Origin of the sequence: Hyunsoonleella aestuarii (genome assembly GCF_006148925.1) — a bacterium.
GTDB classification, from domain to species: domain Bacteria; phylum Bacteroidota; class Bacteroidia; order Flavobacteriales; family Flavobacteriaceae; genus Algibacter_D; species Algibacter_D aestuarii.
In genome coordinates this window covers 1207398-1322740 of sequence record NZ_VAWB01000001.1, presented here as the reverse complement: position 1 = coordinate 1322740, position 115343 = coordinate 1207398, and the positions used below count along the sequence as shown (strand labels likewise).

General features: G+C 33.0%; 122 protein-coding genes and 1 tRNA gene (2 of these 123 cut by a window edge). 56 read left to right on the top strand and 67 right to left on the bottom strand.

Annotated elements, in window-relative coordinates; genetic code table 11:
- A protein-coding gene (locus FEF17_RS05985; RefSeq protein ID WP_139001436.1) for a DUF8693 domain-containing protein crosses the window boundary here: on the bottom strand, window positions 1–1373 show its 5' portion. Its footprint begins 925 nt before the window's first position; 1373 of the gene's 2298 nt are visible here — the first part of the coding sequence; its start codon is at window positions 1371–1373; the stop codon falls past the left edge of the window.
- Between the two features lie 79 nt (window positions 1374–1452).
- Here FEF17_RS05985 and FEF17_RS05980 point away from each other — a divergent pair, with 79 nt between their 5' ends.
- The gene (locus FEF17_RS05980) at window positions 1453–1926 is read left to right on the top strand and encodes a regulatory protein RecX (RefSeq protein ID WP_139001435.1); all 474 of its coding nucleotides are present in this window, start codon (window positions 1453–1455) and stop codon (window positions 1924–1926) included.
- On the opposite strand, the gene FEF17_RS05975 is transcribed toward FEF17_RS05980, so the two are convergent.
- Window positions 1916–2785, bottom strand: coding sequence for a cupin-like domain-containing protein (locus FEF17_RS05975; RefSeq protein ID WP_139001434.1), 870 nt, complete (start codon window positions 2783–2785; stop codon window positions 1916–1918). The two genes, FEF17_RS05980 and FEF17_RS05975, sit on opposite strands and share 11 nt — an antisense overlap.
- Window positions 2786–2990: 205 nt before the next feature.
- Here FEF17_RS05975 and FEF17_RS05970 point away from each other — a divergent pair, with 205 nt between their 5' ends.
- Both FEF17_RS05970 and FEF17_RS05965 read left to right on the top strand, forming a co-directional pair.
- Window positions 2991–3431: a LexA family protein gene (locus FEF17_RS05970; protein WP_139001433.1), complete on the top strand. Its 441-nt coding sequence runs from the start codon at window positions 2991–2993 to the stop codon at window positions 3429–3431.
- Window positions 3431–3985: a GNAT family N-acetyltransferase gene (locus FEF17_RS05965; protein ID WP_246046791.1), complete on the top strand. Its 555-nt coding sequence runs from the start codon at window positions 3431–3433 to the stop codon at window positions 3983–3985. The genes FEF17_RS05970 and FEF17_RS05965 overlap by 1 nt, the downstream gene beginning before the upstream one ends.
- A 72-nt stretch (window positions 3986–4057) precedes the next feature.
- Here FEF17_RS05965 and gdhA read toward each other — a convergent pair whose 3' ends face one another.
- On the bottom strand, window positions 4058–5401 hold the full coding sequence (gene gdhA, locus FEF17_RS05960) for an NADP-specific glutamate dehydrogenase (protein WP_139001432.1): 1344 nt from the start codon (window positions 5399–5401) through the stop codon (window positions 4058–4060).
- Window positions 5402–5602: 201 nt separating this feature from the next.
- On the opposite strand from gdhA, the gene FEF17_RS05955 reads away from it, so the two are divergent.
- A complete protein-coding gene (locus tag FEF17_RS05955) occupies window positions 5603–6460 on the top strand; it encodes a THC0290_0291 family protein (protein ID WP_139001431.1) in 858 nt (285 codons plus the stop codon).
- On the opposite strand, the gene FEF17_RS05950 is transcribed toward FEF17_RS05955, so the two are convergent.
- Window positions 6457–7596 carry a cystathionine gamma-synthase gene (locus FEF17_RS05950; RefSeq protein WP_139001430.1) on the bottom strand — a complete coding sequence of 380 codons (1140 nt, stop codon included), beginning with the start codon at window positions 7594–7596 and terminating at the stop codon, window positions 6457–6459. The genes FEF17_RS05955 and FEF17_RS05950 overlap by 4 nt on opposite strands.
- 130 nt (window positions 7597–7726) lie before the next feature.
- Between FEF17_RS05950 and FEF17_RS05945 the strand changes: the two genes are divergently transcribed.
- Window positions 7727–8446, top strand: a complete 720-nt coding sequence (locus FEF17_RS05945) for a DUF3298 and DUF4163 domain-containing protein (RefSeq protein ID WP_139001429.1) — start codon at window positions 7727–7729, stop codon at window positions 8444–8446.
- Here FEF17_RS05945 and FEF17_RS05940 read toward each other — a convergent pair.
- Window positions 8426–8890 (bottom strand): DinB family protein, encoded by a 465-nt coding sequence (locus FEF17_RS05940; RefSeq protein WP_139001428.1) that lies wholly within the window; start codon window positions 8888–8890, stop codon window positions 8426–8428. The genes FEF17_RS05945 and FEF17_RS05940 overlap by 21 nt on opposite strands.
- A gap of 58 nt (window positions 8891–8948) precedes the next feature.
- Between FEF17_RS05940 and FEF17_RS05935 the strand changes: the two genes are divergently transcribed.
- Complete coding sequence (locus FEF17_RS05935) at window positions 8949–9302, top strand: arsenate reductase family protein (protein WP_139001427.1); 354 nt, start codon at window positions 8949–8951, stop codon at window positions 9300–9302.
- Window positions 9303–9513: 211 nt separating this feature from the next.
- Here the strand turns inward: FEF17_RS05935 and FEF17_RS05930 are convergent, their stop codons facing one another.
- The 6 genes from FEF17_RS05930 to rseP all read right to left on the bottom strand — a co-directional run bounded on the left by FEF17_RS05930 (window position 9514) and on the right by rseP (window position 15368).
- Entirely contained in the window at window positions 9514–9933 is a 420-nt protein-coding gene (locus FEF17_RS05930) for a hypothetical protein (protein ID WP_139001426.1), read from the bottom strand.
- A 237-nt stretch (window positions 9934–10170) separates the two neighbouring features.
- Window positions 10171–11718 (bottom strand): YiiX/YebB-like N1pC/P60 family cysteine hydrolase, encoded by a 1548-nt coding sequence (locus tag FEF17_RS05925; protein WP_139001425.1) that lies wholly within the window; start codon window positions 11716–11718, stop codon window positions 10171–10173.
- A 357-nt stretch (window positions 11719–12075) separates the two neighbouring features.
- Window positions 12076–12786, bottom strand: coding sequence for a hypothetical protein (locus FEF17_RS05920; RefSeq protein ID WP_139001424.1), 711 nt, complete (start codon window positions 12784–12786; stop codon window positions 12076–12078).
- 221 nt (window positions 12787–13007) lie between these two features.
- A complete protein-coding gene (locus FEF17_RS05915) occupies window positions 13008–13784 on the bottom strand; it encodes a DUF6090 family protein (protein ID WP_139001423.1) in 777 nt (258 codons plus the stop codon).
- Window positions 13785–13882: 98 nt separating this feature from the next.
- Window positions 13883–13956, bottom strand: a tRNA-Asn gene (locus FEF17_RS05910).
- 71 nt (window positions 13957–14027) lie between these two features.
- Complete coding sequence (gene rseP / locus FEF17_RS05905; RefSeq protein WP_139001422.1) at window positions 14028–15368, bottom strand: RIP metalloprotease RseP; 1341 nt, start codon at window positions 15366–15368, stop codon at window positions 14028–14030.
- A gap of 160 nt (window positions 15369–15528) precedes the next feature.
- Here rseP and FEF17_RS05900 point away from each other — a divergent pair, with 160 nt between their 5' ends.
- From FEF17_RS05900 to FEF17_RS05885, 4 genes are all read left to right on the top strand, one after another.
- Window positions 15529–16200, top strand: coding sequence for an SCO family protein (locus FEF17_RS05900; RefSeq protein ID WP_139001421.1), 672 nt, complete (start codon window positions 15529–15531; stop codon window positions 16198–16200).
- Window positions 16201–16275: 75 nt separating this feature from the next.
- Complete coding sequence (locus FEF17_RS05895) at window positions 16276–16512, top strand: FeoA family protein (protein WP_139001420.1); 237 nt, start codon at window positions 16276–16278, stop codon at window positions 16510–16512.
- The gene (feoB, locus tag FEF17_RS05890; RefSeq protein WP_139001419.1) at window positions 16505–18604 is read left to right on the top strand and encodes a ferrous iron transport protein B; all 2100 of its coding nucleotides are present in this window, start codon (window positions 16505–16507) and stop codon (window positions 18602–18604) included. Before FEF17_RS05895 ends, feoB begins: the two co-directional genes overlap by 8 nt.
- A 4-nt stretch (window positions 18605–18608) precedes the next feature.
- Complete coding sequence (locus tag FEF17_RS05885; RefSeq protein WP_139001418.1) at window positions 18609–18749, top strand: FeoB-associated Cys-rich membrane protein; 141 nt, start codon at window positions 18609–18611, stop codon at window positions 18747–18749.
- Window positions 18750–18761: 12 nt separating this feature from the next.
- On the opposite strand, the gene FEF17_RS14480 is transcribed toward FEF17_RS05885, so the two are convergent.
- Together FEF17_RS14480 and FEF17_RS05880 are read right to left on the bottom strand one after the other, a co-directional pair.
- Window positions 18762–18893, bottom strand: a complete 132-nt coding sequence (locus FEF17_RS14480) for a hypothetical protein (RefSeq protein ID WP_262709976.1) — start codon at window positions 18891–18893, stop codon at window positions 18762–18764.
- A gap of 136 nt (window positions 18894–19029) precedes the next feature.
- Window positions 19030–19239 (bottom strand): hypothetical protein, encoded by a 210-nt coding sequence (locus tag FEF17_RS05880; protein WP_139001417.1) that lies wholly within the window; start codon window positions 19237–19239, stop codon window positions 19030–19032.
- 125 nt (window positions 19240–19364) lie between these two features.
- On the opposite strand from FEF17_RS05880, the gene FEF17_RS05875 reads away from it, so the two are divergent.
- From FEF17_RS05875 to FEF17_RS05845, 7 genes are read left to right on the top strand one after another with little or no spacing between them, the layout of a single operon-like run.
- On the top strand, window positions 19365–20024 hold the full coding sequence (locus tag FEF17_RS05875; RefSeq protein WP_139001416.1) for a metal-dependent transcriptional regulator: 660 nt from the start codon (window positions 19365–19367) through the stop codon (window positions 20022–20024).
- Window positions 20011–20820 (top strand): transporter, encoded by an 810-nt coding sequence (locus tag FEF17_RS05870; protein WP_139001415.1) that lies wholly within the window; start codon window positions 20011–20013, stop codon window positions 20818–20820. Before FEF17_RS05875 ends, FEF17_RS05870 begins: the two co-directional genes overlap by 14 nt.
- 1 nt (window position 20821) lies before the next feature.
- Window positions 20822–21727, top strand: a complete 906-nt coding sequence (locus tag FEF17_RS05865; protein WP_139001414.1) for a metal ABC transporter solute-binding protein, Zn/Mn family — start codon at window positions 20822–20824, stop codon at window positions 21725–21727.
- The gene (locus tag FEF17_RS05860) at window positions 21727–22464 is read left to right on the top strand and encodes a metal ABC transporter ATP-binding protein (RefSeq protein WP_139001413.1); all 738 of its coding nucleotides are present in this window, start codon (window positions 21727–21729) and stop codon (window positions 22462–22464) included. The genes FEF17_RS05865 and FEF17_RS05860 overlap by 1 nt, the downstream gene beginning before the upstream one ends.
- 2 nt (window positions 22465–22466) lie before the next feature.
- Window positions 22467–23594: a metal ABC transporter permease gene (locus FEF17_RS05855; RefSeq protein ID WP_139001412.1), complete on the top strand. Its 1128-nt coding sequence runs from the start codon at window positions 22467–22469 to the stop codon at window positions 23592–23594.
- Window positions 23587–24747, top strand: a complete 1161-nt coding sequence (locus FEF17_RS05850) for a metal ABC transporter permease (RefSeq protein WP_139001411.1) — start codon at window positions 23587–23589, stop codon at window positions 24745–24747. The genes FEF17_RS05855 and FEF17_RS05850 overlap by 8 nt, the downstream gene beginning before the upstream one ends.
- A 5-nt stretch (window positions 24748–24752) precedes the next feature.
- On the top strand, window positions 24753–25112 hold the full coding sequence (locus FEF17_RS05845) for a YraN family protein (RefSeq protein WP_139001410.1): 360 nt from the start codon (window positions 24753–24755) through the stop codon (window positions 25110–25112).
- Here FEF17_RS05845 and FEF17_RS05840 read toward each other — a convergent pair whose 3' ends face one another.
- Window positions 25113–26450: a TlpA family protein disulfide reductase gene (locus FEF17_RS05840; protein WP_139001409.1), complete on the bottom strand. Its 1338-nt coding sequence runs from the start codon at window positions 26448–26450 to the stop codon at window positions 25113–25115.
- Window positions 26451–26483: 33 nt separating this feature from the next.
- Window positions 26484–29855 (bottom strand): transcription-repair coupling factor, encoded by a 3372-nt coding sequence (mfd, locus tag FEF17_RS05835; RefSeq protein WP_139001408.1) that lies wholly within the window; start codon window positions 29853–29855, stop codon window positions 26484–26486.
- A gap of 245 nt (window positions 29856–30100) precedes the next feature.
- Here mfd and FEF17_RS05830 point away from each other — a divergent pair, with 245 nt between their 5' ends.
- Complete coding sequence (locus tag FEF17_RS05830) at window positions 30101–30532, top strand: tellurite resistance TerB family protein (RefSeq protein WP_139001407.1); 432 nt, start codon at window positions 30101–30103, stop codon at window positions 30530–30532.
- A gap of 81 nt (window positions 30533–30613) precedes the next feature.
- Here FEF17_RS05830 and FEF17_RS05825 read toward each other — a convergent pair whose 3' ends face one another.
- Complete coding sequence (locus FEF17_RS05825) at window positions 30614–32866, bottom strand: efflux RND transporter permease subunit (RefSeq protein ID WP_139001406.1); 2253 nt, start codon at window positions 32864–32866, stop codon at window positions 30614–30616.
- Window positions 32867–33042: 176 nt separating this feature from the next.
- Here FEF17_RS05825 and FEF17_RS05820 point away from each other — a divergent pair, with 176 nt between their 5' ends.
- The gene (locus FEF17_RS05820; protein WP_139001405.1) at window positions 33043–33510 is read left to right on the top strand and encodes a nuclear transport factor 2 family protein; all 468 of its coding nucleotides are present in this window, start codon (window positions 33043–33045) and stop codon (window positions 33508–33510) included.
- Between the two features lie 278 nt (window positions 33511–33788).
- Here the strand turns inward: FEF17_RS05820 and FEF17_RS05815 are convergent, their stop codons facing one another.
- The 6 genes from FEF17_RS05815 to metG all read right to left on the bottom strand — a co-directional run bounded on the left by FEF17_RS05815 (window position 33789) and on the right by metG (window position 38786).
- Window positions 33789–34307 carry a ferritin gene (locus tag FEF17_RS05815; protein WP_139001404.1) on the bottom strand — a complete coding sequence of 173 codons (519 nt, stop codon included), beginning with the start codon at window positions 34305–34307 and terminating at the stop codon, window positions 33789–33791.
- Between the two features lie 120 nt (window positions 34308–34427).
- The gene (locus FEF17_RS05810) at window positions 34428–34817 is read right to left on the bottom strand and encodes a cupredoxin domain-containing protein (protein WP_139001403.1); all 390 of its coding nucleotides are present in this window, start codon (window positions 34815–34817) and stop codon (window positions 34428–34430) included.
- Window positions 34818–34879: 62 nt separating this feature from the next.
- Entirely contained in the window at window positions 34880–35428 is a 549-nt protein-coding gene (locus FEF17_RS05805) for a carboxymuconolactone decarboxylase family protein (RefSeq protein ID WP_139001402.1), read from the bottom strand.
- A gap of 145 nt (window positions 35429–35573) precedes the next feature.
- On the bottom strand, window positions 35574–35747 hold the full coding sequence (locus FEF17_RS14285; protein WP_170180973.1) for a hypothetical protein: 174 nt from the start codon (window positions 35745–35747) through the stop codon (window positions 35574–35576).
- Window positions 35748–35838: 91 nt separating this feature from the next.
- Window positions 35839–36681 (bottom strand): helix-turn-helix domain-containing protein, encoded by an 843-nt coding sequence (locus FEF17_RS05800; protein WP_139001401.1) that lies wholly within the window; start codon window positions 36679–36681, stop codon window positions 35839–35841.
- 44 nt (window positions 36682–36725) lie between these two features.
- Entirely contained in the window at window positions 36726–38786 is a 2061-nt protein-coding gene (gene metG, locus FEF17_RS05795; RefSeq protein ID WP_139001400.1) for a methionine--tRNA ligase, read from the bottom strand.
- Window positions 38787–38859: 73 nt separating this feature from the next.
- Here metG and FEF17_RS05790 point away from each other — a divergent pair, with 73 nt between their 5' ends.
- The gene (locus FEF17_RS05790) at window positions 38860–39876 is read left to right on the top strand and encodes a S66 peptidase family protein (protein ID WP_139002146.1); all 1017 of its coding nucleotides are present in this window, start codon (window positions 38860–38862) and stop codon (window positions 39874–39876) included.
- Here FEF17_RS05790 and FEF17_RS05785 read toward each other — a convergent pair.
- Window positions 39873–40511 carry a YceI family protein gene (locus FEF17_RS05785; protein ID WP_170180972.1) on the bottom strand — a complete coding sequence of 213 codons (639 nt, stop codon included), beginning with the start codon at window positions 40509–40511 and terminating at the stop codon, window positions 39873–39875. The genes FEF17_RS05790 and FEF17_RS05785 overlap by 4 nt on opposite strands.
- Before the next feature lie 129 nt (window positions 40512–40640).
- Between FEF17_RS05785 and FEF17_RS05780 the strand changes: the two genes are divergently transcribed.
- Both FEF17_RS05780 and FEF17_RS05775 read left to right on the top strand, forming a co-directional pair.
- Window positions 40641–41510 (top strand): helix-turn-helix domain-containing protein, encoded by an 870-nt coding sequence (locus FEF17_RS05780; RefSeq protein ID WP_139001398.1) that lies wholly within the window; start codon window positions 40641–40643, stop codon window positions 41508–41510.
- Window positions 41511–41669: 159 nt separating this feature from the next.
- On the top strand, window positions 41670–41909 hold the full coding sequence (locus FEF17_RS05775) for a hypothetical protein (RefSeq protein WP_139001397.1): 240 nt from the start codon (window positions 41670–41672) through the stop codon (window positions 41907–41909).
- Between the two features lie 89 nt (window positions 41910–41998).
- Here FEF17_RS05775 and FEF17_RS05770 read toward each other — a convergent pair whose 3' ends face one another.
- Both FEF17_RS05770 and FEF17_RS05765 read right to left on the bottom strand, forming a co-directional pair.
- Window positions 41999–42322: a TraR/DksA family transcriptional regulator gene (locus FEF17_RS05770; protein ID WP_139001396.1), complete on the bottom strand. Its 324-nt coding sequence runs from the start codon at window positions 42320–42322 to the stop codon at window positions 41999–42001.
- Between the two features lie 9 nt (window positions 42323–42331).
- The gene (locus FEF17_RS05765; RefSeq protein ID WP_139001395.1) at window positions 42332–43105 is read right to left on the bottom strand and encodes a TerB family tellurite resistance protein; all 774 of its coding nucleotides are present in this window, start codon (window positions 43103–43105) and stop codon (window positions 42332–42334) included.
- Window positions 43106–43223: 118 nt separating this feature from the next.
- Here FEF17_RS05765 and FEF17_RS05760 point away from each other — a divergent pair, with 118 nt between their 5' ends.
- The 5 genes from FEF17_RS05760 (at window position 43224) to FEF17_RS05740 (ending at window position 46566) form a co-directional block, all read left to right on the top strand.
- Complete coding sequence (locus tag FEF17_RS05760) at window positions 43224–43634, top strand: BrxA/BrxB family bacilliredoxin (protein ID WP_139001394.1); 411 nt, start codon at window positions 43224–43226, stop codon at window positions 43632–43634.
- A gap of 106 nt (window positions 43635–43740) precedes the next feature.
- A complete protein-coding gene (locus tag FEF17_RS05755; protein WP_139001393.1) occupies window positions 43741–44130 on the top strand; it encodes a hypothetical protein in 390 nt (129 codons plus the stop codon).
- A gap of 25 nt (window positions 44131–44155) precedes the next feature.
- Window positions 44156–44893 (top strand): lysophospholipid acyltransferase family protein, encoded by a 738-nt coding sequence (locus tag FEF17_RS05750; RefSeq protein ID WP_139001392.1) that lies wholly within the window; start codon window positions 44156–44158, stop codon window positions 44891–44893.
- 9 nt (window positions 44894–44902) lie between these two features.
- Window positions 44903–45904 (top strand): acyl-ACP desaturase, encoded by a 1002-nt coding sequence (locus FEF17_RS05745; protein ID WP_139001391.1) that lies wholly within the window; start codon window positions 44903–44905, stop codon window positions 45902–45904.
- 5 nt (window positions 45905–45909) lie between these two features.
- The gene (locus FEF17_RS05740; RefSeq protein ID WP_139001390.1) at window positions 45910–46566 is read left to right on the top strand and encodes an HD domain-containing protein; all 657 of its coding nucleotides are present in this window, start codon (window positions 45910–45912) and stop codon (window positions 46564–46566) included.
- Window positions 46567–46886: 320 nt separating this feature from the next.
- On the opposite strand, the gene FEF17_RS14280 is transcribed toward FEF17_RS05740, so the two are convergent.
- Window positions 46887–47060, bottom strand: coding sequence for a hypothetical protein (locus FEF17_RS14280; protein WP_170180971.1), 174 nt, complete (start codon window positions 47058–47060; stop codon window positions 46887–46889).
- Window positions 47061–47070: 10 nt separating this feature from the next.
- Complete coding sequence (locus FEF17_RS05735; protein WP_139001389.1) at window positions 47071–47946, bottom strand: AraC family transcriptional regulator; 876 nt, start codon at window positions 47944–47946, stop codon at window positions 47071–47073.
- A gap of 205 nt (window positions 47947–48151) precedes the next feature.
- Between FEF17_RS05735 and FEF17_RS05730 the strand changes: the two genes are divergently transcribed.
- Window positions 48152–48754, top strand: coding sequence for a T9SS type A sorting domain-containing protein (locus tag FEF17_RS05730; RefSeq protein WP_139001388.1), 603 nt, complete (start codon window positions 48152–48154; stop codon window positions 48752–48754).
- 306 nt (window positions 48755–49060) lie between these two features.
- Window positions 49061–49675 carry a hypothetical protein gene (locus tag FEF17_RS05725; RefSeq protein ID WP_139001387.1) on the top strand — a complete coding sequence of 205 codons (615 nt, stop codon included), beginning with the start codon at window positions 49061–49063 and terminating at the stop codon, window positions 49673–49675.
- A gap of 252 nt (window positions 49676–49927) precedes the next feature.
- Here the strand turns inward: FEF17_RS05725 and FEF17_RS05720 are convergent, their stop codons facing one another.
- The 6 genes from FEF17_RS05720 to FEF17_RS05700 all read right to left on the bottom strand — a co-directional run bounded on the left by FEF17_RS05720 (window position 49928) and on the right by FEF17_RS05700 (window position 55075).
- Window positions 49928–50710 carry an enoyl-CoA hydratase/isomerase family protein gene (locus FEF17_RS05720; RefSeq protein ID WP_139001386.1) on the bottom strand — a complete coding sequence of 261 codons (783 nt, stop codon included), beginning with the start codon at window positions 50708–50710 and terminating at the stop codon, window positions 49928–49930.
- A gap of 40 nt (window positions 50711–50750) precedes the next feature.
- A complete protein-coding gene (locus FEF17_RS05715; RefSeq protein WP_139001385.1) occupies window positions 50751–52205 on the bottom strand; it encodes a sensor histidine kinase in 1455 nt (484 codons plus the stop codon).
- Between the two features lie 128 nt (window positions 52206–52333).
- Complete coding sequence (locus FEF17_RS05710; protein WP_139001384.1) at window positions 52334–52882, bottom strand: CopD family protein; 549 nt, start codon at window positions 52880–52882, stop codon at window positions 52334–52336.
- Between the two features lie 6 nt (window positions 52883–52888).
- On the bottom strand, window positions 52889–53920 hold the full coding sequence (gene hemH, locus FEF17_RS05705; RefSeq protein WP_139001383.1) for a ferrochelatase: 1032 nt from the start codon (window positions 53918–53920) through the stop codon (window positions 52889–52891).
- Window positions 53921–54008: 88 nt separating this feature from the next.
- Window positions 54009–54155 (bottom strand): hypothetical protein, encoded by a 147-nt coding sequence (locus tag FEF17_RS14275; protein WP_170180970.1) that lies wholly within the window; start codon window positions 54153–54155, stop codon window positions 54009–54011.
- A gap of 23 nt (window positions 54156–54178) precedes the next feature.
- Window positions 54179–55075 (bottom strand): helix-turn-helix transcriptional regulator, encoded by an 897-nt coding sequence (locus tag FEF17_RS05700; RefSeq protein WP_139001382.1) that lies wholly within the window; start codon window positions 55073–55075, stop codon window positions 54179–54181.
- A gap of 191 nt (window positions 55076–55266) precedes the next feature.
- Between FEF17_RS05700 and hemA the strand changes: the two genes are divergently transcribed.
- From hemA to FEF17_RS05635, 13 genes are all read left to right on the top strand, one after another.
- Complete coding sequence (gene hemA, locus FEF17_RS05695) at window positions 55267–56532, top strand: glutamyl-tRNA reductase (protein WP_139001381.1); 1266 nt, start codon at window positions 55267–55269, stop codon at window positions 56530–56532.
- Window positions 56525–58102: a hydroxymethylbilane synthase gene (hemC, locus tag FEF17_RS05690; RefSeq protein ID WP_139001380.1), complete on the top strand. Its 1578-nt coding sequence runs from the start codon at window positions 56525–56527 to the stop codon at window positions 58100–58102. Before hemA ends, hemC begins: the two co-directional genes overlap by 8 nt.
- 5 nt (window positions 58103–58107) lie before the next feature.
- Entirely contained in the window at window positions 58108–59136 is a 1029-nt protein-coding gene (gene hemE, locus FEF17_RS05685; RefSeq protein WP_139001379.1) for a uroporphyrinogen decarboxylase, read from the top strand.
- Between the two features lie 169 nt (window positions 59137–59305).
- The gene (locus tag FEF17_RS05680; RefSeq protein ID WP_139001378.1) at window positions 59306–60064 is read left to right on the top strand and encodes an EI24 domain-containing protein; all 759 of its coding nucleotides are present in this window, start codon (window positions 59306–59308) and stop codon (window positions 60062–60064) included.
- A complete protein-coding gene (locus FEF17_RS05675; protein ID WP_139001377.1) occupies window positions 60054–60599 on the top strand; it encodes a GNAT family N-acetyltransferase in 546 nt (181 codons plus the stop codon). Before FEF17_RS05680 ends, FEF17_RS05675 begins: the two co-directional genes overlap by 11 nt.
- Window positions 60600–60602: 3 nt before the next feature.
- Complete coding sequence (locus FEF17_RS05670) at window positions 60603–60950, top strand: 5-carboxymethyl-2-hydroxymuconate Delta-isomerase (RefSeq protein WP_139001376.1); 348 nt, start codon at window positions 60603–60605, stop codon at window positions 60948–60950.
- Between the two features lie 3 nt (window positions 60951–60953).
- A complete protein-coding gene (hemF, locus tag FEF17_RS05665) occupies window positions 60954–61856 on the top strand; it encodes an oxygen-dependent coproporphyrinogen oxidase (protein ID WP_139001375.1) in 903 nt (300 codons plus the stop codon).
- Window positions 61857–61927: 71 nt separating this feature from the next.
- The gene (hemB, locus tag FEF17_RS05660; protein ID WP_139001374.1) at window positions 61928–62917 is read left to right on the top strand and encodes a porphobilinogen synthase; all 990 of its coding nucleotides are present in this window, start codon (window positions 61928–61930) and stop codon (window positions 62915–62917) included.
- A gap of 26 nt (window positions 62918–62943) precedes the next feature.
- On the top strand, window positions 62944–64029 hold the full coding sequence (locus tag FEF17_RS05655) for a CNNM domain-containing protein (protein WP_139001373.1): 1086 nt from the start codon (window positions 62944–62946) through the stop codon (window positions 64027–64029).
- Window positions 64029–64502: a methylated-DNA--[protein]-cysteine S-methyltransferase gene (locus FEF17_RS05650; RefSeq protein ID WP_139001372.1), complete on the top strand. Its 474-nt coding sequence runs from the start codon at window positions 64029–64031 to the stop codon at window positions 64500–64502. Before FEF17_RS05655 ends, FEF17_RS05650 begins: the two co-directional genes overlap by 1 nt.
- Window positions 64503–64548: 46 nt before the next feature.
- A complete protein-coding gene (locus tag FEF17_RS05645; RefSeq protein ID WP_139001371.1) occupies window positions 64549–65691 on the top strand; it encodes a serine hydrolase domain-containing protein in 1143 nt (380 codons plus the stop codon).
- Window positions 65691–66404, top strand: coding sequence for a 3'-5' exonuclease (locus tag FEF17_RS05640; protein WP_139001370.1), 714 nt, complete (start codon window positions 65691–65693; stop codon window positions 66402–66404). The genes FEF17_RS05645 and FEF17_RS05640 overlap by 1 nt, the downstream gene beginning before the upstream one ends.
- On the top strand, window positions 66405–68084 hold the full coding sequence (locus tag FEF17_RS05635) for an ABC transporter ATP-binding protein (RefSeq protein ID WP_139001369.1): 1680 nt from the start codon (window positions 66405–66407) through the stop codon (window positions 68082–68084). It abuts the gene before it with no gap.
- Here the strand turns inward: FEF17_RS05635 and FEF17_RS14475 are convergent.
- From FEF17_RS14475 to trhO, 7 genes are all read right to left on the bottom strand, one after another.
- Complete coding sequence (locus tag FEF17_RS14475) at window positions 68079–68201, bottom strand: hypothetical protein (RefSeq protein ID WP_262709975.1); 123 nt, start codon at window positions 68199–68201, stop codon at window positions 68079–68081. The genes FEF17_RS05635 and FEF17_RS14475 overlap by 6 nt on opposite strands.
- Before the next feature lie 173 nt (window positions 68202–68374).
- On the bottom strand, window positions 68375–69028 hold the full coding sequence (locus FEF17_RS05630) for a 3-oxoacid CoA-transferase subunit B (protein WP_139001368.1): 654 nt from the start codon (window positions 69026–69028) through the stop codon (window positions 68375–68377).
- 2 nt (window positions 69029–69030) lie between these two features.
- Window positions 69031–69732 carry a CoA transferase subunit A gene (locus FEF17_RS05625; RefSeq protein ID WP_139001367.1) on the bottom strand — a complete coding sequence of 234 codons (702 nt, stop codon included), beginning with the start codon at window positions 69730–69732 and terminating at the stop codon, window positions 69031–69033.
- A 103-nt stretch (window positions 69733–69835) separates the two neighbouring features.
- Window positions 69836–72184: a penicillin-binding protein 1A gene (locus FEF17_RS05620; protein WP_139001366.1), complete on the bottom strand. Its 2349-nt coding sequence runs from the start codon at window positions 72182–72184 to the stop codon at window positions 69836–69838.
- 64 nt (window positions 72185–72248) lie between these two features.
- Entirely contained in the window at window positions 72249–72740 is a 492-nt protein-coding gene (locus FEF17_RS05615) for a gliding motility lipoprotein GldH (protein ID WP_139001365.1), read from the bottom strand.
- The gene (locus FEF17_RS05610; RefSeq protein ID WP_139001364.1) at window positions 72727–73914 is read right to left on the bottom strand and encodes a PSP1 domain-containing protein; all 1188 of its coding nucleotides are present in this window, start codon (window positions 73912–73914) and stop codon (window positions 72727–72729) included. Before FEF17_RS05610 ends, FEF17_RS05615 begins: the two co-directional genes overlap by 14 nt.
- A gap of 184 nt (window positions 73915–74098) precedes the next feature.
- Window positions 74099–75172: an oxygen-dependent tRNA uridine(34) hydroxylase TrhO gene (trhO, locus tag FEF17_RS05605; protein ID WP_139001363.1), complete on the bottom strand. Its 1074-nt coding sequence runs from the start codon at window positions 75170–75172 to the stop codon at window positions 74099–74101.
- Window positions 75173–75682: 510 nt separating this feature from the next.
- On the opposite strand from trhO, the gene recA reads away from it, so the two are divergent.
- The 4 genes from recA (at window position 75683) to FEF17_RS05585 (ending at window position 79331) form a co-directional block, all read left to right on the top strand.
- On the top strand, window positions 75683–76687 hold the full coding sequence (recA, locus tag FEF17_RS05600) for a recombinase RecA (RefSeq protein WP_139001362.1): 1005 nt from the start codon (window positions 75683–75685) through the stop codon (window positions 76685–76687).
- Between the two features lie 108 nt (window positions 76688–76795).
- Window positions 76796–77206 carry a hypothetical protein gene (locus tag FEF17_RS05595; RefSeq protein WP_139001361.1) on the top strand — a complete coding sequence of 137 codons (411 nt, stop codon included), beginning with the start codon at window positions 76796–76798 and terminating at the stop codon, window positions 77204–77206.
- Between the two features lie 35 nt (window positions 77207–77241).
- Window positions 77242–77784: an RNA polymerase sigma factor gene (locus FEF17_RS05590; RefSeq protein ID WP_139001360.1), complete on the top strand. Its 543-nt coding sequence runs from the start codon at window positions 77242–77244 to the stop codon at window positions 77782–77784.
- Window positions 77784–79331, top strand: coding sequence for a porin family protein (locus FEF17_RS05585; protein ID WP_139001359.1), 1548 nt, complete (start codon window positions 77784–77786; stop codon window positions 79329–79331). The genes FEF17_RS05590 and FEF17_RS05585 overlap by 1 nt, the downstream gene beginning before the upstream one ends.
- 89 nt (window positions 79332–79420) lie before the next feature.
- On the opposite strand, the gene FEF17_RS05580 is transcribed toward FEF17_RS05585, so the two are convergent.
- Window positions 79421–80158, bottom strand: coding sequence for a lysophospholipid acyltransferase family protein (locus FEF17_RS05580; protein WP_139001358.1), 738 nt, complete (start codon window positions 80156–80158; stop codon window positions 79421–79423).
- A gap of 409 nt (window positions 80159–80567) precedes the next feature.
- On the opposite strand from FEF17_RS05580, the gene trpS reads away from it, so the two are divergent.
- Window positions 80568–81536, top strand: a complete 969-nt coding sequence (trpS, locus tag FEF17_RS05575; protein WP_139001357.1) for a tryptophan--tRNA ligase — start codon at window positions 80568–80570, stop codon at window positions 81534–81536.
- 19 nt (window positions 81537–81555) lie between these two features.
- On the opposite strand, the gene dprA is transcribed toward trpS, so the two are convergent.
- On the bottom strand, window positions 81556–82659 hold the full coding sequence (dprA, locus tag FEF17_RS05570) for a DNA-processing protein DprA (RefSeq protein ID WP_139001356.1): 1104 nt from the start codon (window positions 82657–82659) through the stop codon (window positions 81556–81558).
- A 102-nt stretch (window positions 82660–82761) separates the two neighbouring features.
- On the opposite strand from dprA, the gene FEF17_RS05565 reads away from it, so the two are divergent.
- The 3 genes from FEF17_RS05565 (at window position 82762) to FEF17_RS05555 (ending at window position 85058) form a co-directional block, all read left to right on the top strand.
- Complete coding sequence (locus FEF17_RS05565; protein ID WP_344736065.1) at window positions 82762–84102, top strand: HU domain-containing protein; 1341 nt, start codon at window positions 82762–82764, stop codon at window positions 84100–84102.
- A gap of 86 nt (window positions 84103–84188) precedes the next feature.
- On the top strand, window positions 84189–84698 hold the full coding sequence (locus FEF17_RS05560) for an acyl-CoA thioesterase (RefSeq protein WP_139001355.1): 510 nt from the start codon (window positions 84189–84191) through the stop codon (window positions 84696–84698).
- Between the two features lie 147 nt (window positions 84699–84845).
- Window positions 84846–85058 carry a DUF6515 family protein gene (locus tag FEF17_RS05555; protein ID WP_139001354.1) on the top strand — a complete coding sequence of 71 codons (213 nt, stop codon included), beginning with the start codon at window positions 84846–84848 and terminating at the stop codon, window positions 85056–85058.
- Here FEF17_RS05555 and FEF17_RS05550 read toward each other — a convergent pair whose 3' ends face one another.
- The 19 genes from FEF17_RS05550 to FEF17_RS05460 form a co-directional block, all read right to left on the bottom strand.
- Window positions 85059–86282, bottom strand: a complete 1224-nt coding sequence (locus tag FEF17_RS05550; protein WP_139001353.1) for a murein hydrolase activator EnvC family protein — start codon at window positions 86280–86282, stop codon at window positions 85059–85061. It lies immediately after the preceding gene.
- Complete coding sequence (gene lolB1 / locus FEF17_RS05545) at window positions 86282–87058, bottom strand: lipoprotein insertase outer membrane protein LolB1 (protein WP_139001352.1); 777 nt, start codon at window positions 87056–87058, stop codon at window positions 86282–86284. The genes FEF17_RS05550 and lolB1 overlap by 1 nt, the downstream gene beginning before the upstream one ends.
- Before the next feature lie 2 nt (window positions 87059–87060).
- Window positions 87061–88422 (bottom strand): tetratricopeptide repeat protein, encoded by a 1362-nt coding sequence (locus tag FEF17_RS05540; RefSeq protein WP_139001351.1) that lies wholly within the window; start codon window positions 88420–88422, stop codon window positions 87061–87063.
- A 50-nt stretch (window positions 88423–88472) separates the two neighbouring features.
- A complete protein-coding gene (locus tag FEF17_RS05535) occupies window positions 88473–89492 on the bottom strand; it encodes a sugar phosphate nucleotidyltransferase (protein WP_139001350.1) in 1020 nt (339 codons plus the stop codon).
- Between the two features lie 71 nt (window positions 89493–89563).
- A complete protein-coding gene (gene dut / locus FEF17_RS05530; protein ID WP_139001349.1) occupies window positions 89564–89998 on the bottom strand; it encodes a dUTP diphosphatase in 435 nt (144 codons plus the stop codon).
- On the bottom strand, window positions 89988–91460 hold the full coding sequence (locus FEF17_RS05525; protein WP_139001348.1) for a lipopolysaccharide biosynthesis protein: 1473 nt from the start codon (window positions 91458–91460) through the stop codon (window positions 89988–89990). Before FEF17_RS05525 ends, dut begins: the two co-directional genes overlap by 11 nt.
- Before the next feature lie 116 nt (window positions 91461–91576).
- Window positions 91577–92083: a hypothetical protein gene (locus tag FEF17_RS05520; protein WP_139001347.1), complete on the bottom strand. Its 507-nt coding sequence runs from the start codon at window positions 92081–92083 to the stop codon at window positions 91577–91579.
- A 118-nt stretch (window positions 92084–92201) separates the two neighbouring features.
- Entirely contained in the window at window positions 92202–93062 is an 861-nt protein-coding gene (gene atpG / locus FEF17_RS05515) for an ATP synthase F1 subunit gamma (RefSeq protein WP_139001346.1), read from the bottom strand.
- A gap of 45 nt (window positions 93063–93107) precedes the next feature.
- Window positions 93108–94688, bottom strand: a complete 1581-nt coding sequence (gene atpA / locus FEF17_RS05510) for a F0F1 ATP synthase subunit alpha (RefSeq protein ID WP_139001345.1) — start codon at window positions 94686–94688, stop codon at window positions 93108–93110.
- A 58-nt stretch (window positions 94689–94746) separates the two neighbouring features.
- Window positions 94747–95283, bottom strand: a complete 537-nt coding sequence (gene atpH, locus FEF17_RS05505) for an ATP synthase F1 subunit delta (RefSeq protein ID WP_139001344.1) — start codon at window positions 95281–95283, stop codon at window positions 94747–94749.
- 7 nt (window positions 95284–95290) lie between these two features.
- On the bottom strand, window positions 95291–95791 hold the full coding sequence (locus FEF17_RS05500; RefSeq protein ID WP_139001343.1) for a F0F1 ATP synthase subunit B: 501 nt from the start codon (window positions 95789–95791) through the stop codon (window positions 95291–95293).
- Between the two features lie 87 nt (window positions 95792–95878).
- Entirely contained in the window at window positions 95879–96070 is a 192-nt protein-coding gene (atpE, locus tag FEF17_RS05495) for an ATP synthase F0 subunit C (protein ID WP_102756010.1), read from the bottom strand.
- 43 nt (window positions 96071–96113) lie between these two features.
- Window positions 96114–97187: a F0F1 ATP synthase subunit A gene (atpB, locus tag FEF17_RS05490; protein ID WP_139001342.1), complete on the bottom strand. Its 1074-nt coding sequence runs from the start codon at window positions 97185–97187 to the stop codon at window positions 96114–96116.
- Window positions 97188–97383: 196 nt separating this feature from the next.
- Window positions 97384–97770, bottom strand: a complete 387-nt coding sequence (locus tag FEF17_RS05485) for a hypothetical protein (RefSeq protein ID WP_139001341.1) — start codon at window positions 97768–97770, stop codon at window positions 97384–97386.
- On the bottom strand, window positions 97770–98009 hold the full coding sequence (locus FEF17_RS05480) for an AtpZ/AtpI family protein (protein WP_139001340.1): 240 nt from the start codon (window positions 98007–98009) through the stop codon (window positions 97770–97772). Before FEF17_RS05480 ends, FEF17_RS05485 begins: the two co-directional genes overlap by 1 nt.
- Window positions 97960–98385, bottom strand: coding sequence for a bactofilin family protein (locus FEF17_RS05475; protein WP_139001339.1), 426 nt, complete (start codon window positions 98383–98385; stop codon window positions 97960–97962). Before FEF17_RS05475 ends, FEF17_RS05480 begins: the two co-directional genes overlap by 50 nt.
- Window positions 98386–98396: 11 nt before the next feature.
- Window positions 98397–100964 (bottom strand): type IX secretion system periplasmic lipoprotein PorW/SprE, encoded by a 2568-nt coding sequence (gene porW, locus FEF17_RS05470; RefSeq protein WP_139001338.1) that lies wholly within the window; start codon window positions 100962–100964, stop codon window positions 98397–98399.
- Between the two features lie 280 nt (window positions 100965–101244).
- Window positions 101245–101940 carry an ABC transporter ATP-binding protein gene (locus FEF17_RS05465; RefSeq protein ID WP_139001337.1) on the bottom strand — a complete coding sequence of 232 codons (696 nt, stop codon included), beginning with the start codon at window positions 101938–101940 and terminating at the stop codon, window positions 101245–101247.
- Window positions 101941–101951: 11 nt separating this feature from the next.
- The gene (locus FEF17_RS05460) at window positions 101952–103430 is read right to left on the bottom strand and encodes a DUF5687 family protein (protein WP_139001336.1); all 1479 of its coding nucleotides are present in this window, start codon (window positions 103428–103430) and stop codon (window positions 101952–101954) included.
- Between the two features lie 122 nt (window positions 103431–103552).
- Here FEF17_RS05460 and FEF17_RS05455 point away from each other — a divergent pair, with 122 nt between their 5' ends.
- Window positions 103553–104608 (top strand): ferredoxin--NADP reductase, encoded by a 1056-nt coding sequence (locus tag FEF17_RS05455; RefSeq protein ID WP_139001335.1) that lies wholly within the window; start codon window positions 103553–103555, stop codon window positions 104606–104608.
- A 31-nt stretch (window positions 104609–104639) separates the two neighbouring features.
- Here the strand turns inward: FEF17_RS05455 and FEF17_RS05450 are convergent, their stop codons facing one another.
- Together FEF17_RS05450 and FEF17_RS05445 are read right to left on the bottom strand one after the other, a co-directional pair.
- On the bottom strand, window positions 104640–105659 hold the full coding sequence (locus FEF17_RS05450; RefSeq protein ID WP_246046790.1) for a glycosyltransferase family 9 protein: 1020 nt from the start codon (window positions 105657–105659) through the stop codon (window positions 104640–104642).
- Window positions 105660–105709: 50 nt separating this feature from the next.
- A complete protein-coding gene (locus tag FEF17_RS05445) occupies window positions 105710–106315 on the bottom strand; it encodes a DUF4254 domain-containing protein (protein ID WP_139001334.1) in 606 nt (201 codons plus the stop codon).
- A 145-nt stretch (window positions 106316–106460) separates the two neighbouring features.
- On the opposite strand from FEF17_RS05445, the gene upp reads away from it, so the two are divergent.
- Entirely contained in the window at window positions 106461–107120 is a 660-nt protein-coding gene (upp, locus tag FEF17_RS05440) for a uracil phosphoribosyltransferase (protein ID WP_139001333.1), read from the top strand.
- On the opposite strand, the gene FEF17_RS05435 is transcribed toward upp, so the two are convergent.
- On the bottom strand, window positions 107109–108032 hold the full coding sequence (locus FEF17_RS05435; RefSeq protein ID WP_139001332.1) for a DUF6427 family protein: 924 nt from the start codon (window positions 108030–108032) through the stop codon (window positions 107109–107111). The two genes, upp and FEF17_RS05435, sit on opposite strands and share 12 nt — an antisense overlap.
- Window positions 108033–108100: 68 nt before the next feature.
- Between FEF17_RS05435 and FEF17_RS05430 the strand changes: the two genes are divergently transcribed.
- Window positions 108101–108328 (top strand): DUF6341 family protein, encoded by a 228-nt coding sequence (locus tag FEF17_RS05430; RefSeq protein WP_139001331.1) that lies wholly within the window; start codon window positions 108101–108103, stop codon window positions 108326–108328.
- Here the strand turns inward: FEF17_RS05430 and purD are convergent.
- Window positions 108323–109594: a phosphoribosylamine--glycine ligase gene (purD, locus tag FEF17_RS05425; protein ID WP_139001330.1), complete on the bottom strand. Its 1272-nt coding sequence runs from the start codon at window positions 109592–109594 to the stop codon at window positions 108323–108325. The genes FEF17_RS05430 and purD overlap by 6 nt on opposite strands.
- Before the next feature lie 87 nt (window positions 109595–109681).
- Here purD and FEF17_RS05420 point away from each other — a divergent pair, with 87 nt between their 5' ends.
- The 3 genes from FEF17_RS05420 to FEF17_RS05410 are packed head-to-tail and all read left to right on the top strand — an operon-like array spanning window position 109682 to window position 113258.
- Window positions 109682–111001, top strand: a complete 1320-nt coding sequence (locus tag FEF17_RS05420) for a phenylacetate--CoA ligase family protein (protein WP_139002144.1) — start codon at window positions 109682–109684, stop codon at window positions 110999–111001.
- Entirely contained in the window at window positions 110998–112089 is a 1092-nt protein-coding gene (gene wecB / locus FEF17_RS05415) for a non-hydrolyzing UDP-N-acetylglucosamine 2-epimerase (RefSeq protein ID WP_139001329.1), read from the top strand. Before FEF17_RS05420 ends, wecB begins: the two co-directional genes overlap by 4 nt.
- Window positions 112090–112091: 2 nt before the next feature.
- The gene (locus FEF17_RS05410; protein ID WP_139001328.1) at window positions 112092–113258 is read left to right on the top strand and encodes a glycosyltransferase family 4 protein; all 1167 of its coding nucleotides are present in this window, start codon (window positions 112092–112094) and stop codon (window positions 113256–113258) included.
- On the opposite strand, the gene FEF17_RS05405 is transcribed toward FEF17_RS05410, so the two are convergent.
- Together FEF17_RS05405 and FEF17_RS05400 are read right to left on the bottom strand one after the other, a co-directional pair.
- Window positions 113255–114553, bottom strand: coding sequence for an exopolysaccharide biosynthesis polyprenyl glycosylphosphotransferase (locus FEF17_RS05405; protein WP_246046789.1), 1299 nt, complete (start codon window positions 114551–114553; stop codon window positions 113255–113257). The genes FEF17_RS05410 and FEF17_RS05405 overlap by 4 nt on opposite strands.
- Window positions 114554–114605: 52 nt before the next feature.
- A protein-coding gene (locus FEF17_RS05400) for a UDP-glucuronic acid decarboxylase family protein (RefSeq protein WP_139001326.1) crosses the window boundary here: on the bottom strand, window positions 114606–115343 show its 3' portion. The gene runs 249 nt beyond the window's last position; only the last 738 of its 987 coding nucleotides appear in the window; its start codon lies beyond the right edge, outside the window; the stop codon is at window positions 114606–114608.

Sequence of the window (115343 nt, the reverse complement as noted above, 5' to 3'; positions counted from 1 at the left end):
AAATTTAATTTTTCATTTCCTGGGTTTGCTTCCTCTGGAATCGATGCTTGAGACCATAAATAAGCTACCCCATCTATAACCGTACTATTAGCATTGTATAAATCCGTAAAACTTATTGCAGAAGAATATGGATTTCCAATTAAGTTCCAGCTTTCATTAACATTATTAGGGTTATTAGCAACGGTTACTTGTATATCTCCTGTATTAAATACACCATTAAACGTTGCAATATCTGTGGATGGATATATTCCTAAAGGTGATGAAGTGGCAGCATAACCAACACCTGGTATCATTAGACCATTTGCAATTGTCCAGTCATCACCATTATCATCAATATTATCTCCATCTTCATCAAGATAACTAAAAGCATCAAAATAAAAACGTCTATCTGAACTTGTATTTGGGAATACGCTATTAATAGTTTCAGACTCCACAGGAGAACTCCAATACGTGTAATAATACCACTTTTCTTTTGTTGCTGTTTGCTTATTTACTCGTGCGATTCCTGAGGGATTTAAAATAAATTCTGCCGATGCATCATTTTGCACAAAATTACCTTGAGTTTCAACAATTAATTCTCCATCTATTACAGCATCCTTATCTACAATCACATATGTTGAATTATCCACAGTTAACCTATTACCAGAATTAATAACTAAACTACAAGCACTAAAACTACCAAATATGGAAGTATTATAATTTCCATCAATTACTGCTGTCATATTTATATTAGGACCTATAACATTATCCCATGCAGCTCCATTCCACATAGCAGTCGTGGAGCAAAAACACGTATGAGATGTAGTGCTTAATGTAATACCCGAATAATTATTTCCTTCTGTATAATTAATCAAGGAATTCAAATCTGACCAACTAGGGTTGTTTGTGTTTCCTATATATTCTCTATTTTGTCTCGTACCTATAAGTATATCATTCGCAGTAAAGCCTGCTGGCAAATTAATTGTAGAAGACACATTTGCGTGAAGAAAAGTCCCCCAATTTGGAGCTGAATACCCCTGAAACGCGATCACCTCATCTCCATTATTATTCAATTGAAAATTACCGAAAAAATTAGAAAACTCTGCAGCATTATTTATTAGTCCTAAAACAGCACCACAGCTATAGTCAATACTTGCAGTAAAAAGAATTATTCCTTCATTTGTATCTAACAAACCTGTTCCACTAACATTTACTTCGTTATCTGAAAAATAGATTTGTGTTCCAGCAGTTATATTAGCTCTTAATACAAAAGTAAAATCTTCATTATCTGTATTTACTCCCAATATAGCAATATCTCCAGCCGAAAGGGTTGTTTGCGAATAACAATAATTGGATAGTATAATAACTAAACCAATTAGAAAAAAATTTTTCATTTAAGTTAAGTTTAATTTTTAGATTTGGTAAAATAAAAATTGAATTTGCTATTAATTAATTCCTATTACCTTAATCATAATGATTAAAAAACAAACATACACATTAGAGGAAGCTAAAAGAAAGCTAGAACACTTTTGTGCATATCAAGAACGCTGTCATAAAGAGGTTAGCCAAAAGCTTCAAGACATGCATATGATTCCTAAAGCTATGGACATAATTATTGTCCATTTAATAGAGCACAACTTCTTAAATGAAGAACGTTTTGCCAAAGCATTCGTAAGGGGTAAGTTCAATATTAAAAAATGGGGTAAGCGTCGATTAATCCTAGAATTAAGGAAAAAGGACATCGCCAAAGCTAATATAAATACAGCAATAAATGAAATCAATGACGAAATTTATTACAAAACGCTCGATGAATTAGCCGAAAAGCGACTTTCAACTTTAAATGAAAGTAATAGACTTAAAAAGAAAAAAAAACTAATTGATTATTTATTATATCGAGGCTGGGAATCACATTTAGTTTACGAAAAAGCTAATGCCCTTATAAAGTAGTATTCTTTTTGTGTGTTCTTATAATAGCCTGTTCATTCTTCCAATCAATCCATTTCTGACCTTTAATTCGACGCATGATATTATCATAGTTTCGCATAATAAATACGTTATAAACCGCTTTACTAAAGTTTTTAGGGTTTCTGGCTATAGCACGTAAACTCATTGAAAAACCTGGTGTTATATAGCGCATATAATGCCAATAGCCTTCTGGCATATATAAAACTTCACCATGCTCTAACTCGGTTTTATAACCTTTAGCCTTTTTTAACATGGGCCATTTGTCAAAATCTGGATTATTAAAATCGATATCCTCTCTAGTAATTAAAGAATGTGGAATTTTATATAAAAAGTTGTTTTGACTTTGATCAAAAAGAATACATTCTTTTTTACCTTCAAAATGAAAATGAAAGATGTTAGCTAGGTCAATATCGTAATGCATAAAGGTGTGTGAATCACGGCCTCCAAAAAACAGCATGGGAATACCTTTCATGAGTCTTAAACCAAAATCTGGAAAGGTAAAGTCCTTTTGTAATTCGGGAATTTCCTTTAAGGCATTCCATAAAAAAATACGAAATTTTGTGGGCTCTCTCTTTAATAAATCAATATAATCCCTTAATTTCATTTTCGCATGTGCCTCATTGAACCCGTCTTTATAGTCAACAGGTCTGTCATCATAAAGCGGAACAGTAATATCACCACCTACAGTTTTCATATATTCTAAACTCCATTTACTATAGGCAGGCCAATCTTCAATAAACCGTTCTATAACTACAGGTTTTTGTAGCCTATAATAGTGTTTCAAAAAATCTTCTTTGGTAATCGTTTTAACCCTTGGTATGTCTTGTAAGTTTAGTGGCAATGTATATTTAGTTTGGAATCCAAATTTAAGAAAACGTTATTAAAACAAAAACAGTATGAGTCTTCCAGAAGTAAAATGACCAAAAGTACATTTTTTGCTATTAGAGTTTTATAATTGGTCATTTCAAAAATCATAAATTCTAGATTTTGCGCATTTACAAAATAAATATTCCGTAATTTAGTGAGTCACTAAATCATTTGTAGCAATGAGATTACACACGGCTAAAAACTTAACCTTTTTCACTCCTAAAAATACTAATAGTATAGGAATTCCATATTTTGATACAGGTGTTTCTGCAGGGTTTCCATCACCGACCGAAGATTTTATAGAACAACGTCTATCCTTAGACAAGGAACTAATCAAAAATAAAGAAGCCACCTTCTTTGCACGTGTTAGTGGGCAATCTATGATTGATGCTGATTTAGATGATAAAGATTTATTGATAATTGACAGAAGCCTTGAACCTATTAATAATAAAATTGCCGTATGCTTTTTAGATGGTGAGTTTACGGTGAAACGATTAAGAGTAGATAAAAATGGCGTTTGGCTTAAACCAGAAAACCCTAATTATCCAATTATAAAAATAACTGAAGAAAATGATTTCATTATTTGGGGCATTGTTACCAACGTGATTAAAAAGGTATAGTGAAGAATCTTGAGAATAGTATCACTTATAAAAGAGTTACTAATAACGAGGAACTTCACCAAATTTTGGAGCTTCAACAGGCTAATAAAATAGAGTCAATTTCTAAAGAAGAGAGAATTTCTCAAGGTTTTGTAACGGTAAATCATAGTTTTGATATTTTAAAAGCTATGAATGGGGCCTGCGCACATATAATAGCAAAAAGTGACAGCCAGGTAATAGGCTATGCTCTATGTATGACACAGGAATTTAAAGACTCTATTCAAGTATTAGCCCCAATGTTTAAAACAATAAATTGTTCTATTAAAAAGAGTATCAATTACATTATAATGGGTCAAATTTGTATAGAAAAAAGGTTCAGGCAACAAGGGGTTTTTAGAGGTCTATATAATTTCATGATGCAAGAGCTTAACTTGAATTTTGACGCCGTTATTACTGAAGTCGACACCAATAACAAAAGATCTTTATATGCGCATAAAGCCATCGGTTTTGAACTATTAAAAACGTATAAGTCCAACAACCAAGAATGGGAACTCCTTATTTGGCATTGGGAATAAATAAAGTATACAAAAAAGCCATCATAATTATTTCGATGGCTTTTCAATATTATGTTTTATTAGTTTGCTTAGTTATACAATTCCCTGCGCTAGCATAGCATCTGCTACTTTTACAAAACCAGCAATATTTGCTCCTCTAACATAATCGATATAGCCATCGTCGTCTTTACCATACTCTATACAAGAATCATGGATATTAGACATTATTTCCTTTAGCTTATTATCTACTTCCTCTCTTGACCATTTGAATCTTAAAGAGTTCTGAGTCATCTCTAATCCAGAAGTTGCTACCCCCCCAGCATTGGATGCTTTACCGGGAGCAAACAATATTTTAGCTTTATGAAAAACAGTAATAGCTTCTTTTGTTGATGGCATATTAGCACCTTCACTTACACAAATACATCCATTTTTTACTAGGGTATTTGCATCTTGCTCATTTAATTCGTTCTGCGTAGCACAAGGTAATGCGATATCACATTTAACTTCCCAAGGCGTCTTTCCTTCTACATAAGTTGCATTAGAGTAAGTCTCTATATATTCACTAATTCTTCCACGCTTTACATTTTTCAAATTCATTACAAATGCTAATTTCTCAGCATCTATTCCCTCTTTATCATAAATATATCCACCAGAATCAGAAAGTGTTAACACTTTTCCTCCTAATTGAAGCACTTTTTCAGCCGCATATTGAGCCACATTTCCAGAACCTGAGACTGCTACATTTTTCCCTTCAAAACTATCGCCTTTTACTTCAAGCATGTTTTGAGCAAAATAAACATTTCCGTAACCTGTTGCTTCTGGCCTAATTAAAGATCCCCCCCATGTTATTCCTTTTCCAGTTAAAACTCCAGTGAACTCATTTCTCAGTTTTTTATACATTCCAAAAAGAAACCCAATTTCTCGAGCTCCAACGCCTATATCTCCAGCCGGAACATCCGTGTTTGGTCCAATATGTCTAAACAATTCACCCATAAAAGCATGACAGAATCGCATTATTTCGTTATCACTCTTACCCTTTGGATCAAAGTCACTTCCTCCTTTACCACCACCCATTGGTAATGTTGTAAGACTATTTTTAAAGACTTGCTCGAAAGCTAAGAATTTAAGAATACTCATGTTTACTGTTGGATGAAACCGAAGGCCGCCTTTATATGGGCCAATAGCAGAATTCATTTGAATTCTATAACCTCGGTTTACTTGAATTTCACCAGAATCGTCTACCCAACATACCCTAAATGAAATTGTCCTTTCTGGCTCAACCATTCTTAATAATACGTTTTTGCCATAATAAATATCATGCTGAACGATGTAAGGAATTACAGTTTCTGCAACCTCCTCTACGGCTTGTAAAAATTCTGGTTCGCCAGAATTTCGTTGTTTCACCAAATCTAAAAACTCGTCAACTATTTTTTTCATGTGATGGTTTTGTGATTAATTTTTAATGAATTAATAATTTTAGAGCACAAAGATACATTATCTATAAAAATTACATAGTTTTTTTTTGAATTTCGCAACATGTTTTTATTAATACTATCCTTGCACTACAACTATATTTGATTGTTAATCGAGTTTTTATATATTTGTTTGTGAAACGCCCCAAAAAAGTTGACCCTTATTATGCTTAACTTAAAACATTTAGCTTTAATTTCTTGTTTGTTTGCTATATGTAAGACATCTCATGCTCAATTAGGTTTTTCTCATGAAATAGGTGTTATTGCTGGTCCAGTAGAGTTTAGATCCGATTTTGGAAGCCGTTTCGACGAAGCTACTAACCTCGGTAACTCTGGCATCGGTATTGGTATTATTCATTACATAAATTTTGCTTATAGAGCCGATTGTAACTGTTATTCCACCGATAATTATTTCAATGACCATTTTAAGTTAAGAAATGAGATTTCGTGGAACTACACCAATCTCGATCATCATGGAGAACATGTTGCAGCAAATAGAACAGGAGATAATTCATTTAGACTAAGAGGACATCAAGGTGTTGCCGAAAATTTTGATATTGGGACTCAAATCGAATGGTTTCCTAGAAGTATTCGCTCGTTCCAAGCATTTAGTTATTTATTGGCGCCTTATGTAAGTTTAGGCATACACTACACTACATCCTCTCCACAAGCAAGTTCCAATTATGTATCACCTAATCCTGGACCCAATCAAATAGTTGGTAATGTTTTTGACCCTAGAAATATATATTCATTCTGGTATGAAAATGATAGTCGTCTTCCGCCAATTCCTGCAGGTGAAACCAGACAATATCCTATAGATCCTAGTCAAAGATCAGATTGGTCTATGGTAACTAGTGTTGGTGTTCGTTATAAAATAGGTGTACTTTCAGATTTACTTCTTGATTTGAGATGGCAACTTTATTTTAATGATTGGGTAGATGGATTTAACCATAAATTAAGTTACAACAAATTTAATGACTGGTTAATATGGTTAAATGTGGGTTATGTCTACTATTTAGATTAACCTATAGCTTGCTCTAAATCAGCTATTAAATCGTCGATATCTTCTATCCCGACACTTAATCGAATTAAAGAATCTACAACCCCTGTTTTTTCTCTTTCCTCTTTTGGTATACTAGCATGTGTCATACTAGCTGGATGACCCGATAAAGATTCTACGCCTCCTAATGATTCGGCTAGTGTAAAGACTTTTAAATTTTCAACAATTCTAATCGCCTCTTTATAATCATTGCCTTTTGTAGTAAAAGATATCATTCCTCCAAAATCTTTCATTTGCGCTTTTGCAATATTATGATTAGGATGATCTTCGAATCCAGGCCAATATACCTTTTCAATTTTCGGGTGACTTGCTAAGTATTCGGCGACGGCTTTTCCATTTTCGCAATGGCGCTGCATTCTAACATGCAAGGTTTTTATACCTCTTAACACCAGAAAACTGTCTTGAGGCCCGCAAATAGCGCCACTTGCATTTTGGATAAAATACAATCTGTTGGCTAACTCTTCATCTTTAACTATCAAAGCTCCCATAACAACATCGCTATGGCCACCAAGATATTTGGTAGCAGAGTGCATCACGATATCTGCACCCAAATCTATAGGTTGCTGCAAATAAGGAGTTGCAAACGTGTTATCCACAGCTAACAAAATGTTATGTTTTTTCGCAATTACGCTCGCTGCTTGAACATCAATAATATTCATCATTGGGTTCGTTGGCGTTTCAACCCAAATTAATTTTGTATTCTCATTTATATAAGTCTCAATATTGGATGCACTCTGCATACCAATAAAATGAAATTTAATTCCGAAATCTAGAAATATTTTTGTAAATAATCTAAAGGATCCTCCGTACAAATCGTTTGTAGACACAACCTCATCTCCAGGTTTCAAAAGCTTTATAATAGCATCAATCGCAGCCAATCCAGAACCAAATGCCAACCCATAATTACCGTTTTCAATACTAGCTAAAGCATTTTCCAAAGCTCTCCTTGTTGGATTATGCGTTCTAGAATATTCAAATCCTTTGTGGCCACCTGGAGTGGTTTGAGCATAAGTTGATGTTTGATAAATAGGAGGCATTACCGCTCCATAAGCTGGATCATGTTCTTGACCGCCGTGAATTGCTTTTGTATTAAATTTCATGATTTCAATTAATTTAAAAGATAATGCAGCATCTTACTGATTTAACACTTCCCTTTCGTACAAATGTAAGTTTTAATTCGGTCTATTCAAATGCAATAATTACCTTTAATATATGGTTAACATATTGAATATGTCGAATAAAAAAATCTGTATCAAACTTTGTTTATTATTCCTTCTTTTAAGTTGCGAGGAAGAGATTAAATTATCGTTTTCTGAGATTACTCCAACAACTGTAAACAACACTATAGTAGAAGTAAACATCCCTGAAGCAATAGGTATTGACGAAACAGCTGATTCAATAAATACTAAAATCCATAAACATGTTATTGAATCGTTGCATATAGGAAATACAGGAGAAATATCTTCAACATCTATTGAAGAAAGTGTTGCTCTATTTAATGAAGAATTTAAAACATTTAAGTTAGATTTTCCTGAAACCAACGAAATTTGGGAAGCGCAAATAGATGGCGATGTCATGTTTCTATCTTCGGAAATAGTTAGTATCGCGATAACTACGTACAAAAACACTGGTGGTGCTCATGGAAACTTAAACATTTCTATTTTAAACTTCGATGCTCAATCTGGTAAAAAAATATCGAATGAGGATTTATTTACTGATTTTAAGCAATTCCAAAATATTGCTCAAACCCAGTTTGACAGAAAGTTTAAAGAACAAGATTTGTTTTTCGAAAACAGTCCCTTCCAATTATCAAATAATATTGGATATACACAGGAGGGTATTCTTCTGTTGTACAACACTTACGAAATTGCACCGTACTCCTCGGGAACAATCGAGCTAACCATTCCGTTTAATTTATTAAAATCTGTCCTAGCTTTTAATCGCTTTTAAAAGTGCTAACACATAACCATAGTGCAAACCTTCATGAATAGCTACAAACTGCAGGGCTTCGTCTATATTAGTCAATGTATTACCGGTAGTAGAAACAGTGTAGGTGTTATATTTATCAAAAACATTATCGTAATAATCCTCCCTTGTTTTCTCGAGGGTTGAATGTAATACATTTTTTATCTGATCAACCTCGACTTGGTTGTGATTGCTCTGGGGTTTGCTGTCCTTTCGGTATTTGTTTATCATGTTATCGGATAATAAACTTTCCAAACCTGATAATTTATACACCAGCAATTGTTCTGAAACTACCACATGGCCAATATTCCAAATTATGTTGTTATTAAACCCCTTTGGAATTCTATTTAAGTCCTCCAATGAATTATTTTCTATTATTTTTTTGAATATGTCCCTAGTGTTATTTAAAACCTGAAATGTAAACTCCATTTTTGTTTATTTTTTTGATAAATATAGTTTTAATTTGTCTGTATAAATCCCCTGCATTATGAAAAAAGTATATTATTTAAAAACTTGCAATACTTGTACTAGAATTTTAAAAGAATTAAACTTATCAAACGACTTTATTTTACAGGACATAAAAACAGAAGAGATTACTGTAAAGCAATTAGAACATATGAAAGAGCTTGCTGGAAGCTACGAAGCACTTTTTAGCAAACGCTCTAAGCTGTATAAAGAAATGGATTTGAAAAATCAAGATTTAACCGAAAAAGATTTTAAGCATTACATTCTAGATCATTATACGTTTTTAAGTAGACCTATAATTGTTGTTGATTACAAAATTTTTGTTGGTAGCTTTAAAAAAGTGGTTGAAGCGGCTAAAAATTTTATTCATCTATAGAATATAATAATGAATAAAAAAAGTCCAACATTAAGTTAGATTTGTTACTCCCCCTAATATTGTATTGCCGAACCAGTTCGATGAAGAATTGAATGGTGCTCGTAATGATTACTAGCCCCATTCCAAAGCGGAAAGCATCGAATTATCAAACTCAATAACGTTTATAAATGACTTCTTAATGGGTGTTCCTATGATAAAAAGTCTATGCGGATTAAAACAAAACTACTACTTGATAAATACCATAGATAGCAAGTCCAATTAACCCAATATAAAATACATATTTTAACAGAGTGCCTAATGGACGTAAAGGACCTTTAAGTAGTTTGTATGCAACAAAGCCTGCTATTAATCCAATTGCAATTGTAATGTACCAATTTGTTTCAGAAGACTCCCAGCTCTTATAGATAATAAAACCAAAAACTCCTAAAAAAGTTAATTCAGCCAAGTTATCTTCAAATGCATTATCTAACCAAGAAGATCCTTTAGTATAACTGCTTTTTCTATATCCAGTATTGGAAGAATAATTAGTCTTGTCTGGCACCCAAATAGAGCCTGTACCAGCACAAAACGTACAACTCATGCCATCTATTTTCCCAGTACCAAAACAACCAGCACATCTCTCACTAGCCATTTTAATGAATAATTTTTATAGTATTCTAAAGATACTAAAAATCTTAAAGACTAATAATGTGCACAAAAAAGTCCAATATTTTTGTTAGACTTTTACTCTTTTGCTACTTTTATTGTGCTCGAACCAAGGAGGCATGCTATCTGAAATCCAATAGCTTAATCCTTTCTATTCCTTGGAGATTCTAAAACCAATATTGATTCCTTAAAAATTGTTATTAATTCGAAATAAAACATCCATTTAATCTTTCATTAGTTCTATCATTTTTGGTAATTGCGTTTCTTTATCAACCAATTTGCCATCATGATAAAATAAAACTAACTCCAAAGGCAAGCTGTTCCAAGCTAATTTTGCTACGTTATCTGGACTAATATTATGCCTCCCAAGTGTTTTCTCAGTAGGCCAATCAATACTAGGAAAAGAGACGTATGCAAGTTCTGAACATACAATTTTATCGGTAGTATTTACATCAAAATTGAAATCATACTTTTTTCCTAATTGCCTAAAAGCCATTAGAAGTGCTTCCTTAGTTAAATCTTCATTCTTTTCATCTTTAAAAACAGGCCTTAAAATGGCAAAATCATCAATATTCATAAACTCATCTAAAGTACTTAACTTAACTCCAGAGCGAAGTGCTTCTATAATTTGATGCTCTTCCTTCGATGTTACATCTAAGTCATTACCAACCTCGCTTGCGTATTTTTTAACGTATGGGTTATTCCATAAATCCAATTCTATAAGTTCAGCCTTAGTTCCTGTCCAAATAGCTACATGCCCAAAATGACCTGGGATAAACTTGTCTGTTAGCCTAAAAGGCGTTTTTTCTAATAAAATGTCTAAGGGCTTTAATTCATTTTTAATTTTTTCTTTGGCTATTGTATCTCCATAAAGCTTTCCTTTTCTTGACTCAAATAAACCCATTGTGTTTCCGAATAAACCACTTAGCATATCAAAACCATTTTCGGAAGATTCTGAAATCATTTCACTCGTAATTCTTTCAAAAGCAACAAATTTCTTAGAGGCTACTTCTTTAACTCTAATTTTTTTCACGTAGTTATATGATGGGCTTGACTCTATTAATAATTTTAAATAAGAATAATCAGAATCTTCATCAAAATCATCTAAAGTCTGCTGTGCTTCTTCATAAAAGGTAATAGCACGTCTTACTCTGTGACGTGTTTCTATAGAATTAGCATTTAATGTCACTTCATCCAGCTTATTTTCCATAAGCCCAAAACCCATATCGGGATCGTTAACAAGCCTTCTAAGTCTAGTGTCTTGCTCAAATAACACAATCCCTATGAAATAATTATCATATAAGGTTAGTGCAGCTCCCAATGAAAGCATTAATCCTTTTAACCTTAATTTTTTGTCAATATTAAAATCATCAAGAGTGGCATCTTGAACATCAACAGCACATTCATAAGTATTAGCTAGGGCCAGTAAATCTTCTCTAATTTCGAGATAGCTTTCCGAACCTTGTTTTAAAATCAATAAATCTCTACTACTTATTGGAGCGTCTTTATCTATATTTAATTGACTCACGACTTCAAGCATTTCAGTTCTTGCTGCCAGACTATATTCTACCAATAGTTGAAGTTTATCATAATCTTCTTGAAAAATTGAATCTGGTTGAATCCCGTTTTCTAACTTAATCAGCAAGCTATTAAAGCATTGTAGCTCTCTAACTTTATTGTTAGATACAATTTTAGAATAGGTGTAAGCAGAAGTTCCTAGTATAATTATAAGAAGTATAATAGATACTTTTTTGATTGTGTTTTTATTCATATAAATAGATTAGTTGATACACATTTAAAAGAGGTTTTTAAAGACACTATATTTATGACTTCACCAAGGTACAAACTTGTATCTAAGTTTAAAAAATTTATTCTATCTCTTTATCTATGGATCCAAAAACAAAAAAAGTCCAACATTTCTGTTGAACTTTTACTAGGTTGCTCCCCCTAATATTGTTTTGTCGAACCATTTTAATGAAGAATTGATGAAATTAGCTTCATTCTATAAAGGTTTTGTTGATGTAAACAGTCTTGTTCTTTAGTGGAAAGGTTCGAAGTACCAAACCTAAACCTTAATGAGTTTGTCTGGGATTTTTTTGAGACTGTTACATTTTCAACATGACAAGAATCAGTTCTTCAATAATACTTTTAAGAAATTTCCCCACCAAGGTGCTTCAACCATATATGAATACGAAATAGACATGATAATCATAACAATAGCAATAATACTATAACTTGTATAGATAATTTTTTCCTTACTGTAATCAATAAGTATAATCAATCCCATTGAAAGAAAGACTAATCCATTTGTAACATATACCAATTCCGTAAAGTTCAAGTCCCAATTTACAATTTTACCTACTGGATAATTTAAAAATCGAATAAGTGCTGGAAGCAATGACCAAAATACAGTTGCAATCATCCACCTTCCATGAATTCGAGTATCTTTTACATTTCGAACTCCAAAATAAACAGATATGACAAATCCGCCAAGTGCCACAAAATCAATAAAAAGAATGCCATTAGCAAGGCTTGGTGGTAGATTTGGATTGGACAAAATAAATGGAAGCATTTGTAAAGCTGAAAAGACTACTCCACCAGCCAAAAACAATCCAACCAAACCTAATTTACGATGCAGTCGAAGATTATTCTTTTGATATAAATATGGTTGAATAATAACTAAAATGTACCAACAAGTAGCTAAAAGACCATGAACATGAAATCTAAATGGGACAGAAAAGAATTTTGTCCAATAACTTGGATAAAAACCACTTATTATAATGATGAAAGGTATGATTGACCAAAGGTGTGTTCTTGGAAACAGTTTTGTATTCTTCAATTAGATATTGGTTTTCAGTTAGTTGTTTAAATATAAGGAAAATAAATGAGTGTCATAAAAGAGAAAAACCTTCAGATTTTTTCTGAAGAATCTTATCATAGAAGTTGGCTAGCTTTCTAAGGATACTGAAAATTCAAAAAGGTGAGTTTAAAATAAAAAAAAGTCCAACATTTCTGTTGAACTTTTCTATTGTTGCTCCCCACATTCTTGGGTATTACTCTTCAATTACCATTTTGTAATCTTTTTGAAGATGATATGCAATCCTCATTTATAATCTTTCCAAGAGCATTGCACATACGCTCTGCCTTTTCTAACAAAATTGTCCTATTTGTATTGAATGCAATTTGGTCTCTAAGCCCTTTTACCATTGAGCTCGTGAATTCGGGATTATCGACTAATTCATCAAAATCAAATTTAACTCCCCTTCTAAAAGGGTCCTCCTTATCATAAACCATCAAAAATGACCTGCCGGCAATTGATTCAGGACTTTGCACAAACATTCGAAAATAATTCAATTGGCTATTCACAAAACTCAATTGAGAATAATAATCACTAATAAACTTGAGAATCGAATCATTTTGTATTAACTGTAATTTTCCAGAGCTGTTCAATTCTTCATAAACACTCTTCGAAGGTGTTATCCCTGGATATAGGCCGACGTTAATCACACCTTTTTCAAATTCGTCTTTGCTAAGTCCATACAAGGACTTCGAGCTAATTGCTCTCACTGATTTTTCAATTCCATAAATATACTTTTCGGCCATTAAATTAATTTCATTAAGGTAACTTACAATTGCCTCGGATTCATCATGAAGTTTAATCAATATCAATTGTTCAGAACGTCTGTCTTTGGTATAGTTATTATAGTTATTTACCTGTAATGCAATTAATATTCCAATTACAACCAATACAATTTCCCCAATAGCATATTTAATATATTTGCCTGTTTTATTCGCACTCATAAGTTTATAGCGTATTTTACCAAAGAATTTCATCATAAGAAGTTGGTTGGTCTTCTAAAGGTATGAAATTATAAATGAAGACGTTTTAGACACACAAAAACCACCTAATCTCTTAGATGGTTTTGTAAAGGTTGCTCCTCAGGCTGGGCTCGAACCAGCGACCCTCTGATTAACAGTCAGATGCTCTAACCAACTGAGCTACTGAGGAAAATATTTTTCGCTTTTGCGAGCGCAAATATATATTAAATTTTAATTACAACAAATATAATGACTAAAAAGTTAATTAAAAATTGCCTTAAAAATATCATTGCCATTAGCAAATAGAACCAGGGCTATTAGAATAAAGAAACCCACCATTTGAGCATATTCCATAAACTTATCTCCTGGCTTTCTTCCAGATACCATTTCATATAGCAAAAACATGACATGTCCGCCATCTAACGCTGGTATTGGCAGTAGGTTTAAAATAGCTAACATTATAGATAAAAAGGCTGTAATACTCCAAAAAGCTTCCCAGCTCCAAGTGTCTGGAAAAATATCGAAAATAGCTTTAAAACCACCAACCCCTTTGTAAGCTCCAGTACTTGGACTAAAGATTAATTTTAACTGTCCCCAATATGAAGCTATTTGACCAATAAACTTATTATAACCTACTCCAAAACTTTCGTAAAAAGAGTATTCCTTTCTAGTTATATCAAAATAACCTAAATCTGCAAATTGATTAATAGATCCTCCTGGTTGAATTCCAAATTTTCCATTATTATCAACACTTAAGTTAAAAATAACGAGCTTATCATCTCTTAAAATTTGGGTTACAACGGTTTGCCCTTTTAATGGCGCTAAAATATCTTTTACCTCATCGAAGTATTTGATATTTTGCCCATTTATTGTCTTTACTAAATCTCCCCTTTTTAGTCCAGCAGTTTTATTCAACGACGAATCTGCAACTTTACCAATTATAAATGGCATTCTTAATTCAAAAAGACTTCGGTTTTTACTGGTAGATAATTGTCCTAAAAAATCCTCGGGAAGATCAATTTTTTTCTGCTCACCATCTCTATTAATAGTAATAGATTGGGCAGCAAGAATATTACTTCTAATATCCGACTCATTCACAATCTTTGCATCTCCTATATAAAGAAGCTGATCTCCAGTTTGAAAACCTAAATCCACTAATAAAGGATTCGTAATCCAGTAACCATCTTGAATACTTTCGGCAGAAATATCGCGATCACCATAAGCAAAGGAAGCTAGTATATAAATGATTAATGCCAAAACAAAATTTACGGTAACACCACCAAGCATAATAATTAATCTTTGCCATGTAGGTTTAGATCGAAATTCCCATGGCTCCGGTTCTTTGGCCATTTGCTCAGTATCCATGCTTTCATCTATCATACCAGCTATTTTTACGTAACCTCCTAATGGCAACCAACCAATACCATAAACAGTATCTCCTATTTTCTTTTTAAACAAAGAGAACTTAACATCGAAAAACAAGTAAAATTTCTCTACCCTAGTTTTAAAAGCCTTCGCAGGAATAAAGTGTCCTAACTCATGTAAAACAATGAGTAAAGAAAGACTCAATAAAAACTGAGATATTTTAATAACAAACTCCATAAATCTTCAATCAAATTTTTATAATCGCACAAAAGTAAGCTTTTAAACCAACTTTAAAAAAGACAATTAAGTAATGAGAAAACTTTTAACATGAATTTATGTTTAAATTGAATTTTTCCTGATTAATTTTCATCGTATTTTTGCTGAAATTCAGATTCGAATGCTATCATTTTTCAAAGATTACAAGAAGTTCGCCGTTGTTTTTGGCTTCATTTCTCTAATCATTATTATTCTAATTTATAATACATTAAATGTTTACCAACCCTTGCCAATTTACCAGCCAGTAATGGTTAGTACAGAACTTGTTGATAGCACAATTCAACATCAGAAAAAGTATCATAGAATTGCGGACTTTTCATTTAAAAATCAGAATGGACAAACGGTCACTCAAAAAGATTTTGACAATAAAATTTATGTTGCCGATTTCTTTTTTACCACTTGCCAAACCATATGTCCTATTATGACAAATCATATGGTCGAAATTCAAAAAGAAATCATGAATGACAATGATGTTATGTTGCTTTCTCACACTGTTACACCAGAAATTGACACCGTTGAGCAATTGAAACGCTATGCTGTAAAAAAAGGTGTAAACGACAGTAAGTGGCACTTGGTTACAGGTGATAAAAAAGAAATTTATCAATTAGCAAGAAAAAGCTATTTAGCCGTAAAGGATAATGCATATGCGGGACCCTTTGATATGGTACATACCGAAAATTTTATGCTGATTGATAAAAAAAGACAGATTCGCGGGTTTTATGATGGAACAAATAATGAAGACATCAAACGGCTATTGGAAGACATCAAAAATTTGAAAAAAGAATACGACTGATACTTTTTCAAATACAATTTTTATAGCCTATTTTTTTACCTTACTTTTGCTTCTTTAAAATCAATCTAAATAAGCTTGAAAGACACTTTAGCACATTTAAAACGAGGGGAACGCGCGATTATAACAGATGTGTCTTCAAATGCTATTCCTTTAAAATTACTAGAAATGGGATGCTTACCTGGTAATTCTGTCGAACTCGTTCAGGTTGCTCCATTTCAAGATCCCATGTACTTAAATATTAATGGATCACACCTTGCCATAAGAAAAGAAACCGCTTCCCATATTTTAATTGAAAAAGTAACTAATGGGTAAACAAATAAATGTTGCTTTAATCGGGAATCCAAATACCGGTAAAACTTCTGTTTTTAATGCATTAACAGGTTTAAACCAAAAAGTAGGTAACTACCCAGGAATTACTGTTGAAAAAAAGGAAGGTATTTGCAAGTTACCACGTGGTGTGAAAGCACACATTATTGATCTCCCGGGCACATACAGTCTGAACGCTTCATCGCTAGATGAAAATGTAGTTATCGAGTTATTGCTAAATAAAAATGATAAAGACTTCCCAGACATTGCAGTTGTAGTAAGTGACGTTGAAAACCTTAAACGCAATTTGTTGCTATTTACTCAAATAAAAGATTTGGAGATCCCTACGCTGCTCGTCATCAACATGGCAGATCGTATGAATTATAAAGGCATTTCATTAAATATTGATTATTTAGAAGAGCACCTTCAAACAAAAATCGCACTTATAAGTACAAGAAAAAATACAGGTATAGACGATCTAAAAAACCTAATAACAAACTATAAAGAAGTATCTGTTACTCCATGTTTGAACGCTTATGAAATTGATAAGGAATACTTTGGAAATCTTCAAAAAGCATTTCCAAACCAGTTGCTTTATAAACTTTGGCTTGTAATTACACAAGATGTAAACTTTGGAAAAACGGACAGAAAAGATTTTGATGCTGTAGCAGATTTTAAAACGAAAAGTAAAGGCGATTTAAAACGTTTACAGCAAAAAGAGACGATAAAACGTTATCAGTTTATTAATAATATTCTTAAAGTTGGACAAACTATTGACGCTTCGAAAGCCAAAGATTTACGCACCAGACTTGATCGGGTTTTAACACATAAGGTTTGGGGCTATGTTATTTTTACAATTATATTACTAACCATTTTCCAAGCTATTTATGATTGGGCAGAGTTGCCAATGGATTTTATTGATAGTGTTTTTGCATCTTTAAGTGAATGGACTAAAAACGTACTTCCAGTTGGCGCTTTTACAAATTTATTAGCCGAAGGAATAATTCCTGGGCTCAGTGGAATCGTTATTTTTATTCCACAAATCGCATTTCTATTCTTGTTCATTGCGGTACTTGAAGAAAGCGGTTATATGAGCCGCGTGGTATTTTTAATGGATCGCATTATGCGTCGTTTTGGGCTAAGCGGTAAGAGTGTTGTTCCTCTTATTTCTGGAACCGCCTGTGCTATTCCCGCAATAATGGCAACAAGGAATATTGAAAGCTGGAAAGAACGACTCATAACAATATTGGTTACACCATTCACAACATGTTCTGCAAGGCTACCAGTCTATTTAATTATTATTTCTTTGGTAATTCCACAGGGAAGATTTTTTGGGCTTAGCTACCAAGCCCTAACTTTAATGCTGCTGTATTTAATTGGTTTTGGAACAGCAGTGTTTTCAGCATACCTCTTGAATAAAATACTCAAAATAAAGAGCAAGACTTTTTTTGTGATTGAAATGCCTAATTATAAACTACCACTAATAAAAAATGTAGCGCTCACTGTTGTAGAAAAAACTAAATCATTTGTTTTTGGAGCGGGAAAAATCATTTTGGCAATTTCTATTGTATTATGGTTTCTAGCATCCTATGGTCCAGGAAAAGATTTTAATGACGCCGAAAACATAATTAAAACTGAATACGCCACAGAAAACTTAACCGAGGAAGATTTGCAAAGTAAAATCGCTTCCCACAAACTTGAACATTCATTCATCGGCATTACAGGTAGAGCTATTGAACCCGCTATTAGACCTCTTGGTTATGATTGGAAAATTGGAATTGCTATAGTAAGTTCGTTTGCAGCAAGAGAAGTTTTTGTAGGAACCTTAGCTACAATATATAGCGTTGGAAACGACGACGAGGACACAATAAAAAACAGGATGGCAGCTGAATTAAATCCGATATTAGGAGGTCCCTTGTTTACTTTTGCCTCTGGAATTTCATTATTGTTATTTTATGCTTTTGCTATGCAATGCATGAGCACATTAGCCATTGTAAAACGAGAAACTAATAGTTGGAAATGGCCCATATTACAACTGGTAATTATGACGGCTTTTGCGTATATTGTAGCATTAATTGCTTTTCAATTTTTGAAATAACATTATGAATTATATCATCCAAAACATACTCGTTTACGTTTTAGTAGCATTTGCTTTGATATTTCTAGTACGCAAATTTATCTGGAAGTCAAAAAAAATATCTAATAAAACATGTGGTGATGATAAGGGTTGTGCCTGTCATTAAACTTATTTGATTTTAATTACCCTCATTATACTTTTTAAACCAAGCCAAAGCGTGAGCCACTTTACTAATTAAATTACTCGGTTTGGCCGCAATACCATGTGATGCTTCTGAAATCTCGATTAATACAGCATCAATCTTTCGCAACTTTAAGGTTTAAAATAATTTCGAATCTTTATTTATAGCACTTGTAAAAACAACTCAATCACCACTTGGAGAGTATCGCACTTTATATTCATTGACTTCTCACGAGGTTAACTTTCGTTCGGTGTGACGTCCCATCTCAATTAAGAATCCAAAGATTACCCTTAGACTTATCAGTCATAATATCAAAACTGTTACGTCTGTAAACTATATGTAAAACATCAGGAGATATTTGAGGATTTGACGCACATTCCAACTCAATTACATCAATAGGCTGAAAGAGTATTTTCTCATTTTGAGATGAAACAAACTGAAAAACTAAGAATACGAGAAAATAAATGCGATACATATTAACCTTTATTAAATATTAGAATGTGAAATTACTAATTAAAGAAAAATTGTCCCCAATTATATTTTTTAGTTACATTTGTAAAATATTTAAGTTTACTTAAAATTAATTTAAAGCAAAATTAAATGTCAATAGCTATAGAGAACTTTGTAAAAGCCATTTATAAAAATGGAAAACGTGATAATAACGACACCAAACCTGGAAATATAGCAAAAGAGCTGGGCATATCGAACGCAGCAGCGACTGATATGGCCAAGAAGCTAGCTGTTAAGGATTTATTGCACTATAAAAAGTACCAAGAGTTAAAGCTTACGGACAAAGGCACAAAAATGGCCCTTAACGTAGTGCGTAAGCACCGCCTCTGGGAAGCTCTATTGTTTAAACTATTCGATTTATCCTTACACGATATCCATCGTGAAGCAGAATTGCTGGAGCACCAAACTTCCGATTTGTTGGCTAATAAAATAAGTGAGTACTTAGGCAATCCAAAATTTGACCCTCACGGTGATCCAATACCAAATGCAAAAGGAGAAATCACTACCACAGATACTTCAATTAGTTTATCAAATGCAAAAGAAGGCAAGACCTATGTTATTTCGCGCTTAATGAGTGATGACAAAGAATTTTTTGATTTCTGCGCACAACATGGGTTGAAATATGGAAATACCATATTAGTATCGAAACAATTCAGTAAAAACAAAATGACCCAAACTTTAATAAACAATAACACCATTCTTTTAAATAAAGATTTCACATCAATTATATACGTCAATGAACACCATTAAATATATTCTCATAACTGTACTTTTATTACTCACAATTTCAATTTCATCTCAAGAAAATGAATTTGGCACTATTGTTACAGATCGACCAGATGCTACTGAAGCTTCTTCAACCGTTGGAAAAGGTATTCTTCAGTTTGAAACTGGTGGATTGTACGAATCATTTGAAGAAAATAATATTAAGTCTGAAAACTTCACTTACAATACAATGCTTATCCGGTATGGGGTTCTTGATAACCTAGAATTACGTTTAGGATGGGATTTTGTTGAAGGCGTAACCACTGTAAACGGAAATAAACTAGATAACGTCATGAGCGGGTTATCTCCTTTGCTTCTCGGAATGAAAATAGATATTGCAGAAGAAAATGGACCAATGCCTGAGATTGCTTTTATCGGACATGTATTTCCTGTATTTAGTGCTTCAACCGATTACAGACCAGAATATACAGGTGTAGATTTTAGATTATCACTTTCTCATACACTAAGTGAAAATTCCAGTTTAGGCTATAACATAGGCGCGCAATGGGGCGATGATTCCCCTGAAGCTGCAGCTATTTACACCTTGGCCTACGGATATAGCCTTACCGAAAAATTCGGGATGTATGCCGAGGTATACGGAGATTTACCAGAGGATAGTTCTGCAAACCACTATTGGGATGCAGGGATGACCTATCTAGTTTGCGACGACTTACAATTAGACGCCTACATTGGAACAAGTATTACCGATGGCCAAGATTTATTATTGGGTCTCGGGTTAAGCTATAGAATCAAAAATACTAGAAATAAAAAAACCATTTAAAATGATCAAAAGAATTGCCCTTCTGATATCAGTTGCTTTAATTTTCAGTTGTAAAAACGAAAAGAAAGCTAATGACAAAATAAATGTAGTAACCACTACAACCATGATTACCGATTTGGTTAAAAATATTGGAGGCGAACACATAAACCTTCAAGGACTAATGGGCAGTGGTGTTGACCCACATTTATATAAAGCTAGCGAAGGTGATGTAACTAAACTAGCTAATGCAGATATTATTTTCTACAATGGTTTGCATTTAGAAGGTAAACTGGTGGAAGTTTTTGAGAAAATGAAGAACAAAAAAACCATCGCCATTTCCGAAGTTTTAGATAAAAGCACCTTAATAGGCTCAGACTATTTTGCCTCAAATTACGATCCTCATATCTGGTTTAATATCGATTACTGGAAACAAGCAACTCTATTTGTTACTGAAATACTTTCTGAAACAATGCCAGAAAAGCAACCTGTTTTTCAAGCTAATTATAGCAATTATATAAAACGACTAGATAACCTGAAGCATAAAATACAGACCGATATTGAAACCTTACCTAAGGACAAACGTATTTTAGTAACCGCCCATGATGCTTTTAATTATTTCGGGAAATCATTCGAATTTGAAGTTGTTGGCTTACAAGGTTTATCCACAGCTACTGAAGCTGGCGTTAAAGATGTACAGAAATTATCGGCTTTTATTATTGAAAAAGGAGTTAAAGCTATCTTTGTAGAAAGCTCTGTACCAAAACGTACTATTGAAGCTTTACAAGCGGCAGTAAATGCGAAAGGTCACAATGTAACCATTGGCGGATCGCTATATTCTGATGCGCTTGGAGATGCTGGGACTATTGAAGGAACTTATATCGGTATGTTTGAGTATAATGTGAATACTATAGTTAACGCATTAAAATAATGAGTAAAAAAATAGCCGTACAAATTGATGATTTAACAGTGGCTTATAACTATAAGCCTGTGCTTTGGGATATTGATTTAGAAATCCCCGAAGGTGTTCTTATGGCTATCGTAGGACCTAATGGCGCTGGAAAATCTACACTTATAAAATCTGTTTTAGGTATTTTAAAACCTATTGCAGGTAGTGTTAGCATTTATGGCAAACCCTATGAAAAACAACGCTCATTAGTGGCCTATGTGCCCCAAAAAGGAAGTGTAGATTGGGATTTTCCAACAACAGCGTTAGATGTTGTAATGATGGGTACATACGGGAGTTTAGGATGGATTAAACGCCCGACTCAAAAGGAGAAGAAGGCAGCTCTGGAGGCATTGGAGAAAGTAGGTATGCTTCCTTTTAAAAATCGTCAAATTAGTCAGCTGTCTGGAGGACAACAACAGCGTATTTTTTTGGCAAGAGCTCTGGTACAAAATGCTTCAATCTATTTTATGGATGAGCCATTTCAGGGTGTTGACGCTTCAACCGAAATAGCCATTATTAACATATTAAAAGCTTTGAGAAAAGCTGGAAAAACAGTCATCGTGGTACATCACGATTTACAAACCGTCCCAGAATATTTCGATTGGGTTACATTTTTAAATGTAAAAAAGATCGCAACTGGTCCTGTTAAGGATATTTTTAATGATGATAATTTAACCAAAACATACGGTATTAATTATAAAGTTAGCATTCAGGAATAGCTATGGATATCACTGAATATATAATGCTCGTCTTTACAGACTACACCTTAAGAACTATTACCTTAGGAACAGCAATCCTAGGTGCTGTTACTGGCATGTTAGGAAGTTTTGCAGTACTGAGAAAACAAAGCCTTTTAGGTGATGCTATTTCTCATGCTGCATTACCTGGTATTGCTATTGTGTTTTTAATTACAGGGGCAAAAGACAGTAATGTACTCTTATTAGGGGCTCTGGTTAGCGGGTTAATAGGCACCTTTTGGATTCGAGGTATTATCAGTAAAACGCATTTGAAATCGGATACTGCGTTAGGACTAATTTTATCCTTGTTTTTTGGCTTTGGAATGCTTCTACTTACATTTATTCAAAAACAACCAAACGCCAATCAAGCTGGATTAGACAAGTATTTGTTTGGACAAGCAGCAACACTAGTAGAAAGTGATGTTTGGCTTATGGCTATAGTTACAGGCATCTGCCTAATGATCTTATTGCTATTTTGGAAAGAATTCAAAATGCTTCTTTTTGATTCAGACTTTACCAAAACACTTGGTTTCAACACCAAATTTATAGACATTTTGATAACTAGCTTTATAGTTTTAGCAATCGTTTTGGGACTTCAAACAGTGGGTGTAGTTCTTATGAGCGCCATGTTACTTGCTCCTGCTGCTGCTGCACGACAATGGACAAACAGACTAAGTGTGATGGTGTTTTTATCAGCTTTATTTGGTGCCTTTTCTGGTGTATTTGGGACTGCAGTAAGTGCAAGCCAAAACAACTTATCAACTGGTCCTGTTATAGTAATTATTGCTGGAGTTTTTGTTTTAATATCTTTTGTATTTTCTCCAAGTCGAGGTTTATTATTTAAACAAATACGATTTATAAAGAACAGACGTGATTTGCAGTTACATAAAACATTGGCATTTATGTTTAGAATTGCCGAAACTCATGAAAATATATCACATCCACATTCTATTAAAATCCTAAATAACTTTCAAGGTTTTACAAAAGGTACGTTGCAAAAATTAGTGCAAAAAAATTATGTACAGCTAAACGGGAATATGTGGAGTTTAACCCGAGAAGGATATAAGACCGCGTCCAACTTGTACAATCAACAAACTGAAAATAATGAGTAGTGCCCAAATAGAAATACAGCTTATTGCCAGTTTAGTAGCGATTTCTTGTGCTATTCCAGGCACTTTCTTGGTGCTTCGAAAAATGGCTATGATTAGCGATGCTATTAGTCATTCTATTTTACCAGGAATTGTTATCGGATTCTTTATCACACAAGATTTAAATTCACCCTTACTTATTCTACTCGCAGCCATAACAGGTATCATTACTGTCATTTTAGTAGAATACATTCAAAAAACGGGGTTGGTTAAAGAAGATACCGCCATAGGACTAGTGTTCCCTATTTTATTCAGCATAGGCGTTATTCTTATTGCAAAAAATGCTAACGATGTGCATTTAGACGTAGATGCTGTTTTGTTAGGCGAATTAGCTTTTGCTCCATTTGATAGGCTCTTAATTTCGGGAATTGATATTGGTCCAAAGTCGTTGTGGGTTATTGGCTTCATTTTACTAATAACCATTGGACTCCTATTTGCCTTTTTTAAAGAGTTAAAAGTAAGTACTTTTGATCCTGGTTTAGCTGCATCACTAGGTTTTTCCCCAGCGATTATTCATTATGGTTTAATGACAGTTTCATCGGTAACAACAGTTGGTGCTTTTGATGCCGTAGGAGCTATTTTAGTTGTTGCACTAATGATTGCTCCAGCAGCAACAGCATATCTTTTAACCACCGATTTAAAACGCATGCTTATTTATGCCATTGGTTTTGGAGTTCTTAGTGCCATAACTGGATATTGGCTAGCACATTATTTAGATGCTTCTATTGCAGGCTCTATAACTACTGTCTTAGGTTTGGTGTTTTTAATGGTCTACTTATTTGCTCCAAACAAAGGTGTTATTGCCGTTTTATATAGAGAAAAACAACAACGTACCGAAGTGTCTTTATTAACCTTTTTATTGCATTTAAAAAATCATAATGAAGAAAGTGAGCGTCATGTTAATCACCTTAATGAACATATTAATTGGCAAAAAGTACGTTCTAAATCTGTATTAGATTTAGCATTGAAAAACAACATGATTCAACTTGATGATAACATTGTGTCTTTAACCGAAAAAGGCGACGAATTCACCTCCCAAGCCATCGATTATATTATCACAAATGAGGATGCTCAAATTGAAGACATGAAAGATGATTTCTTTTTATTTAGAGGATAGGGATTATGGGAAAACACAACGACCTTGGGAAAAAAGGTGAGCAACTTGCTGTCGATTTTCTTCTTAAAAATGGTTATGACATTGCAGAACGTAATTATCGTTTTGATAAAGCAGAAGTCGATATTATTGCAAATAAGGATGACGTTCTTACTATTGTAGAGGTTAAAACTCGATCAACAACCAATTTTGGGAACCCACAAGACTTTGTGAAACCAAAACAAATAAAGAGCCTGGTTAAAGCAGTTGATGAATATGTAACGGTTAATAATTTAAACGTTGAAGTACGTTTTGATATCATTGCTATAGTTAAAGTAGGTAAGCAATATGAAATTGAGCACTTAGAAAATGCGTTTTATCACTTTTAACTAATTACCATCTTGGAAGTATTCCTTTAGCATGTCACAATCTTCGGGCTTTGCAACTATTTGTTTTTTTGCATTTAGCACAAAATAAGAAGGTGTTGCTGTAACGCCGTACCTATTTCCTATGTCGTTATTCCATTTACCATCACCATAAATATGAATGAATTCAGGATAATCATAAGTTAAATTTTTCCAATTATAAGATTCATCTTCTAAAGCAATGGCAACAACTTTCACCTTATTCTTCTCAACAGACTTAATGAAATTTTGTAATTGAGGTATTTCATCTAGACAATGGGAGCAAGTCGTGCTCCAAAATACTACTATGTAGTTTTCAGCTATATTTAACTGACTTAACTTCTTTGTTATGGTTTTATCTTTCTCTTTTGTTTCAACCTCAAAATCGGGTGCTATCTTACCAATTGAAATATCGTTATATAATATTAGCGCACGTAAAAGTTCTTGATCGTTTGAGGACACTGCCAAATCCATGAGATAAGTATCAGCAATAAAATTTGCAACAGATTCTATATTCAAATCTGCCATTTGTTGCCATAAAATTGACAATAAATTCTTTTTGATATGGTCTGGAGAGCTATTAATTTTTTGATATAACGTGTTGATGTTCTTTTTGTAATTCGCTATTTCATCTTGAGAATTGGCGCCATTACCAAACACATAATTAAGCATACGTTCAGTTAAAAAATTAGAACTTTGAAGCACTGAATTATTAAAATCTACATGATCAAAGTAGTGCTTCTCCAACTTCTGCACATAGGTTTTTACATCTACACTAGATTTTGGGATAAACGGTTTATTCGCTTTTATAAAATTAGAGGCTATACTGCCTTTTGATGCTTCTTCAAAATTACTCTGAGTTTCTTTCTGGGTTTTAAATATTTTGGTTAAAGCTAATGTATCCTTGTCTTTGCTTTCATCTCGAAAATAATTCCCAATACTATTGGTTATCATTAACATACTATTTGTGTAAGATTCCAAGAGTTTATTTTCTAGAGAGGAATCAAATTTCACGCCAGTTTCGGAGTTAAAAGTAAGTTCAACATCTTCTTTTCCGTTGTAAATAATATCGAAATTATAATCTTCTTGAGGTACAGCATAAACTAACCTATAAATCCCTTTCGTATAGGTTGAATCTAACTGAAATTGAAAACTTCCATCTCCTTGTATCTCGGCATTAGAAACGTATTCTGATATAGTAGGGGTAACTTTATAAAGAATTGCAAAATTGTAATCTTCCTTAGGAGAAAACACCCCTTTAATTGAGTGCTGAGCTAAGAGAAAACTCGGAAAAAAAACAAAAATAATAAGTAAACGTTGCAAAATTATAGTCTTTTATAGTTAATAAAACAATTATTACGCCACAATTGGTTGTAGGGCTTTTAATGCTTGTTCTACTGTTTTTATATTTTCAAATGTTAACATTAAACGAAGTCCATTTCGGGTTTGCTTTTCTTTCATCTTAGCTGCCTTAGGATGCGATTGAACAAACTGCAATACTTTGGTGAAATTAGCACTTTGATAAAATTTACTTTGTTGGTCGTTAATAAAATATCCTATTAGGTTCCCTTGCTTCATAATCACCTTCTCAAACCCAACTTTAGAAGCTATCCACTTTATTTGGACACTATTTAATAAATCGGTCACTTGTATTGGTAATTCTCCAAAACGATCTATTAATTCGGACTCAAAAGTATGTAATTCTTCCTCTGTTTTTATATTATTAAGTTGCGTGTATAGATTTAATCGTTCAGTTATATTATTAATGTAATGATCTGGAAAAAGTAGTTCGAAATCACTATCGATGGTGACATCCTTTACATAAACTTTTTTCGTTTCGTCAACATTATATAAATATTTAAACTCATTTTCCTTGAGTTCCTCGATCGCTTCATTTAATATTTTTTGATAGGTATCAAAGCCAATTTCATTAATAAATCCGCTTTGCTCACCACCTAACAGATCACCTGCACCACGAATTTCTAAATCTTTCATGGCGATGTTAAAACCACTTCCCAATTCGGTAAATTGCTCCAGGGCAGTAATTCGTTTTCTAGCATCATCTGTCATTGCAGAGTATTCTGGTGTGATAAAATAACAGAACGCTTTTTTATTGCTTCGTCCTACTCTGCCGCGCATTTGATGTAAATCGCTTAAGCCAAAATTATTAGCGTTATTTATAAAAATGGTATTTGCGTTTGGCACATCCAAGCCACTTTCAACAATAGTTGTACTCACTAAAACATCGAAACCGCCATTCATAAATTGAAGCATTAGGCTTTCTAACTTCTTTCCTTCCATCTGCCCATGACCGATTCCTATTTTAGCATCTGGCACCAAACGCTGAATCATTCCTGCAACTTCCTTTATATTTTCAATACGATTATGAATGAAGAAAATTTGCCCTCCTCTTTGTATTTCATAACTAATCGCATCGCGAATGGTTTCCTCATTAATACGTATCACATGACTCTCAATTGGATAACGGTTTGGTGGAGGCGTTGTAATAACCGATAAATCTCGAGCCGCCATCAAACTGAACTGAAGTGTTCTCGGTATTGGTGTAGCCGTTAAAGTTAATACATCTACATTGTCCTTAAGGGTCTTTAGTTTCTCTTTTACCGTAACTCCAAACTTTTGTTCTTCGTCAACTATTAAAAGACCTAAATCTTTAAACTTTACATTTTTATTAACCAATTGATGCGTCCCAATAATAATATCTACTACTCCCTTTTCAAGATTTTCTAGGGTCTCACGCTTTTCCTTGGCTGTTCTAAATCGATTTAAATAATCTACTGTTACAGGAAAGTCTTTTAGGCGTTGTTTAAATGTTCTTGAATGTTGATATGCCAGTATGGTTGTTGGTACTAAAACCGCGACCTGCTTACCGTTATCTACCGCTTTAAATGCAGCACGCATAGCCACTTCGGTTTTACCAAATCCTACATCGCCACAAATGAGTCTGTCCATTGGACGCTCACTTTCCATATCCGCTTTAATATCTGCTGTAGCAGTACTTTGGTCTGGAGTATCTTCATAAATAAAAGAGGCTTCCAATTCATGCTGCATATAACTATCAGGATTGTACTGATATCCTTTTTCTGTTTTACGTTTGGCGTAGAGCTTTATTAAATTAAAAGCAACATCTTTTACACGAGCCTTGGTTTTTTGCTTTAGAGTTTTCCAAGCTTTACTTCCAAGTTTATAAACTTTTGGCGGTTTGCCATCTTTACCATTAAATTTGGTGATTTTATGTAGCGAGTGAATACTTAAATACAGTACGTCGCGTTCGCCATATACCAATTTAATAGCTTCTTGTTTTTTACCTTCTACATCAATTTTTTGAAGTCCGCCAAAACGCCCTATGCCATGATCAATATGTGTAACATAATCGCCAATATCTAAGTTTGTAAGTTCTTTTAGTGTGATGGCTTGCTTTTTAGCATAACCATTTTTAAGATGAAATTTATTATAGCGCTCAAAAATTTGGTGATCGGTATAGCAAACTATTTTATTATCGTGGTCTATAAACCCTTGATGTAATGACAAGATAACTGTTTGATATTCTTTGACATCGAGATTAGAATCGTCAAATATATCGCGAAAACGTTTTGCTTGTTGCTCACTTACACAAGCAATACAATTGGTATATCCTTTTTCATGATTACCATTTAAATCTTCAATCAACAAATTAAATTGCTTGTTGAATGTAGGTTGTGGGGTGGTGTTAAATTGAACAACATGACATTCTCCAACTTCAATTAGCTCAGTTTTTGAATGACAAAAGACACTTTGTGTCCCAAATTCAATGATGGAAAAATCTAAAAGTTGCTTTTTAAGTAAATCTGAATTGCAAAATAACTCCTGTGGTTCAGCATGTTTTATATCCTCTGACAATCCTTTGAATGCTTCTTCTCCTTTTTCATAAAAATCGTCAATTCTTGAAAACAATAGATCGGCATTTTTTAAACAAACCACTGTTTTTTGGGCGATGTACTTTAGGAAGCTTTGTCGCTTTTCTTCAACCAATTTATTAGCAACATTCGGAATGATATTGATCTTCTTAATTTGTTCAACAGACAACTGCGTTTCAACATCGAAGGTTCTTATACTATCCACCTCATCACCAAAAAATTCAATACGATAAGGTTCATCATGCGAAAATGAGAATACATCAACTATTCCACCTCTTAGGGAAAATTCTCCCGGTTCTGTTACAAAATCAACACGCTTAAATTGATACTCAAATAAAACTTCATTAATAAAATCTATTGATAGCTTATCATTAATTCCAATCTTAAGGGTATGCCGCTCTAATTCTTTTCTTGTTACAACTTGCTCAAAAAGAGCATCTGGGTATGTAACGATAATTGCTGGTTTTTTTTGAGAATTAATACGATTTAAGACTTCGGCGCGTAAAAGCACATTCGCATTATTGGTTTCTTCAATATCATAAGGACGTCTATAACTTCCAGGGTAGAACAACACATCATTATCACTTAATAATTGTTCTAAATCGTTTAGGTAATGTGCAGCTTCTTCTTTGTCATTAAAAACCAAAAGAAAGGGCTTCTGCACTTCTTTGAAAATGCCAGAAATAACAAACGAAAATGAAGACCCTACTAGTCCTTTTAAATGAATTTTCGTTCCATTTTGGACAATAGTATTCCGCAGATTTTGCCCTTGCAAAGTCTGTAAATAAGTTTGCGAGAAGTTAGTCGAACTCACCTAATTTACAACATTTAAAGGGTGCAAATATAATACTTAGCGCGGTCTTAATACAATTAGATTTTACTATTCTTTTTACAAATTGAGCAATTAAATTCTAGTCTTATTTTTCATTTGTAGAAATGCGGAAATTAGTACATTTTATGATTAAAATAATTCATCAAATTTGTATTGCATTATGGTCTGCATTTATTTCAAAAAATGAAAAATAATATGTACGTTTGTAGCACTAAATATAAGTATATATGTCAATTTCAGATTTATTTGATAGTGGATTTAAAAAGCGAAATGAAAGTCATTTTGCATCGATTGTTAGAGTAGCTATGGCTGATGGAGTTATTACAGATGATGAAAAAGCATTTTTAATTAGATTAGCTAATAATTTAGCTATTTCTGAGATGGATTATAAGGCTATTTTAAAAGATTACTCATCTCACCCAATTAATCCACCAGTATCTTATGAAAGTCGCTTAGAGCGTTTATACGATTTGGTGCGTATGATTCATGTGGACACCATTACGGGCGAGCCTGAATTATTACTTTTAAAGAAAATTTCTGTTGGACTCGGATTTCACGCAGTAAATATAAAATACATCATTGACAAAGCGCTCACCCTTGTGCGTAATGGTGCAGACTTGGATGATTTTGTAGACCAAATAAAAAACATGAATAGATAATCTGTTCTAATTTTAACATACTAAAAGCGTTCTGGGAATAGAATGCTTTTTTTATTCAAGAGAAAATTGAGCAAACATAACTTATCTATCAAAAGTTTTCAGTAATGCGGGCAGGTAAAAAATGTCGGTTATTAATGCAATCAATACAGTAACAGCACAAAGTAAACCAAAGTGACTTACCGAAGGCACCGCGCTAGAACTAATAATTAGAAACCCACCAACTAATGCAATAGTAGTTGAAAACAAGGCTGTACCTGTGTACATCATGGCATTATTCATTCTTGCTTCTGGAGAACCCTTTACCTGTTTGGTACGTTTATATTTATAAACTAAATGGATGGTGTCGTCCATAGCAATCCCTAACATTATTGGCGTTATCATTGCCGTGGTAACATCCAATGTAATGTCTAATAAACTCATTAATATAGCGAGTACAAAAAGAGGTAATACATTAGGAATTAAAACTAAAAGCGTGGTTCTTATATTCCTGATAAAAATCCACAAACATAAAAACCCAATAACAAAAGCCACAAAAAATGATTTGAATTGTGTTTCAAGAATAAACCTATTCAATTGTGCAAAAACTACTGCAAACCCATTAATTTTTAACTTATAGAATTCTTTTGGAAATGTTTTAACAAAGTCACGCTCGATCTCATTCAACAACTGTTGGAGTTTAGATGTATTCATTTCCTTAAAGCTTACGGTAATACCAGCAGAAGTGAAATCATCTGAAAACAACTTGAAAAAACTATTCGCTTTTGCATCTGCCGAAGCTAAAGTGCTTTCAATTTTTTCTTTTGAAATAGCCGATTGAAACAAAATAGGGGTTCTTTTTTCTAAAAACGATTTAATATCTACAACAGAAACTGCTGATGCGATTAGAGGATTGGTTTCTAACTTTTGTTGAAATTTTTCCATATAGGACACGGCTTCCCTATTCAATATTTTCCCACCTTTAGTAGCCGAAATACTCAATTGAATTCTCGAGCTTCCATTGAGTTGACTTTCAACTATTCTTAAATCTTTTTTGGCGTGCCCTTCTGCTAAAAGATCGAGTGAATTAGTATCTATTTTCACTTGAAAAATGGAATAAACCCCATAAAGAAGCACGAGTGAAAAAACAACTATAATGCTTGTTTTATATCGTGTGGTAAAACTATTAAGCCATAGCACAAATTGTGTTTGACTGAAACTATTTAAATTCAAAATAGGTTTGGATTCTTGAAAATTAAGCTTCATAAAACTAAATCCTATTATGGCAATTACATAAACGAGCAAAAAACTTAATACTAACCCAATACATGTGAACACTCCCATGTTTTTGAAAGCTGGCAGCGGAGATAGATATAGTGCAAAGTAGCCGACAAACGTTGTTAGCGTTGTGTAAAAACAAGGGATAAAGCTTTTTCTAATTGACAAGGTGATAAGTTGCAATTTATGAAAATTCCTGTTTTTTAATCCTTCCTTATGATATATGTTGATGATATGTACGGCATCGCTAACACTATAAACCATCAATATCGTCGGTATGAGCATGGATATCATATTTAAAGCAAAACCTAGCGATGTAATTATTCCGAAAAGCAAGGCCAGTGGTATAGCAACCGATAACAATGATACCAACAAATACCGCTTGCTGGGTAATAAAAACAATAGCATGAGTGTAATGACTAAAACAGTAAGCAAACCAAATAACATACTTTCTTTATAAATCCCTAAGCTATATGCTTCATTAAGAACTGGAGGCCCCGTTAAATGATACTCTGAGTATTTTTTTGAAATAATTTGCCTTATCTCTCTAGGGATAGCTTCACGTTGTGCCTCAATTGCTGGGGTGGGGTTTAATTGAATATAAAAGAATTGATTTTTGTAATCTTTGGTAATAAGCTGAGATGAGATATTGGGCAATTTAGAAAGTAGATTTTTTATACCTTTTTCGCTACGCTTCGTGTTGTATAAGTCATCAAACTTTATTTTAGTATTGGTGTAAATTGGGTATTTAGCCTTAGCTAAACTAAATGATCTTTTTACATAAGGAAGCGCATCTATAACTTCATGCAATTCTAACAAGTTTTCCTTTTCTAAATCACCTATAGCATTTTCAACAGGAAACATGGCAACAAAAATTTCGTCGGAACCAATTTCTTCTTGAAAATCAATATAAGCTTTGTAACTGGGGTCATCCTCTAAAAACCATATCGATAATGAGTTATCGACAGATAGGTTTTTTATTGTTTGTTGAGCAGATAAAAACACTAAAACAACAAGTACTAAAATAATTGCTAGGCGATATTTTATAATACTATTTATGAGTTGCTGAAGTTTTTTCATTTTTATAAACCGCGATAATATTGGTTAAAGTATGTATTTTAGTTGGCAGATAGCAATTTTTCAATCTAATACACTAAAATAAAAATGTCATTTTAATCAATGAGTTTTATTAAATCGCATAATAGGAATTTAATAGATCATGTCAAAATCAACTTAGATTATTAAAATTTAAATAAATGAAAGCAAATTATATACTTATCGGGCTGCTTATAATTCTGAACAGTTGTAAACAGTCTACAGAAAAAAAACCTAACAGTCAACAAGATTTCAAAGCCGTAGAACAGGTTGTTCAAGGGGTTTTTGATGATGTCTGGAGCGACAAAAAAGCTCATCTACTCCCAAACTACCATACTGATGACTTTATTCTTTTGGAGCACGGTGAAGTTTGGAATAACGACACCATAGCTAACTGGTGCAAGCGCGCAAAACTTAGAGACAAAGGCGTTAAGCGTATTAATAATTTCGAATTTTTTAAGTCTAAAAAAGAAGGAAATCGTATTTGGATGGCCTATAATAATTATGCGACTATAAAATCGGATACTTTAGAAAATAATTTTCAATGGTTAGAAAGTATTGTTGCAATAAAAAAGGATAGTGTTTGGAAATTGGAGTTGATGCATTCCACTCGAGTCATTAAAAACTAAGCCACTTTCTTTATTAAGTCGAAGCAAGGACATTTTTTACAGCGCTTATTTTCGCCTTTTTTGAACTTTTTACAACAACTACTTTTTACTTTTTCAGGAAGTGGAACTCCTAATTTTCGTAATTTTTTAATTGTCTTTTTTTGTTTCTTTTTTTTGCCCACAGTTGAAAAAGATATTCAAATCTGCGGGCAAAAATAAGTTATTTTTATTAAATCTAAATAAGATTAACTGTTAAAATTGTGTTCACTAAAGCCATTATTCGCCAAATAATTTATTTTCTACTCTGGAGTATTAGTAGCCGCAGTTGTTACTGTTAAGTTTTCAATATCTCGATCAAATAAATACAATCCACCCTTGTCATCTCCAATCATATTGATTTTATCAAGGATAGTTCTAGCTACAGCTTCTTCTTCTATTTGCTCCGCAACATACCACTGCAAAAAGTTATGTGTTGCATAATCTTTTTCTTGAAGTGAAATATGCACTAATTCATTGATGCTTTGAGACACAAATACTTCATGTTCGAATAATTTTTCGAACATTTCTTTAAATGATTTAAAAGTTACATTGGGTGCTTTTAATTCTGAAATTTGAGCATGACCACCACGTTCATTGACAAACTTTACTAATTTCAACATGTGTTCGCGCTCTTCATCACTTTGGGCATACATAAAATTAGCAACTCCTTCCAAACCTTTAACCTCAGCCCAACATGCCATGGCTAAGTAAATTTGAGAAGATTCTGCTTCTATTTTTATTTGATTATTTAATGCGCCTTGTATTGATTTTGATAACATAATTCTTGGTTTTTTGTAAAGTTAAAAATTTCCATTGGGTCTATTAAGCTGATTTCATAAAAAAAGGTTATTCTTTTATTAGAATAACCTTTCAAACTATCAATCAAACTGACTATTCTCTTACTGAACTGTAAGCGTATATTGTGGTGTTGGATTAAGTGGACAAAAATACACATACTCTCCTTTTACCAATTTTGTTGCATTTGTTTTTTGAGTTTCTCCATCCTTAACCACTTGAGTAACATAAGCAGTCTTTATGTGGTTTTCTGGATTAGTAGCATCTTTTCCTTTTTCAACTAATACCAAACCTACTTCATCTGCTGCATGGTTATTGGATACTTCAAACACATAAGTGCCTTCATTTAAGGTTAAACCTTTTTGGGTAAACTCACCTTTTATTTGTTCTAAAGCAATAGTTTTAATTGCCTCTTTTTTCATCATTTTATCTTGAGCATTAGAATTTAATGTGAATGCCAATGCGATTACTAAAATTGAGATTACTTTTTTCATTGTTTCCTTTTTTAATGAGCTTTTAACTCTGGGTTATTTATTAAAATTATTTTACTTGTTAATTACACTGTTGCAGTTTCTAATGGTTGTGCTACTTGAAAATCTACAGGTACTTGGGTTGTACTGTGTATATAATTTGAAATGGTTTTATCGCCTACCAAAGAAATTACATCAATTAAATTCCCTTTGTTATATCCTGCATTGAAAAAGTTTTCTAATACATTAACATCAGTTCTTCCCCTATTTTCTGTAATGTTTTTAGCTAATCTTGCTAATGCACCCAATTTGTTATTGAAAGAAGCTTCTCCAGTTCTTAGTTCTAAAATTTGGTCATCTGTAAAACCATTCATTTTTCCAATAGCCGTATGGGCAGACAAACAGTAGATACAGTTATTCACTTGACTTACTGCAAGGTTTACTACCTCTTTTTCTTTAGCCGATAAAGATGTTTTAGCATTTGCAAAATTTAAATAGTTTTCTAAAGCCGTATCGCTATGTGCATAAGTTGCATATAGGTTTGGTACAAACCCTAAAGCTTTGTTTAAATTATCAAAAATGGCTTGATTATTTTCGCTTACTTCGTCTCTTGTTGGCACATTAAATATGTTCATTTTTTTAATTTTTTTATCCTAAACCTGTTTCAGGAACTCGTTATTAATAATTTTTTACTTTTTTATTTTGTTGGTACAAAGGTGCAACCGTTATAACCTTTACACCATGGTTGAATTTCCTTTAAGCTTGTCAATTTTTCCCCTATTAATTTGAGGTCATTATATTTGACTCAATATGAGGTCTTTCGGCATCACAATAGTAATCGTGAATATGTTTTTGCTCACAATGAGTTTTTGGTGAAATGGTATTGACAATACTTTTTCTTTTTCCTCTAAATATTTCAATCAAATTAAAAATTGTTATGTGTTTTAAATTCATGCCTTTGTTGTTTTAATTATACAATGCAAAGATGAATCAAAAGGAAAGGCTAAGAAATGGTAAAATTGCCCTAGGATTTGTCAATTTTTCCCTAAGCAGACTTTCTAAGCTGTTTTTTGAAGTCTGAGGGTGATAAAGTAGTGTGTTTTTTAAATAATCGACTTAAATGCGAAGCATCATCGAAGCCAACTTCATAAGCTATTTCTTTGGCAGTTTTATCGGTGTAGATTAGCATGCGTTTCGCTTCAAGAATAATGCGCTCATGGATAATGTACAAAGGACTTGTATTTAATTTTGCAAACGTATTTGACAAAGTTTTAGGCGATTTAAATAACTTATCGGCATAGAATGATACACTATGTTGTAATTTAAAATGTGATTCCACCAACATATTAAATTCCCGCAATAAATCTATCTTGGTGTTTTTAGCCGTTTCAACAAAACCTTCTTTTGCTTTAAGCAAACGCGTGCTAATAATAATAAAACGAGCCATAAGCATCCGCAGCATTTCAGCTTGAATAGTATCTTCAGTTTCAAATTCATCTAAAAACACTTCATGTAGAATATTGAGTTTTCTATGCTCTTTATTATCCAATTCAATAATGGGAATATGCACATTTCCGAAAAACAAAAGTCCCGCACAACTTACTTCTTGATCGTGGTCTTTAATACAATAAAACTCTCTATTGAATTGATATACGACTAAGTCTTCCCCCGTAATAAACTGAAAATATTGCACTGTAGTTAATGCCAAAATACTATTTGCTTCAATGGTATATGGAATACTATCTACTATAATCTCTGCTTTAGCATTGGTGGTTCTAATAAATGTATATAAATCGAGGCGCTTGGAGGTTGAATAAGGCTTTAAAAGAGATTCATTTCCTAGTTTTAAAACCGCATTTGTAGAAAACTCTGTGAATATTTTTTGCATGATGTGTTAGTCATGACTATTTTAAAAACATTACAAATAAATTCCTAACTAACCTGCAATCCATTACTAACTTTTGCATCATCAGGATTCACAAATACCAATTTCCCTTCAGGAGTTTCGGTCATTAAAATCATACCTTGGCTTTCAATACCTCGTAATTTTCTAGGTGCTAGATTTACTAAAACCGTTACGCGTTTGCCAATAACTTCTTCGGCAGAAAAACTTTCAGCAATACCAGACACAATAGTTCTTGTATCGATACCTGTATCAACTTTTAGCTTCAATAATTTTTTTGTTTTTGGCATTTTTTCGGCTTCTAAAATGGTGCCTACTCGAACATCTAATTTGGTAAAGTCTTCAAAAGTAATGGTGTCTTTTTGGGGCTCTACAGCTGCATTAGCTAACTCATTGGCTTTTTTACTTGCTTCTAATTTATCCAATTGTTTTTGGATGGTAGCATCTTCTATTTTGGAGAATAATAATTCTGCTTTTCTTATTTGGTGATAAGAAGGAAGCAGGACGTTGGTGGTCGAAACTTCATCCCAAGACGCATCGACTGCGCTCGACGTGATATTAAGAATCTTTTTCAACTTTTCAGAAGTAAACGGTAAAAAGGGCTCACTTAAGGTTGCTAAGGCAGATGCAATTTGAAGTGCTACATACATAATTGTTTTTGTACGGTCTTCATCTACTTTAATAACCTTCCATGGTTCGGCATCGGCTAAATATTTATTGCCAAGTCGTGCTAAATTCATAAGCTCTTGTCCTGCTTCTCTAAAACGATATCGCTCAATAGAACTTGCAATCGCATCTGGGAATGCTTTTACAGCAGCAAGTGTTTCTTTATCAACTTCATTAAACTCTGAAGGCGCAGGAACAATACCGTTATAATACTTGTTAGTTAACACCACAACTCTATTTATGAAATTTCCAAAAATAGCAACCAACTCGTTATTATTTCGTGCCTGAAAATCTTTCCAAGTAAAGTCGTTATCCTTGGTTTCTGGTGCATTCGCATTTAATGCATAGCGCAACACATCTTGTTGCCCAGGAAATTCTTCCAAATAGTCTGGCAACCAAACAGCCCAATTTTTTGAAGTTGACAACTTATTACCTTCTAAATTTAAAAACTCATTTGCTGGAACATTTTCGGGTAAAATATAACTGCCTTCAGCTTTCAACATTGCCGGAAAAATAATGCAATGAAATACAATATTGTCTTTCCCAATAAAATGTACCAATTTAGTTTCTTTATCTTTCCAATAAGGCTCCCAATCTTTTCCTTCACGTGCTGCCCATTCTTTGGTAGATGAAATATATCCGATAGGTGCATCAAACCAAACATATAATACTTTTCCCTCGCCTCCTTCTGCTGGTACTGGGATGCCCCAATCTAAATCTCTGGTTACCGCTCTTGGACGTAAACCATCATCAATCCAAGATTTTACTTGTCCGTAAACGTTAGGCTTCCAATCTTTTTTGTGGCCTTCTAAAATCCACTCTTTTAAAAATGCTTCGTGCTTATCTAAAGGTAAAAACCAATGCTTTGTTTGTTTTAAAGTAGGAACATTTCCTGTTATTGCTGATTTTGGATTAATCAAATCAGTTGCATTATGGCTAGTGCCACAGTTTTCACATTGATCGCCATAACTTTCTTCATTGCCACATTTAGGGCAAGTTCCAACAACAAACCGGTCTGCTAAAAATTGATTTGCTTCGGCGTCATATAATTGCTCTGATGTTTCTTCAATAAACTCCCCTTTTTCATTTAAAGTCTTAAAGAATTCTGAAGCCGTTTGATGATGTATGGGTGCCGATGTTCTTGAATAGTTATCATAAGTAATCCCAAAATCTTCAAACGATTTTTTAATAATCGTATGGTATTTATCAACAATATCTTGAGGAGAAACACCTTCGTTCTTCGCTTTTATAGTAATAGGCACACCATGCTCATCACTGCCGCCAATAAACGCTACATCGTTTCCCGTTAAACGCAAATAACGTGCATATATATCCGCAGGAACATAAACCCCAGCTAAATGCCCAATATGAATTGGTCCGTTTGTATAAGGAAGTGCTGTGGTAATGGTATATCTTTTCGGCATTATGAAATCTTTTTTAAAGCCGTAAAAGTACACATTTTGAAAGCTATTTAGAAAAAAAATGTACATTTACATTATGTCTAAAAACCTACTAACAATAAGCTTGATTTGTTCTTTTTTTTTCTCAGGAAAGAATACACTATTGGCTCAAAATGATGCTTTGCAAAAACAAGATATAACTTTGAAACAACCACCATATTTAAAAGCAGGCGATACAGTTGCTATAGTTGCCCCTTCAGGAATTTTAAAAAATAGAACTGACGAAGTACAGCAAGCTCAAAAATTATTAAAAAGCTGGGGGCTACATTCGATAATTGGAGACCACGTATTTAACAAAGCAAACCATTTTGCTGGTACCGATGATGAACGTTGCGAAGATTTACAGAAAGTATTAGACGACCCAAAAATAAGAGCTATTTGGTGTGCACGTGGTGGTTACGGTATGGTTCGAATTTTAGATAAATTGGATTGGTCTAGCTTTAAAGAAAAACCCAAATGGATTATTGGCTACTCAGATATTACAGCGCTTCATAACGACATACACAATTTGGGATTCGAAAGCATTCATGCAATGATGTGCACCAGTTTACAAGATGATTTGAATTCAATTGAAGTAACCGTATCAACATTCAAAGATGCTGTTTTTGGGAACTCCTTAAGTTATATTTTAGAAGGATCTGAATATAACAAAACTGGAAATTCCTCTGGCCAATTAGTTGGTGGCAATCTTACTATACTGCACACGATGCTTGGTTCTAAAAGTAGTATTGACGTGGCTGGAAAAATACTGTTCATTGAAGAAATTGGCGAGTACAAATACCACATAGATCGTATTCTACAAAGTCTAAAAAGAGCAGGTTATTTCAATGATTGCAAAGGTGTTGTGGTTGGGCAAATGACTAAACTAAGAAAAAACACAACACTTTGGGGCACATCTATTGAACAACTAATTTTAGATGCTCTCTCTGATTACGATTTCCCGATTGCGTTTAATATGCCAGCAGGTCATGAAAAAGAAAATCGTGCCCTAATTTTGGGAAGAAACATTGAATTAATTGTAACTAAAGACCAGTCAAAGCTTATTTTTGATTAGCATTTATCTCTAAATGGCCATTGAGCTGTGACTTCAAACTTAATAGTATTAGAAATAATATTATCTTTTAAAGTACCTAGAGTTTCTTGCGATTCGTGATTAATACCCCAATTGGTGCGATCTATTTCGAATTTAGTTGACATAACTTCATTGCCATCTATCACATTAAAACTTGCATCAAATTGAATTTCTTTAGTAACACCTTTAATAGTTAAATCTCCTATAAATTTTAGAGTTTCGTCCATATTGAATTCAACTATATTAATTTTTAATTTGGCTAGCGGGTATTTTTTAACATCAAAAAAGTCTTCATTTTTTAGATGACTAACTAGTATTTCATTAAATTTCCCATCTGTATTTGTAATGGTATTCATTTCAATTACAAACTCTCCTCCCATAATATTTCCATTCTTTTTTATAACATAACCGCTTTTAAAATTTACAGTACCATAATGCTTTTTCAATTTAAATAAGTTCGATCCTTTCCAATTTATTAAGCTATTTTCAATTTCTATTTCTACCAGATTAACATCTGGGGTAACTTTATTAGTATTTAAAACTGAAATTAAACTTTGACTGCTAAGGTCAAATGATAAACAAATAAATAATGATAATAGTAGAATAAATTTTTGCATGACTTTTAATTTTTCAATAAAACTAATAAGTATCTCCATTTCTATTTGTGAAAAAACTGTAAAAGAAGTGTAAAAGGGATGTAAAAGTTGTAGATTTTAGGTTAATTCACTAATTTTTAAATTCATTTTATGAGAATAAAAACAATATACGCTTCTTTCATAACCTTAACAGCTACATGCATTACATTTATTGCGTTTCAAAACCCCAATAATAATAATGCGAATTTCTCTGAAAAAGTTAAAGTATCGCTTAGAGATGCTGGTAATAAACTTTTATTGACCAACAAAGATACTTCATCCTTAATATTGCCGATTAGAAAAGTAAAAGAGAATAGATACGAAATCGCTTTTGAAGGGAGCTTATCTATAACTCCTGATAGCTTAGTTGGAATAGTTAATTCTAGTCTCAAAAACGCTAAATTATCCAAACAATTTATAGTAGAAGTTATTAATTGCAGCACACAAGAGGTTTCATATAGTTTTCAAATTACTGGAAATAAAGAAGAAAACATTGTTCCATGCCAAGGACGTGTTTTACCATTTGATTGTTACACCGTTCAAGTTTTGTTTATTGAAAATAATTCTTTCTTTCGTTCTAACAAGAATCTCATATTAATTAGCCTCCTTCTTCTTGTTTTAACATTTTTTGCAATAACCTATTTTAAACAAAAATCAAAAAATAAACCATTTAATAAACTTGATGACCATATTAAAATTGGAAATTATAAATTTTATGAAACCCAAAACAAACTGGTTAAAGACACTTTTGAAATTAAATTATCTACCAAAGAATGTGAATTAATTAACATGTTCAGCTCTAAGCAAAATCAAGTAATAAAACGCGATGTTATAATCAAAAAAATATGGGAAGACAATGGAGTATTTGTTGGAAGAAGCCTCGACACATTTATTTCGAAACTTCGAAAAAAGTTTAAAGATGATGAATCTATAAACATAATAAACGTTCATGGTGTTGGCTACAAATTAGAAGTTAGTTAAACCCACATTTCTTAATTTATATTCCTCAAATCCAACTACTTCTGCTAAAAGTGTTCGTTTAACGAGAAAAAACATACTATCGGCTAAAAATTTCACTAGATTTTATAAAATGATATACTCTTGCAGGCTTATTTAATAATCTAAAAAAATAACCTACAGATGAGAAAATTACAATTACTTTTAATCGCCATAGTACTTATGGTTTCTATGCAAGTTAATGCTAATGAAAAACCCATAAACAGGGAATTTAATTTAAACAATCCAGACGTTCGTAAATGCTTAATCGAAGCATCGAAAAGTGAGGGATGGAAATTAGAAGCATATTATATTGATGCTAATAACAAATTAGTAATGGTATTTGGAAAAGATGGGGAAACTAAGGTTTACGCCACTAGATAAAAACTACTACTCAATTAACTATTATTAAGCCAACAAAACCTTATGTTTTGTTGGCTTTTATATTTGTACTTTACAACTTAACAAAATTATTAATCCGCGCAATTAACACACAATAAACTTTGTGGGCGAATTAAAATTCTACCAACTGGAATAGGTTGCTTGCATTTTAAGCAAATACCAAAATCTTCTGTACCAAATCTTTCCAGCACACGTTTTAGATTTCCTAATTTTATTTCAGCTTGACGCAAAGAAGCTTCGTTAACACTTTTATTATTAATGGCATCCATTCGACTAACACGTCCAATAGAAACATCTGGAGCTATGGGCTTTGTTATTTCCTTGTATTCCAGAATCGCCTTTTCAGTTTTATCAATCTCTTCTAAAATCTTTATTTTAACGTTTTCCTGATTCATCAATAAAAACTAAAATCTATGCTCTTTTTGTAAATGTTCGTAAGCGGCTTGTACTTGTCTAAACTTTTCCTTTGCTCCTTCTCGGTGCTCTTTCCCTAGATGAATGACCTTATCTGGATGGTATTTTTTTGCCATTCTTCTGTAGGCCTTTTTAATTTCATCTACTGTAGCATTTTTATCTATTTCTAATACTTTATACGCATTATCGCTGCTGTCATAAAACATAGCTTTTATGCTTTCGTAATCCTTAGAGCTTATCCCTAAATACCCTGCTATAGTATATATTTGTTTAACCTCATCCTCGGTTACCACACCATCTGATTTTGCAATTCCAAATAAAAAATGCAACAATTGTAAACGCGATGGATGATCCATCATATGACGAATTTGTAAACACACTGGTCTCACCGAAATATTTTGCTTACTAATATTTTTAAAAAGTTTAAAGGCGTGATTCGCACGCTCTTTGCCATACATATTTACAAATTGCCGTCTCACATAATCGAGTTCGCTTTGGTTTTGCTTACCATCGGCTTTAATAATAACCGAGGCCAGAATTAACAAACTAACTTCAAAATCTCCAGATTGTGTTTGAGGTCGTTGTCTCGGTTGTGCTCTATAAGTTCCTCTTCTTCTCGTCGAATTACCTTCACCTAAAAACGGACTATTTTTACCATCTGCCATAGCATCAACAACACTTCCCAAGGCTAACCCTATAATTGCACCAATTGGACCGCCAAACGACCAACCAATTGAGGCTCCTATCCATTTAGAAAAACTCATGTAAATAATAGATTTTAATTATGCTCAAATATAATATTAGTTAGTTGATAATTACGCCATATTGTTACACAATTGGTATCTTTGCAATCTAAAATTGTTAATCGTAAAATTAAAAAATATGTATCCAGCAGAATTAGTAAAACCAATGCGAGAGGATTTAACAAATGTTGGTTTTGAAGAGCTACAAACAGCGGAAGCTGTTGATGCTGCCTTAGCTAAAAAAGGAACCACACTTGTTGTTGTTAATTCCGTTTGCGGTTGTGCAGCGGCTAATGCACGTCCAGGTGCTAGAATGAGTTTACAGAATGTTAAAAAACCAGATCATATAGTTACTGTTTTTGCAGGTGTTGACAGAGAAGCTGTTGATGCGGCGCGTGGTTATATGATACCATTCCCTCCAAGCTCACCAAGTATGGCTTTATTTAAAGATGGAGAATTAGTGCACATGCTTGAGCGTCATCATATAGAAGGAAGACCTGCAGAATTAATCGCAGAAAATCTTGTAGATGCTTATAACGAGCATTGCTAATGTTATAACAATTCAAATATTTAAAAACCACGATAAAATCGTGGTTTTTTGTTTTTCTCGCGCAACCATTGGAATTAGAATACATCTAAGAAATAATCATCATATAATGAAAATCTCTACATTCAAATATTTTTTAATTCCACTTTGTTTATTAATGCTTTCAACGCAGTGTGACGAGAACTCTGAACCTCTTTCTAAAGAAGAACAATTAATCTCTCTAAAAACCGAAATTGAAAACTTAGCAAATACTTCAATTTGTGATGGCATTTTTGAATGTAAGTTTATTGCTTTTGGCAGCAAGTCTTGTGGTGGCCCAAAGAGTTACTTAATGTATTCTACTTCCATAGATACTGAACAACTTGAAAGTTTAATTGAAACCTACAACCAAAATGAGACGCAATATAATACCGAAAATGGGATATTTTCAGATTGCTCAATAGTCATCCCTCCAACAAGTGTAAATTGTGAAAATAACACTTGTGTTCCTGTGTACTAAACGTTAGTTTATTTATTTTTGGAGCATGATAAAACTATTATCTTACCCACTTACTGTTATATATAACATCTGTTTTTTATTTACGTTATTAATATTTCATCCTATACAATGGTTTTGCTTCAATCTGATTGGTTATCAAGCACATAAAAAGTCTGTTGATGCTTTGCAATTTTGTTTAATGCGTTGTGCTAATATTTTAGGCACACGATTTATATTTAACAACCCTCATAACATCTCTACAGATAAACCTTTAATAATTGTTGCAAACCACCAAAGTATGTACGACATCTCTCCAATAATGTGGTATATGCGAAAACACCATACCAAGTTTATAAGCAAAAAAGAACTTGGTAAAGGTATACCTAGTGTTTCTTATAACTTACGGCATGGTGGTTCTGTTTTAATAGATCGTAAAAACCCAAGACAATCGCTTCCTGCAATCATGAAATTTGGTGAATACATAGAAAAAACCAAACGTGCTGCAGTCATTTTTCCTGAAGGGACAAGAAGTAAAGATGGCACACCAAAACCCTTTCAAACCAAAGGATTAGAAATTCTATTTAAAAAAGTTCCATCGGCATTAATTGTTCCAATTTCCATTAATAATTCGTGGAAAATAGTACGTTATGGTAAATTCCCTATGGGATTGGGAACTCATATTACTTTTACTGTACATAAGCCTATTAATTTAGCTACCTTTGTGGACAAGCAAACACTTATAAATAGTATAGAGCATACTATCAAAGCCCATATTCACCCTTAAAAATATATTATGTCGCTGAAGAATGTAAGATTAGAAGTCATGAACTTTTTGGAAAAAGATGTTGATGCCTTAATGGAAAAATATTTAATTCCTATTGATAGTATTTGGCAACCAACAGATTTTCTGCCTAATTCTGAAACGACTGATGCTGCTTTTTTTGAAGAATTAAGAGAAATTAGAGCCTTAGCGAATGAGCTTCCTTATGACTTTTGGGTAGTTTTAGTTGGTGATATGATTACAGAAGAAGCTTTGCCTACATATGAGTCATGGTTAATGGACGTTGAAGGTGTAGACCAAGTAAACGAAGGAGGGAACGGTTGGTCCAAATGGGTTAAACAATGGACTGCCGAAGAAAACAGACATGGTGATGTATTAAACAAGTATCTGTATCTATCCGGGCGAGTTAATATGAAAGAAATTGAAAAAACCACCCATTACTTAATTGCCGATGGTTTTGATATTGGAACAGATAGAGACCCTTATAAAAACTTTGTTTACACGAGTTTTCAAGAATTAGCAACATATATTTCACACAATCGTGTGGCTAAACTTGCTAAAGATAAAGGCAATAAACGACTTTCTAAAATGTGTAAAATTATTTCTGGTGACGAAATGCGCCATCACAATGCTTATTCTGAGTTTGTAGAGCGTATTTTTAAGGTAGACCCTAGCCAGATGATGATGGCCTTTCACTATATGATGAAACAAAAAATTACTATGCCAGCACATTTTTTAAGAGAATCTGGAGGCAAAATAAGTACTGCTTTCGAAGAATTTTCAAATACAGCACAACGTATAGGCGTTTATACTTCAAAAGATTATGTGGATATTTTACAAAAGCTTATCGACCGTTGGGAAATTGGAAAAATCACGAATCTTACTGATGAGGCAGAGAAAGCTAGAGATTATTTAATGAAACTACCTGCTAGAATGTATCGTTTATCAGAGCGTATGAAAATTCCAGAAAATTCTTATCAGTTTAAGTGGGTAGAACCAGCCGTTTCTAAATAGTAAAAATGACTTCCAAGGAGATCATTGAGAAAACAATAAGTTTTGTAAAAGAAACTTTAGCCGATGCCGAAGGAGGTCACGATTGGTTTCATATTGAACGTGTCTATAAAAACGCTTTGTTAATTGCAAAAGATGAACAAGTTGATGTTTTTATTGTTTCTTTAAGTGCCTTACTACATGATATTGCAGACAGTAAGTTCCATAATGGCGATGATTCCGTTGGTCCTAAACTAGCTCGTGAATTTCTATTTAATCTCAATATAGAGTCCGCTGTGATTGAACATGTTATTAAGATTATAGAAAACATGTCCTTCAACAAGTCTTTAGAAAATACTAGTTTATTTGTTTCAGAAGAATTAAAGGTAGTTCAAGATGCCGATCGACTAGATGCTATTGGTGCTATTGGTATTGCAAGATGCTTTAATTATGGTGGTTTTAAAAACAGAGTTCTCTATAATCCTGAAATAAAACCAAACCTCAACATGACTAAAGGGGAATATAAAGCATCTGCTGCCCCAACTATAAATCATTTCTACGAAAAGCTATTACTCTTAAAGGATAAAATGAATACTAAAACTGGGGGGGAAATGGCAAAACAAAGACACGATTATATGTTGGCATTCCTTGAACAATTTTATCGAGAATGGAACGGGAAATCGTAATCTTCTAATTAACAATAATTTAGATATCAATATAACATCAATATTGGTCAAAATGGATGCTGTTTTTGTAAAAATACCTGTTTAATTTTGTAGTGTTAAACTTTTAAAAAGCTTAAACATGAAAAAAGAAAATAAAAGTAGCAAAGCAATAGATTTGAACCTAATACTATACCTGTCATTTTTATTGCTCATATTACCAATAATAACAGGAGCATTGTTAATCTGGTTCGAACTTTAACAACTAATTTGAAATCACTAAAAAAACCCTTTACATTTTCACATGTAAAGGGTTTTGTTTTTAACTGTAACTTCTTTTACTCTTAATTTTCTTGAGCGACTTGAAGTGCTGTTATCTTATATTCTAATATTGATAGTTCCTCGGCATTTTCAATAATATCTTCTACTGTTAAGTCATTGTTGTTATTTATATAATCTAATATCCCCTTTCTCTTATAACAATAATACTTTAAAGCTTCTGTAATTTGATCCTTCATAAGTTTTAATTTATTCAATTATGAGTTTTATTTCTTTTCGGTAGTTCGATGCACTTTTCCCTGTTATTTCATTAAAGGTTTTATTAAAATGAGAAAAGTTATTAAACCCACATTCAAAACATATATCCGTTATACTCATCTGGCTTTCTTCAGATAACAACTTAGTTGCATGCACCACACGATATTCATTTACAACTTGCGTAAACGTTTTTCCTGTTGCCTTTTTAAAGTATCGACAAAATGCTGGCACCGTCATGCTTACTTTGTCCGCAATTTCATCTAAACTAATATGACTTTGAAAATTAGTATTTACATGCTTAATGATTGTAGCAATTTTGGCACTATCTTGAGCATCGGCTTCAAAAGCAAACCCATCAGCGTTTAAAAGTGAGTAATCATCTGTATGCGAAAGGAAATTTAATATTTCTAAAAACTTAAGAACACGCTCTAAACCCGCATATTCTGTTAAATTATCAATTTTAGGGCCTATTATTTTTTTAGTTTCAACATGAAATCGAATCCCTTTTTTAGCACGATGAAATAATGCCATAACCGATGACATTTCAGGTATATCAGCAAAATCTTTACCTAAAAAATCAGATTTAAAATGTATAGTGGTCTCCATACCATTGGCCGTTAACCTATCGGTAAAACCGTTGTGTGGTAAATTAGAGCCTATTAATATGAGTTGACTGTTATTAAAATAAGACAAATGATTCCCTATATGAGTCTTCCCTTGTCCTTTATTTACATAAACAAGTTCCAGTTCTGGGTGAAAATGCCAATAGGCATCATTTTTATCTACCTTCTTGATATGCTGATTAACCAAGAGAGAACTACCAAAACTAGGGCTTAGTTTCTTGAGTGTTGGTTTTTTACTAATCATAGTAGGTTATTTTTATTACAAATTTAAGGTTTAATATGCATACATTATATATACAATTACCCAAATTATATACTAAATTAACTTAACATTAGCTTAACATAAATATAACAGTTAAAATAACACACAAATTTGCCAAAATTGATGTTATCCCAATTATGAACCTATAGTATCTTTGCCTTGTAAAACGTTACAAAAAGATCAAATCATGAAAAGCGTTACAAAAAATTTAAAAAAAGGAATCCTAATGTTAGCAATGGTTGCTGCGCTTAGTGTATTCGGGAATAGCACGAACAATACTTTAAGAAACAAAGATGCAAAGAAAACTACCATTACATTCGTTAATGTTAAAAAAGGTAATGTTCTAAACATTAAAGATACTTATGGAACTGTTCTTTATAAAGAATCGATAGATCATTCTGGATTGTATAAAAAAAGGTTCGACCTAAATGCTTTACCAAATGGAGATTATTTTTTTGAAATAGATAAAGATTTAGAAATACAAACTGTTCCTTTTAAAGTAGTATCAAATAAAATTATTTATGATACTGCAAAAGAGACTTCATATTTCAAACCAGTTACTAGAGTTGAAGATGATCTTGTTTACATATCTAAATTGGCTGTAAACAAAGAATCTTTAAATGTCGAAATTTATTTTGAAACTGTGACCAAAGACTTTGGATTGGTGCACTCTGAAACTATTTCTGAAGGTAAAATGCTTAGTCGCGTTTATAAATTGTTAAACAAAGGAAATTATAAAATAGTTTATCACTCTCAAGGTAGAGTATATGTAGAATACATTAATAATTAGTTTTAATGTCTTATTTAGTTTAGTTTAGTTGTGAAGTGGGCTGTGGTAGCCCACTTTTTTTTGCTTAATTATGAAGAAAACTTAACCATATTTATTCCCTAAATTCCATCGAGTAATGTATCCCTTTAGCATTTCTTAAAAATTGAAAAATATAGTCTATTAACACCCCTATATACTATATTAATTTAACCTAAAGTTAACATACCAATAACAGACAAAATAGCACATAAATCAATCAATATCAATGACTTAAAGCAGCTATTTTCGCTATACATTTGTCATGTAGAACGTTAAAAATACCAAATCATGAAAAATGTAATTAACAACGCAAAAAAAGGAATTTTAATGGTAGCTCTATTTGCTACGGTTATAAGTTTCGCAAAAGAAGTTTCGTTTAATATTATAAACGAAGCTGGCAGAACCACACTTGCTATATTAAATGTAAAGCGAGGAAACCTACTATCTATTAAAGATAATAATGGTGTAACTTTATATAAGGAAACTATTAATCGATCCGGAACTTATACCAAAGGATTCGATTTAACCTCTTTACCAGATGGCGCTTACTTTTTTGAGGTAGATAAGGATGTTGAAATAAGAACTATTCCATTTACTGTAAAATCCAGTATTGTAGCATTCAACAAAGAAAAAACAGTGGTTTCGTTTAAACCTGTATTAAGGATTAAAGATAATAGGCTTTTAATTACAAAATTAGCCTTAGGTCTTGAATCATTAAAAATTAAATTATACTATGAAACCAATAAATATGGATCTAGCAGTTTTGATTTAATACATTCTGAAGAGATACAAGGTACTAAAACAATTGAACGCGCTTATAAATTAGATAAAAACGCCGTAGGTCTTTATAAAATTGTCTTTACTTCTGAAGACAGAGAATTTGTAGAATACTTTAAAATTTAAACTTATAACAACTAAGTTACTTTAGTTTTTTAAAAAGGCGTGCTATTAATAAGAATAGCTCGCCTTTTTTCTTAAAATAACTTGAACTGTCCTTCTTGAAACGCTTCATGGAAATCACAATTTAACTTGGGTATGGGTTTGGAAAAAAACTAACTAACTTCGTTTAGCAATCGATAAAACTTACCTGTTTTAGACTTGTTTCAGTGTTGAAAGGGAACTAACTTTATCTTTTCATTAAACAAGACCCATAAATCACTTCCCTGGAAAATCAGCCTTTCGTTTCTCTAAAAATGCTGTAGTACCCTCTTCAAAGTCCGATGTTCCAAAAGATTTTCCAAATGCTTTAATTTCAACTTTATAGCCATCTGTACCATCTTCAAAATTTGCATTTACCGCTTTTATGGCAGCTGCAATAGCAACAGAAGAATTTCGTGAAATTTTAGAAGCTATTTTTTCGCAAAGTGGCAATAGTTCTGCTAACGTTGTTACATGATTTACCAAACCATAATTTAGAGCTTGATGGGCGTCAATCATGCCAGCAGTCATTATCATTTCCATAGCCCTTCCCTTCCCTACCAATTGCGGTAAACGTTGGGTACCACCATATCCCGGAATAACTCCTAAAGACACCTCTGGTAAGCCCATTTTTGCATTATCGCTAGCAACTCTAAAATGACATGCCATAGCCAATTCCAGCCCACCGCCGAGCGCAAACCCATTAACCGCTGCAATAACCGGAGTTGATAGATTCTCAATAAAATCGAACAACAATTCCTGACCTTTGCCGGCAAGATTAGCACCTTCTTTCACAGAAAAATGTGCAAATTCACTAATGTCAGCTCCTGCAACAAAAGCTTTTTCACCACTTCCTGTTACAATAATAACTTTAGTGTTTTTATCCTTATTGGCATCCTTTAAAGCATCATGCAACTCTGCAATCGTTTCTTGATTTAGAGCATTGAGTTTTTTAGGCCTGTTAATTGTTATAGTGGTTATACTATCTTGAGCTTCTACAAGTAAATTATTATACTGCATATCTTTAATTATTAATATCCAAACATGGTGGATGCACTAACTATTCCTTAGGAAAAGAGACTGTAAACACAGTACCCTTATCTTTATCCGATGTAAAAGAAATGGTTCCTTTATAAGTTTCTACAATGTTTTTTACCATGGCTAAACCTAATCCCATCCCGCTTGTTTTTGTGGTAAACTTAGGTTCGAAAACTTTCAATTTATTTTCCTCTGAAATCCCTTTACCATTGTCTGAAACAACAATATTAACATAACCGTTTCCAGAAGTTACCTGAATAACAATACTTGGATTTTCTTTATTTTCAGGAATGGATTGAATCCCATTTTTAACCAAATTTGTTACCACCCTAATAAGTTGTGTTCTGTCCAATTTCGCAATAATTTCTTCTGCATCTGCGTTAAACACTATATAATCTTCATTAAAAATATCTAAGGCTAATTTTACAATTTTCACAACATTAAGGGTTTCATTTTGTTGTGCTGGCATTTTTGCAAAATTAGAAAACGCCGATGCTATGGAACTCATGGTGTCTATCTGCTGAATAAGTGTTTTACTGTATTCATCTACCTTGGAGTTGATTTTAGGGTCTTCTGGATTAAATTTCCTTTGAAAATTTTGAACCGTAAGTCGCATGGGGGTTAACGGGTTTTTAATTTCATGTGCCACCTGTTTTGCCATTTCCCTCCAAGCTTGCTCACGCTCGCTGGTTGCTAACTGAACAGCACTTTCTTCTAGTTCGTCAATCATACTGTTATATGAATTTACCAGCGTTGAAATTTCCTCACTGGTATCATCAATAACTATTTTTTCATTACGCTTTTCTAATCGCGTAGCATTTATTTTATCACTAATAGTTTTAAGCGATTTGGTAATGTATTTAGATAATAAAAATGCTATAACAATAGCTGTAAGAAGTACTAAAAGGTAGGCGTATCCCAATCGTTCTAAAAACTCATTTAACTCTCTTGCTAAGAAATCATCATTCTCTAAATAAGGCAGATTCATAATCCCCAATGCATTGGATTTTTGGTCCATGAAATAGGTATAAGAAGACTGATAGGTTTTCCCGTCTTCAACAATCTTCTCAATATATCTGTGATCTGCTGTATTTGCAAGTTCGTTTAATATATGAGCATTCAAACAATCTTGGATAGAATCTATTACAAAAGTCGCCTTTGAGGTTTTAAGAAGAGCTCCTTCCATATCGTAAAGATTTATTTGCTGGTTATGGATGTCTGCTATTTTATGGATTTCACTTTTAAAAATAAACGGGATCTTTTCAGGGATAACCTCAAAAGATGTTTCTCTAATTACAAAATCGATATTTCTTTTTATAGCACGTTCCTTACGCTCCAATCGCTGTTCGTGATAGTCTTTAGTTTCTTCGTTGTATTGATAAATGGCAACCGCAGCGATAAGTATTGAGGCTACCAACACCAATAAAATCATAGCAATAAATATACGGGTTCGTAACGAAAGATTTTTTAATTTCATTTTGATAATTGATGCATTAAATATAGCAATAATCAAACCAAACACCTTAAGAGAAGTGCCAAAATAAAAATTCCAAATTCCTATACTTTATTTTAGAATTTGGAACGAGAACATTAAAAATTTTGAATTTAGGCTTCTGGATTCTTGTCGCGAATAGACTTATAAAGTTTGAATCCCAACATGATAAGCACGCCCAAAACGATAATGCCAATAATACCCCAAACCCAGTTAATGCCACTTTTTAAAACGACCAAAAACACCACAGCAAAAAGGATAAAAGTTGCTCCTTCATTCCAAATACGCATAAAACTTGATGATTTTTTAACGACATCGTTTTGCAATTGTTTAAAATATTGATGTGTTTTTAAATGATAAATGAAGAGCAATAAAACAAATACCAATTTTACGTGCATCCAAGGTTGTTGTAACCAATACGGATTTATAATAAGTAACCAAATGGCAAAAACAGTGCATAGAACAGCCGATGGCCAAGTTATGATATACCACAAACGATTTGCCATTAATTTTAGCTGTTTTCCTAAAATCTCCTTTTCAGGTGATGGCTTATGGAAGGCTTCTATTTGATACACAAAAAGCCGAGGAATATAAAACAATCCTGCGAACCAAGTGATTACAAATATGAGGTGAAATGATTTTATATAGTTGTAATAATCCATAAACTATTAAACTTTAATGGAAGTACCAATCCAGTCCTTTATCCATTTTGAAAGTAAATCTACAAATGCGTCATCGTCATTTAAACATGGGATGGTTGTAAAGTCTTTACCTCCCATTTCATGAAAAATCTCTTGTCCTTCCATGGCAATTTCTTCAAGGGTTTCTAAACAATCACTAACAAATGCAGGAGTAACAATAGCCATATTCTTAACACCTTGCTTTCCTAATCGTTCAATTGTTCTATCGGTGTAAGGTTGTAACCAAGGATCGAATCCCAATCGAGATTGAAACGATGTGGAATATGAACCTTCCTTCAGTTTCAGTTTTTCTGCAACCAAACGAGTTACTTCTAAACATTGATGACGATAGCAAAATTCATGAGCCTTACTAGGTGTAGCACAACAACTTCCATCAATTTTACAATGTGATTTGGTAACATCACTCTTTTTTATGTGCCTTTCTGGGACACCATGATAAGAAAACAGCAAATACTCGTAATTCTTACCTTTTAAATGATGCTCAATTGAGTTTGAAAGCACCTCGATATAATCTGACTTGTTATAAAAAGCTGGAACAGATTCTATTTTTAAGCTAGGAAAGTGTTCTTTTCTTAATTCTTCTGCTAAAACTAAAATCGTTTCGGTTGTTGCCATAGCAAACTGCGGATACAATGGAAACAACAACACTTCTTCGACACCCTTATCTACTAATTCTTGAAGACCTTTCTTAATCGTTATGCTGCCATAACGCATCGCCAATGCCACAGGAACATCTACTTGTTTTTGTATTTTACCTTGAAGCCTTTCTGATAAGACAATAAGCGGAGACCCTTCTTCCCACCATATTTTTTTATACGCCGCTGCCGATTGTTTCGGGCGTGTATTTAATATGATACCTTTAACCAGAGCTGTTCTAGCTACAAGTGGAATGTCAATAACACGTTCGTCCATTAAAAACTCCCCTAAATACTTTTTTACATCTTTCGGGTTTGGACTATCTGGAGAACCAAGATTAACAAGTAATACACCTTTTTTCATCTAGCATTATTTTTTGAGCAAAAATACAACACAAAACATAATAAATTAATTTAGAACTTAATAAGTTAATGATATTAGGTTGATTTACTTATCCATTGTTAGTATGTAACTCTGGACGCTCTTCATTATAATCGCAATCCTGAAAAATTCCACAAGATATGTTTGTTCTAGCCAAGGACTTGCCTTGCACATGTGCTTTAGATAAGGCTTCAATTTCTGGGGTAAGGAATTTCATTTTTTAAATTTAGGGATTTCGTTTTAATTTAATGACATCACATATTTTTTTGGAGTTGTGCCATATTTCTTCTTAAAGGCCGCAATAAAATGACTTGAGGTACTGTAACCTATTTTATGCCCTACCTCATTAACGTTATTTTCACCAGCTTCCAATAACTTCCTAGCAAATTCCATTTTATAATCGAATAAAAAGCTAAAAACAGAATCGCCATATATTTGTTTAAATCCTTCTTTTAACTTTTTAATATTAAGTCCAATTTCATCCGCCAATTCTTGTAAACTTGGTGGTTCTGCCATACGTGCTACCATAATATCTTTCGCCTTTCTTATTTTAATAACATTCGACTCATCTACTAAAAAAGGACATTGCTCAATATTGGCTTCTTCACTTCTATTAAAATATAAACTCAACAACTCATAACCTTTACCCTTAAAATATAAGGGCTTAATACTACTATTTAGACTAAAATTTATAAGCTGATTTAACACAATAGCCATAGATGGAGAAATAACACCATCTTTATAATACTTTTTGTCTTTATTATCTTCGCTTAAAAAGGTAATATAATCGGCTTCTTGCGAGAATAGGCCGTGAAATTTTTTAATTGAAATAAGTACAGATACAATCCATGAATTTGGATTAATATTGAGATTTATGGGTAATTCACGCTGTGGATTATATAAGAGCAACGAGTTCTCCTCTTCAATATCGAGGTTATAACGACCTTGATTAAAAACAAACTTTGTTGAGCCTTTGATACAAAAATGAAACTGAATATAAGAGCTATCTATTTCTTTAACAACATTTTTAATAATGTTTTCATCATTCTTAAAAGTTAGAATCAAAAAGTCATCATCTAATTTAGTTTCTTCAAAAGTACCTCTAGCGATACTTTTTAAATCATTTTTTTCGTTCATTTTCTAATTTTATTTAGAATAGTTCTAAATTAAAGCGTTCAAAACTGCCAAATTCACTACAAAAATATAACTTTTATAATGTTTTATATTAAAATCCCTTTAAAAAACCACAAACGATACTAAAAGTTCTTTTAGCGTTATTTTTTTTTAAGCTATCCAATTACTTTTGTTTCGCAATTTCAGGTATAGCAATGCAGAAGTATAATATTTCACGTAGTAGTTACTTTTACGCTATTGGCTTAAGTTACAAAAAAGCCGATGCCGATATTAGGGGTCGTTTTAGTCTAGATGACGAATCTAAACATGCCTTATTGCAACAAGCAAAAGATAATGGCATTGAAAGTTTAATTGTAACCTCTACCTGCAACCGTACAGAAATTTACGGCTTTGCACAACACCCTTATCAACTTATAGAATTACTCTGCGATAACACGTATGGTACTGTTGAAGAATTTCGTGATGTTGCGTATATCTTCAAAAATAAAGACGCCATAGCTCATATGTTTCGCGTAGGATCTGGTTTGGATAGTCAAATCCTCGGTGATTTTGAAATCATAAGTCAGTTAAAAGTAAGCAGTAAACTATCCAGAAAATATGGTTTGTTAAATCATTTTTCTGAACGTCTAGTGAATGCCGTAATACAAGCAAGTAAACGCATTAAAACCGAAACCAATATTTCATCAGGTGCCACTTCTGTGTCATTCGCATCAGTTCAATATATCTTCAAAAACGTTCAAGACGTTACCAACAAAAATATTTTACTGTTTGGCACAGGAAAAATAGGAAGAAACACCTGCGAAAACTTGGTAAAGCATACCGAAAACGAGCATATTACCTTAATAAACCGAACAAAGGATAAAGCAGAACGAATTGCCGGTAAATTCAATTTATTGGTTAAGGATTATTCTAATTTACAAGAAGAAATTAGTGAATCGGACATCTTGATTGTTGCGACTGGAGCTCAACGACCAACAATTGATAAACACATTATTCAAACTAAGAAACCACTTTTAATTCTTGATTTATCCATTCCAAAAAATGTGAATGAGAATGTTCAAGAATTGGACAATGTGTCTTTGGTGCATTTAGATCATTTATCTAAAATTACTGACGAAACCTTAGAAAAACGCAAAGCACATATCCCTTTAGCAGAAAATATAATTGAAGAAGTTAAGTCTGAATTTAATAGCTGGTTGGAAACAAGAAAATTCGCGCCAACTATTAAAGCATTAAAACATAAACTAACTGATTTTGCTGCTGCGGAATTAGATACACAACGAAAAAAATTAGCTGATTTTAATGAGGCTCAGGCGGAATTAATCAGTAATAAAATTATTCAAAAAATTACAAATCATTTTGCACATCATTTAAAAGACGATGATGTTTCTACAGATGATAGTCTGGAACTAATTAAAAAAGTATTTCAGTTAGAAGAACCTCAAAAAACAAATGTCTAAAATTATTAGAATTGGCACGCGTGATAGTGAATTGGCACTGTGGCAAGCCAAAATTGTGCAGAGTTTACTGGAAAATGAAGGTCATAAAACCGAATTAGTTCCTGTGAAATCTACTGGAGATTTAGTGCTGGACAAACCACTTTACGAATTAGGCATCAGTGGAATTTTTACACGCACCTTAGATATCGCCATGTTGAATCATGATATCGATATCGCAGTACATTCTTTAAAAGATGTACCAACTGTTTTACCAAAAGGTATTGTTCAGGCTGCCGTTTTAAAACGTGGCAACGTAAACGACACTTTGGTTTTTAAGGATAACGAAGAGTTTTTAAGTGCAAAAAACGCTGTAATTGCCACTGGTAGTTTACGCCGAAAAGCTCAGTGGCTTAATAGATACCCAACACATACTATTGAAGATTTACGAGGAAATGTAAATTCTCGTTTGCAAAAACTTCATGACAATAAACACTGGAACGGTGCTATTTTTGCGGCTGCCGGTATTGGCAGAATAGGTATTAGACCCGATGATGCTATCAATTTAGATTGGATGATTCCTGCCCCTGCACAAGGTGCTATTATGATTACGGCTTTAGGGGAAGATGAATTTGTTAGGGAAGCTTGTTCTCTATTAAATCATGAAGAAACTGAAATTTGCACAACTATTGAGCGGAAGTTTTTAAACCAATTAGAAGGGGGCTGCACTGCTCCTATAGGTGCTTTGGCATATATTAAAAATGAAGAAATCAACTTTAAAGGCGTTCTTTTAAGTAAAGATGGATCTAAGAAAATTCAGGTGGAGCGTGTTGAAAAACTAGGCAAGCATCAAGATTTAGCAGTTTTTTGTGCCGATTATATTATCGAAAGAGGCGGTAAAAGATTAATGGATGAAATTAAATACACACATCGACCTATTAATGTAGTTTCAACAAAATCATTAACAGAAGATCAACGTTTATTATTTCATCCAAAAGTGGTTAGTAAGAGTGATGATTTTATAAAGATTAGTTTAAATCGTATTCGTCCTCAAATATTAAAGTCTGAAATTAAAAACGTTATACTAACAAGCAAAAATGCTGTTGAGGCTTTAGTTACAAACTATTCAGCAGCAGAATTACAGTTCCAAAATATTTATTGCGTTGGTCGTCGCACTAAAAGATTGATTGAAAATAAAATTGGAAAAGTAAAACATGTTGAAAAAAATGCTAAAAAACTTGCTGAGTATTTGGTTGAATATATTGAAGGTACAGAAGTCACTTATTTTTGTAGTGATATAAGGCTAGATGCATTACCCACTATGCTCTCTGAAAACAATATAAAAGTTAATGAAATAGAAGCTTACCAAACAAAATTTGACGGCTTTGAAGTAGATGATTCTGTTGAAAGCGTTATGTTTTATAGCCCATCAACTGTTGAAAGTTTTGCGCGCAGTAATTCTAACGAAGTCATTGCCTTTTGTATTGGAGAAACAACAGCAAAGGAAGCAAAAAAGCACTTTAAAGATGTAAGAGTGGCCAAAGTACCAACTGTAGAGAGTGTGATCGAATTAGTGAACGAACATTACGTTTAGAAGATATGAGCATTAAAAACGATTTATTTTTACGAGCATTAAAAGGAGAAACTGTCAATCGTCCACCAGTATGGATGATGCGTCAAGCAGGACGCTACTTACCAGAATTCATGGAAATTAAGGCAAAGTATGATTTCTTTACACGTTGCCAAACCCCAGAATTAGCGAGTGAAATTACTGTACAACCTATCCGTCGTTATGGGATGGATGCTGCTATCCTATTCAGTGATATTCTAGTTATTCCACAAGCCATGAATATCGAGGTGCAAATGAAACCTAATTTTGGACCTTATTTACCAAATCCTGTACGCTCTCAAAAAGACGTAGATAATGTTATTGTTCCAGATGTAAAATTGGAACTGGACTATGTGTATCAAGCCATAAAAGCAACAAAAGAAAAACTTAACGATGAGATTCCGTTAATAGGTTTCGCCGGTTCTCCGTGGACTATTTTATGTTATTGCGTGCAAGGACAAGGCAGCAAAAACTTTGATAAAGCCAAAGAATTTTGCTTTACAAATCCAGTTGCGGCCCATACCTTATTGCAAAAAATCACAGATACAACTATATCTTACCTTAAAGAAAAAGTTAAAGTGGGATGTAACGTAGTTCAAGTATTCGATTCATGGGGAGGTATGCTGTCTCCAGTAGATTATCAAGAATTTTCATGGCAATACATCCAACAAATAATTAACGCGTTAAAAGACCACGCTCCTGTTATTGCTTTTGGAAAGGGGTGTTGGTTTGCGCTTAGCGAAATGGCTAAATCTGGTGCATCTGCTTTAGGTATCGATTGGACGTGCTCTGCACGAAATGCAAGGTATTTAACTGGCGGTAATATTACATTACAAGGTAATTTTGACCCAACACGCCTGTTTTCTCCTCCATCGGAAATTAAGAAAATGGTACACCAAATGATTAATGAATTTGGTAAAGACAAATACATTGTAAACCTTGGTCACGGTATTCTTCCAAATATTCCATTGGATAATGCCAAAGCGTTTATTGACGCCGTTAAGGAATACGGCGATTAAAATATTATGGGTGTTACCCATTTTTATGTAACATTAAGTTTTAAAAATCTACTTATCGTTATAAAAAAAAAGATCGGGCTTTCGGCAGTCGCTTTTATGTTTTGCATACGTACAATAACACAAAAAGAGCTTCAACAAATGCCTCAACCCCTAACGCAAAACTAGCGTCATGATTAAAAACATCATTTCAGGAATTAAAGCCTACTTCGGAGCATTTAGCTTAATATCAAAACTAAAACTTTGGAAATATTTTGCCATTCCAATGATTATTAGCCTCATAACTGCAATTGCAGTTTTTGTATCTGCTTATGGCCTCTCCGATAACATTGGTGGTTTTATTTCTAGGATTTGGGTTTGGGATTGGGGTTACGATACCTTTTCAGCTATTAGTAATTTTCTAGGAGGCCTTATTATTGTTGTTATCGGACTTATTCTTTATAAACATATCATAATGGCATTATCGGCACCTTTTATGAGTCCTGTTTCAGAAAAAATAGAGGTCCATTTCACTGGAATTACAACACATGAACATCGGGACACAACATTCATGCAACAACTTTGGCGAGGTATAAAAATAAATGGCAGAAACTTGGTAATGGAATTACTACTTACTATTCCTATTTTACTTTTGAAATTCATTCCAATAGTTAATATTTTTTCAACTATATTACTATTTATGACGCAAGCATACTATGCTGGTTTTGGTAACATGGATTATACCCTAGAACGACATTATAAATATAAAAAAAGCGTTGAGTTTGTACGAAACCATAAAGGGTTAGCAATTGGTAATGGGGTTGTATTTTTATTATGCCTGCTCATTCCGTTATTAGGTGTTATTTTAGTTTTACCTTTATCGGTAACAGCAGCATCAACTCAAACAGTGGAAGCTTTAAATCTTAAAAATAACACCTTAAATGCAGCTTAGTTTAGGCTCATATTACATATCACCCATTGCCTTAAAAGATGCTTGGAACGTCTGTAATTTAATCGTGACCAATGAAGATCGATTTAAACGGTTTTTCCCAAAAACATCGCAGCAAAATTTAACACCAGACTTATCACGCTTGTTTGTCGATAAAAAAGTTATCCAATTTGACAAAAAAGAAGAGTTCTTATTCACAATTAAGGAAAATGAATCAAATAGCTTAGTTGGTTTAATCTATATTATAGAACTCGATTGGACAAAAAAACAAGGAGAGTTTGCCTATTGCATTGATTATAATGTTGAAAGGCAAGGATTAACTACAAATGCAATTAAGTTATTGTCAAATTATGCATTTGAAAATTTAGGATTAGAAACGTTGAAAATTGTAGTTCATAAAAGTAACGTTGGTAGTGTTAAAGTTGCCGAAAATTGCAATTTCACACATATAAAAACCTTAAAAAAAGAGTTCGCTCCTCCAGGTGAAAACTCATTGGATATGGAATTGTACGAACTTTATAAAGAAATTGAACCTTAAAATATGCCACACTTTGTAATCCATTGTTCTGAAAACATTTTAAACCTTCAGCAACCAGAAAAAATTATTCTTGAAGTACATCAAGCAGCTGTCAATACTAAATTATTTGATGAACCAGATATTAAAGTCCGTCTAAACCCGTTTAAAGAACATTATTTAGTTGGTGGCAAACGGGGAGATTTTATTCATGTATTTGGAAGTATAATGGAAGGCAGATCAACAAATCAAAAAGCAGATCTTTCTAAAAATATCGTAAGCAAATTAAAAGACATGTTCCCTTCTGTCAAATTTATAGCTATCAATATTGATGATTTCGAAAAAGCAACTTATTGTAATAAAACAATGGTATAAATAATGAAGGATAAATTTTATGAATATATACAAGATCTGCAAGATCGCATTACTTCTAAACTTGAAGAAATTGATGGTAAAAGTAAATTTCAAGAAGATATTTGGAAACGACCTGAAGGCGGTGGTGGACGCACACGTGTCATTGAAAACGGTAAAGTTTTTGAAAAAGGCGGTGTAAATATTTCGGGAGTTCATGGTAAATTACCAAAATCAATGCAAGCTTATTTTAAAGTTGGTGATGTCGATTTTTTTGCATGCGGATTAAGCTTAGTAATTCATCCTACAAGTCCTATGGTACCAACGGTACATGCCAACTGGCGCTATTTTGAAATGTATGACAAGGACGGAGCCATTGTAAATCAATGGTTTGGTGGCGGACAAGACCTAACACCATACTACCTATTTGAAGACGATGCAAAACACTTTCACCAAACTTGTCAAACAGCCTGTGATAAGCACAACCAAGAGTTCTATTCAACCTATAAAAAACGTTGTGATGAATACTTTTATAACGCACACCGAAACGAAGGTAGAGGTATAGGCGGATTGTTTTTCGATTATTGCAAAGCTTCAGAAACCATGACTATGGAAAATTGGTATAATTTTGTATCAGAAGTTGGTGATAGTTTCTTGGAAGCTTATACTCCCATTGTTGAAAAACGTAAAGATCTACCATATACTGAAGAGCAACGTAAATGGCAAGAAATACGTCGCGGTCGCTATGTAGAGTTCAATTTAGTCCACGATAAAGGCACCCTGTTCGGTCTAAAAACCAACGGCCGTATTGAAAGTATTTTAATGAGTTTACCACCACATGTACAATGGGTATACGACCATCAACCAGAAGCTGGAAGCGAGGAAGAAAAATTAATTGAAGTATTGAAAAACCCTGTTGATTGGATTTAATATAAGATGAAATCAAATGTCAGGTTGAGCGCAGTCGAAACCTATCAAAATAACTTAAAGCATAAACTATTATGTTCCCATTAAGAAGAAACAGAAGATTAAGAACCACCGAAGCCATTCGTTCATTAGTTCGTGAAACCATCATAACACCAAAGGATTTTTTAGTACCACTTTTTGTAGTGGAAGGCAAAGGAATTAAACATGAAATTCCATCGATGCCAAATTATTTCCGCTTCAGCTTAGATTTGCTCGAAAACGAAGTCAAAGAGCTTTGGAAACTGGGCTTGAAATCGGTGTTACTTTTTGTAAAAGTTCCTGACAACCTTAAGGACAACAAAGGCACAGAAGCCTTGATCCCAAATGGTTTAATGCAACGTGCCGTAAAAACAGTAAAAAACGCATGCCCAGATATGCTAGTAATGACGGATGTGGCTCTTGACCCTTATTCTGTATACGGACATGATGGCATTATTGAAAACGGACAAATCATTAACGATGAAACCGCAGAGTTTTTAGCAGAAATGAGTATTTCACATGCCCAGGCTGGCGCCGATTTTGTCGCACCAAGCGATATGATGGATGGTCGTATTTTAACCATTCGTGAAGCTTTAGAAGATGAAGGTTTTATAAATACAGGTATTATGAGTTATTCAGCTAAATACGCGTCAGCATTCTATGGCCCCTTCAGAGATGCTCTAGATTCTGCTCCTGTAGATATCCAAGATATTCCAAAGGATAAAAAAACGTATCAAATGGACTATGGAAATCGTTTTGAAGCCATAAGAGAAACCGAAATGGATATTGACGAAGGTGCCGACATCGTTATGGTAAAACCAGGTCTTTCTTATCTAGATATTTTAAGAGACATTAAAAATGAAGTAGATGTTCCCGTGGCTGTATATCAGGTTTCAGGCGAATATGCTATGATAAAAGCAGCGGCTGAAAACGGCTGGTTAAATCACGACCAAATTATGCTAGAAACGACAACGGCTTTTAAGCGTGCTGGAGCAGATATAATAGCCAGCTACTTTGCTAAGGATGTTGTGAAATTACTTTCGTAAATTAGCCTTTAACTAAAACCTGTTTAATGAGCGCATTAATTTTTTGGGCAACAATTTCTATTTTCTTTTCCTTTTTATGTTCTATTCTTGAAGCGGTGCTTCTTAGCGTAACACCGACATTCATCAATGTAAAAAAACAAGAGGGGAAAGACTATGCTTTAATATTAGAAGAATTAAAAAAAGATGTTGACAAACCGCTTATTGCCATACTCACCCTTAATACCATTGCACACACTTTAGGTGCTATGATGGTTGGTATTGAAGCAGAAAGTCTTCCTTATAAAATTGAGCTTTGGGGTATTAACACTGTTGGCGTTGTTTCAGCTATTATGACCTTTTTAATTTTAGTAGCTTCAGAAATTATTCCTAAAACAATTGGTGCGACATACTGGAAAGGACTTGCTAATTTTGCTTCTAAAACCTTAACCATTTTAATCTTTCCTCTAAAATGGACCGGTATTCTATGGCTATTGCAGCTCACAACAAAATTGATTGGAGGTAAAGGTCATGGCAGTGTTTTAAGCAGGGAAGGCTTTGTTGCTATGACTGAGATTGCTCATGAAGAAGGCGTGTTTCAAGAAAATGAAAGTAAGATTATAAAGAACTTGCTAAATTTCAAGGAAATCTTTGCTAAGGATGTTATGACGCCTAGAACAGTAATGAAAACGGAAAATGAAACGACAACAGTTGAAGATTTTTTTAAACAAAATTTGAACCTTCGCTTTTCAAGAATTCCTGTTTACACCAATGAACAAGATAATATAACTGGTCTTGTTTTAAAAGATGAAATCTTTAAAGAAATGGCTCTCGATAATAACTCCAAAAAACTATCCGAGCTTAAACGAGACATCATTGTAGTTAATAGAAACCTTCCTATTCCTACCCTCTTTGAAAAATTGGTTGAAAGTAGAAACCACATGGCTCTTGTAGTTGATGAATATGGTTCAGTAAATGGCTTAGTAACTATGGAGGATGTTATTGAAACCTTGCTCGGTTTAGAAATCATGGATGAAAGTGATAATGTATCAGACTTACAACACCTTGCAAGAAAAAGCTGGGAAGCTCGTGCTAAAAAATTAGGTATTATTACCGATGATTCTACGCCTGAATAATGGAAACGTGCATAATTAATTCTCCACTAGGTTATACTAAAATTTTTGCAGATGTTGAGGGATTACAATCGGTTACTGTTTTAAATTCTGAAGAAAAAATTACAGATGTTATTCCTGAAGTTTTAGAAGACTGCGTCATTCAACTAAAAGAGTATTTTGAAGGTAAACGTCAGGTTTTTAGCCTGAAATTAAATCCGCAAGGAACCGAATTTCAGAAAAAAGTTTGGAAGCAATTAGCGCGGGTTCCTTACGGAAAAACAATATCTTATCTGGAGTTGTCAAAACAAGTCGGCGATGTAAAAGCTATTCGAGCAGTAGCCAATGCTAATGGTAAAAATCCGCTTTGGATTATTATCCCTTGTCACCGTGTTATTGGAAGTGATGGTTCGCTTATTGGTTACGCTGGTGGTTTACATAGAAAAGAGTGGTTACTAAATCATGAAAATCCTTATAAGCAGCAATCCCTTTTCTAAAAGTATCGAATTTTCTTATCTTTAGTTTCTACTTAAATCATACTTAATGAAATTCTTTAAAAAACTTCTTAAATGGTTAGCTATAGTTATTGGGCTGATTATATTTTTACTTTTTATTTTTGATTACAACTATATCTTAAAAGGTGTTAGAGTTGTTTATTTTACAGGACACAATACCGCTTTTATTAATGATTATCCATATTTTGAAAATGACATAATAAAAAAAGGTAAGCATACAAATCCTTGGCCAAATCATAAAAACTATAATACTGTAAAAGAGACTGAAAAGTTATCTCATGTTAATAAAGATTGGGGTACAGTTGCTTATGTAATTATTAAAAATGATAGTATTTGGTTTGAAAACTATTACGATGGATTTGATGAAAACTCAAAAACTAATTCGTTTTCAATGGCAAAAAGTATTACAACATCCTTACTAGGTAAAGCTATAATGGATGGTTATATAGTAAGTTTAGACCAGCCAATTACTGATTTTTATCCTCAATACGGTGATGCAAAAACAACTGTTGGTGACTTAGCATCAATGGCGTCTGGTTTAGATTGGATAGAACATTATACAAGTCCTTTTTCAATAACCGCACGGGCTAACTATGATGATGATTTAGCTGAAACTATTTTAAATCAAAAAATAGTAAAAACACCTGGGAAAACATTTAAATATTCAAGTGGTGACACACAATTACTTGGAATGATAATTCAAAAAGCCTCTGGGAAATCATTGGCAAATTATCTCTCCGAAAGTTTTTGGAAACCCTTAGGGGCTAATAATGATGCCTTATGGCAACTTGATGATGATGAAAACAGATTAGCAAAAGCATTTTGTTGTATATCTAGTAGTGCAAAGGATTTTGCTCGTTTTGGAAAATTATATAAAGATGGAGGTAATTGGAATGGACAACAGCTTTTAGATTCTGCATTTGTGGCAAAATCTATAACACCTCGGTTTAAAGAAAGCCCTCAATATGGTTACGGTTGGTGGATGAAAGACATTGGCAGCAAACACTTTTTTATGATGCGCGGGCATTTAGGTCAGTATGTTATTGTAGAGCCACATGATAATATTATTATTGTGCGTTTGGGTCATAGAAAATCACCTGATGAAGGAGATGGTAGATTTACTGATGATATCACTGTTTATATTGAAGAAGCTTATAAAATGCTCGAATAATGATTAGTAAACTCAATCTTGAAAACATTTTATTTTTGGACATTGAAACCGTTCCAGAATTTCAACATTTTTCTGATTTAGACGGAACCAAACAATCTCTGTGGGATCATAAATCACAATATCAGAGAAAAGAAGACTATACACCCGAAGAATTTTACGAACGTGCCGGAATTTGGGCGGAATTTGGTAAAATTATTTGCATCTCGGTAGGATATTTTAACATTCAAGAAGATATAAGAAAATTTAGAGTAACTTCTTTTTATGGAGATGAAGTTAAAATATTGAAGGATTTTAAAACCCTTTTAATTTCGCATTTTAGTCAAACAAAGCATCTGCTTTGTGCTCATAATGGAAAGGAATTTGATTTCCCTTACATTGCCAGACGAATGATAATAAACGACATTGAGCTACCCTATAAATTAAATCTCTTCGGGAAAAAACCATGGGAAGTACCTCATCTAGACACCTTGGAACTATGGAAATTTGGAGATTATAAAACATATACTTCACTAAAATTACTTACTAATGTTTTGGGCATCCCGTCTCCAAAAGACGATATAGATGGCAGCGAAGTTTACAAGGTGTATTATGAAGAAAATAACATCGACCGTATTATCATATACTGCGAAAAAGACACTATAGCTGTTGCTCAAATATTTTTACGGTTGAGAGGTGACACTATATTAACCGATGATGAAATAATTCATATTTAAATGAAAGACAATTCAATTTTAAATATTGAAAAGTTATCTATTTCATTTGGAAATAATAAGGTAATACATGGAATCTCATACCATTTAAATAAAAATGAAATACTAGGTATTGTTGGAGAATCTGGCTCTGGAAAATCAGTATCATCTTTGGCTATTTTAGGTTTATTACCAAAACAAATCTCTAAAATCAATTCTGGTAATATTTACTACAATAGTAAAGATTTAGTAGCACTGAGCTCTAAAGATTTTGAGAATATTCGAGGTAATAAAATTGCCATGATTTTCCAAGAACCCATGAGCTCTTTAAATCCATCCATGACCTGTGGCAATCAAGTTTTAGAAATTTTACTTCATCATGACACTTTATCAAAGAGCGAGGCTAAAAATGAAGTTATTTCTTTATTTGAAAAGGTGAAACTTCCAGACCCTAATCGGGTTTTTAGTGCTTATCCTCATGAAATTTCTGGGGGTCAAAAGCAGCGTGTTATGATAGCGATGGCTATTTCATGTAAGCCAGACATTTTAATTGCAGACGAGCCTACTACAGCACTTGATGTTACGGTACAAAAAGATATTATAAGTCTACTAAAAGAACTACAGTTAGAAACGAAGATGAGTATCATTTTTATAACACATGACTTGGGTCTAATTTCAGAAATAGCCAATCGTGTTTTAGTCATGTATCAAGGCAATATTGTTGAACAAGGCTTGGTTGAAAACATATTTAAAAATCCACAACACAATTACACAAAAGCACTAATAAACTCTAGACCTTCATTAGATACAAGGTTAAAAGTTTTACCTACTATAAAAGACTATTTAGAAGGCACTTTTAGAGAGGAGATTATTACAGAAGAGGAGCGTAAGCTAAAACAGGAAAAATTATACATGCATCCACCTTTATTGGAAGTTATAAATGCTGAAAAAGCCTATATTTCTAATTCGGGTTGGTTTTCAAAACCCGAAACCTTTAAAGCAGTTGATGGCGTGAGCTTCAAATTATACGAAGGAGAAACGCTGGGGTTAGTAGGAGAATCTGGGTGTGGTAAATCGACTTTAGGAAACGCTATTCTTCAATTAGATAAGGTAACTGCTGGCGAAATACGTTACAATGGTATCGATATTACCAAATTATCAAAAACCGAAACTAGAAAACTCAGGAAAGACATTCAAATCATTTTTCAAGATCCTTATTCATCGTTAAATCCCCGCATACCTGTAGGAGAGGCTATTATGGAACCAATGAAAGTTCATAAGCTTTATAAGTCCGATAAAGAAAGAAAGGAAGCCGTAATTAATATTTTAAATAAAGTTGGATTATCTGAAACCTATTTTAACAGATATCCTCATGAATTTTCTGGTGGACAGAGACAACGTATTGGTATTGCAAGAACTATAGCGCTACAACCAAAACTTATCGTGTGCGATGAATCGGTTTCTGCATTAGATATATCGGTTCAAGCCCAAGTTTTAAATTTACTTAATGATCTAAAAGAGACATTTAAATTTACGTATATTTTTATTTCCCACGACTTAGCGGTGGTTAAATTTATGTCTGATCAATTATTAGTAATGAATCAAGGAAAAGTAGAAGAGCTTGATGATGCTGACACTATATACAATAATCCCAAAAAAGAATACACTAAAAAGTTAATTCATGCCATCCCTAAAGGGTTATAGCATGAACACTTTTTTAGTTAAATACATTAAACTTCTTATAAATCGTAAATTCTCTTGAATAGTTTCTTTGAATTTACTTTCTTCAAAAGTAGTTTGTTCAGGTAGATTTGGTTCCATATTCGTAGGTTAAGTTTATGGTAGATTTTGGGCAAATCTATTTATTAATTTGGTTAATTTGGGGACTGTAAATATGAAACAAATTTTCAATATATCAGTTTAAAAACATATAAAATCGATGAAATGCGTATTTTTTTAACATTTACATCGATTTATGCCTGAAATTCTTAATACTATAATTTCATTTCTGGGATATCTCCCTCGACAATTAGTTTACCTTCAGTCGCATTTTGAATATCTTCGACAGAGACTCCAGGAGCCCGTTCTAAAAGTCGAAACCCATTTTCTGTTACCTCTATTACAGCCATGTTAGTCACAATCTTCTTTACACACCCTACCCCTGTTAATGGTAATGAACAACGCTTTAAAAGTTTAGACTCCCCACGCTTATTGGTATGCATCATTGCGACTATTATATTTTCAGCACTCGCAACTAAATCCATTGCTCCTCCCATGCCCTTAACCATCTTTTCAGGAATTTTCCAATTGGCTATATCTCCATTTTCGGCAACTTCCATGGCTCCTAATATGGTTAAATCTACATGTTGACCTCTAATCATAGAAAAGCTCATTGCTGAATCAAAAAAACTAGCTCCAGGTAATGTCGTTATCGTCTGTTTTCCCGCATTAATAACATCGGCATCTTCTTCTCCTTCAAAAGGAAATGGCCCCATACCTAAAACACCATTTTCACTTTGAAATTCAACTTCTATATCATTCCTTACATAGTTGGCTACTAAAGTGGGAATCCCAATTCCCAAATTAACATAGTATCCGTCTTGTACTTCTTTCGCAATTCGTCTTGCTATACCTGTTTTATCTAACATAACTAATCTCTTTGTCTTACGGTTCGTTGTTCGATACGTTTTTCATAAGTCTTTCCTTGAAAAATTCGCTTTACAAATATTCCAGGAATATGAATTTGATTAGGGTCTAAAGATCCAAGAGGTACTAATTCTTCAACTTCAGCAACTGTTATTTTTGCGGCACCACACATGTTGGGGTTAAAATTACGAGCTGTCCCTTTGAATATTAAGTTACCTGCCTCGTCTCCCTTCCAGGCTTTCACAAAGGCAAAGTCTGCCTTAAAAGCATGTTCCAAAACGTACATTTTACCATCAAACTCTCTTGTTTCCTTACCATCTGCAACCTCGGTTCCATAACCAGCGGGTGTATAAATGGCAGGAAAACCTGCTTGAGCGGCTCTACAACGTTCTGCTAAAGTACCTTGTGGAATAAGTTCTACATCTAATTCTCCCGACAGCATTTGACGTTCAAATTCATCATTTTCGCCCACATAAGACGATACCATTTTTTTTATTTGTTTTTGTTGAAGTAATAATCCTAGACCAAAATCATCAACTCCTGCATTATTAGAAATACATGTAAGACCAGAGATGCCAAGTCTAACCAATTCTGCAATGGCGTTTTCGGGAATACCACTAAGGCCAAAACCACCAAGCATGAAAGTCATATTATCAGAAACACCTTTAAGTGCATCTTGGACATTTGCTACTTTTTTACTAATCATTATTATTCGTAATTTTTGTTGTATAAAATTACGAATAATTGAAGTAAAACTTAAGATTATTAAGAAATAAAAAAGACATTCAGCAACGAATGGCTTACAGGTTTTAATTGAAATCTAGATCGTCAGGAATTTCTTCATCCTCTGCGTCATCAATTACTGTAGTACCAACTTTTGAGCAATCAACATTAATAGAAAGTCCCTCCGGTTCTTCAAACTCTTCTTTAGAAATGGCTAATGACTCATTAGCATAACAACTCTTCATGTAAAGCGCCCAAATTGGTAATGCCATAGCAGCACCTTGTCCATATGTAATACTTGCAAAATGCGCTGCCCTATCTTCCGCACCAACCCAGACACCAGTAACTAAATTTGGCACCATACCCATAAACCAACCATCACTTTGGTTTTGTGTGGTTCCTGTTTTTCCTGCTATAGGATTTGTAAACTCATAAGGGTAACCAGTAATAATTTCTCTATAGTCTGCTCGATAAGCATCGGCTCCTTTAGTTCTCAATCTAGCACCTGAACCGTATTGCGTTACTCCTTCTAAAAGTTTCACTGTTACATACGCTGTTTCTTCACTTAATACATCTTTAGTTTCTGGACTAAATTGATACAAAATAGTTCCATTTTTATCTTGAATACTGGTAACCATTACCGGTTTAGTATAAACACCTTGATTAGCGAAAGTGGAATATGCTCCAACCATTTCGTAAACACTTAAATCTGGTGTGCCTAAAGCAATTGATGGCACTGGGAGTAAGTCTGATTCAACACCGAGTTTCTTTGCTAAATCCACAACAGTCTCTGGGCCAACCTTATCTATTAATCTAGCTGTAACCGTATTTACGGAATTTGCCAGTGCATTTTTAAGTGTTCTAGTCCCTCCATACTCGTGACTAGAATTCTTTGGGCACCACTCTTCTGGATTTCCGTATTTACCTGCTTCAATACAAAATGGCGTATCGGGATATTCATCACATGGAGATGCATGTAACTGATCTATTGCAGCGGCATAAACAAGTGGCTTAAAAGTAGATCCAATTTGGCGCTTCCCTTGTTTTACCATATCATATTGAAAATGTCTATAATTCATTCCGCCGACCCAAGCTTTTACATGGCCCGTTTGTGGATCCATTGACATCATACCCGTTCTTAAAAATGATTTATAGTAGCGCATAGAATCAATAGGTTTCATAATGGTATCAATCTCGGATGGCTTTCCTTCTTTCCATTTAAAAATAGACACCTGAATAGGTTTATAAAATGAGTCTTCTATTTCTTTATCACTCTTTTTTAAATCATATTTCATGTGCCTCCATCGCTCAGACTGTCGCATGGAACGCCACATTAACGTATCGATGGCACCTGTTGTTAATTCTAAAAATGGAGCTGTCGGGTTTCTTTTAGGTGTATTTTGATGAAAAAACTCTGCTTGTAACCTTGGCATGTGTTGTTGCACAGCATCCTCCGCATATTGTTGCATTCGAGAATCTATAGTTGTGTAAACTTTAAGTCCGTCGCTGTTAATATTATATTTTGTACCATCTGGCTTTCTATTAGTCCCATCATTGGTCCACTTTTTCATGAAATCTCTAAGGTATTCACGAAAGTAAGTAGCTATCCCTTCCCGATGAGATTCCGGTGTATAACGTAAATCTAATTCTGTTTCTTGAAGTGAATCTTTTAGTTTTTCGGAAATGTACCCATACTTTTCCATTTGCCCAAGAACCACATTACGTCTATTTTTTACTCCTACAGGATTTCTTCTTGGATTATATAAAGCCGAATTCTTAAACATCCCCACTAACATGGCAGATTCCTTCAACTCTAATTCACTCGGTTCCTTACCAAAATATATTCGCGAAGCACTTCTAATACCATCGGCATTATTTAAAAAATCATAAATATTAAAATACTGCGCAATAATTTCTTCTTTGGTGTATTGCCGTTCAAGGCGTGTAGCGATAATCCATTCTTTTACTTTTTGAAAACCACGTTCAAATTTACTATCAGATACTTGTTTGGTAAATAATTGCTTTGCTAATTGTTGCGAAATGGTACTAGCTCCACCTCCTCGACCCATTTTAAAAATAGCACGCAACGTACCTCTAGCATCTATTCCTGCATGACCATGAAAACGCGCATCTTCAGTTGCTATTAAGGCGTCAATTAAATGTTGCGGTAATTCGTCATAATCAACAGGTGTTCTATTATCATTAAAATAAAACTTTCCAAGGGTTACTCCATCTGAAGAAATAATTTCTGTTGCTAAGTTTGTTTTAGGGTTTTCTAAAACCGTGTGGTCTGGCATTTCGCCAAAGGCACCCCAAGAGGCTAAAAGAAATATCAAAATAACTGACAATGTTCCAACCAAAAACAGTACCCAAAACCAACGGATGTGATTTGAGAAATCTAATACTGCTTTTTTAGCTTTCTTTGAGTTTGCCATATATTTAAATCATATAACACATTTCGATACTATTTTGCTGATGCAAAATTAACCGATATGACATTTAGTTATTATTTATACTTTCTATTCTAAATCCAATATCTGTAATCCCTTCAAGCTCCACAACTCCATTTACTTTACCATTTTCACGCATAGCTTGCTGAATGTTAACCGTATACTCGCCGCTCTCTTGAAAAACAACTTGTTCTTTATACCATAACTTATTCTCCTTAACGTCTGTGTAACCTGAACCTAGTAATTTGCCTGTTGGGTCTGCCATTCTATATTCTAAAGTGTCTGTTATTGTCTTTCCATGCGGAAAAACCATTTCAACAATTAAAAATAGGTTATTATATTTATAAGCATTGGTGTTTCTAATATTAACAAATAAGTTATAAGGATTTATTGAATCGGGTGGAGTAATTTTAAAACTTGTTATCGAATCTTTATGCCAAGAATTTGGTACAGACTTATATTTATCAAAAACACGATTAGAATCGCAAGAAATAGATACAGCAATAATTAAAACAAATAGGAATACATTACTTCGAGGCATTTTTACTGTTTTGAGGTTTTCTTCGATTGTTTCTGTTTTTATTAGATCTGTTCCTATTATTTTTACGTTTCTTATGACGTTTTGGACTATCGAAACGTGTTAAACTATCTTGACCTACAACGTTCTCAAATTCTGTTTTAGTATCTTCTATTAGTTCTGAAGTGTATTCTTCTAGACTTGCTACCTTTTTGTTTTTCTTATTGAGACTTATAATCTCATTGGCTTGTTCTGTAGTAATTTTATGCCAGTTCATCCACTCGCCCTCATAAGCATACCACATGTGCCCTTTAAAAATATCGGTTTTTTGACAAACGGCTGTTCCCTTTTCTGTGTAAAGTTTGGTGTCGTTTTTAGGAAAGCTTTTTAAAGCATCTAAATAAGTATCAAGCTCATAATTTAAACAGCATTTCAATTTACCACATTGACCTGCTAATTTTTGAGGATTTAATGATAATTGCTGGTATCTGGCTGCCGAAGTGCTTACAGAACGAAAGTCTGTTAACCAAGTCGAACAGCACAACTCTCTTCCGCAAGATCCGATGCCTCCAAGTCTAGAGGCTTCTTGACGAAAACCAACTTGTTTCATTTCTATACGTGTTCTAAACTCACGAGCAAATAACTTTATGAGTTCTCTGAAATCTACACGCTCTTCGGCCGTATAATAAAAGGTAGCTTTACTAGCATCGCCTTGAAATTCAATATCAGAAATTTTCATTTGCAACTTTAAATCAATTGCAAACTGACGTGCTTTAACTTTCATGGGCTCTTCTTTGTCTCTTGCAGAAGACCAAATATCAATATCTTTTTGGCTCGCTTTACGATAGATTTTCAAAATATCATCTCCTTCTGGAGCCATATTTTTTCGTTTCATTTGAACACGAACTAATTCCCCAGTAAGCGTAATCATTCCAATATCATGTCCAGATTTGGCTTGGGTAGCCACAATATCGCCAATACTAAGTGTTAAATTTTCAAGGTTTTTGTAGTAATGTTTTCTTCCGTTTTTAAAACGAACCTCAACCCAATCAAAAGGCTTTTCTCCATTGGGTAAAGACATATTTGCTAGCCAATCGAAAACAGTTAATTTATTACAACTGTCTGTGCCGCAAGTGCCATTATTTTTACATCCTTTAGGTTGACCGTCTTTGCCAGTTGAACAACTGTTACAAGCCATATAGTTATATATTGAATTCGTTAATAACTGCTATTATTACGAATGAAGGTTAATAAATGTAGTCTTTCGTTTTAACTAAATTACTATAAACTTACATAAACGAAATACAACTTCTGGACGTAAAGATAAGATTATTATACGGACTTGAAAACCAAATTTTTTAAAGAAGAATTACCTCGAGATTTTATACTTTTTCCTCTTTTAAAACATCAAAAATATTCCGTAAATCTTTTTTATATGGTAAATGATCCGCTCGTCCTTTTTTGAAAATATCGTTACTATTACCTTGTCCTTTTCTAAGTGCTTTTTGTTCTTCATAAGGTAATGCATGAATCTCTTTACAATTGGTGCTACAACAATTGTTCATTTCTTCTTTACATTTTTCGCACTGAATAAATAGTAAATGGCAGGCATCATTCGCACAGTTAGTATGGATATCGAACGGTTCTCCACATTGATGACATTGCGCAATAACATCTTCACTTATTCTTTCCGCTCTTCGGTCGTCGAAAACAAAATTTTGCCCCAAAAACTTATTTTCTAACTGGTGCTCTTTTATTTGACGTGTGTATTCGATAATCCCACCTTCTAATTGATAGACATTTTTAAATCCTTTATGCTTAAAATATGCACTAGCCTTTTCACATCGAATACCGCCTGTGCAATACATAACCAAATTTTTGTCTTCTTTATGTTCTTTTAAATCGTCCTCAATGATATCTAACGATTCTCGAAAAGTATCGACATCTGGTGTCACCGCATTTTTAAAATGACCTATTTCGCTCTCATAATGGTTTCGCATATCTACTAAAACCGTATTTTTATCTTCAATAAGCTCATTAAATTTTGCTGCCCCAACATGCACACCTTTGTTTGTAACATCGAAGGTGTCGTCATTCAACCCATCTGCTACAATTTTATTTCGAACTTTTACTTTCAATTTCAAAAAAGACATGTTGTCCTGTTCCACAGCAATGTTTAAACGAATGTCTTTTAGAAAACCTATGGTATCAAGATGTGCTTTAAATTCGTTAAAGCGATCTGCTGGAAGTGATAACTGTCCATTAATACCTTCTTGGGCAACATAAATGCGTCCTAGCACATCTAGTTTGTGCCAAACAATAAATAATTGGTCTCTAAATTCTTGAGGATTGGAAATTTTCGCGTATTGATAAAAAGAAAGTGTTAATCGATCTTTCCCTGCTTTCTCGATTAATTCTGCTCTTTCTTTTGCGCTTAATTTATTGTACAGTTGCATGCTATACTAATTTTAAGGTTAAAGAAATATTTTAGAATGCAAAAATACAATTAATAACTAATTATGCTAGTTCCTTCTTAAATATTTGGGCGCTATCCTTTTAGGTCGCGCTTTACGTTAATATTTATGGCTCGTTAATCTCTTCGCCAAAAGCTAACACTGCAATCCCTAGCGCACATAACCGCCAAAGTCAATAAAACGGCATAAAAAAAACACTCTAGTAAACTTAGAGCGCTTTTTATTGACTAATTCGATTTCTATTATTTTAAAAAATTCTTATCGAATTTAGCCACCATCGGCTTTACAATTACTATTAACGAGAACAGTAACTGAAACACCTAATGCTTTTATTAAAATGGTCTGTTTAAAAAATTTCATATCCTTTTCATAGCAAAATTTTCCCACTTTAATTAGTAGATGCAGATTGTGGAAAAAGGTTGCGTGATAAAATTGTATTGTGATAAAAGTTATAGTATTTTAGCAAGCATAACTTCAGAAAAAAATATATAAATGAGTGAAAAAGAAGCAAAGTTAAAAGCGCTTAAGCTTACTTTGGACAAGCTAGATAAAGCCTATGGAAAAGGCACCGTAATGAAAATGAGCGATGCTGCTATTGAAGATGTAGATGCTATTTCATCTGGTTCTTTAGGGTTAGATATTGCCTTAGGAGTTGGTGGCTACCCAAGAGGTCGTGTTATAGAAATTTATGGTCCTGAATCGTCGGGTAAAACAACACTTACTTTACATGCTATTGCTGAGGCTCAAAAAGCTGGCGGTATTGCCGCTTTTATTGATGCAGAACATGCTTTTGATAGATTTTATGCTGAAAAACTAGGTGTAGATATTGATAATTTAATTATTTCTCAACCCGATAATGGCGAACAGGCATTAGAGATAGCAGATAATTTAATCCGTTCTGGTGCTATTGATATTGTTGTTATCGATTCAGTTGCTGCCTTAACACCTAAAAGTGAAATTGAAGGCGAAATGGGCGATTCTAAAATGGGATTACACGCACGTTTAATGTCTCAAGCTTTAAGAAAACTTACTGCTTCCATTAGCAAAACCAATTGTACTGTAATTTTTATTAATCAATTACGTGAAAAAATTGGAGTCATGTTTGGAAACCCTGAAACTACTACCGGTGGTAATGCCTTAAAATTTTATGCGTCTGTGAGATTAGACATAAGACGATCTACTCAGATTAAAGACAGCAGTGGTAATGTTTTAGGAAACAAAACAAGAGTTAAAGTTGTAAAAAACAAAGTAGCACCACCTTTTAAAATGGCAGAATTTGATATTATGTATGGTGAGGGTGTGAGTAAAGTGGGAGAAGTATTAGATATTGCCGTTGAGCATGAAGTCGTGAAGAAAAGCGGTTCTTGGTTTAGTTATCAAGACACCAAACTTGGTCAAGGTCGTGATGCGGTTAAGTCAATAATTAAAGAAAATCCCGATTTGATGGACGAACTAGAAGAAAAAATTAAAGCACTCATTAAAGGTGAAAACGTTTAAAAGAAAATCCCGAATAATCGGGATTTTTTTGTTTTAATACGCAACCTTTAAGAAATATTAGCATCTATAAGGGCGAACACATTTTTAAAAAGCATTGTATAGTTTAGTATGAAAAGATTTATTGTTATTGGTTTAGCACTGTTTTTATTTTTTTCCTGTGATGTGGGCGACGATGGTCCAGATTTCAACTTAGAGTTGTTACCAATAGAAATTGTAGAAATCCCCGATGAATTTGAACTTGGTGAAGTTTACGCCATAACCGTCAGTTATTTTAAGCCATCAACCTGTCATACGTTTAGAGAGTTTTATTATTTAAAAGAAAACAATGAACGCACAGTCGCAGTTATAAATTATGAGTACCTAAATAATTCTTGCGAAGAACTAGAAAATGAGCTGGTTGAAGCAACTTTTAATTTTATTGTGACAAGTAATGGCTCCTATATTTTTAAATTTTGGCAAGGTGAAGACAGCAATGGCGAAAACCAGTATTTAACAATTGAGGTTCCTGTAATAGATTAGAAGTTAAAGAGTTAATTATATAATATGTGTTTAATTTGAGTTTACAACAACTCATAGAAAATTGTAAATCTAATGATACCAAAGCGCAAGGAGAATTATACAAGCTCTTTTCGAGCAAACTATTCTCAATTTGCTTGAAGTATTCGAAAAACTATGCTCAAGCAGAAGATAATTTGCAAGATGCATTTTTAACAATTTTCGAAAAAATTGAACAATTCAAAAACAAAGGATCATTTGAAGGTTGGCTAAAGCGTATTACAATTAACACCGCTTTACAACGCTATAGAAAAGAAAAGGTTTTTGAAATTGTAAATAATAATGAGATTGCAGATGAGGATATTGAAATTTATGGTGAGGATATTTCGTTGGACTTTCTTCTAAAGATGGTACAACAATTACCAGACAGATATAGATTGGTGTTTAACCTTTACGTTCTAGACGGATATTCACATAAAAATATTGCAGAGATGCTGAATATTAGCATTGGAACATCTAAATCTAATTTAGCACGAGCCAGACAATCTTTAAAAAAATCAATAGAAGATTATAAAACGACACGAAGTATAAAGTCTTTGTAATGAGTGAAAAAAAACATATAGATAGATTGTTTCAAGAGAAGTTTAAAGACTTTGAAGTAAACCCTAGCGATAAAGTTTGGGGTAATATTGAAGCAAAGCTTAAAGAGAAAAAGAAAAAGAGACGTATAATTCCTATTTGGTGGCGTTATGCTGGTGTTGCCGCTCTTTTATTACTTTTACTTACGGTGGGTATTAATTATTTTAATAGTCCTGACAATGAATCTAACATCCCAGAAAACAGAGTAGTAGAACAAAAACCAGAAAACGCAGAAGAAAACAATCTGGATGTTAATACGACGAATACATCTTCAGAAAAAGAAGTTATCAAAATAACAAGTGCTCCAAATTCTAATGGCATAATAGCTGATGAAAAGAATACAGAACAAGAAACCGATGTTGTTAATAACCAAAATAATAGTGGCGAATCTTCTTCTAACATCATAAAAAAAGAATCGAAAACGGCTATTACAAAAAGTGTTGAAACATCTGAAGACAATGCACAGATAAATAAAGGAAAACTAAAAGAAACCATCAATAAAAGAACAGATGCTATTGCTAAAAGCGCTGAAAATATTGACAACACTCAAGATAACCCAATTGACTCGAAACTAAATAATATACCATCTGATATTGCATCCATTGATATATCTAAAACAGATGAAATCTTAAACAACATCAAAAATGAGACAAACACAGCTGTTGCTGCTGAAGAAAAAGTAGATTCTAATGCTTCGCAAGATGTCTCAAAAGAAAACACCGAATTAAACATTGAAGACGCTTTAGAAAAAACTAAAGATATTATTGAAGAAGAGAAATTGAACAGGTGGAGTGTTGCCCCAAACGCTGCGCCTGTCTTTTTTAACAGTTTAGGCGAAGGTTCTTCAATTGATCCTCAGTTTAATTCAAACTCTAAAAGTGGTGAGCTTAATATGAGTTATGGCATAAGAGGTAGTTACGCTGTCAATAAAAGACTCACTATCCGATCAGGCATTAATCGAGTAACTCTTGGTTATAACACAAATGATGTTGTTGCTTTTCAATCTATTAGTTCTAATCCTAGCGCTGCTGCATTACAAAATATAAGCGCAGATCAAAACATTAGCACAACAAGCAATGTGTCTCTTGTAAGCGCCCAAAATATAAGTGCTAAAAGTAGTAGTGGCTCCACATTGTTAAGTACTACTGGAAACACTTCAATAAATCAGGAGTTTGGATATATAGAGATTCCTTTAGAAATACAATATGCTATTTCAACAAAAAAATTGGGGGTTAATCTTATTGGAGGTTTTAGTTCCTTTTTCTTGAATGAGAACAAAATTTATTCTGAATCCAACGGTTCAAAAACATTAATAGGAGAAGCCACCAACCTCAATAAAACAAGTTATAGTGCAAATCTGGGACTTGGGATTAATTATGAGATATCGAAAAAATTAGACTTGAATCTAGAACCTATTTTCAAGTATCAAATAAATGCATTTAGCAATACATCTGGAGATTTTACCCCTTATTTCATAGGCGTCTATACAGGTATTGCTATTAAATTTTAGGTTTTTGGTTAGATCTGGATGTTGATTCTAAATACACTCTGGAATCAATATCAAATTAAAACTGTTCATTGCCCTAATGAACAGTTTTTTTATTTATTAAACTCTTGTAACTGTTTAAATATACTCGTTCTGGCTTCTTCATTAAGTTTTCGAGTATCTCCAATAACCAAACCTTCTGTAGATAAAAATTTATGAATTTTTACGCGCATTCTTCCAGGGCCTCCACTAAAGAATGTATACGAAAAACGTGCTTTATTATCTCCAAAAGTTATAGGGACAATTGGAATTTGATGGTTTATAGCCAACCTAAACGCTCCATCTTTAAAAATATCTAATTCTATATGCTCTTCAGGTACACCTCCTTCCGGAAATATACATATACTTAAACCAGATTCTAACCTTCTTTGGGCTCTTAAAAAAACAGCCTTTCTACTTTTTTCGGAACTTCTATCCACCAAAATACAGGTCCGTTTATAAAAAAATCCAAATAATGGAATCTTGGTAAGTTCCTTTTTACCGACAAATACAAAAGGATTTTTCACTGAAACCAACATGAGCATTATGTCTGCCATAGATGTGTGGTTTGCAATAAACATATAACTTTTGTTTTTATCGGGTACTTGCTCCCTTTCAATTTTAACATTAAATCCCATACCAAATAAAATAAAATATGCCCAAAAACGCGCTAACTTAAAGAAAAATGTATACCACGAATCTTTTGAAATAGACAATAAAAGAATAGGGAATAAAACTATTATTGGCAGAGCAACCAATATATAGAACCAAATACGGTAAAGTGTTAAAAAAAAGTATTTTACAATTCTCATACCAGCCAAAAATACCATTATAAATTGATAATCTTTAAATCATAAGAGTTTTAAAATATTCTATTATCAGTTTACTTTATTCTTTATTAATTAGCGCTATTACTGGTTGGTTAGCTTGAAAGTTAATGAAAGGCGGTGGTTTTGGACTACTCCTTAATATCGTTATTGGTATTATTGGTGGTATTATTGGTAATTGACTTTTCGCTACTTTAGGCATTTTTTATGAATGGCATAATAGATGATATTTTAACAGTTGCAATAGGCCCTTCTGTTATCTTATTTTAGCTGTTTTATTTAAAAAATAAACCTTATTTAACAATTATACCCTAACTATAATTATAAAAAAGTGGATGATACCACTTTTTTTATTGCATAACTTATATTTACATTTGCGCTTTATATCAAACTTATGGCACGCATACTTACAGGTATACAAAGTACAGGAACACCACATTTAGGAAACATTTTAGGAGCTATAATTCCTGCCATTAAAATGGCTGAAAACCCAGAAAATGATTCTTATTTGTTCATAGCTAATCTTCATACCTTAACTCAAATTAAAGATGCTGATGTGCTTCGTGCAAACACCTATTCTACAGCCGCCGCTTGGTTAGCTTTTGGTTTAGATATTGATAAAACCGTATTTTACAGGCAAAGTGATGTGCCACAAGTAACAGAATTATCATGGTATTTAAGCTGCTTTTTTCCTTACCAACGCTTAACATTGGCACATAGTTTTAAAGATAAAGCTGATAGGCTTGAAGATGTAAACTCTGGCTTATTCACTTATCCCATGCTTATGGCAGCAGACATATTGTTGTATGACGCTAATATTATTCCTGTAGGGAAAGATCAATTACAACATATAGAAATGACTCGTGATGTTGCTTCTCGTTTCCATGCTAAAGTAGGTGAGACTTTTGTCCTTCCAGAAGGGAAAATTCAGGAAAGCACTATGCTTATTCCCGGTACAGATGGTGAAAAAATGAGTAAGAGTAGAAATAATATCATCGATATATTTTTAGATGATAAAAAACTGCGCAAGCAAATTATGGGTATTCAAACCGATAGCACACCCTTAGAAGAACCTAAAGATTGGAAAACTTGTAATTGCTTCGCCATTTATAAGTTATTGGCTACTGATTCGCAAATTGAAACCATGAAAGCAAATTATGAAAACGGAGGCTATGGATACGGTCATGCTAAACAGGCTTTGTTTGAACTTATTATTTCAACATTTGCTGCTCAACGAGAGAAATACAATTACTACATGAATAATCTTGCTGAGATTGATAAAGCTTTAGCCGTAGGTGCTGAAAAAGCAACGTTAGTAGCTGAGCAAGTTTTAAATAGAGTTAGAGCTAAGGTTGGTTATTAAAAAATATTCAGAAGTAAGCTTAAATAACTTCAAAAAGTTTGCCCGGTAAAGGTCTAACGATTCCCTTTAATTCTAAGTTTAATAAAGTACTTGACACTTTAAAAATTGGCAGATTGCAATTAATAGCAATAACATCCAATTGTTGCTTTTCGTTTTCTTTTAAATAATTATAAATTATTTTTTCAACATCATTTAATTCAACAAAAAGTTGTTTTTGTATTACAGGTTTTATTTTTTCTTCCAATTGCCAGTTCAATATATATGGAATATCTAAAGGCGTGGTAAGCATATGTGCTTTTTGATGTTTAATTAAATTATTACATCCAACACTCTGGCTATCTTTAGTTCTTCCCGGAACAGCAAAAACATCTCTGTTATACGAGTTAGCAATATCTGCTGTAACTAAGCTTCCTCCTTTTTCAGCAGACTCAATAACTATAGTTGCTTCACTTAACCCTGCAATAATTCGGTTTCTTTTTAAAAAATTGTTCCTATCAAAATTATCACTACTCCAAAAATCTGTAAAAAAACCTCCATTCTTTTCAACCTCAACCATATACTTTTTATGAACTTTAGGGTAGATTTGATTTAGTCCATGTGCTAAACACCCAATAGTTTGAAGTTTATTTTTAATAGCCGCTTTATGTGCCGTAATATCTGTTCCGTAGGCAAAACCAGATACAATTATAGGATTATAAGGCGATAAAGCTTCAACCAGTTCATCACAGAAGGCAATACCATTAGAAGTTATTTTTCTGGTACCAACAATACTAATAATATGTTTATTTCTAAGATCAACATTGCCAGAAGAAAACAATAAAATGGGTGCATCAATACAGTGTTTTAATTTTTCAGGATAACTATCATCTTGAAAATACGAAACGCTTATTTTATTATCATTAATAAAATCCATTTCCTTTTCAGCATCAACAAAATGACTCTTTTTGAACAATTCATTTAAAATAATTGTTCCGATACCATCAATTTTGAGTAAAGCTTGTTTTTTTTCTTTAAAAACAGCTTCTGCAGAACCACAATGCGCAATGAGTCTTTTGGCAAGAATATCTCCAACATTGGATACATGCTGTAATGCTAAATTGTGGAGCAAATTGGTTTCTGTCATCTTAAAATGTTGTTTTCAATGACAAGAAAAGAATTTTTAGACTGTTAATAAATACTTATACCTAAATTTTATCAGCTTGCATATTTTTTTAACTTTGTTTTTATGCAATTAGAAACCTACATAAGCGATTTACTTTACAGATACGAATGTGTTACTATTCCTAACTTTGGAGCATTTTTAACCAGACGTGTTTCAGCGACCATAGACGAGTCGTCCAATGCGTTTTATCCACCAAAAAAAATAGTTTCATTTAATGAGCAAATTCAAAAAAATGACGGCTTGCTTGCTCATTATATTGCTGAAATAGAGAAAATTCCTTTTGAAGTTGCTTCGAAAAAAATTGAGAAACGTGTTAAAATATTAAAGGCTTATTTAACACAAGGCGAAACACTAACTTTTAAAAATATTGGCGACATTGTTTTTAACGAAGATGGTAAAATTTTGTTCGACCCATCCTATCACCTTAATTACCTAACTGATTCTTTTGGATTATCTAAATTCGAATCTCCAGAAGTTACACGAGAGGTCTACAAGGAAACTGTTGAGGCGATTGAAAAAGTTACACCTATAACACTTACTCCCGAAAGGCGAAAAGCAAGACCTTATTTTAAATATGCGGCCGTTGCTTTAATAGCTTTAACAATGGGTGGTTTTGGAGCTTCAAAATATTATGTTAACCAAATTGAAACACATAATCACTTGGCTCAAGAACAAGCGACACAACAACTCGAGACCAAAATACAAGAAGCTACATTTAGCTTAAATCCTATACCAGCAATTACCTTAAATGTTAGTAAACAAAATGGTAATTACCATATTGTTGCTGGTGCATTTAGAATTGAAGAGAACTGCAACAAGAAAGTTCAGCAACTTAAATCTGAGGGCTATGCCGCCAGAAAAATTGGCGCTAATAAATATGGCTTACATCAAGTTGTTTATGCAAGTTATGAGAACAGAATTGAAGCTTTAAAAGCGCTTAGAAATATAAAAAAAACACATAATCAAGATGCTTGGTTAATGGTACAGAACTTGAATAAAGTGCATACCAACATTTCCAATATTAATAAAACGACTTATAAAACAGAGCAGTTTTCAAGTGCAAATATTAATGCCAATCCTGGTAAAGAACGTCAAGCCGAAATAAATTATAATAATGATTCTAATCCTAATATTATTCCAATAATTAAAGGTGCAGATAATTTGGAAAGTGGTTTTTATTCAATAATAGGAACATTTTCGAATGAAACTGAAAAAGATTTAGCTTTAAGTAAATTGACATCTGAAGGGCATACTAAAATTGGTTTCTTTTTTGATAATCACAGTCAAAAATATTACTTATTCAATGAGAAATTTTCAAATTTAGAAACTGCCAAAGAAGCCATTGTAGAGAAGGAATATTCTAAATTTGTTGATAAACTTTCTCTAGTGAAAGTTGAAAACTAAAGGATTTCTACTTAATTTTTCATAATTATTTTACTTCATTTATCCTTAAAAGGGTAGTACCTTTGTGCCATCTTTAAAAAAAAGGTATGAAAGCTAAAACACCTGAACAATCCAAAACCATAATGACAGATATGGTTTTACCCAGTGAAACCAATCCGATTAACAACTTATTTGGTGGCGAATTACTTGCTCGTATGGATAGAGCCGCGAGTATAGCGGCTAGAAGACATAGTAGACGTATTGTTGTAACAGCATCGGTTAATCATGTGGCATTCAATCGAGCTGTTCCACTAGGAAGTGTTGTTACGGTTGAAGCCAAAGTGTCTCGTGCCTTTAAAACTTCTATGGAAATATTTATCGATGTTTGGATGGAGGATCGCGAATCTGGAGCCAGAACTAAAGCCAATGAAGCTATTTATACTTTTGTTGCTGTAGATGAAACTGGACGGCCTATAGCAGTTCCTGAGGTGCTTCCTGAAACTGATTTAGAAAAAGAACGCTATGATGCTGCTTTGAGAAGAAAACAATTAAGTTTGCTTTTAGCTGGAAAAATAAAACCAAATGATGCTGTTGAGTTGAAAGCTTTGTTTGTTTAAATTACTTGAAGAAACTAACTTCTCTATACTAAATTCTTTGAAAATTTAACATGAAGCAACAACTCATAACATTAAGCGTTTTTGACTTGAATTAAACTTTTTTCAAACAATAAGGTCTTATAATAATAAACCCTAAATTTTATTATTATGAGAACTTATGTTATACTACTTTGTGCATGTTTTATTATTTCTTTATCATCTTGTGCTACACATGTTTCAACAAGACCAGCAAATGTAACTATAATAAAAAGTGCGCCTAAGCATCATAAAATTGTTCGTGTAAAAGGAAAAAGCTACTATTTTTGGAATGGAAAACATTACAAGAAAACACGCAGAGGTTTTGTTGTCGTGCGGGTTTAATTACATTTTATAAATCCAAGAGGAAGGGTTTTGTGTGGTGCTTTCTTTTGATACTACAAAACTCAAAATAGACTCGCCACTGCTGTTAGTATACACTTCTCCTATCTCTTGTTTGGTCGTTACCTTGTCGCCTTCTTTTACATAAACTTTAGATAAATTTTTATAAGTAGTTATGTAATTACCATGGCGAATCATTACCAACGGATTAACATTTTTCATTGTAACAATGGCAATTACTTCTCCATTAAAAACAGCGCGTGCCTTAGCGCCTTTCTCTGTAGCAATACGCACGCCATTACTCTTTATGGTTAATGATTTATTAATGGGATGTGGCTGCGACCCATATCTTACTTTAACATATCCTTTCTCAACAGGCCAAGGTAATTTTCCTTTGTTTGCAATAAAGTTTGAAGCTAATATTCTTTCTTCAGCAGTTAGCGCAAAACTGGTTGCTCTTTCAGACTTTCCTGCTTTTTTATTTGAACGAGCAATTGCCGCTTTTATAATTTTTTCAATTTCTCTATCTATTCTATTCGCCTCTCGCTGCTTAGCTCTTATTTCTGCTGTGTATTTGCTAATATTAGATTGAATAGATTTCATCAAATCTTGATGTTGCTTTCTTTCAGATTCTAGCGATTTTTGCGTTGCTCTATTGTCTGCAATTAACTTGTCTTTATCCTTTTTTTGTTGTTGCAATGATATGTTTACATCCTGCAACTCCTGTGTTTTTAGCTTAATAGATTCGCCTTGCTGCTTTTGATGATTAGTATACTGCTTAATATATTGTAAGCGCTTGTAAGCTTGTTTAAAATCGTTTGAAGACAATAAAAACATCACTCTACTTTGAGTATTCTTACTTTTATAAGATTTTACAATCATTGCGGCATAATCTTCCTTTAACTGTTTTAATTCATCACGGAGTAGTGTTATCTTTTTCTGATTAGAATTAATCTCTCGCGTTAAATAGTTTGCCTGTTGGTTTGTAACTTTAATAAGATTATTTAAGACACTAATTTTATAATTAAAATCTTCGATTAACGATAGTTCAGATTTCTCTTTTGATTTGTTTTCTGCTTGTAGTTGGTTTATTTTTTGAATTTCTCGCCTTAATTCCTGCCTTCTGTTTTCTAATTGTGTTTGCTTTTTACTTTGAGAAAAAAGTAGGCTGGTGAAAATCAAGAAAAATAAAAAAGGTAATTTATATCTGAATTTATGCTTCGTCATTAAAGTTTAATTTCATTATACCCAGAAGGGATTTTAAACGGAAACCTTAAATTTTCATTCAAAGAAACTCCTTTAAATTCTAAATCCAAAACCATTTCTTCATTGGCCTCAACTGCAATTACCTTAATACGTTCTGGCAAAACCTGTTTTTCTATTTCTTGATGTGCTATATAATCAATTTGTAGATGTCTAAACTCATTTGGCTGCGATATTTGTTGCGACTTAATTTTAAAATGAGAAGGGTTTAACAAATAGAAAATTTCAAAAATATCGAGTTGATTTTTTGGTTGAAGCGCATACGCCTCTTCATGTATAGAAACTTTATATGGTTCTTCTTTTAAATTAAACAAAGCCTCTCCAATAAGTAGGTTCTGAACTTTTTGAAAGTCTAAATCTGTTCCTAATAATCCACTTAAATAAGCATAATCGCCCTCAAAAAATGTATTATCTAGCTTGTTATAAAAACTTACTTTATCTGGTGTAATAAGTGCCTTGACTATAGAAATAGGCGTTGACATTAAAAGGATTTTTTTATCTTTTTCCAATCGCATATTCACAGTATAGCCTTTTACTTTTTCACCTTCAATAATATCTATTTTTACTCTTGAGGCGAGAGTTTTAAAATCTGGAGTTTTTTTGGCGTTCTCTTTAATGACTTGTTTCGCACTTAAATCAAAGTTAGCATGACCAGAACTAATTGTTTTGGAAGACTTGCAATTCGCTAATAAAATTGAAATCACTAATAAAATATAACTATGTTTTTTTAAGAAATCCATGTTTAATTAGAAGATTGAAGCTGTTTGGCTTTATCACTAAACGTTTTAGCCTTTGTAGTATTGTTTAATAATGTGTATGCCTTACTCAATTGAAGATAAAAATCTCCTTCCATTTTAGTGTCATCGATTATATAATCTAAGCCATCTTCAAGAACCTGAGTGGCCTCTTTTGGATTATTTAATTCATTTAATGCAACACCATTTATAAGATAAAATAAAGGTTGAGATGGGTATTTCACAAGTGCATCTTCACTTTGAGATTTTGCTAACTCAAACTGCTTTAAGTCTATTTTCAATAATAAAATACTACGTAGTACTTGAAAATTATTTGGTTCAATTTTATAGGCCTCTTCAAAGTACGAAAGTGCTTTTTCATTCTCCCCTTTTGTTAGGTAATACTGTCCTAATTCAATTAAAGACATTTTGTCGTTATTACTAGAAACTAATGCTGTAGCCTCCAAAAGATCTGATTCAAACTGAGGATTCTTTTTTACAAAATTTACAAAATCGGTTAAAACTTTAAGCTTAGCATCTGGTTTTATTTGAGTGCTTCTTAAAACAGTTTTCATTGAGTTTATAGCTTTATGGGTATCGTTATCCTCTAAATAAAACTTATACAATGCAAGATGTACTACTTGTGAATTGGGGTTGATTTTCAATAACTCTTTCGCTATTTGAAAAGCTTTTTCTTTCTCGTTGTTTTCACTATATCTAAATATTAATGCCAAATAGTTAGATTCTTTGTTAGGGTTTGTATTAAGGCGCTTTTCAAGATTTCTTATTTGGTCTTTCCTTCTACCCGTTAATTTATAAATCTTATTACGCATGGCGTCTCGCGTGAGCGAAACCCCTAAGTTTTCATCTAACTCATCCAAAAGCTCAAGAGCTTTGTCATATTTCTTTATCCTGATGTACAATGAAGCTAAGTCCTCTTTATAGTCGGGGTGATATTTAACCAACTGCTTTACAGTTTTTATGGCATTATCATAATCGTTTTGTTCTGCATAAAATCCATAAAGCTCATCTAAATACCATTCGTTGTCTGGTTCTTTGCTCACCGCCTTTTTTAACGCTTCTTCAGCAGAACGAAAGTTTTTGAGTTTATTATAATTCTTCCCTAATTCGAAATATAATACTGAGGCCGAATCATTTAATGCTATGCATTTTAATAAGGCTTCTGCTGAACGCCCATAGTTTTCAATCCCCTTCTGCTTAAGTGCTTCGTAAAAAAATTCTTGAAACTTATCTTCTACATCCCCCAAGTCATCTTTAGGTAGTTTATTGAAATCTACTTGAGCAAGAAAAAGCTGAGGAAAGAATATCAATCCAAAAAAGAAAATTAATATGTGTGATTTTTGCTTCATAAATAATGAGACGCTTCGACTGTCCTAGGCATGAAATTCTATTTCAAAAGTTATTCCAAAATTGAATAGTCTCCAATACTTATTGATGTGTAATTGCCGTCATACTTCACATGATTTCCAATCATCGCCTCATCTAAATTAGCATTTTTAATACTAGTATGGCTTTGTATTAAGCTATTTTTAACGATTGAATCTTCTACAGATGTATTATTACCAATTGATACGTAAGGCCCTATAGTTGAGTTTTTTAATGAAACATTTTCTCCTATAAAACAAGGTTCAATAATATTAGAATTATCAAACTTGGCAGAAGATGCTATTAACTGCTCTTCACCATCAGCCTTTATAAAGCTCAGCATTCTTTGATTTGTTTCAATGGTTATTGCTTTATTTCCGCAGTCCATCCACTCATCTACTGTACCTGTCTTAAAAATTTTGCCATCGGCCATCATACGTTTTATCCCATCATTAATTTGGTACTCCCCGCCATTCATAACATTTTTATCAAGGATTTCTTGTAATTTTTCTTTTAAAACGCCAACATCTTTAAAGTAATAAATCCCTATTACAGCTTGGTCGTTCACAAAAGATTCTGGTTTTTCAACAAGTTCAATTATCTCCTCATCTTCATTAAGCTTAACTACACCATAAGCTTCAGGATTATCTACCCTTTTAGTCCATATAACACTATCGGCCTTAGGGTCTAAGTCAAACTGAGCTCTTATTAATGTATCAGCATATGCAATTACAGCTGGACCAGATAATGAAGGCTTCGCACACATAATGGCGTGACCTGTGCCTAAAGGCTTATCTTGACGATATATAGATGCTTTGGCTCCTAAATCTTGCGCCAGCTCTTCTAAACTCGATACAACCTCATCTCCAAACCATGCAGGGTCACCGAGAATAAAAGCAATTTCTTCAATAGGTTGCTTTAATACTTTGGCAATATCTTTAACTAATCTGTGAACAATAGGCTGACCAGCTACAGGAATTAATGGTTTAGGTACAGTTAAACTATGAGGGCGAAGGCGCGAACCTCGGCCTGCCATGGGGACTATTATTTTCATTATTCAAACTTTTGTCATCCCATCGAAGGAGGGACTCTTTAATTATTAAATGTATTTTAGAAAGGCAACAATTACTTGGTTCCAGTACTCCCAAAACCGCCTTCGCCTCGAACTGTATCAGACAACTCTTGAACTTCCACCCACTCTGCACGATCATGTTTGGCAATTACTAATTGGGCTATACGTTCACCATTTTCAATGGTAAAATCTTCATTCGAAAGGTTTACTAAAATCACGCCTATTTCGCCTCTATAATCGGCATCAATTGTTCCTGGAGCATTTAAAACAGTTACACCTTTCTTGGCCGCTAAACCACTTCTAGGTCGCACTTGAGCCTCAATACCTACAGGAAGCTCAATAAATAATCCGGTTCCCACAATACTTCTCTCCAATGGCTTTAAAACTCTTTTTCCCGACAGGTTAGCTCGTAAATCCATACCTGCAGATGCTATGGTTTCATAGTGTGGTAAATCGTGATTGGACTTGTTTATTATTTTAATCTGCATTTCTTTTAATTAATAGTTGTTTAATTGCCTTCTTTTCAAGAAAGTAAACTAGTCCCAAAAATACAACTAACAGCGATATTCCTATCATATATTGGGTTCTAAATTGGTAAAATGATATTATTGAAAAAGATATAGAGATAAGTAAGTACAAGCCTATCTTTTTTAAGTTATAAGGAATTGGGTAATATTTTCTGCCAAAATAATAAGATAATCCCATCATAATAGAATACGCAAATAAAGTTGCTAAAGCCGATGCTTTATAACTATACTCTTTAATAAACAAAAAATTAATTATCAAAGTTACTACCGCTCCAATAATCGAAATATACATTCCGAACTTAGTTCGATCTGTAATTTTGTACCACACTGAAAGATTATGATATATTCCTAAACAAAAATTCGCAATAAGAATAATGGGGACTACCCACATAGCTTCCCAATACCCTTCGCTTCTAACAATAATTGGTTTTAAAACATCTGCAAAAACGACTACAGCTAATAAGATAACGGAGCCAAAGGCTACAAAAAACTCTAGTATTTTGGCGTAATTTTTTTGAGGGTTATCAGTTTTTGCATGACTGAAAAAGTACGGTTCAATCCCTAAACGATAGGCAGTTGCAAACAAAGTCATAAATAAGGCTATTTTATAACATGCCGAATACATTCCAATATCTGTTTCAGCCACATCTGCTGGTAATAATTCCTTTAATAAAATTCTGTCGAACGTTTCATTTATAGAAAAGGCAACACCTGCAATTAAAACAGGAAAGGCATATTGAAACATTGATTTCCATAACCTCTTATTAAATACATATTTAACTTTAGCATAAAATGGAAGCATAAGTAATAGGGTGATACCACTTGCAATTAAGTTTGATAAGAATATATAAGTGATTTCGAAATTAGGTTTATAAATACCCTTAAAAACTGATTCTCCAATAACCAGTTCTTTTAATGCTAGAAGGAAAAACAAGTTTAATCCTAAATTAATAACAACATTAAATATTTTAATAATGGCATAACGCATTGGTCTTTGAGTAGCCCTTAACCATGCAAATGGTATAATAACCAAAGCATCCAAAAGTAAAATCCAAATAACTAGATTAATATATTTAACATCGATATCAATATAATTGGCAATTTGCTCTTGAAATAATAATGCTAATACAAAAAAGCCAATTGAAGATATAATTAGTGACACTGTTGATGTCCCAGTTACTAACTCTTTATTTTCTTCTTTATTAAAGAATCTAAAGAATGCTGTTTCCATACCGTAAGCCAAAACCACATTAAATAAAACAAAATATGAAAAGATTACAGAAACTTCTCCGTACTCTGCTACTGAAGACAAAACGCCATCTGTAGTATAAAGCGGCACTAATAAAAAACTAAGCATTCGGGGTAATACCGTGGCTAAACCATAAATAAATGTTTGCTTAAAAAGTTTTTTAAATGCGCTCAAGTAGAGTTATTTTATCTAGCTAAAAGTACGTTTTTAGCTAACGTAAACCAAACTAGAAAAATTGAATTAACCCAATTATTAAATATCTCTTTAAAGACTTGTCTTCTTTAAAAAAATCAATTTCTAGGTGGTGCGCTTGGATAAAACTGCGCTTTCTTTTTAGTGATATCTGAGATTTTAAAATACTTCGTTCTTTTTCTATCTGTAAAACTTACAACGCATTCATCTTGCTTCAATTCAAATGGTATCTTTTGAGGCACCTCCGGCACTGGATTATTAAACTCTGCAGCAGGATCAGCACTCATAACAACATCTTTTTTTTGATTAGTTGATTTTTTAAAGCGCCCCACATAAAGCGACTTTGTCTTTCGCTCTAGTTGTACCTTTTTGCCTTGGAAATACACGCTATCTAAAACTAAATTATCCTTATTAGAAACTATAGGAATAAATAGATTTACTCCTGAACCTCCTCCTTCAATTCCTGCCACCCAACTTTGATAGCTAACTTGACCAATCTCCAGAGGAATTTCACCTTCCAGTATTTTAGTGCTTGCACATTGAGAGAAACTCATCATTACTAAAGATATAAAGAAAAACCCAAACACATTTTTTAATCGTTTCATAATACTTTCTTTTGGAGTTATAAATATACTTTATCCAAAATTAATGCCATAAAAAAAACCTCACTAAAAGTGAGGCTCATAATTTGAAATGCTAAAGCAAGTTCAGCATTTAGGCATATTAGTTATTCAACGCTTCTGCACCACCAACAATCTCAAGGATTTCATTAGTAATAGCCGCTTGACGTGCTTTGTTATAAGTTAACTTAAGCTGATCTCTTAACTCTGTAGCATTATCGGTTGCTTTGTGCATTGCAGTCATTCGAGCGCCATGTTCACTTGCAAAAGAATCTCTAATTCCTTTAAATAATTGTGTTTTTAAAGATTTTGGAATTAATTGCTCTACGATTTCAATCTTAGATGGTTCAAAAATATAATCTGCATTATTATTTACCTCGCCATCAACTGGAACAATTGGTAAAAACTGCTCAGTCATTACGATTTGAGTAGCTGCATTTTTAAACTTGTTGTAAACTATTTCAATTTTATCGAAATCACCTACAACAAACTTGGACATTAACTCTTCGGCTATTTCAGCAACATTATCAAAGGTTAAATCGTCAAAAACATCACTTTTATTAGCTATAACAATGTTTTGTTTTGAAAAGGCATCATTCGATTTTTTACCTATTGCATAAACAGACACATTTTTATCAGCATAAACATTGCTAATTAAATTTTGAGTTTGCTTAATGATGTTAGAATTAAAAGCTCCGCATAAACCTCTGTTAGAGGTAATAGCTACAACCAAAACATTTTTGACCTCGCGTTGTGTTGAAAATTTGCTTCCCGTATCTGCATCTAAAGTTGCGCTTAAGCTTTGTAAAAGCTCTGTAAGCTTATCTGCATAAGGACGCATTGCAGTAATAGCATCTTGGGCCTTCTTAAGCTTAGCAGCAGATACCATTTTCATGGCACTAGTAATCTGCATTGTAGAAGACACCGACGATATTCTGTTACGTATTTCTTTTAAATTGGCCATATTTTAAAATATGAAATAAGATTCCCTCTTTCGAGGGAATATTAATTATGCACTATATTTTCCAGATAAATCTTTAGCTACAGCCGTTAAAGTATCTGTTACTTCATCTGTTAATTTTCCTGCCTTAAGTGTAGCAAGTACACCCGCATGTTTAGCTTTTAAGAATTCTATGAAATCTCTTTCAAATTCTTTTACTTTTTCAACAGGAACGTTTCTTAATAAGTTTTTAGACCCAGCATATATAATTGCTACTTGATCTTCAACTTTAAACGGATCGTTTTGAGCTTGCTTTAAAATCTCAACGTTACGCTTTCCTTTTTCAATTACATTTAAAGTAACAGCATCTAAATCAGAACCAAACTTCGCAAACGCTTCTAATTCACGGAATTGCGCTTGATCTAATTTTAATGTTCCAGCTACTTTCTTCATTGATTTAATCTGTGCATTTCCACCAACACGAGATACAGAGATACCAACATTAATTGCTGGACGAACACCAGAGTTAAATAAATCACCATCTAAGAAGATTTGCCCATCTGTAATAGAGATTACATTTGTTGGAATATATGCCGATACGTCACCCGCTTGTGTTTCAATAATTGGTAAAGCAGTTAAAGAACCTCCACCTTTCACTAATGGTTTTAACGAATCTGGCAAATCGTTCATGTCCTTAGCAATATCATCATCATTGATAACTTTAGCAGAACGCTCTAATAAACGAGAGTGTAAGTAAAAAACGTCCCCTGGATACGCCTCACGTCCTGGCGGTCTTCTTAATAATAAAGATACCTCACGGTAAGCAACTGCCTGCTTAGATAAATCGTCATAAATAATTAAAGCTGGACGACCAGTATCTCTAAAATACTCACCAATGGCGGCACCTGCGAAAGGAGCATATACTTGCATTGGCGCAGGGTCTGATGCATTTGCTGCAACAATTGTGGTATAAGCTAAAGCGCCTTTTTCTTCTAATGTTTTAGCAATTAAAGCTACTGTTGATGCTTTTTGACCAACTGCAACATATATACAAAACACAGGCTCTCCAGCATCATAAAATTCTTTTTGATTTAAGATGGTATCTATACAAACTGCTGTTTTACCAGTCTGACGGTCTCCAATAACCAACTCACGTTGACCCCGACCTACTGGAATCATGGCATCGATAGATTTAATACCAGTTTGTAATGGCTCAGTTACTGGTTCACGGAAAATAACCCCAGGCGCTTTGCGCTCAAGTGGCATTTGATATGTCTTTCCAGAGATAGGTCCTTTACCATCAATTGGGTTACCTAAAGTATCTACAACACGACCAACAATGCCTTCACCTACATTGATAGAAGCAATTTTATCTGTACGTTTTACTGTCGAACCTTCTCTAACACCTACGGAAGCCCCTAATAATACGATACCTACGTTATCTTCTTCAAGGTTAAGAACAATACCCTCTAATCCGCCTTCGAATTCTACTAACTCACCATATTGAGCGTTAGCCAATCCGTAAGCACGAACAATACCGTCACCTACAGTTAATACAGTTCCTACCTCATCTAATGAAGCACTCGCTTCAAAACCTGAAAGTTGTTTTTTTAAGATTGCTGATATTTCAGCTGGTTTTACTTCTGCCATCTTTGTTTAGATATTAGACGTTAGACTTTAGATGTTAGACACCTTTCTCTAACTATTTTTAATTTAATGTAAATTCTCTTTTTAATTTGCTAAGTTGATTTGTAATACTTGCGTTATATTGCACATCTCCAACTCGTAAGATGAAACCTCCTAAAATGCTTTCATCTATAATATTTTCTATTTCAATATTTTTACCTGTAAGTTCCTTAGCTTTAGCTAAAACTTTCTTTTCCAACGCTTCTGTTAATGCTACAGCAGTAGTTACAGTTGCCAATTCAATACCTTTAGATTGATCGAATAACTGACTATATTTTGAAGCAACTTCGCTTAAAATATCGATTCGATTGTTACAAATTAAAGTATCTATAAGACTTAAAGTTGTTTTATTGGACTTCTTAAAAACATCTAACAAAATAGCTTTTTTAGTTGAAGAAGGAATTACAGGACTTTGAAGCATTTCACTTAATTCTTCATTTTTTGCAATAGCTTTAGAAATTGACTTCATATCCTTGTTCACGGCATCTGCCGATTTTCGATCTGATGCCAAACTTAATACTGCTTTTGCGTAACGTATTGCTGCTCTTGCTCCCGCCATTATACTATTAGTTTAATGATTTTTCACCCAACATAGTTTCAACCAATTTTAATTGCTTGTCCTTGTTAGATAATTCGGTACGCACTACTTTTTCTGCTATATCTAACGATAAACCAGCAACATGACTTTTGAGTTCTGCCATAGCTGCTTTCTTTTCGCTTTCAATAGCTGCTTGCGCTTGAGAAATCATTTTATTTGCTTGCTCCTGAGCTTCACCTTTAGCATCTTCAATCATTTTGTTCTTGATATCTCTTGCTTCTTTTAACATCGTCTCACGCTCAGCTCTAGCCTCCTTTAATAATTTTTGATTATCAGCCTGAAGGTTTTCCATTTCTAACTTTGCTTTTTCAGCAGAGTCTAATGCATTTTTAATACCCTCTTCTCTATCGTTTACAGAATCTAAAATTGGTTTCCAAGCAAATTTTCTTAACAAGAATACTAATGCTAAAAAAAGCACTGCCTGCCAAAAAAATAACCCTAATGAAAACCCTCCAAATAATTCTTCCATAATTACTTATAATATTTTTCTAAAAATTTCAATATAATATCAAAAAGAACAGCTATAACCAACCGTTATAGCTGTTTCTTGTTTGTCTTAAACTGCAAATAATGCAGCAAATCCAATACCTTCAATCAAAGCCGCTGCAATAAGCATAGCCGTTTGAATTTTTCCTGTAGCTTCAGGTTGACGTGCAATTGCTTCCATAGCAGAACCACCGATTCTACCAATACCGATACCGGCACCAATTACTACTAAACCTGCTCCTACGATAGCTGGAATTTCCATAATATATATAATTAAAAATTAAACATTCAATTTATAATAACACTTAATGATGATCGTGCTCTTCCACTGCCATTCCAAAATAAAGTGCCGATAATACTGTAAAAATATATGCTTGTAAAGCTGCAACTAGCAACTCTAAAATACCTAAAACAAACGCTAGCAAAAATGATAGTGAACTTCCTAACCAATTGTTAAAGATGAACATCATACCTATAATACTCATTAAAACTACGTGACCTGCAGTAATGTTAGCGTATAAACGAATCATTAACGCAAATGGCTTAATGATTGTGCCTAATAATTCTATTGGTGCCAAAATAATTTTCATTGGCACAGGTACACCTGGCATCCAGAAAATATGTTTCCAATAATTTTTATTACCCGAAAATGTGGTGATAAAATATGTTATAAGTGCTAAACACAATGTAACCGCAATATTATTGGTTACATTCATTCCAATTGGTGTAAGTCCAAATAAGTTTACAATCCAAACAAAAAAGAATACGGTTAACAAATAACTCATATAACGTTTGTAATGCTTCTCTCCAATATTTGGTATTGCTATTTCATCTCGAACATAAAGCACAATAGGTTCTAAGAAACGTCCCATACCTTTTGGCATACCATTGTTTTTCTTATAGGATTTAGCCATTCTGCTAAACATAAAAAACATGATTGCAAAAACTATCATTATTAAAACCACATTCTTAGTAATTGAGAAATCTAAAGGCTTTGCATTTGTTGGATGATGTTCGGCATCATAATTAATAGTACCGTTAGCATCTGTTTTGTATACCTTATTGTGATAAAGCTTATAATAATCTCCACCTACCTCGGCAATGGTTTCACCATGATGAAATTTAGAAGAAGAAAATACTTTTAACCCATTATCCCAGAGTATTACTGGTAAAGAAAAACCAAAATGTTTTTCACCATTCTCATATGAAAACAGATTAAAGTCGTAAGAGTCTAATAAGTGGTGTTGAACGTATTCTTTGATTTCTGTTCTTAAATCAGAACCAGATTCACTATGCTGTTTATCTTCTTTTCCGTAAGAAACAAAGGTTAATAAAAGCAATAATAATGTAATTGGTTTTAAAGATATTTTTCTTCGCATATCTCTCTATATAATAGTGGCTTAAAAATCGGTGCAAAGGTAGGTTTTTATCTCAAAAACAAAAACTATTTTATCTTTTATTTGAATTGACTATGTATATTGATTTATCTATTGAAAAACACCCGAGAAAAAGGGGTTTTTATTGTGCTATATTCTTAATTATCAAGATAATTATAAAAAACTATTAAAATGATAATTAGGACACTTTGTTAAGCCACTTACTTAGACTCACGGTTTCTAAAATTAAACCTAAAACATAAGGCGCAAAAAAGGCAGCAAACTCAAGTTTAGTAATTTCTCCATCTTCTTTATAAAAAGGGTAAAATACAATGAAGAAAACTGCAAATTTTAGAAAGCTTCCTATTAAAAATAAAAAACCTAATTGACTTGTATATTTATCCTTCAATAAATATAGCACTCCAAAAACAACAATAACCAGTGTTAAATTTATAATATAAGATGCTATAATTTTATTCTCAAACAACGGAAGGTTTAAAAATTTTAATACGCCTAAGTGAAATCCAAAAGCTACTACTAAAAGTAAAATTACTTTTATACTAAAACTAATAAAAGGGTTTTGCATTAATATTTAATTCGGTTGACTTGTTTGAGAACTGCATAAAGTGATATGCCTACACCAAGAAGTGTCATTATTATAATAAATTGCTTATCACCTTCATTAAACTTATTATCCAGCCATTTACCTAAGAGTACGAACAAATAAATGGTTACACCCATTTGTAAACCAATACCCGATAATATAGCAACGTTTTTAAGCTGTTTTTTCTGATTCTGGTTTTTGTTGCCTTTGTTGTTGGCCATTATTCATTTCTTTTACAGCACCTTTCATCATGCATGTTACATTAAATGTTGCTCCTGGTTCAACGGCCAACTTACCAACAACTACTTCGCCTTCAATATGCGCTGCAGATTTTAAGGTTAAGGTTCCTGAAAGTGCTAGTTTTCCGGAAAACTTACCTTCAAAATACGCATCAGTTCCTTGAAGCGTGCCTTTGATATAACCTTTTTTACCAACTACTACTTTTCCGGATGTTTTTATATTACCTTCTATAATGCCGTCTATTCTAAAATCGCCCTCACTATTAAGATCGCCAACAATTTTAGTGCCTTGAGCAATAAGGTTTTGATTGGATGTTCCTTCTACCATGTTTTTGTCTTTTTTATTATCAGAGAACATAATATTGTTTACTAATTAGTATTTGTACTTAAATATGTATCCAAATTTTTATGAATTTGAATAATTTGATAATTCGAAGAAGACACAGCAAAATAAGGTTTTGCTATTTTGCGCCACTCTTCTTCAGCTAGCAACTGATCAAACGTTTTTGCTAATTGTTCATTTTTTAATCCATGAACAAGTACAAGCGTTGTTTTAGGGTCATAAACATCTAAAGATGCTTTTAAATTATAATATTTAATGTTCTTTAGAACACTAATAAGTGTGTCCTTAAAGGTAGTGATTTTTGAAGATTCTGAATTATCAAATTTAAAAACAACTTTATAATTCTGTACAATGCTATCACTCGCCTCGACAAACTCCGAATTAGCTATTTGAGGAATCAATTTAGATTTGATCTCTTGAGCCTGCTTGCCTTCTGGTGTGTTTGCATAAGTAACGGCTACAAAATTAATAGCTTCACTATATGGTTTATACCCATATAAACGGCCTGTTGCAGTTGCTTTTAACAATTCAAACTTGGCAACAATAGACTCCCCATCGAAAGCCGTAATGTATTCTTCGCATTTAGAAATAACCTCAGCATATTTTTGATTTTCATGCTGTTCATAAAGTTTTTCATATAGATTTTCAGGACTATTATCGTCCGCAGAAGCTGCTAATTCAGGGTTATTTAAAATAGTCGCGTACCTTGAGTCTGGGTAGTTTGATACAATATCATTTTTTGCTATTTGGGCTTCATCATTCTCTCCCAGTAATTCATAGAGCTTAAAAAGGTTGTATTTTGAAGGTAAAATTAATCGCTCCTCTGGATTGCTTTTCAATAAATTCTGAAACTTACTTTTTGAAAGTTCATATTCTTTAAACTTCTCTTTATAAATTAAGCCTAATTGATAGTAGGCAAAGTTTCTTTCTTTTGATATACTATCGATTTCCTTTTCTTCTGACGGCAATGCAGAAATATAAAACTGAGGGTCATAGCGTTCTTCTTCTGAAGCTGAAGCTACAATATCACCTCCTAAAATATTTCCAGATCCTCCAGAACTGCTTTTGTTAGACCATCTCCAATTATCTTCTAAAGTTCTATTTCCCCAAATTTTCACAAACTCATTCTTACCATAAGCCACAGTGGTAGGGTTGTAAAAGTAAAATGACGTATTCTGCCCTGGTAATCCAGGATTTCCGGGATTAGATGGTTGCCCACCAATGTTATTGTTAACTGTAATAATGCCTTTATTTCGTTCAGCTGCCTCTCGTTTTTCCTGAGCTTCTTCAGCAGCAGCTTTTAAATCATCGGCAAATTCTTGGAAAAAAGCTAATCTTTCAGCTTCTGGCATATTTACCAAATGTAAAATGCTGTCGTTTACTTGTGCTATATCTTCATAATAAATAACATCATCAAGGTTATCTCTTTTTTTCTTAATAACCCGGTATGATTTAGAATTAACAACCAAATTTGTCATGGTACTATCGAAATAAGCTCCGGCATCTCTGTATAGCGAAACATCAAAATTCATGTTACCAAGTGTCTCGTAATTCTTTGCTCTCAATAATTTATCAGGCGTATTTGTACGGAGCGATTTATTATAGTAAGCAACTGCCAAAGAATCGGATTTATTTTTTAAATGATACTCTGCAATTTGATGATATATCTTATCTAAATAAGGTCTGTTTTCTCTATTCTCTTCTAAATCTGTAAGATGCTCAAGAAGTAATTGCTTATCACCATTAGAGTAATCGAAATTTTTAATTTTTTCAATATGCGCAGCAATCATGTAAATACGTGGTGTCTTTCGGTTAAGTTCTATAACCTTATCAAAAGCAATATTAGCACTATCCTTATAACCTAATTGATTATATAATTGTCCTTGAATGAATTTATAACGTCCGCGTTCATCATTACTTTTTGTGGCATCTGCCGCAATTTCTAATAGCGTAATGGCTGTGTCAACAACTTTAGTGTTTAAATACGCTTGTGCTAACATAGAAGTGGCATCGGCTAAATCTTGATCTTCAAGTTCTTCTTGCTTTAAAAGACGCTTTAAATTATCAATTGCCAACTCTTCATTCTCTAAACGAATATTGGTTTTTTCTCTCCAAATTTTGGCTTGGTTTATTTTATCGCTTGCCGGATATTTATAAAGAATAAAATTGAAAGCTTCCAAGGCAGGAACGAACCGTTGGTCAAAATAACGGCATTTTCCGAGTAGTAAGTAGGCTTCATCTATTTGAGGGTTTTTCTCTTTCCCTCCTATATTCATACTGTGCTTTTGAATGGCTTTTACAGCCTTTTCCTCTGCACGACTAAAACTTTCATTTTTTGATTGTCCTGGTAAAACAACATCATCAAAAACCTCCAAACGCTCTATTGGCAATACTTCCCAGTAATTATCTTGATAATCATCGTTAAGATCATTACGCCCTTCTTCTAATGCAATATACCCATTGTAAAGCGCATTAAATTCTGCGGTAACAGCATGGTAATTTCTGCTAATAAAATTGTCTTTTTTTCTAGAACAACTCCCTAGGATAAATATGGAGCATACTAAAGCTAGTATGGCTTTAATAGATGTTTTCAATACCTGATTATTTGGTTAAGACCAATTTAGTTGCAAAAATAACATATTCAAACTTGTTCATTTTTTATTCTATAACGCTATGATTGATTTTCATACTATTTGTTATGTAAATCATGAATAAGGAAATAGAATAAAAAAGCAACGTCGTTTTCTGTATGTCTTTTTGCAATCAAATCGGTATGATAAATAACTGCAAACACTTACATATATTATGTAAGTAGGTAAAAATAAGCATCTTTTTCGATTAACCTATAAAATGCGGTCTAATTTGGAGAAAGACTTAGTTTGCAAAATGTGATTCTAACTCTTTTAAAGTGGCCGCACTTGTAACCAAATCTTTAACTAATTCGCCTTTATCAAGAACTACTATACGCTCACAAACATCGGTAATATGTAATAAATCGTGACTCGAAATTAGTACGGTCACATCTCTATTTTCAGTAAGTCCTTTTATGATTTCCTTCAGACGAATTTGGGTAGTTGGATCTAAATTAGCAAATGGCTCATCTAGAATAATAACCTCTGGATTCCCTATCAAAGCAGCTACAATACCAGCTTTTTTTTGATTTCCTTTACTTAAATCGCGTAAGTATTTCTTCTGACCCAAAATTTCTCCATGAAAAAAATCTTCAAATTGACCAACCAATTTATCAACATCGGCTTTATTCTGACCTCTTAATTCACCAATGAAATAGAAATACTCTTCGGGGGTTAAATACCCTATCAAAAAACTTTCATCTATAAATGCAGCAGTGAAAGGTTTCCAAGCTTCACTTTTATTTACTTGAATGTCATTGCTTTTTATAAAGCCTGTTGTTGGTTGAATTAAATCTAAGAGTAAACTGAAATAGGTTGTTTTTCCAGCACCGTTGTTTCCAACTAGTCCAAAACTTTGTCCTCGCGGAATCTCCAAAGATTCAATATTTAATACTTGATTTCCTGAATATGTTTTTGATAAATTAGATGTTGATATCATGATATGTTTTATTAATTATTTTGATTAAATGCCCCAATCATTTTATACTTTGATTCTAAATATTTTGACGTGATTGCTTTCATGATTTTTTGATGAAAAACAACACCAATAATCCCAAGTAAAATGAGCACTAAGCAGGCTATCTCAAAACTTATAAGAAAATAAAATATTGCAAATAAGCCCATAGGTAATATGAGCAAAGGGATTCCTATAACCCATTGGACTGCTCCTGTACCCTGATAGTTAAAAGCGGCTTTTTGACTCAGATCTATTTTTTTTCTATTAAACGATCCACCATAAAGTATTACATGTGTATTAACCCCAATGTTATAAATTGCGGCTGCAAAATGAGCGAATAATATTTTCCACCCAAAAAAGACATAAGGAATTCCAAGTATAAATAATATACCAACACTTACTGCCATTAATGTGAATTTAGATTTAAGATACTGTTCGTATTTAATATTTTGACTCATTAACAATTTGTAATATCCGCTGTCCCAGGCTGGAATAAATTGCCCAAAATTTATAAGGAAAATACCAGTAGAAAACACACCAATAAAAACAAAAAACCATGGCATTCCTTGGTAAGTTGGTTGTGGATAAAAAAATAGGCCGTATAGCAACCCTATAGCTAACATCCATACCGAAGATTTTGTTCGCTTATTTCTCCAAATAAGTTTTAAATCTAACTGCATAAAAGGAGCAATATCTCCGAAATTTTTAGTCCAATCGAGGTTTGATGCATTTACTTCTTTAATCTTTGCTTTTAATCCACTGTCTAAGAAAAGCTTATTTCTTAATATTTTAAAGTTATAGATGTAAAGCCCTATCAATATTAATAGTGGAACTATCAATAAAACTGGATTATTTGAAATAGCCGATATTCCTTTTGATAAAGCTCCTGCAATATTTACAAAACCAAAATAATTTAAGCTATACAATGCACCGACTAGCACAATTATTGGTAAAAATGATAATTCTGTTTCTGCCGATAAGCTTTCAATAATAAAATTGAGAAAGTTGTTAATTAGGGTCAATAATATCATTGTTATAACCCAAATTAAAATAGGTGACCCATCATATCCGCTATAAATTAGTTTAATACTAAATGGAATAACGGCAAATAGTGGCAAGAAATTTATAAAAGAAATTGCAGATTTTCCCAAAACATAATTAACAATCGACTTTCTTTTTATGGGAAGAGTAAGTAACGGTTTAACGCTCATTACTGGAAGTTTTTGAAAAAAAAATCTAACTAAAAGATCTCCTAAAATCCAAAAGAAAATTAATCCATTAAAAGCAACTAAAGGGTCTATATCTGGATAAACCTTTTTCAAAATTTTATCCATAAAAAACCCTATGAATAAAAACATAGACATAAAATAAAGAGCTAGTAAACCCATAAATATTTTTATTCCTAGACTTTTTCCAAAACTTGCCGATCTAAAAAAAGATTTCCACTCTAAACTTAAGAACCGATTTATCATTTTTTGTTTAGTTTGAATTATTATGAATTAAATTCTTCGTGTTAGTAATATATTTCAACTAAATGTTACAACCAAAATTAAAATTTACAAACCACTTCACTATTTTTGTCAAAAATTAATTCATGTCATCATTCCACACACTATCGGTTAAAGCTATAAAAAGAGAAACCGAAAAAGCAATTAGTATATCATTTAATTTGCCTGATAACTTAAAGGACGTTTTTACTTTTAAAGCGGGGCAGTACATAACATTAAAAACGAAAATAAATGGAAATGACGTACGTCGTGATTATTCATTATGTGTTTCTCCTAAAAGTGGTGAACTAAAAGTCGCTGTAAAGGAGGTTAAAGATGGTACTTTTTCTTCTTTTGCAAATAACATTTTAAAACCGGGTGACAATCTTGAAGTTGCCCCTCCAAAAGGCAGATTTATTTTTGAACCAAACGATTCTAAAACAAAAAATATAGCCGCTTTTGCTGCGGGTAGCGGGATTACCCCAGTACTAAGTATTATTAAGTGTGCCTTAGAAGAAGAGGTTTATAGTAAGGTAATTCTAGTCTACGGTAACAAGTCGACTAGTGACACTATGTTTTTAAACGAATTATTGAATTTACAGCATGAATACAAAGAACGTTTTTCTATTCAGTTTGTATTTAGTCAAAAAGATGAAGACAACTCTATTTTTGGACGTATTGAAAAAAGCACCGTTAATTATGTGATGAAAAATAAGCACAAGCATATTGACGTTGATGCATTTTACTTATGTGGCCCAGAAGCCATGATTCATACTGTAAAAGATGTATTGACTGAACATGGGATAGATGAATCTAGAATTCATTTTGAGTTATTTAAAGCAGCCAAACCTGCAGAGGTTAATGAAGATAAAGTAGTTGCTGGGAAATCTAAAATTACTGTTATTGTTGATGATGAAGAAACTAGCTTCGAAATGGCTCAAAAACAAACCATACTAGAAGCTGCTCTAGATGAAGATTTAGATGCTCCTTACTCTTGCCAAGGCGGTATATGTAGTAGCTGTTTAGCTAGAATAAAAGAAGGAGAGGCTACAATGCGTCAGAATAATATTTTAACTGAAAGTGAAATAGCCGAAGGTCTTATCCTTACCTGTCAAGCACATCCAACATCATCTACTATAGTTGTAGATTATGATGATGTTTAAAATAGCCGTTAGACTATAGAACCCTTTGCTTTTAGATTATTGACTTGATTTTTTCTATAACTCGTTCAGGACTTATAGTCCCTGCAGCTTGTGTATATCCTTCTTCAAATTTATTCCCATAAACTGATGTTGGAATCTTAGGGTACTTTTTTCTATCTGCGAGTAAGGCATAATCTTCTGATTGATTAAATGGTGCAAACCCTGCATAAGGGTGAGTAACTCCCCAAATGGTAATTACTTTAACCCCTAGCATTGCTGCAATATGTGCGTTACCAGAATCCATTGAAAGCATAACATCTAAATTAGAAATGATATCTAATTCTTCATTCATACTTAACTTGCCCGCTAGATTAATCACGTTTTTATAGGAAGACTCAAATTCTCTTAAAGTTTCTTTTTCTCTTATACCACCGCCAAATAGAATGATTTTATAATCCTCTGAAAGTTTTTTAATAACCTCTTCCATAAGATCTAATGGATACATTTTACTATTATGTGCAGCAAATGGTGCAATTCCAATTAAATTTGAAATATCACCCCCAACTATATTTATAAGTTTTTCATTGAGAACTTTTTTCTCAGGGAATGTCGGATTAGATAAATCGATCTTATAACCCAATCCATTGAAAACATCAGCATAACGTTGATGGGTTGTTTTTAGTGGTTTGAAAATTTTACCAGATGTTAACAATCGCTTTTCAGTTCTACCTTTATCTATAGAGATAAAACGTCTACATTTAAGAAACTTTTTTAAAACTTTGCTTCTTAAAACATTGTGTAAATCTACAATAGCGTAAAACCTATTTTCATTAAGTCTTTTAGCTAGCTTAAAAAGACCGTAAGCCCCCTTATGTCTTCCTTTTACATCTGCTTCAAAAAGATTGACACTAGCTAAATCTCTAAAAAAAGGGAAAAACGCCTTTCTTGTTAACATTGTAATAGTTAATTCGGGATGCTGTTGAGTTAGTGCTCTTAGAACAGGAATTGTCATAGCAACATCTCCCATAGCGGAAAGACGTATTACTAGGATATGTTTTTGTTGTTTTGGCATCTCAATCGTATTGTGATGAGATCCTGAAACTTGTTCAAGATGACAACGTATTATTTTTGCGAACGAAGAACAGGATTTAGTTCGTCGTCGTTGTACATTTTCATTTGCTTATAAACTTTCATGTACTTATCTCCTTTTTCAATATCACTTAAAAGGGTATCAATGGCAGTAGATAAATCTACACGTTGTTCCAGTAAAACATCTAGTTTTTTCTTGCAAGCTGCTTTATGGCCTTCAGAAGCATCTTCACGAGTTGCTTCTTCATTCATGTGAAACACTTTAAGAGCTAAAATTGATAATCTATCAATCCCCCATGCCGGGCTTTCAGTATTAATTGTTGCATCTGGTTTAACAGTTACATCTTTATATTTTTCAAGAAAATAGCTATCAATATACTCCACCATATCAGTTCTATCCTGATTCGAAGCATCTATTTGACGTTTCAATTTTAAGGCAGCTACCGGGTCTATTTGTGGGTCGCGGATAATGTCTTCGTAATGCCATTGAACAGTATCAATCCAACATTTTCTGTACAATAAATGTTCAATTAAATCACTTTCTAGGTAACCATTTTCAAAGGGTTGATCTACTGTGTTAATAACATGGTATTTTTTAATGACCTCTTGAAAAATTTTATTAGCTTTATCGGTAAACATATTCGTGAATTTTAAAATACAAAACTACATAAATTATATAAGAAATGTTTACAAAACATCGGCTTTAGAATGACTAGATTTTTTTTGATAATTTATTTTATCTAGGTTTCGTTAACTTTACTTTTCATAATTTATATTTTGAAGCATGCACATTCATAATTTATCCATTCAAAATTCTATTTTAAACTCGTTTATATCTGAAATAAGAGACGTTAACATTCAGAAAGACCGTATGCGATTTAGAAGAAATATTGAGCGCATTGGTGAAATTTTGGGGTATGAAATGAGTAAATATTTAAATTATTCTGCACAGTTAGTTGAAACTCCTCTAGGAGAGTCTAAAACAGATATCTTTGATAATGACGTAGTTCTTTGTTCGATTTTAAGAGCAGGAGTGCCTTTACATAATGGACTTCTTAACTATTTTGACAAGGCCGAAAATGCATTCATATCTGCTTACAGACATCAAACGGATAATCCTGAAAGTTTCGAGATTATTGTTGAATATTTAGCTTGTCCTAATTTAGAGGACAAAACCCTTGTTCTAGCAGACCCAATGCTTGCTACTGGGCAATCTATGGTAGCTACTTTTGAAGCTTTGAAGCCATTTGGAACACCTAAAACAGTTCACTTAATAAGTGTTATTGGCGCTGAAGAAGGTGTGGAATTTTTAAATCAAAACTTTAATAATGATACTCACCTATGGATAGCAACTATTGACAAAACTCTTAATAATAAGGGCTACATCGTTCCTGGACTGGGTGATGCTGGAGATTTATCTTTTGGCGAAAAATTACAACACTAAAATTATAAAAGGGACTAACAAAAGAAGCAGTAAAAATACTTCTTTAAACCATTTCTCTTGAATAACTTGAATGTAATTAGTTATTATTATAGCTAAAGGCGCAAACATAAATATAAATTCACTACCATCTTTCTCTGGAGCAAAAACAACAACAAGAAAAGCTGCTATTAATGCGAACAAAACAATATTAAAAGAAGGTCTAAGCGCTTTCTTTTTTTGTTTTATTGATTTTATAAAAAATAAGGCAGACCAAACTCCGAAAGAAAACAACATAGTTATTGCTACTAGGAATGGTAACGAATTATACACACTATAATCATAGCTGTATTCAGGCAAACTTTTGAACGCACTAAAAAAATCGTTATGAAATAAAATTGAAACGCTAACCACAAAAATAAAAACTGTTAATACACCCGTGAATGGGATAATCCAATGGTTTAGTTTATTATCGGTATAGAGAACTAAAGCCACTATTATTAATGCAAAAAATAAAATTGACCAGAAGTAAAATAATGCTGCAATAGCAATCCAAAAAGCTGCATCGAACAATTTTTTATTTACATTTTTTTGAGAGCGAATACTTAAGATTCGACGTAAAGCCAACAGCACAAAAAAATTGGCACAGAGCATATTAATATTCGTGGTAGTCTGCACTATTGCTAATAAGAATAAACTATAAATTAAAATCTCAAAGTTATTATTCTTAACCAAATTATTCTTGCTCACAATAAAATTAAGAACCCACATAGATATATAACTAATAGCGAAGAGGCCTGATTTTTCAAGTATAAAATCAATGTTAATTGGTTCATGCGTCAACTTTAAAGATGCAACAATAAAAGCCAACAGTGTAATAAAAAAAACAATTATAAAATTAATTGGTTTAGATTTACTAAATATGCTTGTAATCATTAACTGTTTTTGTATTTTTGCCTTGTAAATATACTAACTATAATGTGGTTAGTAAACAATAAAAACACATGAAAGATTTCTTTTACGCTATACAAGATTTGTTTGTAGATGTTTTATTTGCTCCATATGATGCTTTAAGAGCATTGGAGCTGGATAACTGGTTTTTAGCGAATATTGTGTCTTGGCTTTTCTTGATAGTTGGATTTGTAGCCATGTTATATTGGATGAAACAACTAAAAATCTTTAACGACAATAACGAAGAGGATAAAAGTATTTCATCTCACTCGTTTTTATAAATCGAAACCAATATCTTTACGGTAATACATCTTATCAAAATGTAATTTTTCTATACTTTGGTAAGATTTTTTTATCGCCTCTTGATATGAATTTCCATAAGACGTGATTGCCATTACGCGACCTCCAGAAGTTACTATTTTACCATCTTTAATTTGTGCTCCTGCGTGAAATGGTATAGAATCCTTAATAGAATCGATGCCTGTTATTTCTTTTCCTTTTTCATAAGCTTCAGGGTAACCTCCAGAAACTGTCATAATTGTAGTCGCAGCTCTATTATCAATGTCTATTTCAATAGTATCAAGAGTTTGGTTCGCCATAGCTTGCAATACTTCAACAAAGTCATTTTTAAGTCTTGGTAAAACAACCTCCGTTTCTGGATCTCCCATTCTAACATTATACTCAATAACTTTCGGATTGTCACCTACTTTTATAAGCCCAATAAAAACAAATCCTACATATGGCAAATTGTCCTTTTTAAAACCATCAATAGTCGGTTTTACGATACGCTCTTCTATTTTTTTAAGAAAGCCATTGGTAGCAAAAGGCACAGGAGAAACAGCTCCCATTCCTCCAGTATTCAATCCAGTGTCTCCCTCTCCAATGCGTTTGTAGTCTTTTGCTGTAGGTAGGATTTTATAATGTCTCCCATCGGTTAAAACAAAGCAACTCAATTCAATACCATCCAAAAATTCTTCAATAACTACTTTGGTGCTTGCTTCGCCAAATTTAGCGTCGACAAGCATGCTTTTTAATTCTGCCTTAGCTTCATTTAAATCACTTAGAATAACTACGCCTTTACCCGCTGCAAGTCCATCAGCTTTTAAAACATATGGTGGCTTTAACGTTTCTAAGAATGCATACCCTTTTTCTACGTTTTCCTTCGTAAAACTTTCATACGCAGCAGTTGGTATATTATGGCGATACAAAAACTCTTTAGCAAATTCTTTACTTCCTTCTAACTCGGCAGCCTTTTTTTGTGGACCAATAACAGAAATATGTTTTAAAGTATCATCACTTAAAAAATAATCATGAACACCTTGTACCAAAGGATCTTCTGGTCCAACAACAACCATTTCTATTTTGTTACTTAAAACAAGTTCCTTTATGGCATCAAAATCGGTAACCGATATATTGACATTAGTTCCGAGTTGATCTGTTCCCGAATTACCAGGTGCAATAAATAAACTATCACACAAAGGGCTTTGAGCAATTTTCCAAGCAAATGCGTGTTCTCTTCCACCAGAACCAAGGACTAAAATATTCATAGTTTTTGTTGTTTCGGCAAAAATAAAATTAATGCTTCTAATACACGAATATTTTTTATTTACTTTACCAAGAATAAGTCTTTTATGATGAATTTATTTGATTTTTCACTACAAGTGAGCGGTTTCCCAATTAAGGAAGCCTCTCGTGTCTTGAAAACGATTCAGAATAAAGATGAAAGTGCCTTCGAAACTTATTTAGAAACAAAAATAAACGATATTGTAACCTATCACTTAACGAACAATTCATTTTATAAATCCTTTGCGAAAAATGCGAATGTTCTAGATTGGAAATCCATTCCAATAATGACGAAAAAAGATTTGCAGAAACCTTTGAAAGAAAGGCTTTCTAACGGTTTTAATGTAAAGAATGTTTATATAAATAAAACTTCAGGGTCTTCTGGAGATCCTTTTATTTTTGCCAAAGACAAATTTTGTCATGCGTTAACATGGGCACTTATAAAAAACCGTTTTAGCTGGTACAATTTAGACATTAATAAGTCTAAACAGGCTCGGTTTTATGGTATTCCGCTTGATAAAAAAGGTTATTTTAAAGAACAATTTAAAGATAAGTTAAGTAATAGGTTTCGATTTTCGGTATTCGATTTGAGTGATGCTGCCTTTGAAAGATATCTTAAAAAATTCGAAGATACCTCCTTCGAATATATTAATGGCTATACAAGTTCCATCGCGCAGTTTGCTAAATACTTAAAAAGAAGAAACCTCATTCTAAAAGAAATTTGCCCATCATTAAAAGTATGTATTGTAACTTCTGAAATGCTTTTTGATAATGATAAATCTCTAATGGAATTTCAATTTGGCGTTCCAGTTATCAATGAATATGGAGCGTCTGAATTAGATTTAATTGCTTTTGAAAACCCTAAAGGAGATTGGCAAGTTAATAGTGAATCCTTATTTGTTGAAATTCTGGACAATCAAGATAATCCGCTTCCCAATGGCAAAGAAGGACGTATTGTAATTACTTCACTATACAACAAAGCACAGCCCTTTATTCGTTACGATATTGGAGATATTGGTGTGCTTTCAAAAAAGAGTAATGTTAAAACCCCTATTTTAGAACAACTAACTGGTCGAACAAACGATATTGCTGTTTTGCCAAGTGGCAAAAAAGCTGCTGGACTAACTTTTTATTACATTACAAAAAGTATCATTGAAGATGATGGTCTTGTAAAAGAATTTGTTATCGAACAAGTTAAACTAGATACCTTTATTGTAAAATATGTAAGTTATGTAGAGCTTTCAGAAGAAAAAAAGAACATTATTATTACTGAAATGGAAAAATATTTAGAAAAAGGCTTGCAAATAAATTTCGAAAGGCAAGAAAAACTAATTCGTTCAAAAAGTGGTAAATTGAAGCAGTTTACGTCCTATTTAAATCTAAACCCATGAATATTACCATAGTAGCTGGTGCTAGGCCCAACTTCATGAAAATTGCTCCAATAATTGAAGCCATTAAAGAAAAAAAAGAAGGGGGTTACGATATCAATTATCGACTTGTACATACCGGTCAGCACTATGACAAAAACTTAAGCGGTACTTTTTTTGAGGAATTAAATATCCCGCTTCCTGATTCCAATTTAGAGGTAAAAAGTGGCACGCAAGCAGAACAGACTGGAGCCATAATGATTGGGTTTGAAAACGAACTGAAGCAAAACCCTTGTGATTTAGTTATTGTTGTTGGCGATGTAACCTCAACAATGGCGTGTACTATAGTTGCCAAAAAAGCTCATATAAAAGTAGCACATGTAGAAGCTGGCATTCGGTCAGGAGATATGAAAATGCCTGAAGAGATTAATAGAATGGTTACGGATAGTGTAACCGATTATTTTTTCACAACTTCTACTCATGCAAACGATAATTTGAGAAAGAATGGAATTCCTAAATCCCGTATTTTCTTTGTTGGAAATGTTATGATTGATACTCTATTAAAAAATGAGCACAGGCTGAAACAACCTTCAATTTGGCAAACTTTAGGTTTATTTAAAAAAAAATATTTGGTAATGACTTTGCATAGACCAAGTAATGTTGACCAAGAACATGAGTTAAAAAAATTGATTACACAAATAGTGGATTTGGGGAAAGACTTCCCTATTATTTTTCCTGTGCACCCCAGAACTCAAAAACTTTTAAAGAACCTTAATTTAAACTTTAAAAACCTTATTTATGTCGATCCTTTAGGTTATTTAGAGTTCAATTATTTGGTCAAGCATGCTTTAGCAGTCATAACTGATTCTGGCGGTATTACGGAAGAAACAACTGTTATGAACGTGCCCTGTATTACACTTCGTGATAGCACTGAACGTCCAGAAACCTGCGTTATAGGTACTAATATGCTTGTTGGAAACGATTCTGAAAAAATTAAAAACGCCTTTAAAATATTGAATTCTGGAAATTGGAAAAAGGGTAAAATACCAGAATTATGGGATGGTAAAGCTGCTAAGCGAATTGTTAATCATATAACAACTGCTCAAGGTTAAAAATGAAAGACGTACTAATTATAACTAATTATTACCCGCCAGAAACTGGAGCTGCATCAAACCGTATATTTCATCTTGCTGAAGGATTACAACAGCGCAATTTTAATGTCTCCATTTTAACACCATTACCAAACTATCCCCAAGGTAGAATATTTGAACCTTACCGAGGTAAATTTAAACACACATCAAAAGAAAAAAATATTACTATTCATCGCTTATGGATTTACGCAAGTAATTCAAAAAATAAATTTTTACGGCTACTAGCTATGGTTTCCTATAGCTTTAGTTTGGTGTGGTATTTTTGTTTTAATAAGATTCCAAAGAAGGTAATAATACAATCTCCACCATTATTGGTTGCATTTACAGCTTTATTTTTTCTGAGATCGAAAAACCGTAAGTTAATTTTAAACGTTAGTGATTTATGGCCATTAGCAGGTCTAGAATTGGGTGTGTTTAAAGAAAGCTTTGGTTATAAGCTCCTTCAACGCGTTGAATCTTTTAATTATAAAAATGCCAACTTAATATTAGGGCAAAGTGAAGAAATAATTACACACATAAAATCTCAGCTACCAGACAAGCAAACTTTTCTCTATCGTAATTTTCCGAATTTTGAAACTCCTCCTCCTATTCCGAAGAGAGAGTTTACCAATGGTAAGTTCAAAATTGTTTACGCTGGTCTACTTGGAGTAGCCCAAGGTATTTATAAATTATGTAAAGAACTCAATTACTCTAATATTCAATTACATATTTATGGCGCTGGAGCTGAACAAAAAATGATTGAAGGTTTAATTAAAAGCAACAATGACTTGGATATTGTATACCATGGAGAGGTACCTCGAGAAATATTGCACAAGGAATTAATTAAATACGACATAACCATAATCCCATTGCTCAATAGAATTTACGGTTCTGTTCCTTCAAAAATATTTGAATATGCTTATTTAGGTTTGCCCATGATTTATTTTGGAGGAGGTGAGGGTGATGATATTATTAAAACGTACAGATTAGGATGGGTGGCCGATGTTGGGAATTATAATCACTTGAATAAAATTATTAATCAGATTAGCACCAACCAATTAGTTTATGATTATAAATGCAAAATTCAATCTGAAGCTTTTAAAAGTTTTAACTTAGACAAACAGCTTAACAAACTCATTTTAGAGGTCTAGTAAGCTTTTTCTTCTCCCTTCATAGCGTTGATTAGAGTTTGAAAAATTATTTTTAAATCTAGTAATAATGACCAATTTTCAATATAAAAAATATCGTACTTAACTCTTCCAATAATGTCCTTATCTGTTTCAACCTCTCCCCTAAATCCACTGGTTTGAGCTAAACCTGTAATTCCTGGTTTAACAAAATGTCGCACCATAAATTTATCTATTCTTTGAGCATACATATTAGTATGACTTACCATGTGAGGTCTTGGTCCAACCACAGACATATCTCCAAAAAGCACATTAAAAAACTGTGGGAGTTCATCAATGCTAGTCTTTCTGATAAACGCTCCTACTTTAGTTACTCTTAAATCTCCTTTAGTAGCTTGATATAAATGAGCATCTTTGTTTGGTGTCATCGAGCGGAATTTATAACAATCAAACTCTTGATAATTAAACCCATTTCTAGACTGTTTAAAAAATACTGGGCCTTTGGATTCTAATTTAATAAGAATAGCTAAAATTGGTGTTAGCCATGAAAGCACAAAAAAAATAATTCCTAAAGAAAATAAAATATCAAAAAAACGCTTAAAATATTTGTTAACTGGTTCCTGTAAAGGAATAGTTCTAAAGGACAAAACTGGAATATAATCATAGTATTCATACTTTAGTTTTTTAGTATAAATATCTTTATTATCTGGAATAAATTTTAATTCTCTTAAGTTATTATCGGCAAAGTCGACCAACTTATTAATTTGCTTATTAGACAACTCTGAAACTGAAAAATATATTTCGTCAATATTATTAGCGATAATATAATTAAAACAATCCTCCAGAGAATTAGAATCGTTTACATTAAATTGTTGTCTGAAATTATATCCAAAATCCAACCGCGTTTTAAAAGTATTTATTAATTGCCGCGTCTTTTCATTATTTCCAATTACTACAACCTTCCTTATATTTCCTCTTAAAATTGCTCGATATTTTTTCAATAAAAAAAAAGAAAAGAATTTAAAAACTAATATTAAAAGTAAAACTAAAATTAGGTAATTTACCAAAGCCAATCTACTAATGCCTGGTTGTTTAAAAAACCCTATAAAAGCATATAATGTTATGGCAAACACAGAAAATTGCCGAAGTAATAAAGGAATAATTTGAATAATCCTAGCATGCCTCTGTACTTCATAAAAATGATTCTTTATTGAAATAAGTAACCAGGATAATGAAATATAAAGGCAAAACAAATAGGCATTTGTGAGGTTAATTTCGAACCAAAAAATAGTGAAATTCAATATTATTAAATCCATCATTATGAATAATGGTTTAATAAAATTCGAATATCTTCCCTGTTTATACTTCAATTTACTTCTTTATATGATTTTTAAAGTCTTTGTGTTCACTTTTGTATAATTCATCATTTGAAAGCCCTTGAAAATATTCAAATGTTTTTTTCATACCTTCAGCCCTTCCTATGTGTGGTTCCCAATTTAATATTTTTTTAGCTAAAGAAATATCTGGTTGTCTTTGGAGTGGATCATTAACTGGTAAATCCTTATAAATTATTTTTTGGTTAGTTCCTGTTAATTTAATTATTTCTTCGGCAAAATCTTTAATAGTAATTTCATGAGGATTGCCAATGTTGACAGGTTCAACATAGTCACTCAAAAGTAATCGATAAATACCTTCTACTTGATCATCTACATAACAAAATGAGCGTGTTTGAGAACCGTCTCCAAAAACCGTTAAATCTTCACCTCTTAATGCTTGACCCATAAAGGCTGGAATAACTCGTCCATCATTTAACCTCATTCTAGGACCATAGGTATTAAATATTCTTACAATACGTGTTTCTAAACCATGAAATCTATGATAAGCCATAGTTATAGACTCTTGAAAACGTTTAGCTTCATCATATACTCCTCTTGGGCCAATTGTATTTACATTACCATAATAATCCTCAGTTTGAGGATGTACTAATGGGTCGCCATAAACTTCTGATGTTGAAGCGATCAACATTCTTGCTCCTTTTGCTTTTGCTAAACCTAACAAGTTGTGAGTACCTAACGACCCCACTTTTAATGTCTGAATTGGGATTTTCAA

Coding starts and splice junctions, on each gene's coding strand:
- FEF17_RS05725 (WP_139001387.1), top strand. CDS start 49,061: ATGAAAAATGTAATTAACAACGCAAAAAAAGGAATTTTAATGGTAGCT.
- FEF17_RS05535 (WP_139001350.1), bottom strand. CDS start 89,492: ATGAAAATAATAGTCCCCATGGCAGGCCGAGGTTCGCGCCTTCGCCCT.
- trpS (WP_139001357.1), top strand. CDS start 80,568: ATGGCACGCATACTTACAGGTATACAAAGTACAGGAACACCACATTTA.
- FEF17_RS05650 (WP_139001372.1), top strand. CDS start 64,029: ATGGAAACGTGCATAATTAATTCTCCACTAGGTTATACTAAAATTTTT.
- FEF17_RS05785 (WP_170180972.1), bottom strand. CDS start 40,511: ATGCAAAAATTTATTCTACTATTATCATTATTTATTTGTTTATCATTT.
- FEF17_RS05710 (WP_139001384.1), bottom strand. CDS start 52,882: ATGGATTATTACAACTATATAAAATCATTTCACCTCATATTTGTAATC.
- FEF17_RS05780 (WP_139001398.1), top strand. CDS start 40,641: ATGAGAATAAAAACAATATACGCTTCTTTCATAACCTTAACAGCTACA.
- FEF17_RS05645 (WP_139001371.1), top strand. CDS start 64,549: ATGAAATTCTTTAAAAAACTTCTTAAATGGTTAGCTATAGTTATTGGG.
- FEF17_RS05755 (WP_139001393.1), top strand. CDS start 43,741: ATGAAAATCTCTACATTCAAATATTTTTTAATTCCACTTTGTTTATTA.
- FEF17_RS05870 (WP_139001415.1), top strand. CDS start 20,011: ATGAACACCATTAAATATATTCTCATAACTGTACTTTTATTACTCACA.
- FEF17_RS05805 (WP_139001402.1), bottom strand. CDS start 35,428: ATGAACATATTTAATGTGCCAACAAGAGACGAAGTAAGCGAAAATAAT.
- FEF17_RS14280 (WP_170180971.1), bottom strand. CDS start 47,060: ATGAAGGATCAAATTACAGAAGCTTTAAAGTATTATTGTTATAAGAGA.
- lolB1 (WP_139001352.1), bottom strand. CDS start 87,058: ATGGATTTCTTAAAAAAACATAGTTATATTTTATTAGTGATTTCAATT.
- FEF17_RS05825 (WP_139001406.1), bottom strand. CDS start 32,866: ATGAAAAAACTTCAGCAACTCATAAATAGTATTATAAAATATCGCCTA.
- atpB (WP_139001342.1), bottom strand. CDS start 97,187: ATGCGAAGAAAAATATCTTTAAAACCAATTACATTATTATTGCTTTTA.
- FEF17_RS05950 (WP_139001430.1), bottom strand. CDS start 7,596: ATGAAATTTAATACAAAAGCAATTCACGGCGGTCAAGAACATGATCCA.
- FEF17_RS05475 (WP_139001339.1), bottom strand. CDS start 98,385: ATGTTCTCTGATAATAAAAAAGACAAAAACATGGTAGAAGGAACATCC.
- FEF17_RS05720 (WP_139001386.1), bottom strand. CDS start 50,710: ATGCAGTATAATAATTTACTTGTAGAAGCTCAAGATAGTATAACCACT.
- FEF17_RS05540 (WP_139001351.1), bottom strand. CDS start 88,422: ATGAAGCAAAAATCACACATATTAATTTTCTTTTTTGGATTGATATTC.
- FEF17_RS05860 (WP_139001413.1), top strand. CDS start 21,727: ATGAGTAAAAAAATAGCCGTACAAATTGATGATTTAACAGTGGCTTAT.
- FEF17_RS05625 (WP_139001367.1), bottom strand. CDS start 69,732: ATGATTAGTAAAAAAGTAGCAAATGTCCAAGATGCACTTAAAGGTGTT.
- atpH (WP_139001344.1), bottom strand. CDS start 95,283: ATGGCGGGAGCAAGAGCAGCAATACGTTACGCAAAAGCAGTATTAAGT.
- hemA (WP_139001381.1), top strand. CDS start 55,267: ATGCAGAAGTATAATATTTCACGTAGTAGTTACTTTTACGCTATTGGC.
- FEF17_RS05405 (WP_246046789.1), bottom strand. CDS start 114,553: ATGATGGATTTAATAATATTGAATTTCACTATTTTTTGGTTCGAAATT.
- FEF17_RS05940 (WP_139001428.1), bottom strand. CDS start 8,890: ATGGAGTTTACATTTCAGGTTTTAAATAACACTAGGGACATATTCAAA.
- FEF17_RS05925 (WP_139001425.1), bottom strand. CDS start 11,718: ATGAATAAAAACACAATCAAAAAAGTATCTATTATACTTCTTATAATT.
- FEF17_RS05855 (WP_139001412.1), top strand. CDS start 22,467: ATGGATATCACTGAATATATAATGCTCGTCTTTACAGACTACACCTTA.
- FEF17_RS05955 (WP_139001431.1), top strand. CDS start 5,603: ATGCTTAACTTAAAACATTTAGCTTTAATTTCTTGTTTGTTTGCTATA.
- FEF17_RS05410 (WP_139001328.1), top strand. CDS start 112,092: ATGAAAGACGTACTAATTATAACTAATTATTACCCGCCAGAAACTGGA.
- FEF17_RS14275 (WP_170180970.1), bottom strand. CDS start 54,155: ATGAAATTCCTTACCCCAGAAATTGAAGCCTTATCTAAAGCACATGTG.
- FEF17_RS05420 (WP_139002144.1), top strand. CDS start 109,682: ATGAATTTATTTGATTTTTCACTACAAGTGAGCGGTTTCCCAATTAAG.
- FEF17_RS05595 (WP_139001361.1), top strand. CDS start 76,796: ATGAAAAGATTTATTGTTATTGGTTTAGCACTGTTTTTATTTTTTTCC.
- FEF17_RS05885 (WP_139001418.1), top strand. CDS start 18,609: ATGAATTATATCATCCAAAACATACTCGTTTACGTTTTAGTAGCATTT.
- FEF17_RS05810 (WP_139001403.1), bottom strand. CDS start 34,817: ATGAAAAAAGTAATCTCAATTTTAGTAATCGCATTGGCATTCACATTA.
- dprA (WP_139001356.1), bottom strand. CDS start 82,659: ATGACAGAAACCAATTTGCTCCACAATTTAGCATTACAGCATGTATCC.
- FEF17_RS05610 (WP_139001364.1), bottom strand. CDS start 73,914: ATGGCTTGTAACAGTTGTTCAACTGGCAAAGACGGTCAACCTAAAGGA.
- FEF17_RS05615 (WP_139001365.1), bottom strand. CDS start 72,740: ATGCCTCGAAGTAATGTATTCCTATTTGTTTTAATTATTGCTGTATCT.
- FEF17_RS05435 (WP_139001332.1), bottom strand. CDS start 108,032: ATGATTACAAGCATATTTAGTAAATCTAAACCAATTAATTTTATAATT.
- FEF17_RS05880 (WP_139001417.1), bottom strand. CDS start 19,239: ATGTATCGCATTTATTTTCTCGTATTCTTAGTTTTTCAGTTTGTTTCA.
- FEF17_RS05675 (WP_139001377.1), top strand. CDS start 60,054: ATGCAGCTTAGTTTAGGCTCATATTACATATCACCCATTGCCTTAAAA.
- FEF17_RS05550 (WP_139001353.1), bottom strand. CDS start 86,282: ATGACGAAGCATAAATTCAGATATAAATTACCTTTTTTATTTTTCTTG.
- FEF17_RS05845 (WP_139001410.1), top strand. CDS start 24,753: ATGGGAAAACACAACGACCTTGGGAAAAAAGGTGAGCAACTTGCTGTC.
- rseP (WP_139001422.1), bottom strand. CDS start 15,368: ATGGAGTTTGTTATTAAAATATCTCAGTTTTTATTGAGTCTTTCTTTA.
- FEF17_RS05620 (WP_139001366.1), bottom strand. CDS start 72,184: ATGGCAAACTCAAAGAAAGCTAAAAAAGCAGTATTAGATTTCTCAAAT.
- FEF17_RS05730 (WP_139001388.1), top strand. CDS start 48,152: ATGAAAAGCGTTACAAAAAATTTAAAAAAAGGAATCCTAATGTTAGCA.
- recA (WP_139001362.1), top strand. CDS start 75,683: ATGAGTGAAAAAGAAGCAAAGTTAAAAGCGCTTAAGCTTACTTTGGAC.
- FEF17_RS05830 (WP_139001407.1), top strand. CDS start 30,101: ATGTCAATTTCAGATTTATTTGATAGTGGATTTAAAAAGCGAAATGAA.
- FEF17_RS05460 (WP_139001336.1), bottom strand. CDS start 103,430: ATGATAAATCGGTTCTTAAGTTTAGAGTGGAAATCTTTTTTTAGATCG.
- FEF17_RS05655 (WP_139001373.1), top strand. CDS start 62,944: ATGAGCGCATTAATTTTTTGGGCAACAATTTCTATTTTCTTTTCCTTT.
- atpG (WP_139001346.1), bottom strand. CDS start 93,062: ATGGCCAATTTAAAAGAAATACGTAACAGAATATCGTCGGTGTCTTCT.
- FEF17_RS05930 (WP_139001426.1), bottom strand. CDS start 9,933: ATGGCTAGTGAGAGATGTGCTGGTTGTTTTGGTACTGGGAAAATAGAT.
- FEF17_RS05560 (WP_139001355.1), top strand. CDS start 84,189: ATGAAAGCTAAAACACCTGAACAATCCAAAACCATAATGACAGATATG.
- FEF17_RS05775 (WP_139001397.1), top strand. CDS start 41,670: ATGAGAAAATTACAATTACTTTTAATCGCCATAGTACTTATGGTTTCT.
- FEF17_RS05865 (WP_139001414.1), top strand. CDS start 20,822: ATGATCAAAAGAATTGCCCTTCTGATATCAGTTGCTTTAATTTTCAGT.
- wecB (WP_139001329.1), top strand. CDS start 110,998: ATGAATATTACCATAGTAGCTGGTGCTAGGCCCAACTTCATGAAAATT.
- FEF17_RS14285 (WP_170180973.1), bottom strand. CDS start 35,747: ATGAATTTAAAACACATAACAATTTTTAATTTGATTGAAATATTTAGA.
- FEF17_RS05585 (WP_139001359.1), top strand. CDS start 77,784: ATGAGTGAAAAAAAACATATAGATAGATTGTTTCAAGAGAAGTTTAAA.
- FEF17_RS05640 (WP_139001370.1), top strand. CDS start 65,691: ATGATTAGTAAACTCAATCTTGAAAACATTTTATTTTTGGACATTGAA.
- hemB (WP_139001374.1), top strand. CDS start 61,928: ATGTTCCCATTAAGAAGAAACAGAAGATTAAGAACCACCGAAGCCATT.
- FEF17_RS05750 (WP_139001392.1), top strand. CDS start 44,156: ATGATAAAACTATTATCTTACCCACTTACTGTTATATATAACATCTGT.
- FEF17_RS05820 (WP_139001405.1), top strand. CDS start 33,043: ATGAAAGCAAATTATATACTTATCGGGCTGCTTATAATTCTGAACAGT.
- FEF17_RS05815 (WP_139001404.1), bottom strand. CDS start 34,307: ATGTTATCAAAATCAATACAAGGCGCATTAAATAATCAAATAAAAATA.
- dut (WP_139001349.1), bottom strand. CDS start 89,998: ATGCAGATTAAAATAATAAACAAGTCCAATCACGATTTACCACACTAT.
- FEF17_RS05565 (WP_344736065.1), top strand. CDS start 82,762: ATGCAATTAGAAACCTACATAAGCGATTTACTTTACAGATACGAATGT.
- FEF17_RS05850 (WP_139001411.1), top strand. CDS start 23,587: ATGAGTAGTGCCCAAATAGAAATACAGCTTATTGCCAGTTTAGTAGCG.
- FEF17_RS05680 (WP_139001378.1), top strand. CDS start 59,306: ATGATTAAAAACATCATTTCAGGAATTAAAGCCTACTTCGGAGCATTT.
- FEF17_RS05770 (WP_139001396.1), bottom strand. CDS start 42,322: ATGAATCAGGAAAACGTTAAAATAAAGATTTTAGAAGAGATTGATAAA.
- FEF17_RS05465 (WP_139001337.1), bottom strand. CDS start 101,940: ATGATATCAACATCTAATTTATCAAAAACATATTCAGGAAATCAAGTA.
- FEF17_RS05740 (WP_139001390.1), top strand. CDS start 45,910: ATGACTTCCAAGGAGATCATTGAGAAAACAATAAGTTTTGTAAAAGAA.
- FEF17_RS05700 (WP_139001382.1), bottom strand. CDS start 55,075: ATGAACGAAAAAAATGATTTAAAAAGTATCGCTAGAGGTACTTTTGAA.
- metG (WP_139001400.1), bottom strand. CDS start 38,786: ATGCCGAAAAGATATACCATTACCACAGCACTTCCTTATACAAACGGA.
- FEF17_RS05480 (WP_139001340.1), bottom strand. CDS start 98,009: ATGGCCAACAACAAAGGCAACAAAAACCAGAATCAGAAAAAACAGCTT.
- feoB (WP_139001419.1), top strand. CDS start 16,505: ATGGGTAAACAAATAAATGTTGCTTTAATCGGGAATCCAAATACCGGT.
- FEF17_RS05915 (WP_139001423.1), bottom strand. CDS start 13,784: ATGATGAAATTCTTTGGTAAAATACGCTATAAACTTATGAGTGCGAAT.
- FEF17_RS05670 (WP_139001376.1), top strand. CDS start 60,603: ATGCCACACTTTGTAATCCATTGTTCTGAAAACATTTTAAACCTTCAG.
- FEF17_RS05980 (WP_139001435.1), top strand. CDS start 1,453: ATGATTAAAAAACAAACATACACATTAGAGGAAGCTAAAAGAAAGCTA.
- FEF17_RS05630 (WP_139001368.1), bottom strand. CDS start 69,028: ATGTTAGATAAAACAGGTATAGCAAGACGAATTGCGAAAGAAGTACAA.
- FEF17_RS05745 (WP_139001391.1), top strand. CDS start 44,903: ATGTCGCTGAAGAATGTAAGATTAGAAGTCATGAACTTTTTGGAAAAA.
- FEF17_RS05555 (WP_139001354.1), top strand. CDS start 84,846: ATGAGAACTTATGTTATACTACTTTGTGCATGTTTTATTATTTCTTTA.
- FEF17_RS05875 (WP_139001416.1), top strand. CDS start 19,365: ATGTCAATAGCTATAGAGAACTTTGTAAAAGCCATTTATAAAAATGGA.
- FEF17_RS05450 (WP_246046790.1), bottom strand. CDS start 105,659: ATGCCAAAACAACAAAAACATATCCTAGTAATACGTCTTTCCGCTATG.
- hemC (WP_139001380.1), top strand. CDS start 56,525: ATGTCTAAAATTATTAGAATTGGCACGCGTGATAGTGAATTGGCACTG.
- FEF17_RS14475 (WP_262709975.1), bottom strand. CDS start 68,201: ATGGAACCAAATCTACCTGAACAAACTACTTTTGAAGAAAGTAAATTC.
- FEF17_RS05715 (WP_139001385.1), bottom strand. CDS start 52,205: ATGAAATTAAAAAATCTTTCGTTACGAACCCGTATATTTATTGCTATG.
- FEF17_RS05790 (WP_139002146.1), top strand. CDS start 38,860: ATGTCTAAAAACCTACTAACAATAAGCTTGATTTGTTCTTTTTTTTTC.
- FEF17_RS05520 (WP_139001347.1), bottom strand. CDS start 92,083: ATGAAACGATTAAAAAATGTGTTTGGGTTTTTCTTTATATCTTTAGTA.
- FEF17_RS05445 (WP_139001334.1), bottom strand. CDS start 106,315: ATGTTTACCGATAAAGCTAATAAAATTTTTCAAGAGGTCATTAAAAAA.
- hemH (WP_139001383.1), bottom strand. CDS start 53,920: ATGAAAAAAGGTGTATTACTTGTTAATCTTGGTTCTCCAGATAGTCCA.
- FEF17_RS05485 (WP_139001341.1), bottom strand. CDS start 97,770: ATGCAAAACCCTTTTATTAGTTTTAGTATAAAAGTAATTTTACTTTTA.
- FEF17_RS05500 (WP_139001343.1), bottom strand. CDS start 95,791: ATGGAAGAATTATTTGGAGGGTTTTCATTAGGGTTATTTTTTTGGCAG.
- FEF17_RS05900 (WP_139001421.1), top strand. CDS start 15,529: ATGCTATCATTTTTCAAAGATTACAAGAAGTTCGCCGTTGTTTTTGGC.
- FEF17_RS05760 (WP_139001394.1), top strand. CDS start 43,224: ATGTATCCAGCAGAATTAGTAAAACCAATGCGAGAGGATTTAACAAAT.
- FEF17_RS05945 (WP_139001429.1), top strand. CDS start 7,727: ATGTCGAATAAAAAAATCTGTATCAAACTTTGTTTATTATTCCTTCTT.
- FEF17_RS05800 (WP_139001401.1), bottom strand. CDS start 36,681: ATGCAAAAAATATTCACAGAGTTTTCTACAAATGCGGTTTTAAAACTA.
- FEF17_RS05635 (WP_139001369.1), top strand. CDS start 66,405: ATGAAAGACAATTCAATTTTAAATATTGAAAAGTTATCTATTTCATTT.
- FEF17_RS05935 (WP_139001427.1), top strand. CDS start 8,949: ATGAAAAAAGTATATTATTTAAAAACTTGCAATACTTGTACTAGAATT.
- hemE (WP_139001379.1), top strand. CDS start 58,108: ATGAGCATTAAAAACGATTTATTTTTACGAGCATTAAAAGGAGAAACT.
- FEF17_RS05735 (WP_139001389.1), bottom strand. CDS start 47,946: ATGATTAGTAAAAAACCAACACTCAAGAAACTAAGCCCTAGTTTTGGT.
- hemF (WP_139001375.1), top strand. CDS start 60,954: ATGAAGGATAAATTTTATGAATATATACAAGATCTGCAAGATCGCATT.
- trhO (WP_139001363.1), bottom strand. CDS start 75,172: ATGCAACTGTACAATAAATTAAGCGCAAAAGAAAGAGCAGAATTAATC.
- FEF17_RS05455 (WP_139001335.1), top strand. CDS start 103,553: ATGTCATCATTCCACACACTATCGGTTAAAGCTATAAAAAGAGAAACC.
- purD (WP_139001330.1), bottom strand. CDS start 109,594: ATGAATATTTTAGTCCTTGGTTCTGGTGGAAGAGAACACGCATTTGCT.
- gdhA (WP_139001432.1), bottom strand. CDS start 5,401: ATGAAAAAAATAGTTGACGAGTTTTTAGATTTGGTGAAACAACGAAAT.
- upp (WP_139001333.1), top strand. CDS start 106,461: ATGCACATTCATAATTTATCCATTCAAAATTCTATTTTAAACTCGTTT.
- FEF17_RS05970 (WP_139001433.1), top strand. CDS start 2,991: ATGAGATTACACACGGCTAAAAACTTAACCTTTTTCACTCCTAAAAAT.
- FEF17_RS05580 (WP_139001358.1), bottom strand. CDS start 80,158: ATGAGAATTGTAAAATACTTTTTTTTAACACTTTACCGTATTTGGTTC.
- FEF17_RS05765 (WP_139001395.1), bottom strand. CDS start 43,105: ATGAGTTTTTCTAAATGGATAGGAGCCTCAATTGGTTGGTCGTTTGGC.
- FEF17_RS05430 (WP_139001331.1), top strand. CDS start 108,101: ATGAAAGATTTCTTTTACGCTATACAAGATTTGTTTGTAGATGTTTTA.
- atpE (WP_102756010.1), bottom strand. CDS start 96,070: ATGGAAATTCCAGCTATCGTAGGAGCAGGTTTAGTAGTAATTGGTGCC.
- atpA (WP_139001345.1), bottom strand. CDS start 94,688: ATGGCAGAAGTAAAACCAGCTGAAATATCAGCAATCTTAAAAAAACAA.